Source organism: Nocardioides sp. P86 (assembly GCF_023712465.1).
Lineage (GTDB): Bacteria > Actinomycetota > Actinomycetes > Propionibacteriales > Nocardioidaceae > Nocardioides > Nocardioides kribbensis.
Genome location: NZ_JAMAYE010000002.1, coordinates 966687 through 1082029 on the forward strand (window position 1 = coordinate 966687; position 115343 = coordinate 1082029).

92 protein-coding genes, 1 tRNA gene, 1 pseudogene and 1 riboswitch (2 of these 95 cut by a window edge) are annotated in these 115343 nt (G+C 74.8%); of the genes and pseudogenes, 24 read left to right on the plus strand and 70 right to left on the minus strand.

Annotated features, from left to right (window positions below; genetic code table 11):
- The 6 genes from guaA to M3673_RS12020 form a co-directional block, all read right to left on the minus strand.
- On the minus strand, window positions 1-360 hold the start of the coding sequence (gene guaA, locus M3673_RS11995; RefSeq protein WP_251533884.1) for a glutamine-hydrolyzing GMP synthase. It extends 1233 nt beyond the left edge of the window; 360 of the gene's 1593 nt are visible here — the first part of the coding sequence; its start codon is at window positions 358-360; the stop codon falls past the left edge of the window.
- Window positions 361-639: 279 nt separating this feature from the next.
- A complete protein-coding gene (locus tag M3673_RS12000; protein ID WP_285839327.1) occupies window positions 640-2367 on the minus strand; it encodes a GMC family oxidoreductase N-terminal domain-containing protein in 1728 nt (575 codons plus the stop codon).
- Window positions 2367-3989, minus strand: a complete 1623-nt coding sequence (locus M3673_RS12005; protein WP_193661302.1) for a succinic semialdehyde dehydrogenase — start codon at window positions 3987-3989, stop codon at window positions 2367-2369. The genes M3673_RS12000 and M3673_RS12005 overlap by 1 nt, the downstream gene beginning before the upstream one ends.
- Window positions 3990-4063: 74 nt before the next feature.
- The gene (locus tag M3673_RS12010; protein ID WP_056863822.1) at window positions 4064-5170 is read right to left on the minus strand and encodes a GuaB3 family IMP dehydrogenase-related protein; all 1107 of its coding nucleotides are present in this window, start codon (window positions 5168-5170) and stop codon (window positions 4064-4066) included.
- 55 nt (window positions 5171-5225) lie between these two features.
- On the minus strand, window positions 5226-6728 hold the full coding sequence (gene guaB / locus M3673_RS12015; protein ID WP_251533891.1) for an IMP dehydrogenase: 1503 nt from the start codon (window positions 6726-6728) through the stop codon (window positions 5226-5228).
- Window positions 6729-6748: 20 nt separating this feature from the next.
- Window positions 6749-7636, minus strand: a complete 888-nt coding sequence (locus tag M3673_RS12020; RefSeq protein WP_251533893.1) for a GNAT family N-acetyltransferase — start codon at window positions 7634-7636, stop codon at window positions 6749-6751.
- A gap of 144 nt (window positions 7637-7780) precedes the next feature.
- Between M3673_RS12020 and M3673_RS12025 the strand changes: the two genes are divergently transcribed.
- Complete coding sequence (locus tag M3673_RS12025; RefSeq protein ID WP_251533895.1) at window positions 7781-9331, plus strand: hypothetical protein; 1551 nt, start codon at window positions 7781-7783, stop codon at window positions 9329-9331.
- A 95-nt stretch (window positions 9332-9426) separates the two neighbouring features.
- Here the strand turns inward: M3673_RS12025 and groL are convergent, their stop codons facing one another.
- Both groL and groES read right to left on the minus strand, forming a co-directional pair.
- Window positions 9427-11052 carry a chaperonin GroEL gene (groL, locus tag M3673_RS12030; RefSeq protein ID WP_251533902.1) on the minus strand — a complete coding sequence of 542 codons (1626 nt, stop codon included), beginning with the start codon at window positions 11050-11052 and terminating at the stop codon, window positions 9427-9429.
- Window positions 11053-11196: 144 nt separating this feature from the next.
- Window positions 11197-11490: a co-chaperone GroES gene (groES, locus tag M3673_RS12035; RefSeq protein ID WP_056864570.1), complete on the minus strand. Its 294-nt coding sequence runs from the start codon at window positions 11488-11490 to the stop codon at window positions 11197-11199.
- Window positions 11491-11713: 223 nt separating this feature from the next.
- On the opposite strand from groES, the gene M3673_RS12040 reads away from it, so the two are divergent.
- On the plus strand, window positions 11714-12907 hold the full coding sequence (locus M3673_RS12040; protein WP_251533904.1) for a methyltransferase domain-containing protein: 1194 nt from the start codon (window positions 11714-11716) through the stop codon (window positions 12905-12907).
- On the opposite strand, the gene M3673_RS12045 is transcribed toward M3673_RS12040, so the two are convergent.
- The 4 genes from M3673_RS12045 to tsaD all read right to left on the minus strand — a co-directional run bounded on the left by M3673_RS12045 (window position 12904) and on the right by tsaD (window position 17032).
- The gene (locus M3673_RS12045) at window positions 12904-14058 is read right to left on the minus strand and encodes a cobalamin-dependent protein (protein WP_251533910.1); all 1155 of its coding nucleotides are present in this window, start codon (window positions 14056-14058) and stop codon (window positions 12904-12906) included. The two genes, M3673_RS12040 and M3673_RS12045, sit on opposite strands and share 4 nt — an antisense overlap.
- Window positions 14059-14148: 90 nt before the next feature.
- Window positions 14149-14790: an MBL fold metallo-hydrolase gene (locus M3673_RS12050; protein ID WP_251533912.1), complete on the minus strand. Its 642-nt coding sequence runs from the start codon at window positions 14788-14790 to the stop codon at window positions 14149-14151.
- Window positions 14787-15899 carry an S-(hydroxymethyl)mycothiol dehydrogenase gene (locus tag M3673_RS12055; protein WP_251533919.1) on the minus strand — a complete coding sequence of 371 codons (1113 nt, stop codon included), beginning with the start codon at window positions 15897-15899 and terminating at the stop codon, window positions 14787-14789. The genes M3673_RS12050 and M3673_RS12055 overlap by 4 nt, the downstream gene beginning before the upstream one ends.
- 68 nt (window positions 15900-15967) lie before the next feature.
- Entirely contained in the window at window positions 15968-17032 is a 1065-nt protein-coding gene (tsaD, locus tag M3673_RS12060; protein WP_251533925.1) for a tRNA (adenosine(37)-N6)-threonylcarbamoyltransferase complex transferase subunit TsaD, read from the minus strand.
- A 50-nt stretch (window positions 17033-17082) separates the two neighbouring features.
- Between tsaD and M3673_RS19665 the strand changes: the two genes are divergently transcribed.
- Entirely contained in the window at window positions 17083-17934 is an 852-nt protein-coding gene (locus tag M3673_RS19665) for a GNAT family N-acetyltransferase (RefSeq protein ID WP_251533927.1), read from the plus strand.
- Here the strand turns inward: M3673_RS19665 and M3673_RS12070 are convergent.
- The 10 genes from M3673_RS12070 to glmS form a co-directional block, all read right to left on the minus strand.
- Complete coding sequence (locus M3673_RS12070) at window positions 17856-18404, minus strand: GNAT family N-acetyltransferase (RefSeq protein WP_251533929.1); 549 nt, start codon at window positions 18402-18404, stop codon at window positions 17856-17858. The genes M3673_RS19665 and M3673_RS12070 overlap by 79 nt on opposite strands.
- A 7-nt stretch (window positions 18405-18411) precedes the next feature.
- Entirely contained in the window at window positions 18412-19062 is a 651-nt protein-coding gene (gene tsaB, locus M3673_RS12075; RefSeq protein WP_251533934.1) for a tRNA (adenosine(37)-N6)-threonylcarbamoyltransferase complex dimerization subunit type 1 TsaB, read from the minus strand.
- Window positions 19063-19100: 38 nt separating this feature from the next.
- Window positions 19101-20039, minus strand: a complete 939-nt coding sequence (tsaE, locus tag M3673_RS12080) for a tRNA (adenosine(37)-N6)-threonylcarbamoyltransferase complex ATPase subunit type 1 TsaE (protein ID WP_056863811.1) — start codon at window positions 20037-20039, stop codon at window positions 19101-19103.
- Window positions 20036-21118, minus strand: coding sequence for an alpha/beta fold hydrolase (locus M3673_RS12085; RefSeq protein ID WP_056903655.1), 1083 nt, complete (start codon window positions 21116-21118; stop codon window positions 20036-20038). The genes tsaE and M3673_RS12085 overlap by 4 nt, the downstream gene beginning before the upstream one ends.
- The gene (alr, locus tag M3673_RS12090; protein WP_251533940.1) at window positions 21115-22335 is read right to left on the minus strand and encodes an alanine racemase; all 1221 of its coding nucleotides are present in this window, start codon (window positions 22333-22335) and stop codon (window positions 21115-21117) included. The genes M3673_RS12085 and alr overlap by 4 nt, the downstream gene beginning before the upstream one ends.
- A 34-nt stretch (window positions 22336-22369) precedes the next feature.
- Window positions 22370-23761: an NAD(P)H-hydrate epimerase gene (locus M3673_RS12095; RefSeq protein WP_251533941.1), complete on the minus strand. Its 1392-nt coding sequence runs from the start codon at window positions 23759-23761 to the stop codon at window positions 22370-22372.
- A 71-nt stretch (window positions 23762-23832) separates the two neighbouring features.
- Window positions 23833-25344, minus strand: a complete 1512-nt coding sequence (locus M3673_RS12100; protein WP_251533943.1) for a CoA-acylating methylmalonate-semialdehyde dehydrogenase — start codon at window positions 25342-25344, stop codon at window positions 23833-23835.
- A gap of 2 nt (window positions 25345-25346) precedes the next feature.
- Window positions 25347-26705, minus strand: a complete 1359-nt coding sequence (locus tag M3673_RS12105; protein ID WP_251533945.1) for an aspartate aminotransferase family protein — start codon at window positions 26703-26705, stop codon at window positions 25347-25349.
- A 109-nt stretch (window positions 26706-26814) separates the two neighbouring features.
- Window positions 26815-27168, minus strand: coding sequence for a holo-ACP synthase (locus M3673_RS12110; protein WP_251533947.1), 354 nt, complete (start codon window positions 27166-27168; stop codon window positions 26815-26817).
- A 46-nt stretch (window positions 27169-27214) separates the two neighbouring features.
- Window positions 27215-29059, minus strand: a complete 1845-nt coding sequence (glmS, locus tag M3673_RS12115; protein WP_251533948.1) for a glutamine--fructose-6-phosphate transaminase (isomerizing) — start codon at window positions 29057-29059, stop codon at window positions 27215-27217.
- Between the two features lie 68 nt (window positions 29060-29127).
- Here glmS and coaA point away from each other — a divergent pair, with 68 nt between their 5' ends.
- Window positions 29128-30144 (plus strand): type I pantothenate kinase, encoded by a 1017-nt coding sequence (coaA, locus tag M3673_RS12120; RefSeq protein WP_082500185.1) that lies wholly within the window; start codon window positions 29128-29130, stop codon window positions 30142-30144.
- 4 nt (window positions 30145-30148) lie between these two features.
- Here the strand turns inward: coaA and glmM are convergent, their stop codons facing one another.
- From glmM to rplM, 3 genes are read right to left on the minus strand one after another with little or no spacing between them, the layout of a single operon-like run.
- Window positions 30149-31513: a phosphoglucosamine mutase gene (glmM, locus tag M3673_RS12125; protein WP_251533950.1), complete on the minus strand. Its 1365-nt coding sequence runs from the start codon at window positions 31511-31513 to the stop codon at window positions 30149-30151.
- Between the two features lie 11 nt (window positions 31514-31524).
- Complete coding sequence (rpsI, locus tag M3673_RS12130; RefSeq protein ID WP_374108206.1) at window positions 31525-32031, minus strand: 30S ribosomal protein S9; 507 nt, start codon at window positions 32029-32031, stop codon at window positions 31525-31527.
- 41 nt (window positions 32032-32072) lie between these two features.
- Window positions 32073-32516, minus strand: coding sequence for a 50S ribosomal protein L13 (rplM, locus tag M3673_RS12135; RefSeq protein ID WP_056863804.1), 444 nt, complete (start codon window positions 32514-32516; stop codon window positions 32073-32075).
- Between the two features lie 331 nt (window positions 32517-32847).
- Between rplM and M3673_RS12140 the strand changes: the two genes are divergently transcribed.
- Genes M3673_RS12140 through M3673_RS12150 form a run of 3 tightly spaced genes read left to right on the plus strand, consistent with a single transcriptional unit; the run spans window position 32848 to window position 35263 of the window.
- The gene (locus M3673_RS12140; RefSeq protein WP_056863803.1) at window positions 32848-34137 is read left to right on the plus strand and encodes a citrate synthase; all 1290 of its coding nucleotides are present in this window, start codon (window positions 32848-32850) and stop codon (window positions 34135-34137) included.
- 2 nt (window positions 34138-34139) lie between these two features.
- On the plus strand, window positions 34140-34793 hold the full coding sequence (locus M3673_RS12145; RefSeq protein WP_251533951.1) for an HAD family phosphatase: 654 nt from the start codon (window positions 34140-34142) through the stop codon (window positions 34791-34793).
- Complete coding sequence (locus M3673_RS12150) at window positions 34790-35263, plus strand: hypothetical protein (RefSeq protein WP_251533952.1); 474 nt, start codon at window positions 34790-34792, stop codon at window positions 35261-35263. The genes M3673_RS12145 and M3673_RS12150 overlap by 4 nt, the downstream gene beginning before the upstream one ends.
- A gap of 29 nt (window positions 35264-35292) precedes the next feature.
- Here M3673_RS12150 and M3673_RS12155 read toward each other — a convergent pair whose 3' ends face one another.
- The 3 genes from M3673_RS12155 to M3673_RS12165 form a co-directional block, all read right to left on the minus strand.
- Window positions 35293-36615: a M1 family metallopeptidase gene (locus tag M3673_RS12155; protein ID WP_251533953.1), complete on the minus strand. Its 1323-nt coding sequence runs from the start codon at window positions 36613-36615 to the stop codon at window positions 35293-35295.
- A complete protein-coding gene (locus M3673_RS12160) occupies window positions 36612-40520 on the minus strand; it encodes a Pls/PosA family non-ribosomal peptide synthetase (RefSeq protein WP_251533954.1) in 3909 nt (1302 codons plus the stop codon). Before M3673_RS12160 ends, M3673_RS12155 begins: the two co-directional genes overlap by 4 nt.
- A 69-nt stretch (window positions 40521-40589) precedes the next feature.
- Complete coding sequence (locus M3673_RS12165) at window positions 40590-40784, minus strand: hypothetical protein (RefSeq protein WP_251533955.1); 195 nt, start codon at window positions 40782-40784, stop codon at window positions 40590-40592.
- Between the two features lie 191 nt (window positions 40785-40975).
- Here M3673_RS12165 and M3673_RS12170 point away from each other — a divergent pair, with 191 nt between their 5' ends.
- A complete protein-coding gene (locus tag M3673_RS12170; RefSeq protein ID WP_251533956.1) occupies window positions 40976-41377 on the plus strand; it encodes a hypothetical protein in 402 nt (133 codons plus the stop codon).
- Window positions 41378-41395: 18 nt separating this feature from the next.
- Here M3673_RS12170 and M3673_RS12175 read toward each other — a convergent pair whose 3' ends face one another.
- Complete coding sequence (locus M3673_RS12175) at window positions 41396-43003, minus strand: long-chain-fatty-acid--CoA ligase (RefSeq protein WP_251533957.1); 1608 nt, start codon at window positions 43001-43003, stop codon at window positions 41396-41398.
- A 118-nt stretch (window positions 43004-43121) separates the two neighbouring features.
- Between M3673_RS12175 and M3673_RS12180 the strand changes: the two genes are divergently transcribed.
- On the plus strand, window positions 43122-44402 hold the full coding sequence (locus M3673_RS12180; protein ID WP_193661326.1) for a S1C family serine protease: 1281 nt from the start codon (window positions 43122-43124) through the stop codon (window positions 44400-44402).
- Window positions 44403-44435: 33 nt separating this feature from the next.
- On the opposite strand, the gene M3673_RS12185 is transcribed toward M3673_RS12180, so the two are convergent.
- The 13 genes and pseudogenes from M3673_RS12185 to M3673_RS12245 all read right to left on the minus strand — a co-directional run bounded on the left by M3673_RS12185 (window position 44436) and on the right by M3673_RS12245 (window position 60689).
- Window positions 44436-45515, minus strand: coding sequence for a GNAT family N-acetyltransferase (locus M3673_RS12185; RefSeq protein WP_251533958.1), 1080 nt, complete (start codon window positions 45513-45515; stop codon window positions 44436-44438).
- Window positions 45512-47197, minus strand: coding sequence for an ABC-F family ATP-binding cassette domain-containing protein (locus M3673_RS12190; RefSeq protein ID WP_251533963.1), 1686 nt, complete (start codon window positions 47195-47197; stop codon window positions 45512-45514). The genes M3673_RS12185 and M3673_RS12190 overlap by 4 nt, the downstream gene beginning before the upstream one ends.
- A gap of 42 nt (window positions 47198-47239) precedes the next feature.
- Window positions 47240-47905: pseudogene (locus M3673_RS12195) on the minus strand (GTP pyrophosphokinase family protein).
- 53 nt (window positions 47906-47958) lie between these two features.
- The gene (locus M3673_RS12200; protein WP_251533965.1) at window positions 47959-48687 is read right to left on the minus strand and encodes a lytic murein transglycosylase; all 729 of its coding nucleotides are present in this window, start codon (window positions 48685-48687) and stop codon (window positions 47959-47961) included.
- Window positions 48688-48798: 111 nt separating this feature from the next.
- The gene (locus M3673_RS12205; protein ID WP_056863794.1) at window positions 48799-49206 is read right to left on the minus strand and encodes a VOC family protein; all 408 of its coding nucleotides are present in this window, start codon (window positions 49204-49206) and stop codon (window positions 48799-48801) included.
- Between the two features lie 24 nt (window positions 49207-49230).
- Window positions 49231-49854, minus strand: a complete 624-nt coding sequence (locus tag M3673_RS12210; protein WP_251533967.1) for an HAD-IA family hydrolase — start codon at window positions 49852-49854, stop codon at window positions 49231-49233.
- Window positions 49851-50642, minus strand: coding sequence for a 3'(2'),5'-bisphosphate nucleotidase CysQ (locus M3673_RS12215; protein ID WP_251533968.1), 792 nt, complete (start codon window positions 50640-50642; stop codon window positions 49851-49853). The genes M3673_RS12210 and M3673_RS12215 overlap by 4 nt, the downstream gene beginning before the upstream one ends.
- 25 nt (window positions 50643-50667) lie before the next feature.
- Window positions 50668-51264, minus strand: coding sequence for an aminoacyl-tRNA hydrolase (gene pth / locus M3673_RS12220; protein ID WP_251533972.1), 597 nt, complete (start codon window positions 51262-51264; stop codon window positions 50668-50670).
- Window positions 51261-51947 carry a 50S ribosomal protein L25/general stress protein Ctc gene (locus tag M3673_RS12225; RefSeq protein WP_251533973.1) on the minus strand — a complete coding sequence of 229 codons (687 nt, stop codon included), beginning with the start codon at window positions 51945-51947 and terminating at the stop codon, window positions 51261-51263. The genes pth and M3673_RS12225 overlap by 4 nt, the downstream gene beginning before the upstream one ends.
- Before the next feature lie 166 nt (window positions 51948-52113).
- Window positions 52114-54627, minus strand: coding sequence for an FHA domain-containing protein (locus M3673_RS12230; protein ID WP_251533980.1), 2514 nt, complete (start codon window positions 54625-54627; stop codon window positions 52114-52116).
- 8 nt (window positions 54628-54635) lie between these two features.
- A complete protein-coding gene (locus M3673_RS12235; protein WP_251533982.1) occupies window positions 54636-56615 on the minus strand; it encodes a serine/threonine-protein kinase in 1980 nt (659 codons plus the stop codon).
- 10 nt (window positions 56616-56625) lie between these two features.
- Window positions 56626-57954 carry an ABC transporter substrate-binding protein gene (locus M3673_RS12240; RefSeq protein WP_251533984.1) on the minus strand — a complete coding sequence of 443 codons (1329 nt, stop codon included), beginning with the start codon at window positions 57952-57954 and terminating at the stop codon, window positions 56626-56628.
- A gap of 2 nt (window positions 57955-57956) precedes the next feature.
- Entirely contained in the window at window positions 57957-60689 is a 2733-nt protein-coding gene (locus M3673_RS12245; protein WP_251533985.1) for a hypothetical protein, read from the minus strand.
- Window positions 60690-60870: 181 nt separating this feature from the next.
- Here M3673_RS12245 and pepN point away from each other — a divergent pair, with 181 nt between their 5' ends.
- From pepN to M3673_RS12260, 3 genes are read left to right on the plus strand one after another with little or no spacing between them, the layout of a single operon-like run.
- On the plus strand, window positions 60871-63363 hold the full coding sequence (gene pepN, locus M3673_RS12250; protein ID WP_251533994.1) for an aminopeptidase N: 2493 nt from the start codon (window positions 60871-60873) through the stop codon (window positions 63361-63363).
- A 35-nt stretch (window positions 63364-63398) separates the two neighbouring features.
- Window positions 63399-64316, plus strand: a complete 918-nt coding sequence (locus M3673_RS12255; protein WP_193661338.1) for a hypothetical protein — start codon at window positions 63399-63401, stop codon at window positions 64314-64316.
- Window positions 64313-65638: a hypothetical protein gene (locus M3673_RS12260; RefSeq protein ID WP_251533996.1), complete on the plus strand. Its 1326-nt coding sequence runs from the start codon at window positions 64313-64315 to the stop codon at window positions 65636-65638. The genes M3673_RS12255 and M3673_RS12260 overlap by 4 nt, the downstream gene beginning before the upstream one ends.
- Here M3673_RS12260 and M3673_RS12265 read toward each other — a convergent pair.
- From M3673_RS12265 to M3673_RS12280, 4 genes are all read right to left on the minus strand, one after another.
- Complete coding sequence (locus tag M3673_RS12265) at window positions 65635-66945, minus strand: reverse transcriptase family protein (RefSeq protein WP_251533998.1); 1311 nt, start codon at window positions 66943-66945, stop codon at window positions 65635-65637. The genes M3673_RS12260 and M3673_RS12265 overlap by 4 nt on opposite strands.
- Window positions 66946-67186: 241 nt before the next feature.
- Window positions 67187-68158 (minus strand): ribose-phosphate diphosphokinase, encoded by a 972-nt coding sequence (locus M3673_RS12270; protein WP_056863781.1) that lies wholly within the window; start codon window positions 68156-68158, stop codon window positions 67187-67189.
- A 137-nt stretch (window positions 68159-68295) separates the two neighbouring features.
- Entirely contained in the window at window positions 68296-69744 is a 1449-nt protein-coding gene (gene glmU, locus M3673_RS12275; protein ID WP_193661341.1) for a bifunctional UDP-N-acetylglucosamine diphosphorylase/glucosamine-1-phosphate N-acetyltransferase GlmU, read from the minus strand.
- Between the two features lies 1 nt (window position 69745).
- Window positions 69746-69824 (minus strand) — tRNA-Gln (locus M3673_RS12280).
- A gap of 67 nt (window positions 69825-69891) precedes the next feature.
- Between M3673_RS12280 and M3673_RS12285 the strand changes: the two genes are divergently transcribed.
- Complete coding sequence (locus M3673_RS12285; protein ID WP_251534005.1) at window positions 69892-70983, plus strand: ATP-dependent DNA ligase; 1092 nt, start codon at window positions 69892-69894, stop codon at window positions 70981-70983.
- A 23-nt stretch (window positions 70984-71006) separates the two neighbouring features.
- Window positions 71007-71585: a hypothetical protein gene (locus tag M3673_RS12290; protein WP_251534006.1), complete on the plus strand. Its 579-nt coding sequence runs from the start codon at window positions 71007-71009 to the stop codon at window positions 71583-71585.
- 325 nt (window positions 71586-71910) lie between these two features.
- On the opposite strand, the gene M3673_RS12295 is transcribed toward M3673_RS12290, so the two are convergent.
- Window positions 71911-72999, minus strand: a complete 1089-nt coding sequence (locus M3673_RS12295) for an exo-alpha-sialidase (protein WP_251534008.1) — start codon at window positions 72997-72999, stop codon at window positions 71911-71913.
- 44 nt (window positions 73000-73043) lie between these two features.
- On the opposite strand from M3673_RS12295, the gene M3673_RS12300 reads away from it, so the two are divergent.
- The 3 genes from M3673_RS12300 to M3673_RS12310 all read left to right on the plus strand — a co-directional run bounded on the left by M3673_RS12300 (window position 73044) and on the right by M3673_RS12310 (window position 75232).
- Window positions 73044-73922, plus strand: a complete 879-nt coding sequence (locus M3673_RS12300) for a DMT family transporter (protein WP_251534015.1) — start codon at window positions 73044-73046, stop codon at window positions 73920-73922.
- 131 nt (window positions 73923-74053) lie between these two features.
- Window positions 74054-74260, plus strand: coding sequence for a hypothetical protein (locus M3673_RS12305; RefSeq protein ID WP_193661345.1), 207 nt, complete (start codon window positions 74054-74056; stop codon window positions 74258-74260).
- Between the two features lie 54 nt (window positions 74261-74314).
- The gene (locus tag M3673_RS12310) at window positions 74315-75232 is read left to right on the plus strand and encodes an alpha/beta fold hydrolase (protein WP_193661346.1); all 918 of its coding nucleotides are present in this window, start codon (window positions 74315-74317) and stop codon (window positions 75230-75232) included.
- Here the strand turns inward: M3673_RS12310 and M3673_RS12315 are convergent.
- The 8 genes from M3673_RS12315 to gatC all read right to left on the minus strand — a co-directional run bounded on the left by M3673_RS12315 (window position 75222) and on the right by gatC (window position 85064).
- Window positions 75222-76064: an ECF transporter S component gene (locus tag M3673_RS12315; RefSeq protein WP_251534017.1), complete on the minus strand. Its 843-nt coding sequence runs from the start codon at window positions 76062-76064 to the stop codon at window positions 75222-75224. The two genes, M3673_RS12310 and M3673_RS12315, sit on opposite strands and share 11 nt — an antisense overlap.
- Entirely contained in the window at window positions 76061-77680 is a 1620-nt protein-coding gene (locus M3673_RS12320; RefSeq protein WP_251534023.1) for an ABC transporter ATP-binding protein, read from the minus strand. The genes M3673_RS12315 and M3673_RS12320 overlap by 4 nt, the downstream gene beginning before the upstream one ends.
- Window positions 77677-78774: an energy-coupling factor transporter transmembrane component T gene (locus M3673_RS12325; RefSeq protein WP_251534025.1), complete on the minus strand. Its 1098-nt coding sequence runs from the start codon at window positions 78772-78774 to the stop codon at window positions 77677-77679. The genes M3673_RS12320 and M3673_RS12325 overlap by 4 nt, the downstream gene beginning before the upstream one ends.
- Window positions 78771-79757, minus strand: coding sequence for a hypothetical protein (locus M3673_RS12330; RefSeq protein ID WP_251534027.1), 987 nt, complete (start codon window positions 79755-79757; stop codon window positions 78771-78773). The genes M3673_RS12325 and M3673_RS12330 overlap by 4 nt, the downstream gene beginning before the upstream one ends.
- Window positions 79758-79759: 2 nt before the next feature.
- A complete protein-coding gene (locus M3673_RS12335) occupies window positions 79760-81436 on the minus strand; it encodes a hypothetical protein (RefSeq protein ID WP_251534029.1) in 1677 nt (558 codons plus the stop codon).
- 102 nt (window positions 81437-81538) lie between these two features.
- A riboswitch (cobalamin riboswitch) is annotated at window positions 81539-81620 on the minus strand.
- A gap of 62 nt (window positions 81621-81682) precedes the next feature.
- The gene (gene gatB, locus M3673_RS12340; RefSeq protein ID WP_251534036.1) at window positions 81683-83206 is read right to left on the minus strand and encodes an Asp-tRNA(Asn)/Glu-tRNA(Gln) amidotransferase subunit GatB; all 1524 of its coding nucleotides are present in this window, start codon (window positions 83204-83206) and stop codon (window positions 81683-81685) included.
- Entirely contained in the window at window positions 83203-84768 is a 1566-nt protein-coding gene (gene gatA, locus M3673_RS12345; RefSeq protein WP_251534043.1) for an Asp-tRNA(Asn)/Glu-tRNA(Gln) amidotransferase subunit GatA, read from the minus strand. The genes gatB and gatA overlap by 4 nt, the downstream gene beginning before the upstream one ends.
- Window positions 84765-85064 carry an Asp-tRNA(Asn)/Glu-tRNA(Gln) amidotransferase subunit GatC gene (gene gatC, locus M3673_RS12350; RefSeq protein ID WP_056863767.1) on the minus strand — a complete coding sequence of 100 codons (300 nt, stop codon included), beginning with the start codon at window positions 85062-85064 and terminating at the stop codon, window positions 84765-84767. Before gatC ends, gatA begins: the two co-directional genes overlap by 4 nt.
- 119 nt (window positions 85065-85183) lie before the next feature.
- On the opposite strand from gatC, the gene wrbA reads away from it, so the two are divergent.
- Complete coding sequence (gene wrbA / locus M3673_RS12355) at window positions 85184-85780, plus strand: NAD(P)H:quinone oxidoreductase (RefSeq protein ID WP_251534050.1); 597 nt, start codon at window positions 85184-85186, stop codon at window positions 85778-85780.
- A gap of 1331 nt (window positions 85781-87111) precedes the next feature.
- Here wrbA and ligA read toward each other — a convergent pair.
- A complete protein-coding gene (gene ligA / locus M3673_RS12360; protein ID WP_251534057.1) occupies window positions 87112-89250 on the minus strand; it encodes an NAD-dependent DNA ligase LigA in 2139 nt (712 codons plus the stop codon).
- 100 nt (window positions 89251-89350) lie between these two features.
- Between ligA and M3673_RS12365 the strand changes: the two genes are divergently transcribed.
- From M3673_RS12365 to M3673_RS12375, 3 genes are all read left to right on the plus strand, one after another.
- Window positions 89351-90052, plus strand: a complete 702-nt coding sequence (locus M3673_RS12365) for an alpha/beta fold hydrolase (protein WP_251534059.1) — start codon at window positions 89351-89353, stop codon at window positions 90050-90052.
- A gap of 158 nt (window positions 90053-90210) precedes the next feature.
- Entirely contained in the window at window positions 90211-90798 is a 588-nt protein-coding gene (locus M3673_RS12370) for a TetR/AcrR family transcriptional regulator (protein WP_251534060.1), read from the plus strand.
- A gap of 58 nt (window positions 90799-90856) precedes the next feature.
- A complete protein-coding gene (locus tag M3673_RS12375; protein ID WP_193661356.1) occupies window positions 90857-92500 on the plus strand; it encodes an MFS transporter in 1644 nt (547 codons plus the stop codon).
- A gap of 117 nt (window positions 92501-92617) precedes the next feature.
- On the opposite strand, the gene M3673_RS12380 is transcribed toward M3673_RS12375, so the two are convergent.
- The 11 genes from M3673_RS12380 to M3673_RS12430 all read right to left on the minus strand — a co-directional run bounded on the left by M3673_RS12380 (window position 92618) and on the right by M3673_RS12430 (window position 106600).
- Complete coding sequence (locus M3673_RS12380; protein WP_251534062.1) at window positions 92618-93619, minus strand: methionine synthase; 1002 nt, start codon at window positions 93617-93619, stop codon at window positions 92618-92620.
- A 7-nt stretch (window positions 93620-93626) separates the two neighbouring features.
- Window positions 93627-94736 (minus strand): tRNA 2-thiouridine(34) synthase MnmA, encoded by a 1110-nt coding sequence (gene mnmA, locus M3673_RS12385; RefSeq protein WP_251534068.1) that lies wholly within the window; start codon window positions 94734-94736, stop codon window positions 93627-93629.
- Window positions 94733-95905 carry a cysteine desulfurase family protein gene (locus tag M3673_RS12390; protein ID WP_251534070.1) on the minus strand — a complete coding sequence of 391 codons (1173 nt, stop codon included), beginning with the start codon at window positions 95903-95905 and terminating at the stop codon, window positions 94733-94735. The genes mnmA and M3673_RS12390 overlap by 4 nt, the downstream gene beginning before the upstream one ends.
- Window positions 95906-95932: 27 nt before the next feature.
- Window positions 95933-96922: an endonuclease/exonuclease/phosphatase family protein gene (locus tag M3673_RS12395; RefSeq protein WP_251534072.1), complete on the minus strand. Its 990-nt coding sequence runs from the start codon at window positions 96920-96922 to the stop codon at window positions 95933-95935.
- A 62-nt stretch (window positions 96923-96984) separates the two neighbouring features.
- Complete coding sequence (proB, locus tag M3673_RS12400) at window positions 96985-98076, minus strand: glutamate 5-kinase (RefSeq protein WP_193661360.1); 1092 nt, start codon at window positions 98074-98076, stop codon at window positions 96985-96987.
- The gene (gene obgE / locus M3673_RS12405; protein WP_056863760.1) at window positions 98073-99617 is read right to left on the minus strand and encodes a GTPase ObgE; all 1545 of its coding nucleotides are present in this window, start codon (window positions 99615-99617) and stop codon (window positions 98073-98075) included. Before obgE ends, proB begins: the two co-directional genes overlap by 4 nt.
- A 138-nt stretch (window positions 99618-99755) precedes the next feature.
- A complete protein-coding gene (gene rpmA / locus M3673_RS12410; protein WP_056863759.1) occupies window positions 99756-100010 on the minus strand; it encodes a 50S ribosomal protein L27 in 255 nt (84 codons plus the stop codon).
- Window positions 100011-100057: 47 nt separating this feature from the next.
- Window positions 100058-100366, minus strand: coding sequence for a 50S ribosomal protein L21 (gene rplU, locus M3673_RS12415; protein ID WP_056863758.1), 309 nt, complete (start codon window positions 100364-100366; stop codon window positions 100058-100060).
- A gap of 216 nt (window positions 100367-100582) precedes the next feature.
- The gene (locus M3673_RS12420) at window positions 100583-104281 is read right to left on the minus strand and encodes an Rne/Rng family ribonuclease (protein WP_251534073.1); all 3699 of its coding nucleotides are present in this window, start codon (window positions 104279-104281) and stop codon (window positions 100583-100585) included.
- Between the two features lie 362 nt (window positions 104282-104643).
- Window positions 104644-105375, minus strand: coding sequence for a TIGR03936 family radical SAM-associated protein (locus M3673_RS12425; RefSeq protein WP_251534075.1), 732 nt, complete (start codon window positions 105373-105375; stop codon window positions 104644-104646).
- Between the two features lie 19 nt (window positions 105376-105394).
- Entirely contained in the window at window positions 105395-106600 is a 1206-nt protein-coding gene (locus M3673_RS12430) for a winged helix DNA-binding domain-containing protein (protein ID WP_251534077.1), read from the minus strand.
- A gap of 51 nt (window positions 106601-106651) precedes the next feature.
- On the opposite strand from M3673_RS12430, the gene M3673_RS12435 reads away from it, so the two are divergent.
- Complete coding sequence (locus M3673_RS12435; RefSeq protein WP_374108198.1) at window positions 106652-107908, plus strand: MFS transporter; 1257 nt, start codon at window positions 106652-106654, stop codon at window positions 107906-107908.
- A gap of 4 nt (window positions 107909-107912) precedes the next feature.
- Window positions 107913-108683, plus strand: a complete 771-nt coding sequence (locus tag M3673_RS12440) for a hypothetical protein (protein WP_251534080.1) — start codon at window positions 107913-107915, stop codon at window positions 108681-108683.
- 34 nt (window positions 108684-108717) lie between these two features.
- Here the strand turns inward: M3673_RS12440 and M3673_RS12445 are convergent, their stop codons facing one another.
- Window positions 108718-110733 (minus strand): TIGR03960 family B12-binding radical SAM protein, encoded by a 2016-nt coding sequence (locus M3673_RS12445; protein ID WP_251534083.1) that lies wholly within the window; start codon window positions 110731-110733, stop codon window positions 108718-108720.
- Between the two features lie 119 nt (window positions 110734-110852).
- On the opposite strand from M3673_RS12445, the gene M3673_RS12450 reads away from it, so the two are divergent.
- Entirely contained in the window at window positions 110853-111974 is a 1122-nt protein-coding gene (locus M3673_RS12450; protein WP_056863753.1) for a calcium:proton antiporter, read from the plus strand.
- A gap of 28 nt (window positions 111975-112002) precedes the next feature.
- On the opposite strand, the gene rodA is transcribed toward M3673_RS12450, so the two are convergent.
- Window positions 112003-113259, minus strand: coding sequence for a rod shape-determining protein RodA (rodA, locus tag M3673_RS12455; RefSeq protein ID WP_251534084.1), 1257 nt, complete (start codon window positions 113257-113259; stop codon window positions 112003-112005).
- Window positions 113256-115343 carry the 3' portion of a penicillin-binding protein 2 gene (gene mrdA, locus M3673_RS12460; RefSeq protein WP_251534086.1) on the minus strand. The gene runs 90 nt beyond the window's last position, so the window shows 2088 of its 2178 coding nt (coding positions 91-2178); its start codon lies off the right edge, out of view — the gene reads right to left on this strand; it ends in the stop codon at window positions 113256-113258. Before mrdA ends, rodA begins: the two co-directional genes overlap by 4 nt.

Sequence of the window (115343 nt, forward strand, 5' to 3'; positions counted from 1 at the left end):
GGCGACCGAGACAGCGGTGCGGCCGTACTCCCGGGCGCCGGTGCGCGCGACCTCGCCGCCCAGGCCGGAGGCCATCAGCTGGAAGCCGTAGCACATCCCGAAGACCGGGACGCCGGCCTCGAACAGCGAGGCGTCGATGCTCGGCGCGCCCTCGGCGTAGACCGAGGAGGGACCGCCGGAGAGGATGATCGCCTTCGGCCGGCGCGCGAGCATCTCGGCCACCGGCACGTGGTGCGGCACGATCTCGGAGTAGACCCGCGCCTCGCGGACGCGGCGGGCGATCAGCTGGGCGTACTGCGCGCCGAAGTCGACCACCAGCACGAGGTCGTGGTCGGGCAGCCCGGGCGTCTCGTCACTCATGGGCCCAGCCTATCGAGGCCCGGCACCGTGCCGTCGCGCCGGTCTCGGCCCCGGACGAGCGTGCGCGGGAGGGGGAAATGCACCAGGGCCCGGCCGGGGAGGGAGGGTTGGCCGGGCCCTGATCGTCCACGCCTCTGTTGGACAGCGCCTGGACCACTGACCCGGCCTTGGGAGGGAGCATGACTGCCGGGTCTGCTCACCTCAACGAGCCCCCCGAGGCCGGGTTACGGGGCTGACAGGACTTCCTTCCAGAACCGCGCGCGGTCTAGACAGGCACCCTCAGCTGACCCCGACGATCGGCAGCCGCAGCGCCGCCGGCGCCTGCGGAGGTACGGCGGGCGAGCGCGGCTCGACCGGAGCGACGCGCTCGTAGCCGGCCCCCAGGGGCGGGCGGCGGTCGGCCTCGCCCTTGTTGGGCCACAGCGCCATCGCCCGCTCGGCCTGGGCGGTGATCGTCAGCGACGGGTTGACCCCGAGGTTGGCGCTGATCGCCGACCCGTCGGCGACGTGGAGGCCGGGGTGGCCGTAGACGCGCTGGTAGGGGTCGACGACGCCGGTCTCGCTGCTCTCGCCGATGGCGCAGCCCCCGATGAAGTGGGCGGTGAGCGGCATGTTGAACGGCTCGCCGATGTTGCCGCCGGCAGTGCCGCCGAGCACGCCGGCGATGCGGCGCACGGCCTCGTTGGCCACCGGGATCCAGGTCGGGTTGGGCGCCCCGTGACCCTGGCGCGAGGTCATCCGCCAGCGCCCGGTGAGCCGGTCGCGCTTGCCGTAGGTGGTGATGGAGTTGTCGAGGCTCTGCATCACCAGCGCGATGACGGTGCGCTCCGACCAGTGGCGCAGGTCGTAGAGCTCGAGGAGCTTGGCCTTCTCGGTCCACATCGCCTTGAGCCAGGTGCGCCAGCGCGGGCCCTCGCCGTCGCCGTCGGTGAGGACGGTCTGCATCATCGCCATGGTGTTGAAGCCCTTGCCGTAGCGGCACGGCTCGATGTGGGTGTGCTCGTCGGGGTGCCAGCTGGAGGTGATGGCGACGCCGTAGGAGTAGTCGGTCGGGTCGGAGGCCGGCGCGATCGCGCCGAGGATCGACTCGGAGTTGGTGCGCGAGAGGTAGCCGAGCCGGTCCGACAGGCCCGGGAGGTGGCCCTCGTCCTTCATCCGGTGCAGCAGCTTCTGGGTGCCGAGCGAGGCGGCGGCGAGGACGACGTGCTCGGCGGTCAGGGTGCGGGTCGTGCGGGCGGTCGCGCGCTTGGCCTTGGTGTACTTGACCGCGACGTCGTAGCCGCCGCCCTCGCGGGGGCTGACCCGGGTCACCGTGGTCAGCGGCATGACCCGCGCGCCCTTCTTCTCGGCGAGGTAGAGGTAGTTCTTGACCAGGGTGTTCTTGGCGTTGTGGCGGCAGCCCGACATGCACTCGCCGCAGTTGAGGCAGGCGTTGCGGTCGGGGCCCTCGCCCCCGAAGAACGGGTCGGCGACCTTCTCCCCCGGCTCCTGGCCGGGGCCGCCGAAGAAGACCCCCACCGGCGTCGGGTGGAAGGTGTCGGCCACGCCCATGTCGCCGGCGACCTTCTCCATGACCTCGTCGGCCGGGGTGCGCACGGGGTTCTCGACCACGCCGAGCATCCGCTTGGCCTGGTCGTAGTAGGGCGCGAGCTCCTCGCGCCAGTCGGTGATCGAGGCCCACTGCGGGTCGGCGTAGAACTGCTCGAGGGGCTCGTAGAGGGTGTTGGCGTAGACCAGCGAGCCGCCGCCGACCCCCGCGCCGGCCACGATCAGGGTGTCGCGGACGGCGTCGATGCGCTGGATGCCGTACATCCCCAGCGCCGGGGCCCACAGGTAGCGCTTGAGGTCCATGGTGCCGGAGGCGAAGTCGTCGTCCTCGAAGCGCGGCCCGGCCTCGATGACGCCGACCTTGTAGCCCTTCTCGGTCAGTCGCAGCGCGGTGACGGAGCCGCCGAAGCCGCTGCCGATCACCAGGACGTCGTAGTCGTGCTCCACGTGCTTGCCCATCAGGCGCGCCCCAGCTTCTTCATCAGGCGGAGGTTGAGGGTCATCACCTTCGCGTAGGTCTCTTCCGACATGCCCAGCACGGGCGAGAACCGCAGCAGCCGCTGGGTGGCGACCGACTGCGACTCGGTGTAGCGGTGGATGCCCTCGCTGCCCTGGCGCCGACCCATGCCCGAGGCGCGCATGCCGCCCATCGGGGAGTCGACGCTGGCGAAGGTCGCGGCGAAGGCCTCGTTGACGTTGACCGTGCCGCAGCGCACCCGACGGGCCAGCTCACGGGCGCGGGCGCCGTCCTGGCTGTAGATCGAGGCGTTGAGGCCGTAGTCGCCGTCGTTGGCCCGGGCCACGGCGTCGGACTCGTCGTGGAAGCGGTAGAGCGAGATCACCGGGCCGAAGGTCTCCTGGCCGAAGCAGGTCATCTCGGGGGTCACGCCCTCGAGGATGGTGGGCTCGAAGACGAAGGGGCCGAGGTCGGGGCGGGCCCGTCCGCCGGTGAGCACGCGGGCGCCCTTGGCCACGGCGTCCTCGACGTGACGGGTGACGGTCTCGAGCTGGTCGGCGGAGATGAGCGAGCCCATGTCGTTCTCCCACGCCAACGTGGCCCCCAGCGTCATCGCCTGCGTGCGGGCCACGAAGCGCTCCACGAAGCGGTCGTAGACCTGGTCGGCCACGAAGAGCCGCTCCATCGAGACGCAGAGCTGGCCGGCGTTGGAGAAGGCACCGCGCACGGCGCCCTCGGCGGCGCGCTCCACGTCGGCGTCGCGCAGCACCAGCATGGGGTTCTTGCCGCCGAGCTCCAGCGAGCAGCCGATGAGCCGCTCGGCGCAGGCCTGGGCCACGCGGGTGCCGGTGGCCGTCGAGCCGGTGAAGCAGACGTAGTCGGACTTCGCGATGATCGACGTGCCGACCACCGAGCCCGGCCCCGAGACGACCTGCCACAGGTCGCGCGGGAAGCCGGCCTCCTCCAGCAGCTGGGCGCCCAGCAGCGCGGTGAGCATGGTCTGGCTGTCGGGCTTGGCCACCACCGCGTTGCCGGCCATCAGCGCCGGCAGGCCGTCGCACAGCGCCATCGTGAAGGGGTAGTTCCACGGCGAGATGATGCCGACGACGCCCTTGGGGACCCGGTTGACCTCGACCCGCGTCAGCACCGGCACCACGCCGGCCTTGCGCCGGGTGTCGAGGTGGTCGTGGGCCGTGCGGGCGTAGTAGCGCGCCGTCAGCGCGATGTGCAGGGGCTCGTCGAAGGCGTGCTTGCGGGCCTTGCCCGACTCCAGCACGATCAGGTCGAGGATCTCCTCCTGGCGGTCGAGCACGAGGTCGTGCAGCCGCATGAGGATCGCCGAGCGGTGCTCCAGGCTCGTGCGCGACCAGGCGACCTGGGCCCGGCGGGCGCGGACGAACGCCTCGGCCACGTCGGCCTCGCTCGACTGCGGCAGGTGGGCCAGCGGCGCCCCGTCGAGGGGCGAGCGCACCGGCACCGTCTCCCCCGAGGTGGCCAGGATGCGCTGGGTCAGCGAGGCGACGTAGTCGGGCTCGAGGGCGTAGGACGCGGTCGGGTCGTGCTCGGGGTCGTGCGGGCCCTCGACGAGCGGGCCGCCGGCCGGACTGGGGTTCGCGGCGTTCATGTACCGAGAGTATGTGACTGCGGTCTCCGCGACTACCCTTCGGTAGCCTTCGGCCGGGAAAGCCTGGTCACGCCTCAGCCGATGACGACCCCGACCCGCTGGAACTCCTTGACGTCGGTGTAGCCCGTGGTCGCCATGGAGCGCTTGAGGGCGCCGATGAGGTTCATCGTGCCGTCGGCGACGCGCGAGGGGCCGAAGAGGATCTCCTCGAGGGTGCCGACGGTCTCGAACTGCACGCGCCGACCGCGCGGCAGCTCGGCGTGGTGGGCCTCGGTGCCCCAGTGGAAGCCGTGGCCGGGCGCGTCGGTGGCGCGGGCGAAGGGAGAGCCGACCATGACCGCGTCGGCCCCGCAGGCGATGGCCTTGGCGACGTCGCCGGACTGACCGATCGACCCGTCGGCGATGACGTGGACGTAGCGCCCGCCGGACTCGTCGAGGTAGTCGCGGCGCGCCGCGGCCACGTCGGCCACGGCGCTGGCCATGGGCACGGCGATCCCGAGCACGGTGCGGGTGGTGTGGGCGGCCCCGCCCCCGAAGCCGACCAGCACGCCGGCGGCACCGGTGCGCATCAGGTGCAGCGCGGCCTGGTGGGTCGCGCAGCCGCCCACGATCACGGGCACGTCGAGCTCGTAGATGAACTCCTTGAGGTTCAGCGGCTCGGCCTGGCTGGAGACGTGCTCGGCCGAGACCGTCGTGCCCCGGATGACGAACATGTCGACACCCGCGTCGACCACGGCCTTGGCGAACTCCTTGGTGCGCTGCGGCGAGAGCGAGCCGGCCACGGTCACCCCGGCCTCGCGCACCTCGCGCAGCCGCTCGGTGATGAGCTCGGGCTTGATCGGCTCCTCGTAGATCTCCTGCATCCGGCGGGTGGCGTCGACGCCCTCCAGCCCCGCGACCTCGGCCAGCAGCGACTCGGGGTCCTCGTAGCGGGTCCAGATGCCCTCGAGGTTGAGGACGCCGAGGCCGCCGAGGCGACCCAGCGCGACGGCGGTCGCCGGCGACATCACCGAGTCCATGGGTGCCGCGAGCACCGGGAGGTCGAAGCGGTAGGCGTCGATCTGCCAGTGGGTGCTGACCTCCTCGGGGTCGCGGGTGCGCCGCGAGGGCACGATCGCGATGTCGTCGAAGGAGTAGGCACGCCGGGCGCGCTTGGCCCGGCCGATCTCGATCTCGGTCACCGGGGAAGGCTACTAGAGGTGCGCCGGGGCCCCGACGCGCAGGAGGTCCGGCGGATCAGCGACCGGTGTAGTTCGGGGCCTCGACGGTCATCTGGACGTCGTGGGGGTGGCTCTCCTTGAGCGAGGCCGAGGTGATCCGCACGAAGCGCCCCTTGTCCTGCAGCTCGGGGATGGTGCGCGCGCCGACGTAGAACATCGACTGGTTGAGCCCGCCGATGAGCTGGTGGGCCACCGCGGACAGCGGACCACGGTAGGCCACCTGGCCCTCGATGCCCTCGGGCACGATCTGGTCGTCGCTGGTGACCTCGGCCTGGAAGTAGCGGTCCTTGGAGTAGGACTTCTTCCCCCGGCTCGACATCGCGCCGAGCGAGCCCATCCCGCGGTAGGCCTTGAACTGCTTGCCGTTGACGAAGACCAGGTCGCCGGGCGACTCCTCGCAGCCGGCCAGCAGCGAGCCGACCATGACCGACTCGGCCCCGGCCACGATCGCCTTGGCGATCTCGCCGGAGTGCTTCATGCCGCCGTCGGCGATCACCGGGACGCCGGCGGGGGCGCAGGCCAGCGAGGCCTCGTAGACCGCCGTCACCTGGGGCACGCCGACCCCGGTCACGACGCGGGTGGTGCAGATCGAGCCCGGGCCCACGCCGACCTTGACCGCGTCGGCGCCGGCGTCGACGAAGGCCTGCGCGCCCTCGCGGGTCGCGACGTTGCCGCCGATGACCTGCACATGGCGGGTCGCGGGGTCGCCCTTGAGGCGCGCCACCATGTCGAGCAGGAGGCGCACGTTGCCGTGGGCGGTGTCGGCGACCAGCACGTCGACCCCGGCCTCGACCAAGGTGGTGGCCCGCTCCCAGGCGTCGCCGAAGTAGCCGATGGCCGCGCCGACCATGAGCCGCCCGGCGCCGTCGTAGGAGGCGTGGGGGAACTGCTCGCCCTTGACGAAGTCCTTCACGGTGATCAGGCCGGCCAGGCGGCCCTCGTCGTCGACCAGCGGGAGCCGCTCGCGCTTGTGCTTGCGCAGCAGCAGCGTGGCGTCGTCGCGCGAGATGCCGACGTGACCGGTGATGAGCGGCATCGGCGTCATCATCTCGTCGACCTTGGTCGTGGCCCACTCCGCGACCGGGGTGAAGCGCAGGTCGCGGTTGGTGATGATGCCCAGCAGGCGGTTGTCGGTGTCGACCACGGGCAGGCCGGAGACGCGGTACTCCCCGCAGATGCGGTCGAGGTCCTCCAGCGTCGCGTCGGGCCCGATGGTGACGGGGTTGGAGATGATCCCGGTCTGGGTGCGCTTGACGAGGTCGACCTGGTAGGCCTGGTCCTCGATGGAGAGGTTGCGGTGCAGCACGCCGAGGCCGCCCTCACGGGCCATCGCGATGGCCATGCGCGACTCGGTGACGGTGTCCATGGCCGCGCTCACGAGCGGGACCTTGAGCGAGATCTCGCGGGTCAGCCGCGAGGTCGTGTCGATGTCGGCCGGCGCGAGGTCGGAGTGACCCGGCAGCAGCAGGACGTCGTCGTAGGTCAGCCCGAGGGCGGCGAACTTGTCAGGGAGCTCCACGCCCCGAGCCTACCCGCGGCTCAGCCCGGGAGCGGCCTCAGGTCGCGCACGGGCACCCGCACGGTGAGGACGTCGGCGGCCATCCTGATCCGCCCCCGCATGCCCGCGGCCAGCACCATCGGCAGCACCGCCTGGTTGTCGGAGCGGGTGGTGAGCAGGATCTCGTCGGCGCCGAGCATGTGGGCCAGCCGCGAGGCGTCGACGAGCAGGCGCGTGCCGATGCCGCGGCGCTGGAAGCCGGGGTCGACCCGCAGCGCCACCGGGCGCACGACCGCCCCGTCGTCACCGGGCACCGGGTCGTGCACCGTGGCCAGGCCCACCACGGCGCCCTCGAGCACGGCCGAGACCGACGTCCCGTCCACGGCGTACTCGGGGGTCGCTCCTCCGCCCAGGCGTCGACCCGGGCTGGTCGTGCCGATCGCCGCCGACTCGCGGCTGCGCTGGAGCACGTCGCTGACCAGGTCGGCCATGGCCGCGCCGCGGGCGCGCTCGGTCTCGGTGAAGGGCGCCGCCCGGCGCACCTGCACCTGCACGTCACCGACCGTCAGCTCCAGCGAGTCCTGCGGCGGACCCTCACCCGGCGCGGGGTCGGACTCGGCGTCGAAGAGCCCGGCGACCACCTCGGGGAAGGAGGTCGGGCGGGCCAGGATCGTGCGCGCCGCCTGGACGTAGCGGGTCGGCTGGTCGGAGAGGGCGGCCGCCGAGCACGGGGTCGCCGACACGTAGGTCCACCCCGACCCCTCGACCAGCAGCGCGAGGTCGTGGACGTCCCAGCCCTCGGGGGTGCGCATCACGAGCTCGTCGGTCACGGCGTCGGCGCCCGGGAAGATCTGCAGACCCAGGATGTTGACCCCCGCCTCGCCGCAGCGCTGGGCCAGACGGGCGAGACCGCCGGGACGGTCGGGCATGGTCGTGCGCACTCTCCACAGCATGTCGCCCACGCTCGCCGCCGCGCGTTGCCGGGAGGGATCGGGGATGTTTCGGGCGTGCAACGGCTGCTCGCAGCGTTGCGGTGCGACGTGGGCGGCCCCCGGCCTGAGAGGCTGTCGCCCATGACGACGGCACCTGCGCGCGCGCTGCCGCCGTCGTCGGTGGTGCACCGCGTGGTGCACCGCGTGGGCGCGGCGGTCGAGTCACGCTGGACGGTGCCGCTGGCGGCCGTGCTCGTGGTGCTGCTGCGCCTGCCCGGTCTCTCGCGGCCCGTGCGTGCCGACGAGGCCGGCTTCCTGCTGGTCGCCCGCTCCTGGGACCCCTCCCCCGACAGCGTCTACGGACGCTACTTCGTCGACCGGCCCCCGCTGCTCATCGAGGTCTTCCGGCTCTCCGACCTCCTCGGGGGGCCGCTGTTCATCCGGGTGCTGGGCGCGCTGGCCGCCGCCCTGCTGGTGGTGGCCGCGGCCCGCACCGCCCGGCTCGTGGCCGGGGAGCGCGCCGCCGGGTGGGTGGCGGTCGCGGTGGCCGCGATGAGCGCCAACACGCTCATCGACGCCGTCGCGGTCAAGGGCGAGCTCCTCGGCGTGCCCTTCGTGATGGCGGGCTGCTGGCTCTCGCTGCTCGCCCTGCGGCGCGACTCCGCCACCCTGGCCTTCCTCGCCGGTGTGCTCGCCTGCACCGCGGTCGGCTTCAAGCAGAACCTCGCCGGCGGCCTGGCCTTCGCCGGCGCGCTCCTCCTCGCCTCCCTGCTCACCCGGGCCGTCGCCCCCGGCACCTTCGCCCGCCTCGCACTCGCCGGGCTCGCCGGCGCCGCCACCCCCGTGGCCGCCACGGTGGCGTGGGCGTGGTCGCAGGGCGTGCGCCTCGACGTGCTCTGGTACGCCGTCTACGGCTTCCGCTCCGACGCCGCCGCGGCGCTGGCCGGCGAGGCCACCGGCGAGCCCGCGACGCGGCTGGCCACCCTCGTGCTCAGCGCCGTCGGAGCCGGGATGCTGCTCATCGTCGCCGGCTTCGTGGTGCACGTGCGCGGCGAGTGGGCCGGCGACCCCGCCCTCACCGCCGCGACCGCCACCCTGGTCCTCTTCGACCTCACCGCGCTGGTGCTCGGCGGCAGCTTCTGGCGCGACTACCTGCTGGCCCTGCTCCCGGCCACCGCGCTGTGCGCCGCCCTGCTGGTGCGCCACGGGTCGCGGCGCGGCCTGCGCATGCGGGCGGTCATCCTCGGCGCGGCCGCCTCCACCGTCGTCTGCCTGCTGGGGTGGGTCGTGATCCAGGCCAGCGGGCTGCAGGAGTTCGACGAGGTGCGCACCGGGCAGGCCGTCGGGCGGGCCGCCGCGCCCGGCGACACGATGGTCGTCTTCGGGGGGCGTGCCGACCTCCAGCTGGCGAGCAGCATGGCCTCGCCGTACGAGCACCTGTGGAGCCTGCCGATGCGCACTCTCGACCCCGACCTCGCCGAGCTCGCCGCGGTGGTCGCCGGACCGGAGCGTCCGACGTGGATCGTGGAGTGGGTCGACTTCACCACCTGGAGCCCGGCCGGCGGTGCGGCGCTGGCCGACCTCGTCGGGAGCGAGTACGTCGCGCACGGTGCGGGCTGCGGCGACACGGGTCGGACCGTGTGGCTGCTCCGCGGCGTCGAGCGCCCGGCGGTCACGCCCGACTGCGGCTGACCCGACCCCGACCCTGCTGACCGGCACCGACGACGACGGCGCCGGGCCCCGTGAGGGACCCGGCGCCGCCGGTGGATCAGGTGGTGCCTAGCGGCTCAGTGGCCGTGCCCGTGACCGTGGCCGCCGCCCGCGGGGGCGTCGTCCTCCTCCTCGGGCTTCTCGACGATGAGCGTCTCGGTCGTCAGCAGCATCGCCGCGATCGAGGTGGCGTTGACCAGCGCGGAGCGGGTCACCTTGACCGGGTCGAGCACGCCCTGGGCGACCAGGTCGCCGTAGGTGTCGGTGGCGGCGTTGTAGCCGTTGCCGACGCCCATCTCGCGGACCTTGGTGGTGACGACGTAGCCGTTGACGCCACCGTTCTCGGCGATCCAGCGCAGCGGCTCGTCGGCCGACTTGCGCACGATGCGCACGCCGACGGCCTCGTCGCCGGTGAGACCGAGGTCGCCCTCGAGCACGGACACCGCGTGGATGAGGGCCGAGCCGCCACCGGCGACGATGCCCTCCTCGATCGCGGCGCGCGTCGCGGAGACGGCGTCCTCGATGCGGTGCTTCTTCTCCTTCAGCTCCACCTCGGTGGCGGCGCCGACCTTGATCACGCAGACACCGCCGGCCAGCTTGGCGAGGCGCTCCTGGAGCTTCTCGCGGTCCCAGTCGGAGTCGGTGTTCTCGATCTCGGCCTTGATCTGGTTGACGCGGCCCTCGACGGCGGCGGCGTCGCCGGCGCCGTCGACGATGGTGGTGTTGTCCTTGGTGACCACGATGCGGCGGGCCTGGCCCAGCACCTCGAGGCCGACCTGGTCGAGCTTGAGCCCGACCTCGGGGGCGACGATCTCGCCACCGGTCAGCGTCGCGATGTCCTGCATCATCGCCTTGCGGCGGTCACCGAAGGCGGGGCTCTTCACCGCGACGGCGTTGAAGGTGCCGCGGATCTTGTTCACGACCAGGGTCGAGAGGGCCTCGCCCTCGACGTCCTCGGCGAGGATGAAGAGCGGCTTGCCGGCGGCGATGACCTTCTCCAGCAGCGGCAGGAGCTCGGCGATCGCCGAGATCTTGCCCTGGTGCAGGAGGATGTAGGGGTCGTCGAGGACGGCCTCCATGCGCTCGGGGTCGCTGACGAAGTACTGCGACAGGTAGCCCTTGTCGAACTGCATGCCCTCGGTGAAGTCGAGCTCGGTGCCCATGGAGTTGGACTCCTCGACGGTGATGACACCGTCCTTGCCGACCTTGTCGAAGGCCTGCGAGAGCAGGTCGCCGATGACCTTGTCACGGCTCGAGATCGTGGCCACGGAGGCCATGTCCTCGACCGAGTCGACCTCGCGGGCGGCGTCGCGCAGGGCGTCGCCGACGGCGGCCGCGGCGAGGTCCATGCCCCGCTTCAGGCCCATCGGGTTGGCGCCGGCCGCGACGGCCCGCAGGCCCTCGTGGACCATGGCCTGGGCGAGCACGGTGGCAGTGGTGGTGCCGTCACCGGCGACGTCGTTGGTCTTGGTGGCGACCTCCTTCGTCAGCTGCGCGCCGAGGTTCTCGAAGGGGTCGTCGAGCTCGATCTCACGGGCGACGGTCACACCGTCGTTGGTGATGGTCGGCGCGCCCCACTTCTTGTCGAGGACGACGTATCGGCCCTTGGGGCCGAGGGTCACCTTGACGGCGTTGGCGAGGGCGTCGACGCCCCGCTCGAGGGCGCGGCGGGCGCTCTCGTCGAACTCAAGAATCTTGGGCATGCGTTCTCCTTAGAAGCACGAGGCTTTCAAGCACTGGCCTGACGTGCCTGGCGCCCGGCTGGCGAGGCGCCGCCGCGACGACGACCTTGGAGCGAAGCGGGTCGTCGAGCGGCGGCAACGCTGCCAGCCGGGATGCCAGGTGCGTCAGGAGACGACGGCGAGGACGTCGCGGGCGGAAAGGATGAGGTACTCCTCGCCGGCGTACTTGACCTCGGTGCCGCCGTACTTGCTGTAGATGACCTTGTCGCCGACGGCGACGTCGAGCGGGACGCGGTTGCCCTTGTCGTCGATGCGGCCGGGGCCGATCGAGACGACCTCGCCCTCCTGGGGCTTCTCCTTGGCGGTGTCCGGGATGACCAGGCCGGAAGCCGTGGTCTGCTCGGCCTCGAGCGTCTTGACGACGATGCGGTCCTCGAGGGGCTTGATGTTGACCGACACGATGTCGACCTCCACTTTCGTCACTACTTGATGGCGGGTGGTGCACGTCTGGGTCCACCGCTCGCGTGGCACGCCGTCGCGGGGGTCGCGCTGCGCTGCGGGTGGCTGGCACACTCACGGGGAGAGTGCCAACCCTGAAACTAGCACTCGCTCACCCTGAGTGCCAGGGCCGGGGTCCCCCGCGGCTGCGCCGGCACCCGGACGGCCTGACAGGATCGCGGCCATGGACCTCGACGACCTGCGGTGGCTGCTCACCGACGACGGCCAGGCCCTGCTCGCCGAGGCGGTCGCCGTCCTCGCGGCCGAGCCCGCGACGCCGGACCCGCTGCGGGTCTCGGCCTCGCTGCGCCGGCGCCACCCCGGGACCGACCCCGCCCACGTCGCCGCGGCGCTCACCCAGGCCACGCTGCGCCGCCGCGCCGAGGCCAAGCTGGGTGAGGAGGCCCGGCTGCTCTACTTCACCCCCGACGGCCTGGAGCAGGCGACCCGTCGCGCCGTCGCCGACCACCGCGCGGCCCGGCTGCGCGCCTTCGAGGCGATCTCGCTGGTCGACCTGGGCTGCGGCATCGGCGGGGACCTGATGGCGGGTGCCCGGGCCGGCATCGTGTGCGCGGGGGTCGACCTCGACCCGGTGCGGGTCGAGGTCGCGCGGGCCAACCTGGCCGCGCTGGGCCTCGACGGCGCGACCGTCGTCGCCGACGCCACCACGGTCGACACCTCCCCCTTCGACGTCGCCTTCGCCGACCCGGCGCGGCGCACCGCACGGGGTCGCGCCTTCGACGTCGACGACTGGACGCCGCCCTGGTCGTTCGTCGAGGGCCTCCTGCGCCGCGACGCGTGCGTCAAGGTCGCGCCCGGGATCCCCCACGACCTCGTGCCCGAGGGCGTCGAGGCCGAGTGGGTCAGCGACCACGGGGAGGTCAAGGAGGCCGCCCTGTGGGCGGGCCGGCTGGCCACCACCCGCCGCCGGGCCACCGTCATCGGCGACGGCGGCCTGGCCACGCTCACCGACGAGGACGACCCCGGGGCTCCGGTGCGGTCCCTGGGGGCCTACCTCTACGAGCCCGACGGCGCCGTCGTGCGCGCCGGGCTGGTCACCGCCGTCGCCGCGGCGCACGCCGGTGACGACGCGGGCCTGCTCGACCCCCACATCGCCTACCTCACCTCCGACTCCGCGACCCGTACGCCGTTCGCGCGCGGCTACGAGGTGGTCGAGGAGCTGCCCTACCGCGAGAAGCAGCTGCGCGCGGCGCTGCGCGAGCGGGGCGTGGGCCGGCTGACCATCAAGAAGCGCGGCGTCGACGTGGTGCCCGAGCAGCTGCGCAAGCGGCTCGCGCTGCAGGGTGACGGCGAGGCCACCCTGGTGATGACCCGTGTGGCCGGCGAGGGCACCGCCCTGCTGGTGCGCCCCCTCTAGCCCGGCACCTGCCCCGGGACGTGCCCCGGCGCCGCCCCGGCCAGGTGGACCCGCGCCAGGGGGTGGCCGCGCAGCGGCTCGGCCAGCAGGCCCCACACCTCGGCGACCAGGCCGTCGGGGGCGTGGCGGGCCTCGAGCACGCGCTCGAGCCAGTCGCGCACCTCGATCATGATCGTCTCGTCGCCGACCACGAGGGCGGCGGCGAGGCAGCCGAGGACGTGGTCGACGTAGCCCGGGAAGTCGGTCCACCAGTCGGGGGCGCTGGAGGGCGCCCCGACCGCGACGTCGTGGCGGGCGGCGATCGCGCGCACGACGTAGGGCGCGATCTCGTGGTGGTAGTCGGCGATCCAGGCCGCCTCCACGTCGGCGGGCCCGGCCTCGGCGGGGCCCGTCTGCGGCACGCGCGGCGGGAGGGCGTCGATGACCCGCGCCGCCTCGCCCGGGGTGGCGGCGTAGGCGGTCGCGCCCAGCGCGAGGGCGCGGGTCTCGTCGCCCCCGAAGGCCTGGCCGCCCACCACCACGGGGATGCCGATGGCCCGGATGGAGCTGAAGAGCGACTTCTGCCCGGCCAGCGAGGAGGTGAGCGAGGCGCTGAAGAGCACCGCCCGGGGCTTGAGGCTGAGGATGTCGTGCAGGAGCCCGGCGGGCTCGGGGTCACCGCCGACGTAGGTGACGCGGTAGCCCGCGAGCAGCAGCGACTCGGCCACGATCAGCGCCGGGAGCGCGTGGCGCTCGTGCTCGAGGCAGGAGACGATCACCAGCGGCGCCGAGGCGTCGACCTCGGGGGCGAAGGAGCCCAGCCAGTGCACGAGGCCCTCGTTGATCGCCGTGGCCTGGTGCTCCTGGGCCACGCTCCACCCACCGGTCAGCCAGAGGTCGCCGATGCGGGCCTGGGCCGGCACGACGAGCCGCTCGATGACCTCCATGGGGGCGGCCCCGCCCTCGTGGCGCTCACGCACGACGGCCAGGGCGCCGTGGCGGTCGCCCGACTCCAGCGCGGCCCAGTAGGTGCTCCACGCCGACTCCCACTCCGGGTCGTCGACCGGGGCGAGGGCGACCGGGGGAAGGGTCGTCGTCGCGTCCTGGGTCGGCGTGACGCTCGTGCCGGTCGCCTGGTCGGGACCGGGGTCGTGCTGCACCTGCTGCTGCACCGTGCACCTCCTGGGGGGACCTCACGACTTTACCCAGGCCGCCCCCGTCGGCCCTCGCCCGAGTGGGCGAGGGCCGCGGGTGGAGCGGGCTCAGCCCGCCAGGCCGGCGCGCTCGGCGCCGATGGTGGTGTCGTCGCCGTGACCGGTGTGGACCACCGTCTCGTCGGGCAGGGCCAGGAGCTTCTCGCGGATCGAGGCCTTGATGACGTCCTCGTCGCTGTAGGAGCGGCCGGTGGCCCCCGGACCTCCCTGGAAGAGGGTGTCGCCGGTGAAGACGCACCCCAGCGCCGGGGCGTGGAAGCACACGGCCCCCGGGGCGTGGCCCGGCGTGTGCAGCGCCCGCAGCACCGTGCCCCCGACGAGGATCTCGAAGCCGTCGCCGAGGTCGACGTCCCACAGGTGGCCCTGGCCGTCCTCGGAGAGGTGGGTGAGGTCCCACAGCGGCTTGTCGTCGGGGTGCAGCATGATCGGCGCCACCACCCGCTCGCGCAGGGCCGGCGCCACCCGCGAGTGGTCGTCGTGGGCGTGGGTCAGCAGGATCGCGCGCACGGTGCGCTCGCCCACCAGCGCCAGGATGTCGTCGACCGAGTGGGGGGCGTCGATGACGACGCACTCGGTGTCGTCGCCGACGACCCAGAGGTTGTTGTCGACCTGGTGGGTCTCGCCGTCGAGGCTGAAGGTGCCGCTGGAGACGGCGTGGTCGATGCGCACTCCCCCGGCAGCGCCGCTCACAGGATCACCACCGAGCGCAGCACGCCGCCGTCGTGCATCTTGGCGAAGGCGGCCTCGACGTCGTCGATGCCGATCTCCTCGGTCACGAAGGCGTCGAGGTCGAGACGGCCCTGCTGGTAGAGGTCGACGAGCATCGGGAAGTCGCGGCTGGGCAGGCAGTCGCCGTACCAGCTGGACTTCAGGGCGCCGCCGCGGCCGAAGACGTCGATGAGCGGGAGCTCGGGCACGGTCATGTCGGGGGTCGGCACGCCGACCAGGACGACGGTGCCGGCCAGGTCGCGGGCGTAGAAGGCCTGCTTCCAGGTCTCCGGGCGGCCCACGGCCTCGATGACGACGTCGGCGCCCTCGGCCCCGGCGTAGGTCTGGGCGCAGATCTCCTTGATCGCCCCGACGGGGTCGGTGGTCGAGGAGTCGACGGTGTGGGTGGCGCCGAGGGCCTTGGCGGTCTCGAGCTTGCCGGCGTCGATGTCGACGGCGATGATCGGGCTCGCGCCGGCCAGCGCGGAGCCGGCGATCGCGGCCACGCCCACGCCACCGCAGCCGATGACCGCGACCGACCTGCCGCGGCCCACGGCGCCGGTGTTGATGGCCGCGCCGATGCCGGCCATCACCCCGCAGCCGAGCAGGCCGACGGCGGCCGGACGGGCCGACGGGTCGACCTTGGTGCACTGGCCGGCCGCGACCAGGGTCTTCTCGGCGAAGGCGCCGATGCCCAGCGCGGGGCTGAGCTCGGTGCCGGCGTCGTCGCCCTCGGCCAGCGTCATCTTCTGGGTGGCGTTGTGGGTGGCGAAGCAGTACTGCGGCTCGCCCCGCTCGCAGGCGCGGCACTGGCCGCACACCGCGCGCCAGTTGAGCACGACGAAGTCGCCGGGGGCCACCGAGGTGACGTCGTCACCGACGGCCTCGACGACGCCGGAGGCCTCGTGGCCGAGCAGGAACGGGAAGTCGTCGTTGATCCCGCCCTCGCGGTAGTGCAGGTCGGTGTGGCACACCCCGCACGCCTGGATCTTGACCACGGCCTCGCCGGGCCCGGGGTCGGGCACGTTGATCGTGGTGACCTCGACGGGCTGTCCCTTGGCCCGTGCGACGACGGCCTTCACCTGCTGCATGGTTCTCCTCCGGTCGGGGTGGCGCCGAGCGGCGCCGGTGGACCGAGCCTAGGCGGTGCCCCGGACGCTCAGCCGGCGAGGACGTCGGTGACGGGCAGCGAGGAGTCGGCGGGCAGGTCGAGGGAGGAGGGCGTGCGGCCGCGGGCGACCATCTCGGCGCCGAGGGCCGCCACCATCGCGCCGTTGTCGGTGCACAGGCCGGGCCGCGGCACCCGCACCCGGATGCCCAGGGTCTCGGCGCGCGACTCCGCGAGCGCCCGCAGCCGGGAGTTGGCCGCGACCCCGCCGCCGATGAGCAGGTCGTCGATGCCCTCGCTGGCCGCCGCGTCGAGCGCCTTGCGCACCAGCACGTCGCACACCGCCTCCTGGAAGGACGCCGCCACGTCGGCCACCGGCACCGGCTCCCCCGAGCGCTCACGGGTCTCGACCCAGCGCGCCACCGCGGTCTTGAGCCCGGAGAAGGAGAAGTCGAAGCGGTGCCGCTCGAGGTCCTTGCGGGCGGTGAGGCCGCGGGGGAAGTCGATGGCCACGCTGTCGCCCTCGCGGGCGACCCGGTCGACGTGGGGACCCCCGGGGAAGGGCAGGCCAAGCAGCCGGGCGACCTTGTCGAAGGCCTCCCCCGCGGCGTCGTCGATGGTCGAGCCCATCGAGACGATGCCGTCGTCGTGGCCGGTCACGTCGGCCACCCGCAGCAGGCTGGAGTGGCCCCCGCTCACCAGCATCGCCACGCAGGGCTCGGGCAGCGCGCCGTGCTCGAGCTGGTCGACGGCCACGTGGGAGGCCAGGTGGTTGACGCCGTAGAGCGGCTTGCCGAGGCCGAGCGCGAGGGCCTTGGCCGCGGCCACCCCGACCAGCAGGGCGCCGGCGAGGCCCGGCCCGTGGGTCACCGAGATCGCGTCGACCTCGTGCAGGGCGACCCCTGCGGTCTCGCAGGCCCGCTCGATGGTCGGGACCATGGCATCGAGGTGGGCCCGGCTCGCGACCTCGGGCACGACGCCGCCGAAGCGAGCGTGCTCCTCGACGCTGCTGGCCACCGCGTCGGCGAGCAGGGTGCGCCCGCGCACGATGCCGATCCCGGTCTCGTCGCAGGAGGTCTCGATGCCCAGCACCAGGGGTCCGTCGGTGTGCTCCACCCGCCCATTGTGCCCGTCGCGCGCCGGGGGCCGCGTGCCAGCATGGCGGGGTGCGTGACGAGGGTGTCGGGGTCGGGGTCGGGGTGGACGGCGGCGTCGGGGAGGGGCCGACGGGCGAGCCGGCGCGGGAGGTGTCGGTCGAGGAGCTCTACGCCGGCTGCGGCGCGGAGCTGCTGCACCACCAGGTGCCGCGCGCGGGGGTGCGGCGGGCGTGGCTCGCCGGGCCCACCGCGGCCGCGTGGTGGGGGCCGGGCGGTCGACCCGGCGGACCCGTCGACGTCGTGACCGCGGTGGGTCGCCCGGCCCTGCTCGGCCCCGTGCTGGCGCTGGCCGCCGCCACGTCGCCGGTGCCCGGGCGGCTCAGCGTGGAGGCCCGCTCGGCCCACGTCGTGCCGGCGCCGTGGCGCCAGGTCGACCCGTGGACGTGGCACTGGATGCGGGCCCGGCGCGGCGACGTGCCGCTCGCGCCGACCCCGGAGGTGGTCGACCTCGGCCTCGCGCACCCCGAGGAGGTCGACGCCGTGCTCGACGCCGCCAACCCCGGGTCCTTCGCCCGCTCCGACACCCCGGGCGTCCTCACCTGGCACGGCGTACGCCGCTCCGGGCCGGGCCGCCCGCTGGTGGCGGTCGGCGCCCTGGCCGCCCAGCCCGACGGCAGCGGGCACCTGCGCGGGGTGGCCGTGCTGCCCGGGGAGCGCGGCCGCGGGCTGGGCCGGGCGGTGTCGACGTCGCTCACGCGCGCGGGCCTGGCCTTGGCCGACGTGGTGACGCTGGGCGTCTACACCGACAACGCCCCGGCGCTGGCCGTCTACGCCTCGCTGGGCTACGAGACGGTCCACACCTTCGTCTCGGGCCCCACGAGCGCGCGCTCGAGCACGACCGCGGCGGTGCCGTCGCGGTAGTAGCGCGACCGGCGCGCGATCTCGCCGAAGCCGCGGGCGGCGTAGAAGGCCCGGGCGCCGGCGTTGTCCTCGCGCACCTCGAGCAGGAGCCGCTCGGCGCCGGCCTCGCGGGCCAGCGCCGCCACGGCCTCCAGCAGGGCGCTGGCCAGCCCGCCGCGGCGCCGGTCGGCGGCCACCGCGATCCGCTGGAGCTCGGCGGGATCGGGGTCGGTGTCGGGGTCCGGGTCGAGGCCCGGGTCGAGGCCCGGGTCGGCGGCGGAGGTCGCCGGCAGGGGCAGGCTGACCACGGCGTGGCCCACCACCTCGGAGCCGTCCTGCGCCACGAGGTAGGCGACGGTGGGCAGGTCGCCGGCGAGGCCCGCGGCGACCAGCGCCTCGCTCCAGGCGTCGTCGCCGAGCCCTTCGCGCTCGAGCCCGGCCACCGCGTCGAGGTCGCCGGGGACCGCGCGGCGCACCAGGGCGCCGCTCACGGGCCCGTCACGGGGTCGCGGGGGCGGCGGGCACCGCGCGCGCCACCGCGTCGGGGCGGCGCAGGTAGAGCGGCTCGGGGTCCATCAGCTCGACCCGCTCCTCGGCGATGGCGCGGGCCAGCCAGCCCGCACCGGGCCGCTGCGGCCCGAGCGCGGCGGGGAAGGCCTCGGGGTAGAGCGCACCGCCCTCGCCCACCACGGGCCGGTCGGTGGCCAGCACGGCCGGCTTGTCGACCACCGGGCCCTCGAGGCGGGCGCCGTCGGCGTCGTAGGAGGCGAGGTAGACCTCCCTGCGCCGGGCGTCGGTGGCCACGACGAAGCCGCCGGCCAGCCGCTCGCCGAGGGTGTCGGCGGCCTCGACGGCCAGCACGTCGAGGGAGCAGGCGGCGTAGACCGGGAGCTCCAGCACGAAGCCGAGCGTGCGCGCGGTGACGAGCCCGACCCGCAGCCCGGTGAAGGGCCCGGGGCCGGCACCGACCCCGATCGCAGTGAGGTCCTGGCGCACGATGCCGGCCTGGGCCAGGGCCCGCTCGATGAGCGGGGCCAGCTGCTCGCCGTGCTTCATGGTGCGCTCGGAGACCAGGTCGACCACGACGTCGTCGCCGTCGTGGAGGGCCACGCAGACCTGGGGCGAGGAGGTGTCGAAGGTCAGCAGCACGCGCCCGAGGCTAGCCCAGCCCGCGGACCGACCCGGGATCAGCCGAGGGCGCGGAAGGACAGGGCGTGCCAGCGCGGGCCGACCGGCGTGATCTCCACCCGGCGCGGGTCCTCGCTGCCCTCGGGGTCGAGGTCGCGCACGATGTTGATCTCCAGGCGCGACTCGCTGAGGCCCTCGGCCAGCCCCGCGCCCCACTCCACCACCGTCACCGCGTCGGACAGCGAGGTGTCGAGGTCGAGGTCGTCGAGCTCGTCGAGGCCGCCCAGGCGGTAGGCGTCGACGTGCACCAGCTGCGGACCGCCCACCTCCGAGGGGTGCACGCGGGCGATGACGAAGGTCGGCGAGGTCACCCCGCCGCGCACGCCCAGCCCCGCCCCGAGGCCCTGGGTGAAGGTCGTCTTGCCGGCCCCCAGCTCGCCGGTGAGCACGATGAGGTCGCCCCGCGTGAGCTGGCCGGCCAGCGAGCGGCCGATCCCGCGCATGGCCTCCGCGGTCGGCGCGGCCCAGACCGCCGTACGCAGGGGCCGGCGCATCTCGACGTGCGGGGAGTAGCGCAGGATCTCCTTGAAGCCCTGGCGCTCCCAGAAGCGCACCGTGCGGGGCAGCTCCTCGCGCGCGACGACGGTGAGGTCGTCGGTGCCCGTGCCGGAGGCCTCGACCGCCTCCACCGCGGCCTCGATGAGCGCCCCGGCGATGCCGTGGCCCTGGTGGTCGGGGCTGACGGCGAAGCGGCGCAGGTAGGTCGTGCTGCCGACCGGGTCGAGCACGACGGCACCGACGGGCTCGCCGTCGAGGCAGGCCAGCAGGCCCCCGCCGCCGGCGCCGACGCGGCTGAGCCTCTCGGCGATGGTCTCGACGCTCTCCCCGAGCGCGTCGGCCGGCGGGTCGAGAGGGGGTCGCGCGGAGAACGCCGCCCGCACCACCTCGAGCACCTCGCGGGCGTGCTCCGGGCCGACCTGGCGCACGGTGAGCGTCATCGGCGCGACACCTGCTCGGTCGCGGCGGCCACGAGCTGGTCGATCTCGGCGTTGACGTGGTCGTGGCGCTCCATCATCACCATGTGGCCCGCCCCCTCGCACTCCAGCAGCCGCGAGCCCTCGATGCGCTCGTGCAGCTTGCGGCTGTGGCCGACCGAGGTGAGCTTGTCGGCGGTGCCGCACACGATCGAGACCGGCACCTGCTCGAGCACCTCCACGCTGTCGAACTTGTCGAGGCCCTTGAAGCTCGGGAAGAACTCCGCGACCACCGCGAAGGGCGTCGCGCTGAGCATGTCGTCGACGAAGCTGATGTAGGAGGCCGGCACGTCGTCGCCGAAGGCGAAGACGTCGGTGGCCACCGTCGCGAAGCTGCGCCCGAGACGACGCGCGAGGTCGACCAGGTGGTGCCCGCGGGCCAGGGTCTTGACCGCCGAGCCGGTCACCCGGCTGCCCAGCGGGGTCGGCACCAGCGGCAGCAGCAGCCGGCTGGGGTCGAGCCCGCCCGCGGTCGTGGCGATGAGGCCGACGCCGACCACGCGGTCGCCGACCAGCTCGGGGAACTGCTCGACCAGCGCGATGATCGACATGCCGCCCATCGAGTGGCCCACGAGCACCACCGGGCCCTCGGGCACGACCTCGTCGAGCACCTGGCGCAGGTCGCGGCCGAGCTGGTCGATGGTGGCGTTGCCGCGCGGGGAGCGTCCGGAGCGGCCGTGGGAGCGCTGGTCGTAGTAGACGCTGCGCACCAGGCCGCGGTAGCCCGCGCGCTGGAAGTGCCAGCAGTCGAGGTTGAGCGCGTAGCCGTGGCAGAACACGACGGTCAGCGGCGGCTCGCCCGGCCCGCGGCCGAGCTGGCCGCGCGGCGCGGCGTACTCGTCGACCTCGACGTGCAGTGGCACGCCGTCGTCGGCGACCACCGTGCGCGCCGGGGAGCGCAGCGAGCCGAAGCGCACGGTGTCGCCGGCGCCGTGGCGGGCCATGACCCGGCGGTAGCGGGCGACGCTGACGGCGGCGGTGCCGGCCGCCGCCGCGCCGGCGGCCCCGGCCGCCAGCTGCCAGATGCGGCTGCGGGCGCTCATGCGGTCTCCTGCGGCTCGAGGACGGGTACGACGGTCGGGGCCGGGTCGGCGTCGGGCTCGGCCCCGGTGTGGCGCCGGTGCAGCCGCCCGCCGAGGCGGGTGACGATCTCGTAGCTGATCGTGCCGCACGCCTCGGCCCAGTCCTGCGCGCTGGGCGCCGGCGCCGGGCCGATCAGCACGGCCTCGTCGCCGGCCCGGGCACCGGGCGCGCCCGCGGGCGCGCCGAGTTCGACGACCAGCTGGTCCATGCACACGGTGCCGCGCACGGGCACCCGGTGGCCGGCCACGGCGACCTCGGCCCGGTCGGAGGCGTGGCGCGGGACCCCGTCGCCGTAGCCCACCGGCACCAGGCCGAGGGTCGTGGCGGCGGGGGCGACCCAGCGGTGGCCGTAGGAGACCCCGGCGCCGGCCGGGACCTGCTTGACCAGGGCGAGCGGGGAGCGCACGGTCATCGCCGGGCGCAGCCCGAGGTCGGGGGTGTGCCCGGGGGCGGGGTCGAGGCCGTAGGCGGCCAGGCCGCAGCGCACGAGGTCGAAGCGGGCCGAGGGGCGCAGCAGGGCGCCGGCGGAGTTGGCCAGGTGCCGCACCTCGGGTCGCAGCCCGGCGGCCTCGGCGAGAGCGACCGCCTCGCGGAAGGCGGCCTCCTGGGCGGCGTTGGCGGGGTGGTCGGGCTCGTCGCTGCACGCGAGGTGCGACCACACGCCGGTGACGCGCCACGACCCGTCGCGCTCCCCGGCCCGGGCGGCGTCGACCAGCGCCGGCCAGGCGGCGGCGGTGGAGCCGCCGCGCGACAGGCCGGTGTCGACCTTGAGCTGGAGCCGCGCCGGACGGCCCGCCCGCGACACCGCGGCCGACACCGCGGCGAGCTGGTCGAGGTCGTAGACGGTGACGTCGACGTCGGCGGCGACGGCGCCCGCGTGGTCGTCGGCGGGCACGGTGAGCCAGGTGAGCAGCCGGCCCCGGTCACCGGCGGCGCGCAGCGCGGCCGCCTCCTCCAGCGTGGCCACGCCGAGCCAGTCGGCGCCGGCCCCACGGGCCGCCCGGGCGACCTCGAGCATGCCGTGGCCGTAGCCGTCGGCCTTGACCACGACCATGAGCGCCGCAGGCGCGACCTGCGCGCGCAGCACGCCCACGTTGTGCCGGACCGCCGCCAGGTCGACGACGATCTCGGGGTGCGGGGGCCCGGGCTCGGGCGCGGCGGAGGGCGACGGGGTCATCGCGGCCATTCTCCCACCACCGCGCGCCGGCGCCTCACCCGGCGAGGCACGCGCGCACGACGCCCGGCACCGCCCGGGCGACGTCGAGGGCCACCAGCGGCCCGCCGTCGGCGGCCACGGTGGCCGCGGCGCCGTGCACCCACGACCCGACCGAGGCGGCGTCGAAGGGGTCGAGGCCGGCCGCCAGCAGGGCGCCCACGAGCCCGCCCAGCACGTCGCCGGCACCCGCCGTGGCCAGCCACGGCGTGCCGGTGGTGGTCGAGCGCACCCGTCCGGCGGGGGTGGCGACGAGCGTGTGGCGGCCCTTGAGCAGCACCACCGCGTCGTACGCCGCCGCCGCGTGGCGGGCGAAGTGCAGCGGACGGGCCTCGATCGCGGCGCGCTCCTCCCCCAGCATCGCCGCCAGCTCCCCGGCGTGGGGAGTGAGCACCGCCGGCACGCCGAGCGGGCCCTCGACGTGGGCGAGGGCGTCGGCGTCGACGACCACGGGCACCCCGTCGGCGAGCGCCGCGCGCAGCTCCTCGCCGGCGGCCTCGCCGCCCCCGGAGCCGACCACCCAGGCCTGCACCCGGCCGGGTCCGACGACCTCGGGGTGGGCCTCGCGCACCCGGTCGGTGACGGCGCTGTCGCCCACGTGGCGCACCATGCCGACCAGGCCGGTGGCCGCGCCCGCGACCGACAGCAGGGCCGCGCCGGGATAGGTCGCCGAGCCGGCCCGCACGCCGACGACGCCGCGGGTGTACTTCTGGGCGTCGGGCGCCGGGCGCGGCAGCAGCGCGGCGACGTCGGGCGGCTGGAGGGCCTCGAGGTCGGCGGGGGGCAGGTCGAGGCCGAGGTCGACCAGGTGCACCGGTCCGCAGGCGGCCGCGGCCGGGTCGACGAGGTGCGCCGCCTTGAGCGTGCCGAAGGTGACGGTGAGGTCGGCGCGCACGTGGGCGCCGTCGAGCTCGCCGGTGTCGACGTCGACGCCCGAGGGCGTGTCGACGGCCACCACGGGCACACCGCGCACGGCCTCCAGGGCGGCCACCGCCTCGGGGCGCAGGCCGGGTCGACCGCCGATGCCGACCACGCCGTCGAGCACCACGTCGTAGTCCGCACCGGCCAGCGGGGCCACGCCGTCCACCACCCGTCCCCCGGCGGCCCGCAGCGCGGCGAGGCCCTCGGCGTGCACGCGCCGCGACAGCAGCAGCGCGTGGACCCCGCAGCCGCGGCGGGCGAGGTGGGCGCCGGCCCACAGGGCGTCGCCGCCGTTGTCGCCCGACCCCACGAGCAGCAGCACCCGTGCGCCGTACGACGCACCGAGCAGCCTCGCCACCGCGTGGGCCAGGCCGGTCGCGGCCCGCTGCATCAGCGCGCCCTCGGGCAGCCGCGCCATGAGGGCCGCCTCGGCGGCACGGACCTGCTCGACGGTGTGGGCGCTCCTCATGGCCCGACCCTAGCCACGCCGTGCCACGCGGCGCGGGAGTCGCGGTCGGGAGTCGCGGTCGGGCGCCGCCGTCAGGAGTTGCGGGGGAAGCCCAGGTCGACCCCGCCGTGGCTGGGGTCGAGCCAGCGGCTGGTGACCGTCTTCTCGCGGGTGTAGAAGTCCACGCCGTGGGTGCCGTAGGCCTTGGTGTCGCCGAAGAGCGAGGCCTTCCAGCCGCCGAAGGAGTGGTAGGCCACCGGCACCGGGATCGGCACGTTGACCCCGACCATGCCGGCCTCGACCTCGCGCTGGAAGCGACGCGCGGCGCCTCCGTCGTGGGTGAAGATCGCCGTGCCGTTGCCGTAGGGCGAGGCGTTGATGAGCGCGACCCCCTCCTCGTAGCCCCCGACCCGCACCACCGAGAGCACCGGTCCGAAGATCTCGTCGGTGTAGACCGCCGAGGTCGTCGGCACCCGGTCGACCAGGGAGGGGCCGAGCCAGAAGCCGTCGGGCTCGCCGTCGACCTCGACCCCGCGCCCGTCGACGACGACGTCGGCACCGTCGGCGACGGCCACGTCGAGGTAGCCCGCGACCTTGTCGCGGTGCTCGCGGGTGATGAGCGGACCCATGTCGCAGGCACGACGGCCGTCACCGGTGCGCAGGGTGGCCATCCGCTCGCGCACCTTGGCCACCAGGGCGTCGGCGACGGAGTCGACCGCCACGACGACCGAGACGGCCATGCAGCGCTCCCCGGCAGACCCGAAGCCGGCGTTGACCGCGGCGTCGGCCACCAGGTCGAGGTCGGCGTCGGGCAGCACCAGCATGTGGTTCTTGGCCCCGCCCAGGGCCTGCACGCGCTTGCCGGCGGCGGTGCCGCGCTCGTAGACGTAGCGCGCGATCGGCGTGGACCCGACGAAGGAGACCGCCGCGACGTCGTCGTGGTCGAGGAGCGCGTCGACGGCCTCCTTGTCGCCGTGCACGACGTTGAGCACGCCGTCGGGCAGACCGGCCTCCTGCATCAGCGCGGCCATCCACACCGCGGGGCTCGGGTCCTTCTCGCTGGGCTTGAGCACCACGGTGTTGCCGGCCGCGATCGCGATCGGGAAGAACCACAGCGGCACCATGGCCGGGAAGTTGAAGGGGCTGACGACGCCCACCACGCCGAGCGGCTGGCGCAGCGAGTAGACGTCGACGCCGGTGGAGACGTTCTCGGAGTAGGCGCCCTTCACCAGCTGCGGCATGCCGCACGCGAACTCCACCACCTCCAGGCCGCGGGCGATCTCGCCCAGGGCGTCGGAGAGCACCTTGCCGTGCTCGCCGGTGAGGATCTCGGCGAGCTCCTCGCGCCGGGCCGTGAAGAGCTCGCGGAAGCGGAACATGACCTGCTGGCGCGCCGCCATCGACGCCACCCCCCAGGTCTCGTACGCCGCGCGCGCCACCTCGACCGCGTGGTCGACGTCGGCGGTCGAGCCGAGGCGCACGTGCTTGGTCGCGACGCCGAGGGCCGGGTCGGTGACCGGCTGGGTGCGGGTCGACTCCCCCGCCCAGGCGGCGCCGCCCACCCAGTGGTCGAGCACGGGCAGGTCGGTCGGGTCCAGGGTCACGGTCACTCCTCGTCGAGCAGGGTCAGGACGGCGTCGTAGGCCTCGAGGGCCTCGGCGACCTCGTCGTCGGTGACGACGCAGGGCGGCACGACGTGGATGCGGTTGTCGGCGGTGAGCGGCAGCAGACCGCGGGCGAGCAGCTCGGACTTGGCGCGGGCCATGCTCGCCGCCGGCAGCGGCTCGCGGGTGGCGCGGTCGGCGACGAGCTCGAGGGCCCAGAAGACGCCGACGCCGCGCACCTCGCCCACCACGCGGTGGCGCTCGGCGAGCGCGGCGAGGCCGGGCCCGAGCACGTCGGTGCCGATGCGGCGGGCGTGGTCGACGATGCCCTCCTCGGCCATGGCGTCGAGCGCGGCGACGATGGACGCCGCGGCCAGCGGGTGGCCGGAGTAGGTCAGCCCGCCCGGGAAGACGCGCTCGTCGAAGGAGGCCGCGACCTCCTCGCCGATCACGACGCCGCCGACCGGCACGTAGCCGGAGTTGACGCCCTTGGCCAAGGTGATCAGGTCGGGCACGACGTCGTGGGCGTCGAGGGCGAACCACTCGCCCGTGCGCCCGAAGCCGGCCATCACCTCGTCGAGGATCATCACGATCCCGTGGCGGTCGCACAGCGCGCGCACGCCCGCGAGGTAGCCCGGCGGGGGCACCAGCACGCCGGCGGTGCCGGGCACCGTCTCGAGGAGCACCGCCGCGATCCCCGAGGGACCCTCGCTCTCGACGACGCGGCGCAGGTGCTGCAGCGCGCGCTCGCCCTCCTCCTCGGGCGTGGTGGCCCAGAACTCGCTGCGGTAGAGGTAGGGCCCGAAGACGTGCACGTGCCCGCGGGCGAACTCGTTGGGCACCCGCCTCCAGTCGCCGGTCGCGACGACCGCGGCGCCGGTGTTCCCGTGGTAGGAGCGGTAGGTCGAGACGACCTTGTCGCGTCCGGTGTGCAGGCGCGCCATCCGGATCGCGTTCTCGACGGCGTCGGCACCGCCGTTGGTGAAGAAGACCTTGTCGAGCCCTGCGGGCGCCCGCTCGGTGATCCGGCGCGCCGCCTCGCCGCGCACCAGCGCCGCCGTCGAGGGCGCCACCGTCGCGAGGGTCGCGGCCTGCTCCTGGATCGCGGCCACGACCTTGGGGTGCTGGTGGCCGATGTTGACGTTGACCAGCTGGCAGGAGAAGTCGAGCCAGCTGCGGCCCTCGTGGTCCCACACCCGCGACCCCAGCCCGCCGGCCACCACCATCGGCGACAGGGCCCCCTGGGCCGACCAGGAGTGGAAGACGTGGGCGCGGTCGAGCTCGCGCGCCCGGGCGTCGAGCCCGGCGCCCTCGAGCGCGGTCGGACCCGTCGTCGGATGCGTCGTCGGATGCGTCGTCATCGGGATTCATCTCCTACGGATCCATGCGTCATGGGCGCGCTGACGACGGCAATCGTCGTCACGGGGCGATCAAACCACGAATCACGCCGTCGTGCGACGACGACCCGGCTCAGGACTCCAGCACCACGACCGCGGAGGCGATGCCGGCGTCGTGGGACAGCGAGAGGTGCACGGAGGCGACGCCGAGGGCCCGGGCGCGGGCCAGGACGGAGCCGCGCATCTGCATCAGCGGGCGTCCGGAGGACTCCGAGACCACCTCCGCGTCGTGCCACTCCAGGCCGACCGGCGCGCCGAGGGCCTTGGCCAGCGCCTCCTTCGCGGCGAAGCGCGCCGCGAGCGAGGCCAGGGAGCGCCCGGCCTCTCCGGGGGTGAAGAGCCGCTCGCGCAGACCCGGGGTGCGGGTCAGCGAGGCGCCGAAGCGCTCGATGTCGCACACGTCGATGCCGACGCCGATCACCGCCACGACGTGGCCGCCCCGGTCCCCCGCAGCCCGCTCCCCCGCCGCCCGCTCACTCGACGGTGACCGACTTGGCCAGGTTGCGGGGCTGGTCCACGTCGTGGCCCATCGCCGAGGCCAGCTCGCAGGCGAAGAGCTGCAGCGGCACGACGGCCACCAGCGGCTGCAGCAGCACGGGCACGCGCGGCAGCGGGATCAGCACGTCGGCGTAGGGCGTGATGGTCGCGTCGCCCTCCTCGGCCAGGCAGATCGTGACCGCGCCGCGGGCGCGCACCTCCTGGATCCCCGAGAGCATCTTCCCGTGCAGCTGGTCGCGCCCGCGCGGGGGCACGACGCACAGCACCGGCAGGCCCTCCTCGACCAGGGCGATGGGGCCGTGCTTCAGCTCGCCGGCGGCGAAGCCCTCGGCGTGGAGGTAGGCCAGCTCCTTGAGCTTGAGCGCGCCCTCGAGGGCCACGGGGTAACCGGCGTGGCGGCCCAGGAAGAGCACCGAGCGGGTGCCGACGTGGGTGCGGGCCAGCTCGTAGACCTGCTCGCAGCGCCCCAGGACCGCCTCGATCTGGTCCGGCACGGCCTCGAGCTGCTCCATCACCTGGGTGATCTCGTCGCCGTAGCGGGTGCCCTTGACCTGCGCGAGGTACAGCGCGAGGAGGTAGCAGGCCACCAGCTGGGTCAGGAAGCCCTTGGTCGAGGCGACCCCGATCTCGGGTCCGGCGTGGGTGTAGATGACGGCGTCGGACTCGCGCGGGATCGTCGAGCCGTTGGTGTTGCAGATGGCCAGCACCTTGGAGCGCTGCGAGCGCGCGTGGCGGATCGCCTGGAGGGTGTCGGCGGTCTCCCCGGACTGGCTGATGGCCACCACGAGGGTGGAGTAGTCGAGGATCGGGTCGCGGTAGCGGAACTCCGAGGACAGCTCGACCTCGACCGGGATCCGGCACCAGTGCTCGATGGCGTACTTGGCGACCATGCCGGCGTAGAACGACGTGCCGGCGGCGATGATGATGATCTTGTCGATGTCGCGCAGCTCCTGGTCCGACAGGCGCATCTCGTCGAGCTGGAGCGCGCCGGAGCGGGTGCGACGGCCCAGCAGGGAGTCGGCCACCGCGCGCGGCTGCTCGAAGATCTCCTTGCGCATGAACCAGTCGTGGCCGTCCTTCTCGGCCGCCGAGAGGTCCCAGTCGACGTGGAACTGCGTGGCCTCGGCGGGGCGGCCGTCGAAGCCGGTCACGTCCACGCCGTCGCGGGTCAGGGTGACCACCTGGTCCTGGCCCAGCTCGAGGGCCTCGCGGGTGTGCTCGATGAAGGCGGCGACGTCGGAGCCGAGGAAGTTCTCCCCCTCGCCCAGGCCCACGACGAGCGGGGAGTTGCGCCGCGCCGCGACGACCCGGTCGGGGTCGTGGGCGTCGACCGCGACGAGCGTGAAGGCCCCGTCGAGCATCGCGCAGACTCGCTGCATCGCGGTGGTGAGGTCCTCGCCCGACTCCACCTGCAGCTCCAGCAGGTGGGCCACGGTCTCGGTGTCGGTCTCGGAGACCAGCACGTGGTCGTCGGCCTCGAGGCGGGCGCGCAGGTCGGCGAAGTTCTCGATGATGCCGTTGTGCACCAGGGCCACGCGACGGCTCGCCCCGACGTGGGGGTGGGCGTTGACGTCGTTGGGGGCACCGTGGGTGGCCCACCGGGTGTGCCCGATGCCGAGGCTCGCCGCGGGCAGCGGCTCCTCGGCCACGAGCTTCTCCAGGTTGGCCAGCTTGCCCGCGCGCTTGCGCGTGGCCAGCGCCCCGTCGTCGACCAGCGCGATGCCCGCGGAGTCGTAGCCCCGGTACTCCAGACGACGCAGCCCCTCGACCACCACGTCCTGGGCGGGCCTGCTTCCGATGTATCCCACGATCCCGCACATGGGCCGAGAGTCTATCGAGGGGCGGGCCCTCCGTCGTGCAGGGCGCGGCGGCTGCAAGGATGAGGTCCATGCCGAACCAGGGGGCGACCCGGTCGTCCAACGGGCACCACGCCCACAGCGGCCACCACGGTCACGAGGACACCGGGCGGGAGACCTCCCCCTACATCGAGCTCGACCGCTCCGCCTGGGCCGCGCTGGCCCAGGAGACCGAGAGCCCGCTGACCGCCGAGGAGGTGCGGCGCCTGCGCGGCCTGGGCGACAACCTCGACATCGACGAGGTCCGCGACGTCTACCTCCCGCTCTCGCGCCTGCTCAGCCTCTACGTCGGCGCCGCGGGCGACCTGCACCGCGAGCAGGAGGGCTTCCTGCACCGCCGCACCCCGCCGCGCACGCCGTTCGTGATCGGCCTGGCCGGGTCGGTGGCCGTGGGCAAGTCCACGACCGCGCGCGTGCTGCAGCAGATGCTGGCCCACTGGCCCGAGCACCCCCACGTCGCGCTGGTGACCACCGACGGCTTCCTCTACCCCAACGCCGAGCTCGAGCGGCGCGGGCTGCTGCAGCGCAAGGGCTTCCCGGAGTCCTACGACCGCCGCGCCCTGCTGCGCTTCGTGGTCGACATCAAGTCGGGCAAGGAGGAGGTGGAGGCGCCGACGTACTCCCACCTGGTCTACGACGTGGTGCCCGAGGAGCGGGTCGTCGTCAGCCGCCCCGACATCGTCATCATCGAGGGCCTCAACGTGCTGCAGCCCGCCCGCACCCGCGAGGACGGACGCACGGGGCTGACGCTGAGCGACTTCTTCGACTTCAGCGTCTACGTCGACGCCGGCACGACCACGATCCGCGACTGGTACGTCTCGCGCTTCCTGCGGCTGCGCGAGACCGCCTTCCGCGACCCCGGGTCCTACTTCGCCAAGTACGCCGCGCTGACCCACGAGGAGGCCGTCGCGGAGGCCGAGCGCATCTGGGACGCCATCAACGGACCCAACCTGGTGCAGAACGTGCTGCCGACCCGCTCGCGGGCCACGCTCGTGCTGCGCAAGGACAAGGACCACTCGGTGCGCTACGTGCGCCTGCGCAAGCTCTAGCCGCTCAGGCCAGGGCGAGGCGGCGGCGCACCACGTCGGCGAGGCGCTCGGCCACCGCCGAGGCCCGCTCGGGGGTGGGCGCCTCGACCATGACCCGCACCAGCGGCTCGGTGCCGGAGGGGCGCAGCAGCACCCGACCCTCCTCGCCCAGGTCGGCCGACTCCGCGGCCACGGCCGCGGCCACCTCGGGGTCGGAGTCGCAGCGCGCGCGGTCGACCTCGGGCACGTTGACCAGCACCTGCGGCAGGCGGGTCATCACCGAGGCGAGGTCGCGCAGGCTGCGACCGGTGCTCACCATGCGCTCGCACACGTGCAGCGCGGTCAGCAGGCCGTCGCCGGTGGTGGCGTGGTCACTCATGATCACGTGGCCCGACTGCTCGCCGCCGAGGGAGTAGCCGCCGGCGCGCATGTCCTCGAGCACGTAGCGGTCGCCGACCTTGGTCTGGCGCACGGTGATGCCGGCCGGGCGCAGGGCGCGCACCAGGCCGAGGTTGCTCATCACGGTCGCCACCAGGGTGTCGTCGACCAGGCGTCCGCGCTCCTGCATCGACAGGGCGAGCACGGCCATGACCTGGTCGCCGTCGACCACGGCGCCGGTGGCGTCGACGGCCAGGCACCGGTCGGCGTCGCCGTCGACGGCGAAGCCGGCGTGGGCGCCCTCGTCCACGACCGCGCGCCGCAGCCGGTCGAGGTGGGTGGAGCCGTAGCCGTCGTTGATGTTCAGCCCGTCGGGCTCCGCACCGATGGTCACGACGTCGGCGCCGGCGTCGGCCAGGGCACGGGGCCCGACCTCGCTGGCCGCGCCGTGGGCGCAGTCGAGCACGACGCGCAGGCCCGCCAGCGGCGTGTCGAGGGTGCGCACCAGGTGGGCGGAGTACTCCTCCACCGTGGGCGCGTAGGGGCGCACGCGACCGACGTCGGAGCCGGTCGGACGCTCCCAGGTGCGGCCCAACTGCGCCTCGATCTCGCGCTCGAGGTCGTCGTCGAGCTTGACCCCGCCGCGGGCGAGGAACTTGATGCCGTTGTCGGGCATCGCGTTGTGCGAGGCGCTGATGACGACGCCGAGGTCGGCGCCGAGGGAGTCGGTGAAGAACGCGACCCCAGGGGTCGGCAGCACGCGCAGGCGCAGCACGTCGACCCCGGCCGAGGCCAGGCCCGCCACGACGGCGTGCTCGAGGAACTGCCCGGAGATGCGGGTGTCACGGCCCACGACGGCGAGCGGCCGCCGCCCGGTGAACTCGCCATGATCGACGAGGACACGGGCGGCGGCCGCTCCGAGACCCAGGGCCAGCTCGGCGGTGAGCACACCGCCGTTGGCCAGGCCACGGACGCCGTCGGTGCCGAAGAGGGGCCCGGTGGGAGCCACCACGTCGGCGCGGATCAGCGCTTGCTGAACTGGGGCGCCTTGCGCGCCTTCTTCAGGCCGGCCTTCTTGCGCTCGATGACGCGCGCGTCGCGGGTCAGGAAGCCGGCCTTCTTCAGCGTCGGGCGGTTGGCCTCGACGTCGATGGCGTTGAGGGCGCGGGCCACACCGAGGCGCAGGGCGCCGGCCTGGCCGGTGATGCCGCCGCCGTGGATGCGGGCGATGACGTCGAAGCGACCCTCGAGCTGCAGGGTGGCGAACGGCTCGTTCACGACCTGCTGGTGCAGCTTGTTCGGGAAGTACGAGTCGAGCGTGCGGCCGTTGACGGTCCACACACCGGTGCCGGGCACGAGGCGGACGCGGGCGACGGCCTCCTTGCGACGGCCGGTCGCGTTGGCGGGGGCGATGGTCGCGGGACGCTCGGGGGCGTCGGCCGACGGGGCGCTCTCGGAGCTGTAGGCAACGCCGCGCTCGTCGGTCTCGAAGGTCTCCTCGACCTCGTTGGTGGTCTCAGCCACGGTAATCCTCACTCAGCTTTCTGCATGGAAGTTGAAGGAGCCACTGCTCACTGGGAGATCTGGGTGATCTCGAACGGAACGGCCTTCTGGGCCTCGTGCGGGTGGGTCGGGCCGCTGTAGACCTTCAGCTTCTTCAGCATCTGACGGCCGAGCTTGTTCTTGGGGAGCATGCCCCACACGGCGTTCTCGATCGCCTTGCGGGCGTCCTTCTCGAGGAGCTCGCCGATCGGGGTGGCCGAGAGACCGCCCGGGTAGCCGGAGTGGCGGTAGGCCATCTTGGTGGTCTTCTTGGTGCCCGACAGGGACACCTTCTCCGCGTTGATGACGACGACGAAGTCACCGGTGTCGACGTGCGGGGCGAAGATCGCCTTGTGCTTGCCGCGGAGCAGGTTCGCGGAAGTCACGGCGAGCTTGCCCAGGACGATGTCGGTGGCGTCGATGACGTGCCACTCCCGGGTGATGTCACCGGGCTTGGGGCTGTACGTGCGCACGGCTGATCTACTCTCATTCGTTCGTGGGGACCGCCAGGTGGAGCCTGGCGGGGGGTGGAGCTGCGGCTTCTGACGAACACGGCCCGGCTCGCCGCCGGTCGGGACCGGCTGGTGGCCTCCGGGACTGCACCTCGCCGGCAGCCGGGGACGGCTGTGACGGGGCGCGGCAGGAGTCGCGACCACTCAGGGTAGGCGCGCGCGGGCGACGGGGTCAAAACGCCCCGGGCGGGGACCGCGTGGCGCCCGTCGCTCACCCGCAGGGGTGGCCTCGCGACCCGGGTCGTGGACACCGGGTTCCGCGTGTCACGAGACGACGGATACGTTAAGACGCGTGACTGATTCTCTGACCGTCCGTGACAACCGCACCGGACAGGAGTACGACGTCCCGATCCTCGACGGCACCATCAAGGCCGCCGACCTCGGGAAGATCAAGACCGCCGAGGACACCCCCGGCCTGGCCGTCTACGACCCGGGCTTCGTCAACACGGCGTCCTGCCGCAGCTCCGTCACCTACATCGACGGCGAGAAGGGCATCCTGGAGTACCGGGGCTACCCCATCGAGCAGCTGGCGGAGAAGTCGTCCTTCCTCGAGGTGGCCTACCTCCTGATCCACGGCGCCCTGCCGACCAAGGCGGAGTACGACGCGTGGGTGCACGAGATCACCTACCACACCTTCGTCCACGAGAACGTGAAGACCTTCATGCAGGGCTTCCGCTACGACGCCCACCCGATGGGCATGCTCATGGCCTCGGTGGGCGCGCTGTCGACCTTCTACCCCGACGCCCGCAACATCAGCGACGCCGACAACCGGCACATGCAGATCGTGCGCATGATCGCGAAGATGCCGACGCTGGGCGCCTGGTCGTTCCGCCACGCGCAGGGCAAGCCCTACGTCTACCCCGACAACGACCTCAGCTACACCGCCAACTTCCTCTCCATGCTCTTCAAGATGAGCGAGTCGAAGTACGAGGCCGACCCGCGCCTGGTCAAGGCCCTCGACGTGCTCTTCATCCTCCACGCCGACCACGAGCAGAACTGCTCGACCAACGCCGTGCGCTCGGTCGGCTCCTCGCAGGTCGACCCCTACTCCGCGGTCGCCGCGGGCGTCGGCGCCCTCTACGGCCCGCTGCACGGCGGCGCCAACGAGGCCGTGCTGCGCATGCTCAAGCGCATCGGGTCGAAGGAGAACATCCCGGCCTTCATCCAGGGCGTCAAGGACGGCAACGAGCGGCTGATGGGCTTCGGCCACCGGGTCTACAAGAACTTCGACCCCCGCGCCACGATCATCAAGAAGGCCTGCGACGACGTCTTCGAGGTCACCGGGGTCAACCCGCTCCTCGAGATCGCCAAGGAGCTGGAGAAGATCGCGCTCGAGGACGAGTACTTCATCAAGCGCAAGCTCTACCCCAACGTCGACTTCTACTCGGGGCTGATCTACGAGGCCTTCCAGTTCCCCCCGGAGATGTTCACCGTGCTGTTCGCGATCGGCCGCACCCCCGGCTGGCTGGCCCAGTGGCTCGAGCTGGTCCAGGACAAGGAGCAGAAGATCGCCCGGCCCAAGCAGATCTACACCGGCGACCGGACCCTCGACTTCGTCCCCGCCTCGGAGCGCTGGGCCTGACCTTGGCCCCCTCCCCCGCACGACCCACGACCCCCGCCGGCCCGCCGGCGGGGGTCGTCTGGGACCTGGGCAACGTCATCGTCGACTGGGACGCCTCCGCGGCGATCGCGGCCGGCGTCGGCGCCGAGGAGGCCGCCCGCTTCCTGGCCGCCGACGACTTCGACTTCATGGCGTGGAACCACGGCTGCGACGCCGGCGGGTCCTGGGACGACGCCGAGGCCGCGGTGGCCGCCTCGCACCCGCGCTGGGCCGAGCACGCCCGCTCCTACCGGCGCCACTTCGCGGCCTCGCTGCGCGGCGAGGTGCCCGGCACCGCCGACCTGCTGCGCGAGCTGCACGCCGCCGGGGTGCCGATGTGGGGGCTGACCAACTGGTCCCACGAGCTCTACCCCCACGCACCGCGCCTCTTCGACGTGCTGGGCCTGCTCGAGGACGTCGTGGTGTCGGGCACCGAGGGCGTGGCCAAGCCCGACCCCCGCGTCTACCGCATCGTGGAGCGGCGCGCCGGGCTGCCCCTCGCACGCCTGGCCTTCGTCGACGACCGCGCCGACAACGTCGCGGCTGCGAGCGCGCTGGGCATGCACGGGCTGGTCTTCACCGACGCCGACGCCCTGCGCGCCGACCTGCGCGCCCTGGGCCTGCCGCTGCGGGCGTGAGCGCGCCCGCGGTGCTGGTGCGCGTCGACGCCCTGTGGCGTCCCGGCCTCGACCGGGCCGGGCTGCGCGCCGCGGCGGAGTCGCTGGCCGGCCCGGTCACGCGGCTGTGCCCGCGCTGCGCGGGCACCGACCACGGCCGCCCGCGCACCGCCGGTGGCGCGCTGTCACTGGCGTACGCCGCGGGCCTCGTGGTGCTGGCCCGCGCGGAGGGCACCGGGCTGCGGCTCGGTGTCGACGTGGAGCCCGACCCCGGTGTCGGCCCGACGCCGGCGGGGCTGGCCGACCGCGCCGCGTGGACGCGCGCCGAGGCGGTGCTCAAGGCCACCGGCGAGGGCCTGCACCGTGACCCGACGTCCGTGCGCGCCGACGAGGCCTGGACCACCGCCCTGCCGCTGCCGCCCGGCTGGGCCGGCACCCTCGCGGTGCTGCCCGCGCGGCCGGTCGAGGTCCGGTGGCGCGAGCACCGCTGAGCGTGGCCCGGCAGCCTCGGCCGGCAGGCTCAGGCCGGTAGGTCGGGCAGGGCGGTCTCGTGGAGCCAGGGGCGCAGCAGCGCGGCGACGTCGTGGCCGGTGGCGGCGCCGGCGTGGGCCAGGAAGTCGTCGGTGACCACGGAGCCGCCGGCGTGCTCGGCCACCCAGGAGCGCAGCAGGGCGAAGAACGCCTCGTCGCCCACCGTCAGCCGCAGCGCGTGGAGGGTGAGCGCGCCGCGCTTGTAGACCCGGTCGTCGAACATCAGCTCCGGGCCCGGGTCGCTGAGCAGCAGGTCGTGGTCGAGCTCGGCCAGCCGGGCGTGGTGGTGGCGGGCGTGCTCGTCGGCGCTCTCGCCACCGGACTCCTGCGACCACAGCCACTCGCTGTAGCAGGCGAAGCCCTCGTGCAGCCAGATGTCGCGCCACCGGCGCAGGGTGACGGCGTTGCCGAACCACTGGTGGGCCAGCTCGTGGGCGATGAGGCGGGTGGCGTCCCAGTCGCCGCGCACGAGGTTGCGCCCGAAGGTCGACAGGCTCTGGCTCTCCAGCGGGATCTCGAGGTCGTCGGCGGTGACGACCACGGCGTAGCCGTCGAAGGGGTAGGGCCCGAAGAGGCGCTCGAAGACCTCGACCATCTCGTGCTGGCGGCCGAAGGCGGCGACGTAGTCGTCCTCGTCGAGGTCCTCGGGCGCGACCACCCGCAGCGGGGTGCCCGAGGCCGGACGCCCCAGGAGCTGCCAGTCGGTGTAGCGCCCGATCTGGGCCGTGGCCAGGTAGGTGGCCATCGGCTCGGACTGCTCGAAGACCCACGTCTCGCTCGACCCGCCCCGGCGGTGCTCGCGCAGCACGCCGTTGGCGACGACGTGGTAGCCCGCGGTGACGCGGAAGGTCATCCGGTAGGACGCCTTGTCGTCGGGGCGGTCGTTGCAGGGGAACCAGGTCGGAGACCCGTGCGGCTGGGCCGCCACGATGACGCCGTCGGTCAGCTCCTCCCAGCCGGCGTCGCCGAGGTGGCGCTCGACCACGGGCCGCGGGCTGCCGGAGTAGCGCACGACCACGGTGAGCAGGGTGTCGGGGGCGACCTCGTCGTCGAGGGTCAGCACGACCCGGCCCGAGCGGGCGGAGTGCTTGGCCAGCCGCGCACCGGTGACACGGACCTTGTCGACGCGCAGGTGGGCCAGGTCGAGCACGAGCCGCCGGGTCGCCTCGAGCACCCTCACCGAGAGCGTGGCCTGCCCGGTGAGCCGGTTGCCCTCGACGGCGTAGGTCAGGTCGAGGTCGTAGTGGCGCACGGCGTAGGCGGGGTCGCCGTGGCCGGGCAGGTAGTCGTCGGCGGTCGGCAGGCCCCTCACGAGGAGGCCTCGCCGGCGGCCCACGGGCCGATCGGGTTGCCGATCCAGATCGTCTTGTCGGGCACCGACTCACCCCTCATCACCAAGGACACCGGGCCGACCGTAGCGTGCCGGCCGATGCTGGCCGCGGGCAGGATCACCGAGTTGGGCCCGAGCGTGCCGCCCCGGCGCACCCGCACCCGGTCGGTCGCCAGCAGCCGGTCGTGGAAGAGGTGGGTCTGCACCACGCTGCCCTGGTTGACCGTGGCCCCGTCGCCGAGCTCGACCAGGTCGGCCTCGGGCAGCCAGTAGGTCTCGCACCACACCCCGCGGCCCACGGTGGAGCCCATCGAGCGGAACCACGCGGTGAGCAGGGGCGTGCCCGTGGCCAGCCGGGCGAACCACGGCGCGGCCACCACCTCCACGAAGGTGTCGGCCAGCTCGTTGCGCCACACGAAGGAGCTCCACAGCGGGTGGGTGCCGCTGCGGTGACGGCCCACCAGCAGCCACTTCGTCGCGGTGGCGAGCGCGGCCGCCACGAGGCCGCCGGCCACCAGCAGCGGCACCAGGGCGAGGACGACCGCCACGAGGACCGCCGCTCCCCCGCCCGGCCCCGTGACCGCGTCGGCCGCGGCGAGGGCGAGCAGCCCGACCGCCGCGTGGAGCAGCACCGTGCAGGCCAGCGGCACCACACGCGCCGCCTCCCACAGGGCGCGCGCGACCCGCAGCCGGGTCGGCGGGGCGTAGGTGCGGGCGTCGTCGGCCGCGCCCGTCGTACGCCGCAGGGCCGCGGGCGGGCTGCCCAGCCACGACTCCCCCGCGCGCGCGGTCTTGCGGTTGGGCGCGGCCGAGAGCACCGCGACCAGTGCCCGCTTGGGCACCTTGCGACCCGGGGCGGCCATGCCGGAGTTGCCGACGAAGGCCCGCTTGCCGATCTTGACCCGCTCGACGCGCAGCCAGCCCCCGCCGAGCTCGTAGCCGCCGATGAGGGTGTCGTCGGCGAGGAAGGCCAGGTCGTTGACGGTGGTCAGCGCCGGCACCATCAGCACCGTCGAGGCCTCGACGTCGGCGCCGACCCGGGCGCCGAGCAGGCGCAGCCACGCCGGGGTGAGCGTCGAGGAGTACAGCGGGAAGAGCCACGTGCGGGCCTCGTCGAGGACCCGCACCGTGGCCCACACGCCCAGGGCGGCGCGGCTGCGCACGGGGTAGACCCCCGGGCTCAGCCCGAGCGCCGCCAGGCGCACCACGCCCAGCACGAGCGCGGCCAGCACGAGCAGACCCACCAGCGTGCCCGGCACCAGCCAGGCCAGCAGCGCGCCGAGCAGGTCGAAGGGTCCGGTGACGGCGCTCAGGTCCGCGCCCAGCAGCGCCACCAGGGCTCCGGCCCCGATGGCCAGCGCCGGGAGCAGGCCGAGCGCGACCGCCACGGCGGCGTAGGCCACGACCCAGGCCGCCGAGCTCGCCGGGCGCTCCGACCAGGGGCCGCGTGCGGCGCCCGAGACCCGGGTGGCCGGGGCCCCGGACCAGAACTCCCCGTCGGGCACGACGCCGACGACGGCGGAGCCCGGCGCCACCTCGGCGTCGTCGCCGACGCGGGCGCCGGGGCAGAGCATCGAGCGGGTGCCGACGCGGGCACGCCGGCCCACCCTCACCTCGCCGAGGTGGAGCACGTCGCCGTCGACCCAGTAGCCGGTGAGGTCGACCTCCGGCTCCACCGAGCAGCCGGCGCCCAGGCGCAGGAAGCCGGTGACCGGCGGCACCGAGTGCAGGTCGGCGTGGCGGCCCACGCGGGCGCCGAGCAGCCGGGCGTACCACGTGATGAGCGGGGCGCCGCTGAGCGCGGTGGCCCCGAGCTGGTCGACCATGCGCTCGGCGGCCCAGACCCGCAGGTGCACCTTGCCGCCGCGCGGGTAGTCGCCCGGGGTGATGCCGCGCAGCCAGAGCCGCGCCGCGCCGGCGGCCAGCACCATCCGGCCCGGAGGCGTCAGCACCAGCAGGGCGGCCGGGCCCAGCAGCCACCACGGGGCGGTGGGGAGCCCCCCGACGTCGCGCAGGTCGTGGACCAGGGTGCTGGCGGCCAGCAGCCACACCGCCCACCGCGGCGCGGCCAGCGCCCGCAGCGCCACGACCGCCGCCACCTGCCCGGCCTGGGTCTTGAGCGGGATCGGGGGCACCAGCCGGTCCTGGGCGTTGTCGACGCCGGCGTCCATCGAGTCGACGAAGTCGGCCAGCCCGCCCAGCGTCGGGTGGTCGTAGACGTCGCCGACCGCGACGTCGGGGTGCTCGCGGCGCAGCAGCGTGACGACCTGCGCGGCGGTGAGGCTGCCGCCGCCGACGTCGAAGAAGTCCTCCTCGCGGCGGGTGACCGAGGCGCCGAGCACCTCGTTCCACAGCTCGGCGATCCGCGCGGCGGTGCCGGTCAGCCCCGACTCCTGCGGCGACGCGGCGCTGAGCGGCCACGGCAGGGCGTCGCGGTCGACCTTGCCCGAGGTGCGGGTGGGGATGTCGTCGACGACGGCCAGGCGCGGCACGAGCGCCGCCGGCAGGTCGCGGCGCAGCGCGGCCACCGCCGCGGCCGCGTCGTAGCGCTCGTCGACGGTGACGTAGCCGACCAGCAGCTGGTTGCCCGTGCGGGAGCGGCGTACGGCGGCCGCCGCCCCGACGACCCCGGGCAGGGCGAGCAGCGCCGAGTCGACCTCGCCGAGCTCGATGCGGCGACCGCCGAGCTTGACCTGGTCGTCGGCGCGGCCGCCGAAGAGCAGGCCGGCCGGGTCGTGGACCACGAGGTCGCCGGAGCGGTAGGCCCGCTCCCAGCCCAGCGTCGGCATCGGGGCGTACTTCTCGGCGTCCTTGACCGGGTCGAGGTAGCGGGCCAGCCCGACGCCGCCGATGATCAGCTCGCCGGTCTCCCCCACCGGCACCTCGTGACCGTCGGCGTCGACGACGGCGAGGTCCCAGCCGTCGAGCGGCAGCCCGATCCGCACCGGCCCCTCGGCGCCGACGAGGGCGCCGCAGGCCACCACGGTGGCCTCGGTGGGGCCGTAGGTGTTCCACACCTCCCGGCCCTCGCGGGCCAGCCGGGCGGCCAGCTCCGGCGGCAGCGCCTCGCCGCCGAGGATGACCATGCGCACGCGCTCGAGGGCCTCGTCGGGCCAGAGGCTGACCAGGGTGGGCACGGTGGAGACGAGGGTGATGCGGTTGGCGGCCAGCCACGGCCCGACGTCCATGCCGCTCTTGACCAGCGCACGGGGCGCGGGCACGAGCGTGCCGCCGTAGCGCCAGGCCAGCCACATCTCCTCGCAGCTGGCGTCGAAGGCGACGCTGAGCCCGGCCATCACCCGGTCGTGCGGGCCGATCGGGTCGTCCTGGAGGAACATCCGCGACTCGGCGTCGACGAAGGCCGCGGCGTTGCGGTGGCTCACGGCCACGCCCTTGGGGGTGCCGGTGGAGCCGGAGGTGAAGATGACCCAGGCGTCGTCGTCGTGAGCCGGGTCCTCGCGCTCGCGGGGTGCGGCCGCGCGGCGTGGCTCGATCGCCAGGTCGGCGCCCACGACGGCGGCGACGTCGGCCTCGCCGAAGACCAGCCGGGCCCGCTCGTCGGGGTCGTCGGCGTCGACGGGCACGTAGGCCGCGCCCACGAGCAGGGTGGCCATGATCGCGATGTAGAGGTCGGTCGTGCCGCTGGGCAGGCGGACCCCGACCCTGTCGCCGCGGCCCACGCCGAGCGAGGCCAGCTCGTCGGCCACCTCGTCGGCGGCCTCGGCGAACTCGAGGTAGGTCAGCTGCTCCGCGCCGCTGTCGAGCGCCGTGGCGTCCGGGAAGGTCGCCACCGTGGTGCGGAAGACGTCGACCAGGGTCCGGGGGGCGGGCGCCGCCGCGCCGCGGCGCAGGGCGCTCGTCGGGGCGGTGCTCGTCGTGTCGCTCACGGGGCGGAGGCTGTCGCAGCCAGGTGAACGGCCGGTGTCGGGTCCGAGGGCTGGGCGCCCCGCGGACCGTCACAGACCGCGGCGGATCGCCCCGTCGGTGATCAGCTTGTCGCGGGTGAAGTCGTCGGCCGGGAGGTCGGGGTTGCGCGCCATGGCCCCGCGCAGCTGGCGGGCCAGCTCGGGGGCGTCGCCCAGGATCGGGCGACGTTGACCACGGTCGCCGCGAGCGCCGCCACCGTCAGCACCAGGACGATCAGGCGCCACCGCGGCGTCGAGCGGATGGTGCGGTTCTCCACGACGGTCTCCTCCGGTCAGCCCAGGCGGCTGCGGGCACTGTGCGGACCTCGTGAGGGACCACGCGGACACGGTCCACGACGTCGGCCGCGTTTCCTGGGGGCCTCGCGGGCACGGCCTACGGCACCACCGCCGACGGGCTCGCGCTCACCCTCGACGCGATGGCCGTGATGGTCACCGGGCTGGCCGGCGGTGTGGAGGCCGCCGGAGGAGTGGTCGGGGGCGTGCGGTCGACGGTCCGCGACACGATCGCCGACATCGTGGGCGCCATCGGCTCCTTGGTGGTGAAGTTCCTCTCCGTGGTCTTCGCCCCCGACGCGATCCGGTCCCTGACGACCAAGGTCGCCAGCCTCGCCGCCACGATCGGGAAGTTCGTCGACGACCTCATCGTGTCGATGGGGCGCTTCGGGGACCTGCTCGACGACCTCCTCGACATGGCCCGCACCACCGGGCAGAACCTGGTGAAGTTCGAGGACGCCTGGAGCAGCGCCACGCTCAAGACGCCGGACATCGCCCTCAACGGCGCCACCCAGCTCTCCCAGCTCGACGACGACAACCCCTGAGCGCGACCGGCCGGGCGGTCAGTTGACCGCCCGGTCGCGACCCTCCCAGTAGGGAGCGCGCAGCGAGCGCTTGAGGATCTTGCCCGTGGGGTTGCGCGGGAGCAGGTCGAGGATGTCCACGGACTTGGGGCACTTGAAGTGCGCGAGGTGCTCGCGGCAGTGGGCGATGAGCTCCTCCGGCGTCGCCGAGGCGCCCTCCCTGAGCGACACCACGGCCTTGACCGCCTCGCCCCAGGTGTCGTCGGGCACCCCGATGATGGCGACCTCCATCACCGCGGGGTGCTCGGCCAGCACGCGCTCGATCTCAGGGCTGTAGATGTTCTCCCCGCCCGAGATGATCATGTCCTTGAGCCGGTCCTCGACGAAGACGTAGCCACCGTCGTCGACCCGGCCCATGTCGCCGGTGCGGAACCAGCCGTCGGCCGTGACGACCTCGGCGGTGGCCTCGGGCTTGTTCAGGAAACCCTTCATCAGCTGCGGCGTGCGCAGCCAGATCTCGCCGTGCTCGCCCACCGGGAGGTCCTCCAGCGTGGCCGGGTCGACGATGCGCACCTCGACGCCGGGCACCGGGCGCCCCGCCGAGACCAGCCGCTCCGGGTGCTCGGGGTCGCGGTGGTCCTCGGGCATGAGGTGGGTGGCGACGCCCGCGACCTCGGTGAGGCCGTAGACCTGGATGAAGTCGGTGTCGGGCCAGGCCTGCATCGCCGCGCGCAGCAGCGGGGGCGGCATCGGCGCCGCGCCGTAGGTGTAGGTGCGCAGCGCGCCGAAGAGCTTGACCGCGTCGGGGCCCGCCTGCAGGACCTGGGCCAGCACGGCGGGCACGAGGAAGGTGCGGTTGGCGCCGGCCATGATCGCTCCGGCCAGGGAGGCGCCGTCGGGCTCGCGGGTCATCACGCTGGGGATGCCGTCGTGGATGCCGAAGAGCACGTAGGACGAGCCGCCGACGTGGAAGAGCGGCATGGCCACCATGGACTTGTCACCGGGCTCGAACTCCCAGCCGTCGTGGGCGTTGACGGTGTGGGCGACCATGTTGGCGTGGGTCAGCATGACTCCCTTGGGGCGCCCGGTCGTGCCGGAGGAGTAGAGCACCAGGCAGGTGTCGTCGGGCGTGACGGCCGGGTCGCGGTCGACCGGGGTGGCGGCGGCCAGCATGGCCTCGTAGGCGTCGCCCTCGGCCCCGTCGGTGGTCACCTCGACGACGTGCTCCACGCCGCTCAGCCGCTCGCGGACCCGCTCGAGCAGCGGCACCAGCTCGGAGCCCACCACGACGACCGTGGCCCCCGAGTCGTTGACGGCGTAGTCGACCTCGTCGGGCGCCAGGCGCCAGTTGACGACGGCGTTGGCCGCGCCCAGCATCGCGGCGGCGAGGGAGACCTCGACGCAGGCCGGGTGGTTCTTGTCGAGGAAGGCCACGACGTCGCCGCGACCGACGCCGAGGTCGCGCAGCGCCCCCGCGGCGCGGCGCACCCGGTCGTGCCACTGCGACCACGTCCAGGTGCGGCCGAGGTAGGTCATGCACTCGCCGTCGGGGTCCACCGACGCCCAGTGGGCCAGCCGGTCGTCGACGAAGACGGCCGTGGGGGCGGGGCGGGAGGACGTGGTCTCGGGCGTCGCCGTGGCACTCATGGCCCAGATTGTGACCGAGAGCACAGTCAGTCACAAGGGTCCGTCGCGTGCCGGCTTCTTCCCCCGCCAACAGGGCCGTCTCAGCCTGGTCACAGGGTGGCTGAGCACAGTCGTCACCATGAACGACTTCCCTCGCGACGAGCAGCCCGCCGGCCCCACCCGCCCCGACCAGCCGGCCTGGTCCGCCCCGGCCGGCCCGCCGCCGCCCCCGCCGTACGCCGGGTCGACGGCCGTGGCCGAGCGGCCGCGGCGCGGGCGCACCGTGTTCGCGGCCGGCCTGCTCACCGCCGCGCTCGTCGTGGGCGGCGGCGCCGGTCTCGGCGGTGCGGCGGTCTGGTCCTCGCTCAGCGACGACGCCACGGGCGGGTCGGCGTCCGGGGCCTCGACGGCGAGCACCACCTCGCAGGTGGTCGACACCCCCGAGGACCCCGGCGAGCAAGGCACGGTGCAGCAGGTGGCCCAGGAGGTGCTGCCCTCGGTGGTCAAGATCGAGGTGCAGGGCGCCCAGGAGTCCGGCTCCGGCTCGGGCATCGTGCTCAGCTCCGACGGCCAGATCCTCACCAACAACCACGTGGTCGAGGTGGCCGGCGACTCGGGCACCATCCAGGTCGACTTCAACGACGGTTCGACGGCGCTGGCCGAGATCGTCGGCACCGACCCGCTCACCGACACCGCCGTGATCCAGGCCCAGGACGTCAGCGGCCTGACCCCCGCCACCATCGGCTCCTCCGACGACCTCCAGGTCGGGCAGGGCGTCGTGGCCATCGGCTCGCCCTACGGCCTCGACGCCACCGTCACCAGCGGCATCGTGAGCGCACTCGACCGCCCGGTCGACGTCGGCTCCGACAGCGAGGGCAACACCACCGCCTACCCCGCCGTGCAGACCGACGCGGCGATCAACCCCGGCAACAGCGGCGGCCCGCTGGTCGACATGTACGGCCACGTCGTCGGCATCAACTCCTCCATCCGCACCGCCGGCAGCGGCTCGAGCTCGCCCTTCGGCGAGACCGCCGAGGGCGGCTCGATCGGCCTCGGGTTCGCGATCCCGATCGACGAGGTCATGCCGATCGTGGAGCAGATGGTCGACGGCGAGACGCCCACCCACGCCCGGCTCGGCATCACCGTGAGCGACGTGCGCGCCGAGGGCGGCTCGACCGCGGCCGTCGTCGACGGCGCCCAGGTGCAGGAGATCGGCGACGGCTCGACGGCCGGCGACGCGGGCCTGCAGGCCGGCGACGTGATCACCCGCATCGACGACACCGCCATCTCGGGCTCCGACTCGCTCATCGCCACCATCCGCTCCTACCGCCCCGGCGACACCGTCACCGTGACCTACGTGCGCGACGGCGAGGAGCAGACCACCGACCTCGAGCTCGACTCCGACGCCACCACCTCCTGACCCCGTCGCGACCGGAGGTCAGTCACCGGGAGGTCAGTCACCGGGAGGTCGGTCACCACGAGGGAGTCGGCGCTGGAAGGCGCCGGCTCCCTCGGCCGCGCGGAAGCCGAGGGCGTCGTTGACCGCCACCATCGGCGCGTTGGCGTCGGCGTTCCAGGTCAGCACGCGGCGCACGGAGGGGTCGGTGGCCTGCAGCAGCCGCAGGTTGGCCGTCTTGACCGCCAGCCCGAGCCGGTGGCCGCGGTGCTCCCGGCGCACCAGGGTGCCCCACTGGAAGGCCCGGCCCGGCTCGTGGCGGCCGGTGACCAGGTCGGTGTAGGCGACCACGTCGCCGTCGGCGTCGAGCGCGACGGTGCCGATCCTCGTGCGGCCCTGACGGCGCTGCACCTCCTCGGCCTCGCGCACCCCGGCGGGGTCGGCGGTCCCGGGCTCGCGGTCGAGGTCGCCGGTCGGGGCGTCGGACTCCACCCGGGCGCTCGCCTCGGCCCACCCCCGCAGCAGCTCCTCGGGCACCGGCCCCACGAAGGAGCGCAGCGTGTGGTCCGGGTGGTGCGTGGCCGCCTGCTCGCCGAGGACCGCCAGGCGGTCGGGGTCGACGGGCAGCTCGAGCGTGCGCAGCACCTCGACCAGCCCGAGCTCGAAGCGGTGGCGGCGCAGGAACGCCGGTCCCGCCTCCGTGGCCCCGTCGTCCGCGGCCCCCGCGGGCCACCAGGTCCGGGCCTGCACGACGCTGCGCCCGCGCTCGCGCGCGACCCCGAGCAGGTGCTCGAGCACGGCGGAGCCGTGGCCGCGGCGCCGGTGCGCCGGGGCCGTGCCCACCTCGACCTCGGCGGTGTCGAGGTTGTCGCGCAGGCTCGCGCCGATCCACCCCGTGGCCACCACCTCCCCGCCCACCAGCCCGGCGAAGGCGCTCGCCCGCCGGGTCCGGCTCGCGCCCGCCACCTGACCCTGCAGCTGCAGGCGCAGCTCCTCGCGCCGCCACGGCGTCGCGAGCTCCTCGTGCCCGTGGCGCTGGGCGGCCTCGTAGGTCGCGTGCCACGGGTCGAAGGACCCCGGGTCGAAGGGGTCGACCTCCACCACCGTCAGCGCGCCCGACGCCGCGGCCTCGCTCACCGGGCGCGCTCCACGCGTCCCTCGTCCCACACCGGCCCGTCGGACTCGTAGACGTCGCCGTCGGCGCCGTAGACCAGGAACCGGTCGAAGCCGCGCGCGAACCAGCGGTCGTGGGTGACGGCCAGCACCGTGCCCTCGAAGGCCTCCAGCCCCTCCTCCAGCGCCTCGGCCGACTGCACGTCGAGGTTGTCGGTGGGCTCGTCGAGCAGCAGCAGCGTGGCGCCGGAGAGCTCGAGGAGCAGGATCTGGAAGCGGGCCTGCTGCCCGCCGGAGAGCGACTCGAAGCGCTGCTCCGCGGCGTGGGCCAGCTCGTAGCGGTCGAGCACCCGGGCGGCCTGCTCGCGCCCCATGCCGGCGCGGCGCTCGTCGCCGCGGTGCAGCACCTCCACGAGCGTGCGCCCGACCAGCTCGGGGTGGTCGTGGGTCTGCACGAACCAGCCCGGCCGCACGCGCGCCCCCAGGCGGGCCAGCCCGCGGTGGCGCACGGGCTCGATGACCACGTCGCCCACCGGGCGGTGCTCGACGTCGGGGTCGGTGCCGCCCGCGGCGAGCAGGCGCAGGAAGTGCGACTTGCCCGAGCCGTTGGAGCCGAGCACGGCCACGCGCTCGCCGTACCAGACCTCGAGGTCGAAGGGGTGCATCAGACCGGAGAGCTCCAGGCCCTCGCAGACGACGGCGCGCTTGCCGGTGCGCCCGCCCTTGAGCCGCATCGTGACCTGCTGCTCGCGGGGCTGGTCGGCCGGCGGTCCGGCCTCCTCGAACTTGCGCAGCCGGGTCTGCGCCGCGCGGTACTGCGAGGCCAGGCCGTCGTTGTACTCCGCCTTGATCTTGTAGCGCAGCACGAGCGCCTTGAGCTTGGCGTGCTCCTCGTCCCACCGGCGGCGCAGCTCCTCGAAGCGCAGGAACCGGTCCTTGCGCGCCTGGTGGTAGGAGGAGAAGCCGCCCGGGTGGGTCCACACCGTGTTGCCGGCGGCGCCGAGCTCGACGGTCACGACGCGGGTGGCGGTGTTGTCGAGCAGCTCGCGGTCGTGGCTGATCATGAGGATCGTCTTGTCGGACTCGCGGATGCGCTGCTCCAGCCAGATCTTGCCCGGCACGTCGAGGTAGTTGTCGGGCTCGTCGAGCAGCAGCACCTGGTCGGGCCCGCGCAGCAGCAGCTCGAGCACGAGGCGCTTCTGCTCCCCGCCGGAGAGGGTCGCCAGCTCGCGGTACTTCGCGCGGTCGAAGGGCACGGCCAGCGCCGCGGTGGTGCAGACGTCCCAGGTGACCTCGGCGTCGTAGCCCCCGGCGTCGGCGTACTCCCCCAGCGCCGTGGCGTAGGCCATCTGCGTGGCCTCGTCGTCGCTCTCCATCAGCGCCAGCTCGAGGCGGTCGACCTCGGCGGCCGCCGCGCGCACGCGGGGGCTCGACACGCTGAGCAGCAGGTCGGCCACCGTGGGGGCCTCGCCGAGGTCCTTGCCGACCATCTGCCGCATCACGCCGAGACCGCCGGAGCGGGTCACGACCCCGCCGTGGGGCACCAGGTCGCCGGTGATGAGGCGCAGCAGCGTCGTCTTGCCCGCGCCGTTGGCACCGACGAGCGCGACCTTGGCCCCCTCGCCCACCCGGAACGACACGTCGTCGAGCAGCACCCGCCCGTCCGGCAGCTCGTAGCGCACCCCGGCGACATCCACGTGACCCACGACGAGCCATTGTCCGGCACGCGCGGCCGCGGGGCACCTTCTTTAGCGCCCGGCCTCGTGCCCCCCGGCCTCGTGCCCCCTGACCTCGTGGTGGAGCCGCTCCATCGTCGCGTCGAGGGCGTAGGAGGTCTCGGCGGCCTCGGCGAGCCCGTCCAGGAGCTCCCGCGGCACGTCCTGGCGGTACTTGTAGAAGATCTTGTGCTCCAGGCTGGCCCAGAAGTCCATCGCGATGGTGCGGAACTGCACCTCGACGACCACCGGCACCGGGCCCCCGGAGAGGAACACCGGCACCTCGAGCAGCGCGTGCAGCGAGCGGTAGCCGTTGGCCTTGGGCGTGGTGATCTAGTCGCGCACCTCCAGCACGGTCAGGTCGCGGTGCTCGGCCAGCAGGTCGGAGACCCGGCGCACGTCGGAGAGGAAGCTGCAGGTCACGCGGACGCCGGCGACGTCGGTGACCGTGCGCCGGATCGAGTCCAGGGACCCGTCGTCGCACCCCTTGCGGCGCATCTTCTCGGCCAGGCTGGCCGGCGACTTGAGCCGGGAGGAGACGTTCTCGATGGGGTTGTAGTCGTGCAGGTGGGCGAACTCGTCGCGCAGGATCTCGAGCTTGGTGACGATCTCCTCCATGCCGAACTTGTACTCCAGCATGAACCGGCGGAAGTCCTGACCGGGCTCGCCCAGCAGCTCCTCCCACGACTCCGCGACCATGGCGGTCACTCTAGGGCGCCCGCCTGTGACGGCTCTCAGGCTCCGGCCCGGGCTCAGGCCCCGGCGTCCCGGGCGTACGCCGACGCGGCGGCGTGCACGGCGTCGACGTACTCGCGCGAGGGGTTGTAGGTCAGCACCGCCGCCTCCCAGGTCTCCAGGCCGGTGAGGTCCTCGCCCGCCGCGCACAGGTAGCGCGCCGCCCCGAGCGCGGCGTCGTCGAGGTCGCGGGGGTCGGCCGCGCCGTCGCCGTCGCCGTCGGCCCCCCACGGCTCCCAGGTGGTCGGCAGGAACTGCATCGGCCCCACGGCGTGCTCCCACACGGTGTCGCCGTGCCAGCGCGCCGACCCGCCGGTGGCGCGGATGGCCGCGAACCCGCCCGACCCGTCGAGCGCCGGGCCGAGGATCGTGCTCGAGGAGCGCCCGTCGGCGCCGAGCGTGCGACCGCCGAGCGTGCCGTGCTGCGACTCCACCCAGCCGATGCCGGCCAGGGTGGTCCACCCGACCCGGCAGCCGGGGTCGGCGAGCTGGGCGTCGGCGTAGGCGCGCAGCGCGGGCACCGGGATGCCGGTGGCCCGCGCCGTGCGGGTCAGCCAGCGCTGCTCGACGAGCTGCCCGGCCGAGCGGGCACGCTCCGGCGGGGTGGGCGCGGCGACGTAGTCGGCACCCGGCGTCAGGTCGAGCACCCGCTCGGGGGCGTAGAGGCGCGAGGCGGCGAGGGCGAGCAGGCACACGACGGCGAGCAGTCCCGCCAGTCGCACCACCGCCCGGGGCGGGCGGCTCACCCGCGACGGCGGCGCGCGAGGGCGCAGCCGGGCACGGGGAGGTTCACGGGACCATCATGGACCGACTCGGCCCCGACGGCGCTCAGCACCCGCCGGGACGCCGCCGACCGGTCAGGCCGGGCCCGCCTCGTCGTCGAGCTCGGCGAGGCTGCGCAGGAGGCAGAACTCGTTGCCCTCGGGATCGGCCAGCACGACCCACCCGCTGCCCGGGCCGTGGATGCCCCGACGGTCGGCGACGACCGTGGCGCCGTGGGCGAGCAGCGTCCCCAGCTCCGCCTCGCGGGTGGCCGAGCGGGGGCGCAGGTCGAGGTGCAACCGGTTCTTGACCCGGCGGACGTCGGGCACCTCGATGAAGAGCAGCCGGTGCCCGCTGCCGGGGTCGCGGATCATGCACTCCTCGTGGCCGGGCAGGTTGGGGTCGCCCTCGAGGTCGACGTAGCCCAGCACGGGCTTCCACCACTCGGAGAGGGCGTACGCGTCGGCGCAGTCGACGCTGGTGTGGGAGACGAAGGCGGTCACCCGCCCAGGATGGCAGCCGCCGTCTCAGTCGGCGAGCGAGATGCCGGCGCCGTGCAGCAGCGAGACGAGTCGCTCGTGGCCCTCGGCGATGGTCCAGTGCACCCCGCGCAGGCCGACCTCGCACGCGGACGCGACGTTGTCGGCGCGGTCGTCGACGAAGACCACGTCGTCGGGGTCGGCACCGATCATCGCGACCGCCCGCTCGAAGTAGGCCGGGTCGGGCTTGGCCACGCCGAGGTCGCAGGAGTAGACGCTGACGTCGAAGCGCTCGTCGTAGCCCAGCACCGTGCGCATGTGGGCGGCACGGTGGGCCTCCTGGTTGGTGCCCAGGTGGACGCCGTGGCCCGCGGCGCGGACCCGCTCCACCACGGCCCACGAGGCGGCGTCGGGCTCGGTGGCCAGCCAGATGGCGGCGTGGAGGTCACGGGCGGGCACGTCGACGCCGTGGCGCTCCAGGACGCCGGCGAGGTCGGCGAGGAAGTCGCTGCGCCCGACCAGCGCCTCGCGCTCCACCGCCACGGCCTCGCGCAGCAGGGCCTCGGAGGCCTCGTCACGCTCACCCAGCCAGGGCGCGGCGGCGCGCTCCCAGCCGCCGGGCAGCGACTGGAGGACGCCGTCGGCGTCCCACAGGACGTGCCGCGGGCTCACTCGGTGCCGTGGGCGGCGATGAAGGCCAGGATCCGCTCGGACAGCTCGGGGCGGCACACGACGACGTCGGGCAGGTAGACGTCGTCCTGGTTGTAGACCAGCGGGCTGCCGTCGACGCGGGAGGTGAACAGCCCCGCGGCCCGTGCCACGGCGACCGGGGCGGCGGAGTCCCACTCGTACTGTCCGCCGGCGTGGACGTAGGCGTCGGCCACGTCGCGCACGACCGACATCATCTTCACCCCGGCCGAGCCCATCGGCACGAGCTCGGCGCCGATCTCCTCGGCCAGGGCCTGCACGAAGGCCGGCGGGCGGCTGCGCGAGACCGCGATCCGGGGCCGCTCGGAGCTCGAGGCGGGCACGGCGGGGGCCTCGCCGGTGGTGAAGGTCTCCCCCAGCACCGGCTGGGCGACCGCGCCGGCGGTCAGGTCGCCGCCGTCGGCGGAGCGCTCCCACAGGGCCACGTGCACGGCCCAGTCGTCGCGCGGGGGCTCGGAGAACTCGCGGGTGCCGTCGAGCGGGTCGACGATCCACACCCGGTCGGCCTCGAGGCGGGCCTTGTCGTCCTTGCCCTCCTCGGAGAGCACGGCGTCGCCGGGGCGCAGCTCGGCGAGCAGGCCCATCAGCAGCTCGTGGGCCGCCCGGTCCCCGGCGTCCTTGAGCTCGCGACCCCCGAGGCCCTCCTGGCGGACCTGGAGGAGGCGGCGTCCCGCCACCTCGGCCAGCCAGGTGGCGAGCACGTGGTCGTCGGTGGCGGAGGCGGCGGGCGGGGTACCGGGGTCGAAGGTCACGGCCGTGACCCTACCGGGGCCCGCCTCAGGAGTTGAACCGCTGCTGGGTGCGCTCGAGGCCCTCGGTGACCAGGCTCTCGACCGCGTCGGCGGCCAGGTCGACGCCGAAGGGCAGGACCTTGCGCTCCGCGGTCGAGTAGTTCGACAGCACGAAGTCGGCGACGTCCTGGCGACCCGGGGGCCGGCCGATCCCGACCCGCACGCGGTGGAAGTCGCCGGTGCCCAGCGAGGAGCGCATCGACTTCAGGCCGTTGTGGCCGTTGTCGCCACCGCCCAGCTTGACCCGCATCGTGTCGAAGGCGAGGTCGAGCTCGTCGTGGATCGCCACGATGCGCGCCGGAGCGACCTTGTAGAACGACGCGAGCGCCTTGACCGGGCCGCCCACCTCGTTCATGTAGGAGCGCGGCCGGGCGAGCACGACGCGCGGCGCCGGGGTGCCGGGCGCACCGAGTCGTCCCTCGACGACGTCGGCGCGCCCGGTCTTGTGCGCGCGGAAGGGCGCACCCATGCGACGGGCCAGCTCGTCGTTGACGAGGTAGCCGATGTTGTGGCGGTGACCGGCGTACGTCGGGCCGGGGTTGCCCAGCCCGACGACCAGCCAGACCTCGGAGGTCTCGCTCACTCCTCGGAGGAGGAGTCCTCGGAGCCCTCGGCGGAGTCGCCCTCGGCGGCCTCGGCCTCGGCCTGCTCCTCGTCGGACTCCTCGCGCTCGATGCCGGCCTCGGCCTCGGCCTCCTCCAGCTCGGCCTCGAGGGCCTCGGCGCTGATCTGCTCGGTGACGTTGACGACCAGCGTCTCGCCGTCGAGGAGCAGGGTCGAGCCCGAGGGGAGGGTGAGCTCGGAGGCGAGGATCTGGGTGCCGGCGGGCAGGCCCTCCACGGAGACCTCGATGGTCTCGGGGATGTCGGTGGCCTCGGCCTCGAGCTCGATCTCGGTGGTGTCGGTGACGACCAGGGTGTCGGGGCCGGCCTCGCCGACGATGGTGACGGGCACCTGCACGGTGACCTTCTCGCCCTTGGTGACGGCGACGAAGTCGATGTGCTCGAGGTGGCGCTTGATCGGGTCGATCTGCACCTCGCGGGTCAGCGCGAGCTGGGTCTTGCCGTCGATCGAGAGCTCGAGCAGCGCGTTGGCGCCGCCGTGCTTGAGCGCCATCATGGTCTCGTGGCCCGGCAGCGTGATGTGCTGGGGGTCCATGCCGTGGCCGTAGACGACGGCGGGGACCTTGTCCTCGCGGCGGATCCGGCGGGCGGCGCCCTTGCCGAACTCGGTGCGGGACTCGGCGGTGATCTTCTCGGCAGACATGCTGCTTCTCCTGTGCGGTCGGCTCGTGCGGTGTGGAGGTGGTGCGTGCGTGTGGTCGCCCGGAGGACGGGACCGAGACGCACAGCACGGCGCGATGAGGCAGCCGACCGCGTCGATCACGGAGGTCTGTCTCCAGACCCTCCCTCGCCGAGGCAACCGCAGCAGTCTAGCCCGGCTCCCGGCCACCCACGAATCGCGCCGCGGCGTCGACGGCGTCGACGAGGTCGTCGAGGTCGGTGCGCACGGGCGTCGTGTCCGTCCGCGGCGGGTCGGGCACGGGCCGGCCCAGCCCCCACCAGTCCAGCGGCTGCACGTGCACCGCGGCGGTGACCGCCGCAGCGCCCGGGGGCTGACCGCCCACCCAGGCCAGCTGCACGGCCACCTCGTCGCCGGCCTCCCCGGCGCCCGCGCCGGCGACGAGGGCGCGGCCCGGCACCGCGGCCGGGAGGGCCGCGGCCGCGGTGGTGCCGAGCAGGTCGAGGCTGCCCTCCTCGTCGAGGCGCAGCGCGATGCGACGCGTCACCACCGAGCGCACCGCAGCGGGCACCGCGCGGGGTCGACCGGTCGCCGCCAGCAGGTGCAGCCGGGCGTCGCGGCCGGCTAGCCAGGCCAGCGCCTCGGCCGTGCCGGGCGAGGCCGACTCCAGCAGGTCGAGGTCGTCGACCACCACGAGGACCTCCCGGGCGGTGCGCAGGGCGGCCTCCGCGGCGCGCACCGGGCCCTCCCCCGCGGCGGCGTCGGCGGGTCGCGCGTGCGGGAGCCCGGCCAGCGCCGCGAGTCCGGCGAGGGGTGCCCGCCCGGGTGCGGCGGCTCCGCCGTCGACGAGCACGACGGCGAGGGCGTCGGGTGAGCGCGACAGCGTCGCGGCGCCCGCCATCGTCAGCAGCGCCGCGGTGCGCCCCGTGCCGGGGAGCCCGGCCACGACGGTGTGGGCGCCGGGTGCCAGCGGGTCGAGGTCCACCGGGCCGTCGCCACCGACCCCGACCGGCACCGCACCCGCGGGGGCGCCACGGTCGCGCTCGTCCCACGCCCGGGCCAGGGCGGCCTCGCCGAGGGCGTCGGCGGGCAGCAGGTCGCGCAGGCGCACCCGCTCGGGCAGGAGCGGACCCGCGACCGGGTCAAGCACCGGCGAGAGGCGCCGGGCGGCGCGGTCGACCAGCGCCGGGGCCACGCCCTCCAGACGCACGCGCGGCAGTCGCTCCTGGCCGCTGCGGGCCAGGGCGGCGTACGACGGCTGGGCCGCGTCGACGAGCAGGGTCGCCGAGCAGCGCTCGGGGAGGTCGGCCTCGCGCTCGTCGACGCAGACGGCGTGGACGCCGACCGACGGTCCGTCGCGCAGCAGCTCGGTCAGCGCGGCCGACCCGCCCGGGGCGTCGGCGAGGGCGCGGTGGCCGTGGACGACCACGACGTGGGCCGCCCCGCGCTCACCGGCACGGCGCCGGCGCACGGTCGCCAGCAGGTCGCCGAGGCGGGCCTGGTGGCCGCTGGGATCGACCCCCACCCGCGCCGCCCCGCTCGCGGGACCGGGGGGCCGCAGGTGCGGCAGCCACCGCAGCCACGACCAGGCCTCGTCGGCGCGGCTGCTCAGCACGGTGAGGCCGAGGTCGCCGGGAGCGTGGGCGGCGCACAGCTGCAGCAGCAGCCAGCGCAGCACGGCGTCGCCGACGGCGCGGGGACCGGCCACCCCGAGGACCGGGGTCCCGCGCAGCGAGACCGCCACCGGCACGTCGCGCAGCCAGGGCCGGTCGGCGGGGGTGCCGCCGCGCAGCTCCATGCCCGCCGGTCGCGGGCCGGTGCCCACGCGCAGCACGAGGAAGTCGTCATCCTCGGGGCGCCGCTCCCACAGCCGCCGACCGTGCTGCAGCACCGTGGCCACCGTGCTCGCCGGGTCGGGCAGCAGCCCGCGGGCCTCCTTCTGCTCCTGCAGCACGGCCTCGCGCAGCAGCCGCCGCACGTCGTCGCCGAGGTCGCTGGGCCCGGCGCGCCCTCCCCGCCACCCCCGCCCCCGCGGGGCCGGGGGGAGGTCGATGGCGAGCGGGTGGGCGGCGCCCCGCACGCGCGGGGGCCGCTGGAGCCTGAGCCAGCCGGGTGCGGCCGGCTCGGTCAGGGCGGCCGCCGCCGCACCGACGCGCAGCTCGCACAGCGAGTCGCCCACCTCCAGCGACTCGCCCTGGCGCCACGACACGGGCACCTGCGGTGGGCAGGCCCGCCCGTCGATGGCGGTGCCGTTGCTCGAGCCCAGGTCGGTCACGGTGACGGCCACCGAGGTGACCCCCACCCGGCAGTGGCGCCGCGAGAGCGAGTGGTCGGCCCAGGAGAGCGCGCCGCTGCGGCCGATCTCGTGCGTGCCGGCCGGCAGCGGGAGGACCGCGCCGCTGTCGGGCCCGCTCACGACGTGCAGCTGGAGACCGCGGCCCAGCCGAGGAGGCGAGACGTCGGCGCCGAGGAAGCCGATCCGGCTGCCGTCGAGGAGCCCGAGGTCGGCGACGGTGCCGCGCCCGGTGGGGATGCCGCCGTCGAGCGTGGTGGGTTCCCCGCGCGGCACCACCATGGGCGCGTCGGGGGCCCCGGCGAGGGCGCGCAGCCGACGCTCGAGCTCGGCGGCGGGGCCGGACTCGTCGCAGTCGACGAGCACGTCGAGGGCCCGCGCGGGGGTCTGCAGCGTGACGGTGACGCGCACGGGGCGGGTCAGCTCCCGCGCGACTCGACGGTGAAGCGGGCCCGGGGGCTCACCCTCAGCTCCCCGACCTGGGCCCGCAGGAAGCACGGCCCGGTGAAGGAGGCCACCACGGTGAGCCCGTCGCCGGAGAAGCGCAGCGCGCTGCAGCCCTCCAGCTCGACCCCGTCGAGGCCGCCGGCCACCGCGGTCAGCACGCCGGTGGCCGAGCCGGTCACGGGGGCGGCCAGGAGCGGCCGGGCCAGGTCGGGCTCGCCTCCCCACAGCGGGTAGAGCGTGTACTGCACCGGCGCGCCGCCCGCGGTGCGCAGGTCGACGCGGGGCGCGACGTCGACCTCGACGCCGCGCAGCCGCTGCACCGGGTAGGCGTCGTCGCTGGTCTGGCGGGCCAGAGCGGTCTCCCCCGCCTCGGCCGCGCCCTCGAGCCAGCCCTGGAGCTCCTCCTCGCTGTCGACGCCCAGCTCCAGCGGCAGTCGCGCGGTCACGGCCACCTCACCGCGCGCGGGCACCTGCCCGACGTCGACGGCCCAGCCGCAGTCGGCCAGCACGCCGGTGTCGGCGACGTTGTTGGCGCGCGCCTGCGCGCCCGACCAGGAGATCGATCCGGGGCACTCGCCGCCGTCGGCGGCCGGCAGCACCTCGAGGAAGGGCCCCGTGAGCGGCGAGCCGCCCGCGGAGTAGGTCACGGTGAGCTCCACGGTGGAGGAGGCCGGGTCGTAGCTGGCCTCGCGGTCGATGCTCAGCCCCGTCGGCAGCGGGTCGCCGTCGAGGGAGGCCTCGGCGGCCACGCCGACGGGCACCTCCGGTGCGTCGCCGCCGCCGTCGTCGGCGCCCGCGGTGACCACGCCCAGGGTCACGGCCGCCGCCGCGGCGAGCGCCACCGCGCCGGCCGCCCACGGCACCCAGCCCGGCCGGGCGGCACGGCGCCGCGGCGGGGTGGACGGCGGGGTGGACGGCGCGGTCGACGGCGCCGTCGACGGCGGGGCCGACGGGGGCGGACCCGTGGGTGCGGCGAAGGCCGCGGCCGGTCGGTCGGCGTGGAGGTTGGTGGCGCCCACGTCGAGGTGGGCGGGGCTGGCGTCGATCTGCACCGCGGGCGCCCGCAGCATGGTGCCCTGCACGATGTCCCACTCCTCAGGGGCCGGCTGGACCTCCAGGCGCGGGGCGTCGAGCACCTCGTCGGGCAGCTGGCGCAGCGCCTGGGCGGTGGCCGCGGCGGTCATGCGCGTCGTGGGGTCCTTGGCCAGCATCGTGGCCAGCACGTTCCACAGGGCAGGGGCCACCGGCAGGCGCGGCGGCTGCACCGACGCGTGCCGGAACCCGACGGTGTGGGCCGTGCCGGAGCCGGAGAAGGGAGTGCGCCCGCCGAGCAGCTCGTAGAGCAGGATGCCCGCGGCGTAGACGTCGGAGGCGGCGCTGAAGCTGCCCTGCACGAAGAGCTCGGGCGGCATGTAGCCGGGGGTGCCGAGCAGGCCGGTGGCCTGCACGGTCGACTCCTGGGCCAGGCGGGCGATGCCGAAGTCGGTGAGCAGCAGGTCGCTCTCGTCGTAGTCACCGTCGACGCCGCGCAGGAGCACGTTGTCGGGCTTGACGTCGCGGTGCAGGCAGCTCTGCTGGTGGGCGGCGTCGAGCGCGTCGAGCACGGCGGCGGTCAGCCGCACCGCGTCGCGCGCGCGGAGGGTGCCGACGTCGCGCAGGTGCTTGCGCAGGTCGGTGCCCTCGACGAGGTCCATGACGATCGCCAGCGCGTCGCCCTCGACGACGAGGTCGTGGACCTCGACGATGTTGGGGTGGTGCAGGGCGAGCAGGATGGCCCGCTCCTGGATGAAGCGCCCGACGATCTGCGGGTCGTGGGCCAGCTCGCGACGCAGCACCTTCGCGGCCACCCACCGCTCGCCGACGCGGTCCCACGTGCGCCACACGGTGCCCATCGCACCCTCGCCGAGCTCGTCGACGAGCTCGTAGCGACTGCCCAGGGCCTGACGGTTCACCGGCCCGCTCTCATCGACCGGCGGCGGCGGTCGCGAACCAGTACAGGCGCGGCGCCGCCTCCTCCTCGGTGGCCGCGACCGGGCGGACCTGCGGGTCCTGGGTGGTCGCCTCGAGCGCGACGACGGCGTCGGGCGCGAGCGCCTGGCTGTCGGCGAAGTCCAGGGCCGGGCCGGCCAGGCCGTCGGAGGTGTCGACGGTGAGCCCGGTGAGAGCGGCGGCGACGTCGGCCGGCTCGACCGACCCCGCCTCCACGGCGGCGGCCGCGAGCGCGAGCACCGCGTCGTGGCTGGCGGTGTCGGCACCCTCGGCCACGTCGGCGAAGGGCACGCTGCCGAAGAGGTCCTGGAGCTCCGGGTCGCCGGCGGCCAGGCGCAGGGCCGAGAAGTACGACGCGGTCGCCTCGGCGCGCTGGCTCGTGCCGAGGGTGGTGGCGTCGGAGGCGTCCACGCCGACGGTGAGGAACTCCCCGGCCGGGGTGCCCCCCGCCTCGGTCAGCCCCGTGGCGAAGCCCGGGCTGAGGGCCTCGGGCGACAGCACGACCGGCGCGGTGCTGCCACGGCCCTGGAGCGCGGCCACGACCTGGGCCTGGCTGGTGGCCGAGGCCGCGACGACCACGCTGTCAGCGGTGCCGTCCTCGACGGCGCGGGTCGCCCGGGCCACCACGGCGCCGAGGTTGTCGCCGGTGTAGTCCTCGCGGTCGGCCGAGCCCACGCCGTCCACGTCGACGCCGTCGGCGCTGACCACGAAGGGCCGCTCGAGGCCGCGCTCCCCCATGGCGGCGAGGAGCGCCTGGTCGACGGCGTCGCCCGAGGGGCCGGTGGCCCACACACCGTCGGGCAGGGCGGTGAGCTCGCGCTCGTAGGGCAGCAGGAGCGGCACACCGGCCCCTGCGGCCGCGTCGACCGCGGCCTGCAGGTGCTCGCCGGTGCTGGCGGCGACGATGCCGGACACGCCGGCGTCCACGAGGTCGGCGACCGCCCGGGTCGCGCCCTCGCTCGTGCCCGCGTCGTCGACGACCTCGAGCTCCACGTCGGCCCCGCCCAGCCCGAGCCGGTACGCCGCGACGCGGGCGCCCTCGGCCGCGGTGAGGACGTCCTGGCCCTCCCCCGGCGCGGAGCGCAGCGAGACCAGCACCCCGACCCGCAACGGCTCGCCGACCTCGGCGAGGGCCGCGGCCGCGTCGAGCTCGACGGCCGGGGCGGCGCCGGCGGCACCGGACGCGGGGGCCGCCGGCTGCTCGCCGTCGTCGTCACCGCTGCAGGCGACCAGCGTGGTGAGCGCCAGGGCGGCCAGGGTCAGTCCGGCGGCGCGGCGGGCGCGGGGCGGGGTCGTGCGCACGCTCAGTCCCGGCCGAGGTGGAAGGAGTAGACCGTCAGCACGTCGCTGCCCTCGGGCACGTCGAGGCCAAAGGCCGGCAGGGCCTCCTGGAGCTCGAGCGCACGCGCCATCTGGGCCTGCTGCAGGAAGACGTCGGCCAGGGCCTGGCTGCGCACGCTGCGGAAGCGCGTGGCCCGGGCGTTGGCCGAGGAGATCTGCTCGTTGGCCACGGCGGTCTGGGTGGCCCCGGTGACCAGCGAGCCCAGGATGCCGGTGCCGCCGGACTCGCGGGTGCCGAGGTCGGCCAGGACGTTGCCGAGGTCCTCGGTCAGGCGGGACTCGGAGTCGGCGACGCTGCGGTTGGCCGCCGAGACCGTCGAGTCGAGCACGGAGAGCGCGTCGCCGACGGCACCGTCGAGGGCCAGGCCCGACGCGCGGACCGTGGCGTCGAGCTGGGTGCGCTGGGCCTCGATGCGCTCGGCGCCCTGCCCGGTGATCCGGTCGGAGGTGCGCTGGGCGCCGCGGCCGAGGCGGCCGAAGAGCTCGCTGACCTTGCCGCTGGCCTGGATGCGGGCCGCGTCGGTGCCGGCGATGGCCTCGCCCAGCGCGCCGCCCGAGCCCGAGAGGCCGTCGGTGATCGCGTCGATGCTGGCGTCGAGGTCGGCCTCGAGGCCGTCCTGGTTGCAGGCCACCTTGGTGTAGGTGAGGACGAGGCGGTCGACGGGCTTGCTCAGCGCGGGTGCGTCGTCGACGTCCTCGCACGAGGGCGCGGCGTAGGAGTCGCTGAGCGACACGACGCTCTCGGTGAGCTTGGAGAGCCGGCCGGCCAGGGAGCCGGCGGAGGCGTTGGTGGCGGCGGTGACGCGCTCGAGGGCCTGGTCGACGCCGCTCTGGATCGCGGCGAAGTCGACCGCCACGGCGTCCTTCGACGAGAGTCCCGCGATGCTGTCGAGGGTCGCGACGACCGGCGCGAGGCGCGCGTCGACGGTCGAGCCCGGGGTGGCGCAGCCGGCCTGGTCCTGGGCGGTCTGGATCTGGCCGGCCAGGGTCGCGTCGGCGGTGGCCGCGGGGTCCATGGCGCACACGGTGCCGCGCAGCGCGGCCAGGTCGGCCTGGAGGCTGCGGGCGGTGGCGGCCTGGGAGACGGCCTGGGCGTTGATGGTCTCGAAGCGGCGGCGCAGCCCGGAGGTGGCGTCGGGGCCGAGGAGGTTCTTGAGGTTGGTCAGCGTGACGCTCAGCTGGCCGAGGACGGCGTCGAGCGGCTCGAGGGGGTTGCCCGGGTTGGTGGGGTCGACCTGGAGCGCGGTCTTCTTCACCGACTCCACCAGGGAGGTCACCCCGGCGACCTGGACGCCCAGGTCGTCGACGAGGCTCTCGTCGAAGCGGCCGCCGAGGCGGTCGCCCAGCGCCTGGAGGACCTCGCCCTGGTCGCCGACGGCCCGGCTGGCCGCGGAGAGCACGCAGACCGCGGAGGTGGACTCCTCGGTGCAGGTCGCGACGTCGGCGGCGGAGCCGATCTGCTCGCGCAGGGAGTCGACGATGCGCTCGCTGCACTCCGTGCCGGCCTCGCCGAGGGTCTCGAGGCGGCTGGCCACGGCCACGAGCTGGCCGTAGACGGTGTCGGAGGCGAGGCTGCCGCCGAGCACGACGCCGCAGCCGCCGCCGGTGCCGGCGGGCTGGGGAGCGGGGATCCGGTCGGGGTCGCCGAGCTTGGCCTTGACGGCGTCGATGCTGCGGGCGAGCGCGGCGTTGGCGGAGTCGGTGGCGCCGTCGAGCTCGCCGCCGACCTGCTCGCGCAGGGCGTCGAGATCGGTGGTGAGGCCGCTGAGGGAGGCCGTGACCTCCTGCGAGGAGCGCTGCAGCTCGGCGATGGTGCGGGCGCCGAGCTGGTCGGCCGAGGCGCCGAGGCGGCTCTCGATCTCGCCCAGCACGCCGCTGGCCTCGGTGAGCACGGCGTTGACGTCGCCGACGAGCTGGATGGTCTGGGCCTCCATCGAGACCGTACTGCCGGCGTCGTCGGCGAAGGCCTGCTCCAGCAGCGCCGCGACCGAGGTGTCGGTGACCAGGCCGGGCTGCACGCTGAGGTCGAAGTCGGGCACGCTGAGCGAGTCGGACTTCATCACGAGGCGGAAGGTCGCGCTGGGCGCGAGGCGCGGCGGGGCGAGCATCGAGGCCCACTGCACCTGGGCGGCGCCGTCGGCGGACTGGCTCAGCACGCCGTTGGTGCCGTCCTCGCCGCGGGTCAGCACCTGGGTCAGGCCCTCGTCGCCGAGGTCGGCGGAGGCCACGACGGTCAGGGGCGCTCCGATGAGGGCGTACTGCGTGCGCGAGACGCCCTCGGCGTCGTAGCTGACCCGCTCGGGCCGCACGGTGGTGTTCTGCACGGTGACGTCGATGACGACGCGGCCGCTCTCGCCCTCGATGTCGGAGAGGTCGGTGCCGGCCCGGTCGTCGAGGCGGTAGGTCGTGGAGACGCGCACCGGGAGGTCGCCGGCGTCGGCGGCGTCGAAGTCCTGGCTCTCGCTGGCCGAGCCGCCGTCGGAGTCCTGGGTGATGGTGGTGCCCGAGAGCGAGCCGATGCTGCCGTCGGGGCCGAGCTGCACGTCGACCGCCTGGAGGGTCTGCTCGGTCGCGGCCTCGGCCGAGGTCGTGGCCGCCGAGAGCAGGCCGCCGACCAGGGCGACCACCACCGCCGACTGAGCCGTGCGGCGGACCGCTCTCGGGTGGTTCCTCGCCGAGTGACGGGCGACAGACATGGCTCTCCTCGTGAGGGCGCGGCGAAGGGTCGGGCCGGCCCGTGGTGACGGTCCTGGTGCGGGGGGTCGACCCGTGGTGTGTCCACCCCCACGGGTGGGCAAACCTGGTCTAGACAGATTCCACCACGAGTCGGCGCCGCTCCGCACGCCTTCGCAAAGAATGGCGTCGTAGGGTCCGGGCATGTCGCTGACCCTCGAGGAGGCACGCTCGCGCGCGGCCGCCCTGTCCGACCTGTCCTACGCCGTGGACCTCGACCTCACGGGGTGGGAGGCCGGCACCTTCGGCGTCGACACCACGGTGCGGCTGCGGACCGCCTCCCCCGACACGTTCCTCGAGCTGACCGCGGCCCAGGACGTGACGGTGACCGTCGACGGCGTCGCGCGGGAGCCGGCGTACGACGGGCGCCGGATCACCCTCGCGGGTCTGCCCACCGGGGTGCCGGTGGAGGTGCGGGTCACCGCCCGGGTGCCCTACGTGAGCGACGGCGACGGGATGCACCTGGCCACCGACCCGGCCGACGGAGCGACCTACGCCTCGGCCTACCTCGGCATGGACGTCACCCAGCGGGTGCTGCCCTGCTTCGACCAGGTCGACCTCAAGGCGCCGGTGAGCATGAGCGTCACCGCCGAGGCGGGGTGGACCGTGCTCGCCAACGGCCGGCTCGAGGAGCGCGAGGAGGCTGGCGGCACGGCCGTGCGCTGGTGCTTCGCCACCACGCCCCCGGTGCCGCTCGACCAGCTCGTCGTGTGCGCCGGGCCGTGGCACTCGGTCACGTGGGAGCACGCCGGCCTGCCCTTCGGGTGGCACGCCCGGGCCTCCCTGGCCGCCGACCTCGACCGCGACGCCGCCGAGCTGGTGGCCACGACCACGGCCTGCTTCGACCACTACGCCGGGCTCTTCGCGGAGCCCTACGCCTTCGACTCCTACGACCAGGTCTTCGTGCCGGGGCAGAACTGGGGCGCCCTGGAGACCCCGGGCTGCGTGACCTACCGCGACGAGCTGCTCCCCCGCGGCCGCACCACCGCGCGGGCCACCGCCCAGCGCGCCACCGTGATCGCCCACGAGATGGCGCACATGTGGTTCGGCAACCTGGTGACGATGCGGTGGTGGGAGGACACCTGGCTCAACGAGAGCTTCGCCGACTACCTGGGCTACCGCGTGGCCGAGGCGGGTGCGGGCTTCGCCGGGGCGCTGGTGGCCCACGAGGCCGGCCGCAAGCCGGCCGCCTACGACGCCGACCAGCGCCGCTCGCGCCACCCGGTCGCGCCGCTCGCCGAGGACGTCCCCGACGTCGACAGCGCCTTCGCCAACTTCGATGCCCTCTCCTACGCCAAGGGCAACTCCTGCCTGCGTCAGCTGGTCACCTGGCTCGGCGACGAGGACTTCCTCAGCGGGGTCGACGCCCACCTGACCCGTCACCGCTTCGGCAACGCCTCCCTCGCGGACCTCGTCGCCTCCCTCGACGAGGCCTCGCCGCGCGACGTGCGCGGCTGGGCCGAGCGGTGGCTGCGCACACCCGGCTTCGACACGGTCCTCGTCGAGCGACCCGAGGAGGGCGGCGACCCGCTGCTGCGGCGCGAGGGCGTGCGCCCCCACCGGCTGCGGGTCACGGCCTACGACGAGCACACGTGGGCCGAGGTCGCCACGCGCCTGGTCGACCTCGAGGACGACCCGGTGCGGCTGGAGGGCTGGGGCGCCCACGTGGTCGTGCCCAACGCCCACGGGGAGACCTTCGCGCGGCTGCGCCTCGACGCCCGCTCCTGGGACGCGGTGGCCGCCGGGCTGGGGTCGCTGCCCGACCCCCTGACCCGCGCGGTGCTGTGGGCCACGGCCTTCGAGCGGGTGCAGGCGCGCGACCTGCCGGTCGACGACTACCTCGCGCTGGTGGCGCGCCACCTGCCGGTCGAGCGCGACGTGGCCCTGGTGCAGGCCGTGCTGCGCCGCACCCTCGACACCGTGGTCGTGCGGTCGGTGCCGCCCGCACGGGCCGCCGAGGCGGTCGAGACCGTGGCCGCCGCGTGCCGCGCAGGGCTGGACGCCCTGGCGCAGGGCGGCGCGTCCGACGGCGCGGCGGGCCTCGAGCGGGCGATCGTGCTCACCGAGGGGCTGGCCGCCACCAGCCACGACCCGGGGCTCCTGCGCGCGTGGCTCGACGCGGGTCGCACCGCCCAGGGCGTCGAGCTCGACCCGGCCCTGCGCTGGAGCGTCGTCGGACGTCTCGCGGCGCTCGGCGCCGCCGACGCCGCGCTCGTGGCGGCCGAGCGGCGCGCCGACCCGAGCGTGGCCGGTGAGCTGGGGGCCGCCGCGGCCCTGGCCGCGCGCCCCACCGCCGAGGCCAAGGCGGAGGCCTGGGCCGCCGCGGCCGACGACGACCGCGTCTCGAACCGGATGTTCGAGGCGCTCGTGGGCGGCATGTGGTCGCCGGAGCAGGCCGACCTGCTCGCGCCGTGGGTCTCGCGCTACCTCGAGCAGGGGCCGCTGCTGGCCGCCCGCCGCGGCCAGGCCTTCGGCGCGGTCGTGGGCCTGCGCTCCTTCCCCCGCGTGGCGCTCTCCCCGGCCCAGGTGCAGCAGCTGGAGACGGCCCTGACCGGGTCGCTCCCGACCGTGCTGCGCCGGCACTGGGAGGACCGGCTCGACGACCTGCGTGCGGGGACCGAGGCCCCGAGCACCTAGATTGTCCCGATGATCGAGGCGACGGGGCGGGGCGCATGAGCGAGCAGGTCAAGGCCCTGGTGGCCGAGGTGCAGGGACACCTGGAGACCCTCAGCGCCGACCCCGGGCGCGACGAGGCGCTCTACGACGACCTGCGTGCCCGGCTCAACGACGTGCCCTCCGAGGAGCGCACCAGCGCGTGGCGGCGCACCAGCGTGCTGCTCGACCTCGCCTTCCGCAAGCGCGCCAAGCGCGCCCACGCCCAGCTGTCGATCATCCGGGAGAACCACCGCAAGGCCGACACCCTCGACCGCTTCGACGCCTTCTGGGCCCGCTGCGTCGCGCTGCTCGACGGCTGGACCCTCGGCGGCCACGGCTACCGCCGCGCCCTGCGCGACCAGGGACCGGCGGTGTGGGCCGACGTGGCCGAGCTGACCGCGCTGCTCGACGCCGCCGGGCACCGGGCCTTCGCCAACTCCGGCACGCTGCTCGGGCTGGTGCGCGAGGGCGACGTCATCGCCGACGACGACGACGCCGACCTCGGCGTGCTGCTGCCCGGCGACACCCTCGCCGAGGTCGTCGCGGCCTGGGCCGACCTGCGCGCGCGGCTGGCCGCCGACGGCGTCACCGACGCCGACTTCGAGCAGCGCAACGCCCTGCACTCCAAGGTCATCGGGGCCCGCGGCACCCGCATCGACCTCTTCCCGGCCTGGGTGCTCGAGGACCGCGCCTGGGTCTGGCCCCACACCGCGGGCGACGTGCCGGCGGCCGCCCTGCTGCCCCTGGCCTCCCGCGAGACCTCCGCGGGCACCGTGCCGGTGCCCGCCGAGCCCGAGCCCTTCCTCGAGAGCAACTACGGCGCGGCGTGGCGCCGGCCCGACCCCACCTGGGAGTTCGACTGGGCCCGGGCGCGCACCCGCTTCCCCGACTTCGTGGCCGCCCACCCGGAGTTCGCCGAGGACGTCACGGAGTGAGCACCGGGCGGGTGCTGTGGCTGCACTGCGGGGCGTTCAAGACCGGCTCCTCGCGCATCCAGACCCACGCCTGGGAGCAGCGCGACGCCCTGCTCGACGCCGGCTGGCTCTACCCGCGCGCAGGGCTCTCGCTCGACGAGCCCGAGGTGGGGGTGCGTCACACGCCGCTGGTCTACCGCTGGCGCGACCGCCCCGCCTGGGAGGCCCTGGTCGACGACCTGGTCGCGGAGGTCGTGGCCTCCCCCGCCCCCCGCGTGCTGCTGTCGTCGGAGGCCTGGAGCCGCCCGGGGGCCGAGGACTCCCTCACCGCGCTGCTCACCCGGCTCCGCGACGCCGGCGCCGTGCAGGAGGTCCGCGCGGTGGTCTACCTGCGCAACCGGCTCTCCTACGCCCGCAGCCTGCACCGCGAGCTGGTGCGCCGCCGCGCCCACGTGCGCGACCTCGACCACTTCGTGGCCGGCGAGCAGCGGCTGCTCGACCCCGTCGCCGCGCTGCGCGCCCTGCACGCCGCGCTGGACGCGGTCGGCGGCAGCCTCGAGGTGCGCTCCTACGAGCAGGCGCCCGACACCGCCGCCGACCTCTTCGCCCACCTCGGGCTGCCCTTCGACCCCGGCCCCCACGCGCGCACCAACACCGGGCTCGACGCCTGCGAGACCGAGGCGCTGCGCCAGCTCACCCAGGTCGCCCCCGAGACCCGGTCGGCCTGGCCCGGGCTGGAGGCCGTGCTCGACGCGGCGGTCGTGCCGGTGGCGCTGGAGCGCGCCGCCTGGAGCGAGCGGGTCTCCCCCGGCCGGCTCGACCTCGCCCCCGACGAGCGCGAGGAGCTGGCCCGCCTCACCGGCTGGGACGACACGCGGCTCGACCTGCTGCTGCGCACCGGGGAGCCCGGCCACCGCGACGTCACCGCCCTCGCCGGCCTGCTGCGCGGGCTCGTGGCCGACCACGTCGCCGCCACCCACGAGGAGGTCGTCGACACCGTCGTGCGCCCGAGCCCCGCCGTGAGCGTCCTCGAGCTCGACGCCGGTGACCTGCTCGCCCCCGAGGTCCGCGTCAGCGGGCTGCTGCTGCTCGCCGCGGGCGTGCCCTCCGACGGCACGCGGCTGCTGGTCGTCTCCGACGAGGGTGAGCAGGAGGCCGACACCGGGCGGGCCTCGGCCGGCTTCGGGCGCCGCCACCCCGACCGCCCCGAGGCCGGCGCGGCGCGCTTCGCCGTACGCCGGGTGCGCTGGGGCTCCGGGCGGCGCCTGTCGCTGGTGCTCGCGCTGGCCTCGGGCGAGCGCCACGAGCTGGCCGAGCTGCGCCGTCGCTGGCAGCCGCGCTAGCGGGTCCAGTCGATCGCGCCGTGCTCGGCCAGCAGCCGGGCGCCGCGCGCGGGGTCGTGCTGGGCCACCCAGGCGATCCGGCCCCGCAGGTGCTCGGCGAAGGCCGGCACCTGGTCGCGGTTCTGCGTGCTGGGTCCGTGGCGGCGGCAGTTGTGCAGGATCGCGCGGAGCAGGTCGACCTCGTGGCGGGCCACGCGCGGGCGGTCGTTGACGACCAGCCCGGCCAGGCTCTGGCGCCCTGCCCGCGGCATGACCGCCGTCTTGCGCGGGTTGAGCCGGAAGCCCTCGTCGCGCACGACCTCCTCGACGGCGTCGAGGAGGCGGCTGGTGCCACGGCCCCAGCCGGCGTCGCCCGAGAAGGCCAGGTCGTCGGCGTAGCGGGTGTAGCGACCGCCCCACGCGGCGGCCAGGGCCGTGAGCCGTACGTCGAGCCCGAAGGCCGCGAGGTTGGCGGTGGCCGGCGACGTGGGGGCGCCCTGCGGCAGGTGGGGTGCGGCGAGGCGGCGACCGAGGCGCCAGTGGGCGTCGAGCAGGCCGGGGTCGGCGGGGCGCGGGACCCCGCGCCAGGCGGCCAGCGGCAGCACCGCGGTCGTCAGCCCGGCCAGCGCGTGGGCGACCGACTCGGGGTAGCCCGCGGTGCGCCAGATCCCGTGCACGCGGCCGACGGTGACGCTGGCGAAGAACGACTCGAGGTCGAGGCGGAGCACCACGGGTCGACCGGCGTGGGGCGCGGCGTGGGAGCCCACCGAGCCGCCGGCGCGGAAGCCCCGGGCTGCGTCGTGGGGCGGCACGAGCCCGAGGGCCTCGTCGAGCAGGCGCCGCTGGAGGCGGCGCAGGCGGGGCTTGGGCGCCTCGAGCACCCGGATACCCCCGCTGGCCGCCACCCGGTGGGAGACCCGGTAGTGCTGCAGCGGTGCCTCGCCGGCGGTGCGCGCCCAGTGCTTGGGGTCGGCGAACCAGTCGAGCTCGCCGGCGTCGAGCTCGAGGAGGGCGGCCAGGTCGGCCAGGTCGTGCAGCACCGGCAGGCGCCAGCGGTTGGTGATCATCCGCGTCGGCGACACCGGCCGCGCCACGGGACGCGCCCGCCCGGCCCGGGCGGCCGCGGGACGGCTCGCCACCAGGGTCGCGAGCTCGCGGGGGCGGTCGAGCGGCGGGCGCGGGTGCAGGGCCACGACCTGGCGGGCCAGCGACGTGAGCCAGCGGGGGCGGCGCCCGAGCACGGCGGCGCCGCTGGCCACCAGCCCCTCGGTGCTCCACTCGCCGGCGAGGAACCCCGCGGCCAGCGCCCTCGCCAGGTCGGGTCTCACCGGCCCGACCCGGTGGCGGCGCTCGAGGCGCCGGGGTGCGGCAGCGTGGCTCGACCTGTCCCGTCGTGCGCGCGGGGTCCTGCAGCGGAGCGCAGCGACTCGCGCGCGGTGCCGTGCCCGGACGTGCCGGTGGTCCCCGGGGTAGCCCCGGGGAGGCGGGCCGGTGTCACGCACCGGTCCACCGTCTCGAGGTCACGCTGCCGCACGCCGCGACCCTAGCCGCGACGCCCCGGGGGCTGGCTCAGGCGTGCCCGTCGAACATCGAGGTGACCGAGCCGTCCTCGAAGACCTCGCGGATGGCGCGCGAGACCAGCGGGGCGATCGAGAGCACCGTGAGCTTGTCGAAGTGCCGGTCCTCGGGGATCGGCAGGGTGTTGGTGACGATGACCTCGGCGGCCGGGCTGTTCTTGAGCCGGTCGACGGCGGGGTCGGAGAGGATCGCGTGGGTCGCGGCGATGATGACGCCGGCGGCCCCGTCGGCCATGAGGGCCTCGGCGGCCTTCACGATGGTGCCGCCGGTGTCGATCATGTCGTCGGTGAGCACGCAGATCTTGCCGGCGACCTCGCCGACGACGCGGTTGGCGACGACCTCGTTGGCCACGTCGGTGCGGCGGGTCTTGTGGATGAAGGCCAGCGGGGCCCCGCCCAGCTTGGCCGACCAGCGCTCGGCGACCTTGATCCGCCCGGCGTCGGGCGAGACGACGCACAGCTGCTGGTCGCCGTACTTCTCCATCACGTAGTCGGTGAGGATCGGCAGCGCCATGAGGTGGTCGACGGGGCCGTCGAAGTAGCCCTGGATCTGGTCGGCGTGCAGGTCGACGGCGATCAGCCGGTCGGCGCCGGCGGTCTTGAAGAGGTCGGCCATCAGGCGTGCCGAGATCGGCTCGCGGCCGCGGTGCTTCTTGTCCTGGCGGGCGTAGCCGTAGAACGGCATGACCACGGTGATCCGCTTGGCCGAGGCGCGCTTGAGCGCGTCGACCATGATCAGGTGCTCCATGATCCACTCGTTGATCGGCGCGGTGTGGCTCTGCAGCACGAACGCGTCGCAGCCGCGCACCGACTCCTCGTAGCGGACGTAGATCTCCGAGTTGGCGAACTCGTAGGCCGAGGTCGGCACGAGGTCGGTGCCGAGGATCTCGGCCACCTCCGCCGCGAGCTCGGGGTGGGCCCGCCCACTGAAGACCATCAGGTTCTTCTCGGTGGTCTTCTTCATTCCGGTCACGGCGCTGCCTTCGTCTCGCGGGAAGGGGGACGACGAGCAGTCTGGCCCAGACCGGCCCCGCTCCCCAACCCCGGGTCCACCGCGGTCCTCGCGCGTGTGCGACACCTCTCGTTCACCCGGGCGACGCCTCAGGGCTCCTCGGGCCGCGCCGCCTCCGCGGCCTCGGCCTGAGCGGTCCCGGCGCGGCGCTGCCGGGCCCAGCCCTCGATCACGCGCAGCGGCCCGGCGCTGACCGCGAGGGCGCCGGCGGGCACGTCGCCGCGCACGACGGTGCCGCCGCCGGTGGCGGCGCCGTCGCCGATGCTCACGGGCGCGACGAAGGTGTTGTTGGAGCCCGTGCGGGCGTGGCGACCCACGGTGGTGCGGTGCTTGGCCACGCCGTCGTAGTTGGCGAAGATCGTGCCGGCGCCGATGTTGGTGCCCTCGCCGATCTCGGCGTCGCCGACGTAGGACAGGTGGGGCACCTTGGCGCCGTCGCCGAGCACGGCGTTCTTGGTCTCCACGAAGGCCCCCACCTTGGCCTCGACGCCGAGCCGGCTGCCGGGGCGCAGGTAGGAGAACGGGCCGACCGTGGCGCCGGCCCCGACGACGGCCAGCTCGCCGTGGGTGCGCACGACCCGGGCGCCGGTGCCGACCTCGCAGTCCTTGAGCGTGGTGTCGGGGCCCACCACGGCGTCCTCGGCGACGACCGTGGCGCCGAGCAGCTGGGTGCCCGGCAGGATGGTCACGTCGGGCTCGAGCACCACGTCGGCGTCGATCCACGTGGTCTCGGGGTCCATGACGGTGACGCCCTCGCGCATCCAGCGCTCCACGATGCGCCGGTTCAGCTCGCGGCCCAGGGCGGCCAGCTGCACGCGGTCGTTGGCGCCCTCGGTCTGGCGCACGTCGTCGATGGCGTAGGCACCGACCATCATCCCGCCGTCGCGGGCGATCTGGACCAGGTCGGTGAGGTAGTACTCCCCCTTGGCGTTGTCGTTGCGCAGCCGGGGCAGGGCCTCGACGAGGAAGTCGCCGTCGAAGGCCATGATGCCGGAGTTGATCTCGCCGATCTCGCGCTGCTCCGGGGTGGCGTCCTTCTCCTCGACCACCGCGACCACGTCGCCGAGCGCGTCGCGCACGACGCGGCCGTAGCCGAACGGGTCGGGCACCAGGCCCGAGAGGATGCTCACCGCGCGCTGGGCGGCCTCGTGGTCGGCGGCGAAGCGCCGCAGCGACTCCCCGCTCAGCAGCGGGGTGTCGCCGTAGGCGACCAGCACCGTGCCCTGCGGGCGCGCCTGCGCCGCGACCAGGGCGTCGACCGCGACCCGCACGGCGTGGCCCGTGCCGTGCTGCTCCTCCTGCACCGCCAGCACGGCGGAGGGGTGGATCGAGGTGATGTGGGGCCCGACCTGCTCGCGCTGGTGGCCCACCACCGCCACGACCTGGCGCGGCTCGAGCGCGCCCACCGCGGCCAGGACGTGACCGATCATCGAGCGACCCCCGATGGGGTGCAGGACCTTCATGGTCTTCGACCGCATCCGGGTGCCGCCGCCTGCGGCGAGGACGATGACGGTGACGTCGTTCAACGGTGCCTCCATGCTCCCCGGGTAGGAGTCGAACCTACGTCGCTAGTCCTGATTCAAAGTCAGGCGGGCCCTGCCGGCAGACCAACCGGGGATAGGTGCCACAGGGTAGGGCCCCCGCCGAGGAGCGTCACAACCTGCCGGTCTCGCTACGGTGGCCCGGTGGACCTGCCCGTGATGCCGCCCGTGCGGCCGATGCTCGCCAAGGCCGTCACCGGTGTGCCCGACCCCGCCTCCCACGGCGGGCTCTCCTTCGAGCCCAAGTGGGACGGCTTCCGCTGCCTGGTCTTCCGCGACGGCGACGAGGTCGAGCTGACCTCGCGCAACACCAAGCCCCTCACCCGCTACTTCCCCGAGGTGGTCGCCGCGGCGCGCGAGCAGCTCCCGCCGCGCTGCGTGCTCGACGGCGAGCTCTTCGTCGCCTCCGGGGGCCGGCTGCAGTTCGAGGTGCTCCAGGAGCGCATCCACCCCGCCGCCTCCCGCGTCGAGCTGCTCTCGACCACCACCCCGGCCTCCTTCGTCGCCTTCGACCTCCTCGCCCTGGACGAGGACTCCTACGTCGACCGCCCCTTCCGCGAGCGCCGCGCGGCGCTCGAGCAGGCCCTCGCCGGCCTCGTCGGCGGCGGCGGGCCCTGCCACCTGACCCGCACCACCACCGACCGCGCCGAGGCCGAAGGCTGGTTCGAGCGGTTCGAAGGCGCGGGCCTCGACGGCGTGGTGGCCAAGCCGCTCGGCGCGGCGTACGTCGAGAACGGGCGCACCATGCTGAAGGTCAAGCACGTGCGCACCGCCGACGTGGTGGTGGCGGGCTACCGCGAGCACAAGACCTCCACCCCCGAGGCGCCGCTGCTGGGCAGCCTGCTGCTGGGCCTGTGGCACGAGGGCCGCCTCCAGCACGTCGGGGTCAGCGCCAGCTTCACCGCGGCGCGCCGCGCCGCGCTGGTCGAGGAGCTCCGACCGCTCGTGTGCCCCGTCGAGGAGCACCCGTGGGGCGAGTGGCAGGAGTGGGCGGTCGCCAACCCCGACCGGGTGCCCGGCACCCAGAGCCGCTGGAGCGCCGGCAAGGACCTGTCCTTCACCCCGCTGCGCCCCGAGCGGGTGCTGGAGGTCAAGTACGACCACATGGAGGGCAGCCGCTTCCGCCACACCGCCCACTTCCTGCGCTGGCGCCCCGACCGCGACCCGGCCTCCTGCGGCTACGACCAGCTCGAGGAGCCGGTCGGCTACGACCTCGACAGCGTGCTCCAGGGCTGAGCGGGGACCACTAGAGTCGCAGGATGACGCAGACCCCGGGCGGCGCACCCGCCGACGAGACCGTCCACCCCGACTACGACGTCGTGCTGCTCGTCGAGCAGGCGCTCAGCGCCGCCGACGCCGCCCAGGTCAGGTCGCTGCACGAGGCCCTCGAGGAGCCGGTGGTCTACCACGTGCTGCTCCCCGTCGACGACGCCCCGGCCCGGGTGCAGGCGGCCATGGGCTCCCTCGGCGGCGCCGAGCCGCTCGCCTCGCCCGCCGTGGTCCTCGACGAGGACGACCTCGAGGTCGTCGAGCAGGAGGCGCTGAGCCGCAGCGAGCGCGAGCTCGCCGACACCCTGGCCCACCTGCGGGCCTCCGGGGTCACCGTGCACGGCGAGCTGGTCACCGCTCCCCCGGTCGACGCGCTGGCCGCCAAGGTCGCGGCCGTCGACGGCCGCGAAGCGATCATCCTCACCAGCTCCCACGCCGTCGCGGAGTTCTTCCACGTCGACTGGTCCTCCCAGGCCCGCCGCAAGCTGGGGGTGCCGGTGCTGCACCTGCTCGAGCACGAGACCTTCGACGAGCAGGCCGGCGGCGGCGAGGGCGCCACCCTCATCTGAGCCACCCCTCCCCCGCCCGGCCCCCGATTTTGTTGCCGAACTGTGGATTTCGCTTGGACGTCCTGTTCGCCCGCCGGCCCTAGTGTTCTTCTTGTCGGAGCGGTCCGGGGGGACCGGCACCGACAACCACGATCCGAAGCGACGCAGCACCGCGATTCTGGGGGGAACGCGGTCACGACGCCGAGGTGAACAGGTCCGGGACTCCGGGGGGAGTCCGACAGGTCGCCGGGGGGCGACCAGGACCAAGATCAGAAGACCCGCTCGGCCACCGGCCGAGCGGGTCTCTGTCTTTCCTGGGGCGTGTCCGTTCCCGAGGCCTGTCCTGTCAGGGGAGCACCGCGGCCCGGACCACCATCACGTCGGGCAGGTCGCTGACCACCGGGCGCCACGTCTCGCCGCAGTCGAGCGACCCGAAGACGGTGCCGTTGCGTGCGCCGACGTAGAGCCCGGCGCGCTCGTGGGTGTCGGTGCACATCGCGTCGCGCATCACCGCGACCCAGAAGGGCGCGGGCAGGCCCTCGCCGTGACCGGTCCAGGTCTCCCCCGCGTCGCGCGAGCGCCACACCAGCGCGCGGCCCTGCGGCGGGAAGCGGCCGTCGCCGCCGCCGAGGGGGAAGACGAAGAGCGTGTCGGGGTCGTGGGGGTGCACGACCACGGGGAAGCCGAAGTCGGAGGGCAGCCCGTCGGCGATCGGGGTCCACCGGGCGCCCTCGTCGTCGGAGCGGTAGACCCCGCCGTGGTTCTGCAGGTAGAGCCGCTCGGGCCGCGCCGGGTGGCGAGCCACCTTGTGGACGCACTGGCCGAACTCGGGGTACTGCTCGCCCTCGGGCAGGAACTCCGCGCGCAGCCCCTGGTTGGCCGGCTCCCAGGTGGCACCGCCGTCGCGGGTGCGGTAGACCCCGCCGGTCGAGATCGCGGCGACCAGGGAGTCGGGGTCCTCGGGGTGCGGGAGCAGGGTGTGGAAGGCCTGGCCGCCGAAGCCGGCGCGCCACCGCTCGCGGTGGGGGTGGTCCCACAGCCCCTCGACGAGCGCGAAGGTCTCGCCGCCGTCGTGCGAGCGCCACACCGCCCCCGGCTCCGTGCCGGCCCAGACCACGCCGGGTGCGCTGCCCGCCACCAGCTGCCAGACCCGCTCCACCGCGGCCTCGCGCCGCTCCTCGAACCGCACGCCGCCGTCGGGAGCGGCCTGCCAGGTGGCCCCCAGGTCGTCGGAGCGGATCACGCGCGGGCCCAGCCACATCGAGGAGGCGCCGGCGAGCAGCCGCACCCGGCCCTCGCGGGTGTCGACCAGGCAGGAGTAGACCTCGTCGGTCTCGACGTGCGGCCCCGTGAAGCGCCACTCCTCGCGCTCGGCGTCGGAGCGGCCGATCCACAGCCCCTTGCGCGTGCCCACCATCAGGACGGTCTCGGACATGCTCGGATTCCTCTCGTCGACGGGTCGGTCACTACCGTGACCCGGTGAGCGGGCGGAAGTCATCGGTGCGGCGCGTGGCGACCTCGCCCGTGCTGCTCGTCCTGGTGGGCATCGCCTCGGTGCAGCTGGGCGCAGGGGTGGCCAAGAGCCTATTCGACGAGGTCTCCCCCACCACGCTGGTGTGGCTGCGCCTGGCCTCGAGCCTGCTGATCTTCGCCGCCGTCGTGCGCCCGCGCCTGCGCGGCCACAGCCGCGGCGACTGGCTGGTGGTGCTCGGCTTCGGCCTCGCGCTCGGCACCATGAACTGGGCGATCTACCAGTCCTTCGCGCGCATCCCGCTCGGGATCGCGGTCACCATCGAGTTCGTCGGGCCGCTCAGCCTCGCGCTGCTCGGCTCGCGGCGGGTGCGCGACCTGGCGTGGGTGGGCCTCGCCGCCGCCGGCGTGGCGCTGCTCGGCCTCGACACCGACGGCGTCACCTGGGCGGGCGCCGGGTTCGCGCTGCTGGCCGGCGCCGCGTGGGCGGCGTACATCCTGCTGAGCGCGCAGACCGGACGGCGCTGGGAGGGCGTCGACGGGCTGGTGGTGGCCAGCCTGGTCGCGACGCTCCTGCTGACGCCGTACGTCGTGGGACCGGGGCGCGGCGACCTCGACAGCGCCTGGGTTCTCGCCGTGGGCGCCGCCGTGGGGCTGCTCAGCTCGGTGGTGCCCTACAGCTGCGAGCTCGTGGCGCTGCGCACGCTGCGCCCGGCCGTCTTCGGGATCCTGATGAGCCTGGAGCCGGCCGCGGCGGCGCTCGCCGGCATCGTCGTGCTCGGCGAGCTGCTGAGCGCGCCGCAGTGGCTGGCCATGGCGTGCGTGGTCGTGGCCAGCATCGGCGCCACCCGCAGCGGGCGCCCGCTGCCGGCGCCCGCGCCCGACTGAGGCCTGACACCGTGTCGCGGGCACGGTTCATTCCCCCGACACACGGCCTTGACGTGGCCGTCGCGAGCCCGCACTACCGTCGGACCCATCGCCCCGGACTCGTCAGCAGGACTCGTCGACAGGAGCCGCCCATGCGCACCCGGATCCCCCACCAGGTCCTCCAGCCGCTCGCCCGCGCCCGCCGCTGGCCGGTCGAGGCCCAGCAGCGGGCCTGCCGCAACGCCATGGTCGCGAGCACCGCCCTGGCCCGCACCCGCGCCGAGCGCGACGACGTCGAGGAGTTCCTCGCCGCCCGTGCCCGGGCCGCCGAGGCCGGTCCCGGCGCCCGCCACGCCTGACCGCGCGTCGCACGTCACGCCCCGCACCGCGCGATCCTGCGGCATGATCGGGTCATGCCGATCTCCCGCGCCCGCACCGGGACCGCCTCCTCGCTGAGCTTCCACGAGGTCCTCTCCGACGACGGGACGCGCCTGCGGGCGTGGACCAACGACGCCGAGGGCGCCTTCCCGGGGCCCACCGTGCTGCTGTGCAACGGCCTGGGCACCAACCCCTGGTCGTGGCCGGCGCTGCTCGAGCCCGACTGCGGTGTGCGGGTCATCTCGTGGAACCACCGCGGCACCGGTGGCTCGGCCCGCCCCGTCGACACCGACCGCGTCGGCATCGAGGAGTTCGTCGAGGACGGGCTGTCGGTGATGGACCACTTCGGCGTGGACCGCGCGGTGCTCATGGGGTGGTCGATGGGCGTCAACACGATGTACGAGCTGGCCTTCCGTCACCCCGAGCGGGTCGCGGGGCTCTTCGCCGTCGCGGGCGTGCCCGGCGACACCTTCGCCACCATGCTCGGCCCGCTGCACCTGCCCCACCCGCTGGCGCGCCTGCTCACCGTCAACGTCTCGCGCGCGATGCGCCTGGCCGGCCCGCTGCTGACCCCGATCTCGACGCGGCTGCCGATCGGCGAGAAGGCCGTGGCGCTGCTCAGCCACAGCGGCTTCATGCTGCCGGTGCACGACCTCGAGGCGACCGCGCTCACGGTGAAGGAGTTCCTCACCACCCCGCTGGGCTGGTACTTCCACCTCGCCCTGCGCACCTCCGAGCACGGGCGGGTCTCGCTGCGCAACATCCGCGTGCCCGCCGCCTTCGTCGCCGGCACCTGGGACGTGCTGGCCGGTGCCCGCGACATGGCCAGCGCCGCCGCCCGCATCCCCGGAGCCACCTACACCGAGATCGCCGGCAGCCACTTCCTGCCCCTCGAGCACCCCGACCGGGTCCACACGCTGCTGCGGGAGTTCCTGTCCCGCGTCAGCGGCTGACCCGGCCGGTCACGAGGCTGCGCCGCGCGGCGCGGCGCAGCGTGGTCAGCACGGCGGGGCCCAGCACCAGCACGGCGACGACGTTGGTCACCGCCCGCACGGTGTCCCACCCGGCCGTGGAGGTGAGCAGCGTGTAGACCGCGAAGGTGTGCAGGTTCTCCAGCACCGGTGCGCCCGGCTCGAAGGCGAGCTGGAGCTCCTGACCCGGCACGTAGACGCCGGTGAGGAAGGGCCAGCTGGAGAGGTTCATCAGCAGCCCGTAGACGTACGCCGCGACCGCGGCGTAGACCGCCAGCAGCACGAGCTCGCCGCGGCCCGTCACCCGTCGTGGCAGCAGCCCCGCGCCCATGCCCACCCAGGCCGAGCAGATCATCTGGAAGGGCAGCCACGGCCCGACGCCCGCGGTGAGCAGCGCGGAGGCGAAGAGCGAGGTGCAGCCGAGCACGAAGCCGAAGCCCGGCCCGAAGACCCGCCCGGCCAGGATGATGAGGAAGAAGACCAGCTCCACGCCGCCGGTGCCCGGGGAGACGCCCCGCACCACGGCCACCACCGCGCTGAGCACGCCGAGCACCGCCAGCACCCGGGGGTCGAGTCCGCCCTCGCTGACCTCGGCGAGCACCACCGCCACCACCACCGGCAGCAGCACCAGGAAGACGAACGGCGGGTCGACCCGCTCCCCCGCGGGGGCGTCGAGCAGCAGCGGCCACAGCAGCATGAGCAGCCCGGCGACGCCGGCCACGACCAGCACCGCCGCCGTGCGCCGCGAGACCGGCACCGCGGCGGGCCGCGCCGGCTGCGGGGCGCGCACCCGCGGGGTCGTCGAGGAGCTCACGCCGTCACCGGCTCGCCGGGGCCGGCGGCCAGCGCGGCGACGACCTCGTCGACGCGCAGCCACGGCGCGCCGAGCACCTTGGTGACCTGCGGGGCGAAGGCGGGCGACTCGGCCACGACCCGGCGCACGGGGCCGGCCGAGACGACCTCGCCCTCGGCCAGGACCACCACGTCGTCGGCGGCCTGGGCCACGAACTCGACGTCGTGGGTGGCCACGAGCACGGCCTGACCGCCCGCGGCGAGGTCGCGCAGCACCCGGGCGAGCACGTGCTTGGCGGCGTAGTCGAGACCGCGGGTGGGCTCGTCGAGCAGCACGACGCGGGGCCGGGCCACCAGCACCACGGCGAGCGCGAGCGCGAGGCGCTGGCCCTCGGAGAGGTCGCGCGGGTGGGAGTCGTCGGGGATGCCGGGCACGAGGCGGTCGAGCAGCGCGCGGCAGTCGCCCGGGGCGCCGTCGACGTCGGCGGCCGCGCACTCCTCGGCCACGGTCTCGAGGTAGAGCAGGTCGGCGGCGGTCTGGGGCAGCATCGCGACGTGCCCGCGGCGCCGGTCGGCCGGCAGCCGGCCGGTGTCGACGCCGTCGACCTCCAGGTCGCCGCCGCGGCGGGCGCGGCTGCCCTGGAGGGTCCACAGCAGGGTCGACTTGCCGGCGCCGTTGCGCCCCATGAGGCCGACCACGCGTCCGCCGAGCAGGGTGAGGTCGACCTCGCGCAGGGCGACGGTCTGGCCGTGGGCCACGGTCACCCCGCGGGCCCGGGCGGCGCGCGCGGCGTCGGGGGCGACCGGGGCCGGCGCGGCCGGCGGCTCCGCGAGGCGCTCGCGCAGCGCCCGCACCCGCCGCCGGGCGTCGCGCACGCTCAGCGGGAGCGGGTCCCAGTCGGCGGCACGGCCGAGCTCCACGAGCGGGGGCGCGACGGGCGAGGTGGCGAGCAGCTCCGAGGGCTCCCCCACCCGCGCCCCGCCGTCGCCGGTCAGCAGCACCATCCGGTCGGCGAAGGGCACGACCCGCTCGAGGCGGTGCTCGGCCAGGAGCACCGAGACCCCCAGGTCGTGCACGAGGCGGGTGAGGGTGGCCAGCACCTCCTCGGCCGCCGTGGGGTCGAGGGCGGAGGTGGGCTCGTCGAGCACCAGCAGCCGCGGGTGCATCGTGAGCACCGCGCCGATGGCGACGCGCTGCTGCTGGCCGCCCGAGAGGGTGCGCAGGTCGCGCCCGCGCAGGTCGGCGATGCCGAGCAGGTCGAGGGTCTCCTCGACCCGGCGGCGCATGGTCTCGCCGGGCAGGCCGAGCTGCTCCATGCCGTAGGCCAGCTCCTCCTCGACGGTGTCGGTGACGAAGCCGGCGGCCGGGTCCTGCCCGACGTAGCCGATGGCGTGGGCGCGCTCGCGGGGCGGGTCGTGCACGATCGAGCGGCCCTCGAGCAGCACGTCGCCGGAGAGCACCCCGCCGGAGAAGCGCGGCACCAGACCCGTCACCACCCCGAGCAGGGTCGACTTGCCCGCGCCGGTCGGGCCCGAGACCAGCACCAGCTCGCCCTCCTCGACCTCCAGGTCGACGCCGTGGAGCACGGGCCGGGCGGCGCCGTCGTAGGCGAAGCCGATGTCGCGCAGCGCGATCACGCCGTCACCACCCCGGGGGCGGTGACCCGCGTCGGCGGGCTGGCCACGGCGCCCAGCAGCGCCACCCCGGCGCCGAGGAGCACCGCGAGGCTCACCGTCGGCACGGCGTCGAGGCGGGGCAGCGCCACCAGCGGCTGCTGGCGCGCGACCCACTGGCCGAGCACGGCCACGACCACGCCCGCGGCGACCACGAGCAGCTCGGGGGTGCGCCAGCGGTCGGGGCGGTAGCGCGAGCGCTCCACGCGCCGCCCGGCGCTGACCGTGCCGAGCACGGCCACCGCGACGCCGAGCAGCAGCATCGGCGTGGCCAGCCAGCGGGGCGCCTCCTGGTCGAGGCCGGCGTAGACGCCGACGCAGACCCCGCACAGGCCGGTGAGCATGAGGGCACCCGTGACCCGGCGACGCGCCGGCGAGGCGTCACCGGAGCGGCCGTAGCCGCGGGTGTCCATGCCGGCGGCCAGGGCCAGGGAGCGCTCGAGCGCGTCCTCCAGCACCGGCACCAGGAAGCGGCGCAGCGACCCCACCCGCCCGGCCGCGGGCGCCGCGCGCAGCGACTGCGCGGCGCGCACCCGCTGCACGCTGTCGGCCAGCTGCGGGAGCACCGAGACCGCGACCACGAGGGCCGTGCCGACCTCGTAGAGCGCCGGGGGCACCGAGCGCAGCAGCCGCTTGGGGTTGGCCAGGGAGTTGGCCGCGCCCACGCAGATGACGATCGTGGCCAGGCGCAGGCCCTCGTAGGCGCCGGCGAGCAGCGACTCCAGCGTCACCGGCCCGAGCAGCACGATGCCGGCCGCGGCCTCGGGCAGCGGCACCGCGGGCAGGTCGAGCAGCACCGTGCCGTTGGACCCGCCGCCGAAGACGACCCGGAACACCACGCGGATGACCACGATGGCGACGCCGAGCCACACGTAGAGGCGGAACGACGCCCCCCACGGCTGGTCGGAGCGGCGCAGGCCCACCGCCAGCGCCGCCACCCCCACGAGGAGCAGCAGGCTGAGCGGGTTGGTCGTGGCCGAGGCCGCCACGGCGAGACCGATCGCCCACAGCCACCAGGCCACGGGGTGGAGGTCGCGCGCGAGACGGCCGCGGCTCACGCCTGCGGCCCCCCGGCGGAGCGGCGGCGTACGACGAGCACGACACCGGCCACGGCCAGCAGCCCGGCCACGGCGCTCAGCCCCACCCACGCGGGCAGGCCGTCCGCGTCGGCGGCCGCCTCGGCGTCGTCGGCGGAGTCGGCGGCGGCGTCGGCCAGCACCTCGGCGCCCGAGGGCTCGGCCGAGCCGCTCGCCGAGGGGCTCGGCGACGCGGAGGCGTCGTCACGCTCGCCCCGCCCGCCGCGACCCTCGCGCCCGGCGCGGTCCTCGTCGCGGGCGCGCTCGTCGGGGCGCCGGTCGCCCGTGCGCCCGGAGCGGTCGGACCCGGCCGCGCCGGACGTCCCGGACGGGCCGTCGGGGTCGGCCGTGGCGCTCGGCGTCGGGGTGGCCGCGGGCGCGGAGGGCGCGGGGCCACCCGCGCCGCCTCCGGCCGAGCCGCCGCCGGAGCCCCCGGAGCCGCTCCCGCCGGAGCCGGCGCCGCCTCCGGAGCCGCCCGCGGGGCCGTCGTACCGGGCCGGGGCGACACCGGGCTGGTCGCTGCCGCTGCCGTCGACCCACGCGAAGGCGACCGAGCCGCCCTCGGGCACGGTGAGGCCGGAGACGCCGCGGGTCGCGTAGGTCCACGAGCCCGACGTGCCGTCGGAGACCCACAGCGACCAGTAGGCGGTGGCCGGCGGGGTGCGCTGGCAGGTCTGCTCGGCGGGCTTGCCCTGCACGGTGCAGACGAAGTCGCCCTGGCCCGCGACGTAGGCCAGGTCGACGCCGGCGGCCTCGAAGACCTCCTGGGCGGAGTCGCCCCCGCCCCCGGGCACGCAGAGCTGGGCGATGCCGCCGCCGAGCTCCTTGAAGTCGACGACGGCGCTGGCGCCCTCGCCGCCGGTGCACGACGCGGCCGAGGCCGGGGCCGGCACCAGCGCGGGGCCCGTCGCCACCGCCGTCAGGACGGCGGCGGCGACGGCGCGCAGGACGGTGTGGGCGCGCACGGTCAGCGCACGACCCGGACGGTCGCCTCGCCGGTGCGGTCGGCGAACTGACCCTTCGCCCGGAGCGTCGCGAGTCCCAGCGCCCCGCTGATGCGCACCTCGGTGACGACACGGCCCTCCGCGTCGGCGCGGGCCACGCTCTTCGCGCCGCGGAACGTCACCACGGTGCGCTCCCCGGGCACGAGACCGGAGACGGTCACGACCTGGGACCCACCCCGCTCCGCGCGCCGGGCGGTGTCGACGCCGAGAGTCTTGGGGCCGAGCACGCGCACGTCGACCGAGCCGACGAGGCCGCTCTCGCCCCGCACCTCGTAGGTGGCGGTGCCGGCGCGCCCGGGGCTGACGGTGAGGTCGGCCGAGCCGTCGCGACCGGCGGTGGCGCCCACGGTCTCGCCGCGACCGGCGCCGCGGCCGGTGAGGCAGAGCTTGGCGCCCGGGGCCAGCCCGGTGACCTTCACGGTGAGGGCGCGGCCCTTGCGGGCGAGGTCCTTCGCGGCGACGGCGTCCTCGCCGGTGTCGGTGGAGGAGGCCAGCGCGGGCGCGGCCTGGGCGGTGGCGCGCAGGAACTGCCCACGGTCGGCCGCGACGATCCCGTCGGCGCGGGCACCCTTCAGCGCCGCGTCGTCGTAGGCCACGGCGCCGAGGTCGGCGTCGTCGAAGCGGTTGCAGTCGCCGACACCGGCGACCTGGCGGGCCCGCAGCCAGGCCGCGGCGTCGGCGGCGGCGTCGGCGCTGGCCGCGCCCACGCCGAGGTCGGCGAGGTCGCCGAGGGCCCAGCCGGCCAGGCCGGTGCTGTTGGCGTTGCCGGGGAAGGCGGTGGCGTCGGTGCCGGAGTCGAAGGAGCCGTTGGCGTTCTGGAAGCCGGCCAGCCAGGCGGCGGCGTCGGCCAGCGCGGCGTCGACCTCGGCGTCACCCGCCTGGGGCAGCAGCGACAGCACGGCTTGCGCGGTGGCGTCGACGCTGGCGTCGGACCCGGCGGTGCAGGCCTGGTCGGTCGCGGTGACCGGCGCGAAGTCCTGGCGGAAGAAGCCGGCCCCGCACTGCTGGAGCAGCAGGAAGTCGGTGGCGGCGTCGGCCTCGTCGCTGCCCGCGGCCTGGAGGCCGCGCACGGCGAAGGCCTGGCCCAGCGTGTTGGCGAAGTCGCCGGTCGGGTCGGGCTCGCCGTCCTTCGTGGCGACGTCGGCGATGCGCCCGGCGGTGGCACCGGTGTCGGCGGTCTGGGCCTCCAGCGCGCCGACGAGGTCGATCTCCTCGACGGTGGCCGGGTCGACACCCGCGGCCTGGAGGCCCACGAGGGCCTTGGCCACGGCGCCGGCCGCGCGCCCGGCGTACTGGGCGCCGTCGAAGGAGTAGGCGTAGTCGGTGTAGACCGTGGGGTCCTCGGCGACGGCCGCGGCGATCGCGTCGACGGTGGCGTCCTGCCCACCGACGGCGGCGAGTGCGAGCTCGGCGTCGATGGACAGCCCGTAGTCGGTGAACGGCGCGCCGAAGCTGTCGTAGGTCAGCAGGCCGTCGTCGACCTGGCCCGCGAGCCAGCCGCCGGCGCGCTGCGCGGCCACGGGGTCGAGGTCGCCGGCGGCGGCCTGGGCCGGGGTGGTGAGGCCGGGCACCGCCAGCAGGGCCAGGGACAGGACGGGAGCGGCGGCGAGGGCGCTCGCGCGGCGCAGGGGGTGACGCATGGGGTTTCCTTCCCGCTGCGCACGGCGGGAGGCGCCCCGGCTGATCCGGGGCGGGCCACCCGCCGTGTTCCTCGACAGCGAATGATCAGGACGCGTCGCAGCAGGTGCTCCGGCTCGCCGCCCCGGGGAGGTCCCGGCACGGCCTACGGTTGCGGGTCAGCGCCGGACTCCGACCGGCTTCCCCCACGTGCGGGCGTGATGAGTGGTGCGGGGGCAGCGTAACCCGGGACCGCCCCCGCCGCCGCCTCAGGACAGCTTCTCGAGCACGAGCTCCTTGACCCGCGCCGCGTCGGCCTGGCCGCGCATCTCCTTCATCACGGCGCCGATGAGCGCACCGGCCGCGGCGACCTTGCCGTCGCGGATCTTGTCGGCGATGGCGGGGTTCTCGGCGATGGCCTTGTCGACCGCGGCCGACAGGGCGCCCTCGTCGGAGACCACGGCCAGGCCGCGGGCCGCGACGACCTCGTCCGGGGTGCCCTCGCCGGCCAGCAGGCCGTCGAAGACCTGGCGGGCCAGCTTGTCGGTCAGCTCGCCGGCGTCGACCATGGCCTGCACGCGCGCGACGTGCTGCGGCGTGACGCCGAGGGCGCCGATCTCGACCCCGGAGTCGTTGGCGCGCCGCGCCATCTCACCCAGCCACCACTTGCGCGCGGACTGTGGTGCGGCGCCGGCGGCGATGGTCTCCTCGACCAGGCCGAGGGCGCCCGCGCCCACGGTGTCGCGCATCTCCAGGTCGGTGAAGCCCCACGACTCCTGCAGCCGGGCCAGGCGGGCGCGGGGGTTCTCCGGCATGGTGCCGCGCAGCTGCTCCACCCACTCGCGCGACGGTGCCACCGGCACCAGGTCGGGCTCGGGGAAGTAGCGGTAGTCCTCGGCGTCGGACTTCTCGCGCCCCGACGTCGTCACGCCGGTGTCCTCGTGCCAGTGGCGCGTCTCCTGCAGGATCGAGCGGCCCTCCCCCAGCACGGCGGCGTGGCGCTGCATCTCGTAGCGCACCGCACGCTCGACCGAGCGCAGCGAGTTGACGTTCTTCGTCTCGGTGCGGGTGCCGAGCGCACCGGAGCCCTTCGGGGCCAACGAGAGGTTCACGTCGGCGCGGATCGAGCCCTGGTCCATGCGGGCGTCGGAGACGCCGAGGGCCACGATCAGCTCGCGCAGCTGCGCGACGTAGGCCTTGGCGACCTCGGGGGCCTGCGCACCGAGCCCGGTGATGGGCTTGGTGACGATCTCGATGAGCGGGATCCCGGCGCGGTTGTAGTCGACCAGCGAGTAGTCGGCGCCGTGGATGCGGCCGGTGGAGCCGCCGACGTGCAGCGACTTGCCGGTGTCCTCCTCCATGTGGGCGCGCTCGATCTCCACGCGCACCGTCTCCGTGCCGCCGTCGGCGGTCGGCACCAGGACGTCCATCCAGCCCTCGAACGCGATCGGCTCGTCGTACTGGCTGGTCTGGAAGTTCTTCGGCATGTCGGGGTAGAAGTAGTTCTTCCGCGCGAAGCGGCACCACTCGGCGATGTCGCAGTTGAGCGCGAGGCCGATGCGGATCGCCGACTCCACCGCCTTGGCGTTGACCACCGGCATCGCACCCGGCAGGCCCAGGCAGGTCGGGCAGACCTGGGTGTTGGGCTCGGCGCCGAACTCGGTGGGGCAGCCGCAGAACATCTTGGTCGCGGTGTTGAGCTCGACGTGGACCTCCAGGCCCATCGCCGGGTCGTAGGCGGCGAGGACCTCGTCGTAGTCGACGAGGACGTCGCCGGTGGTGGAGGTGCTCATGCGGAGGCTCCGTTCGCGTCGGTCGGGCCGGCCTGGGCGGCCAGGGCGGGCGCGCGGTCGAGCAGCGGGCCGCCCCACCGCTCGTGGAGGGCGGCCTCGAGGGCCGCGCCCACGCGGTACATCCGGTCGTCGGCCAGGGCCGGCGCCAGGATCTGGAAGCCGGCCGGCAGGCCGTCCTCGTCGGCCAGGCCGCTGGGCAGCGACATGCCGGGCACGCCGGCCAGGTTGGCCGGGATGGTGGCGAGGTCGTTGAGGTACATCGCCAGCGGGTCGTCGAGCTTCTCCCCCAGCTTGAAGGCCGTCGTCGGCGCGGTCGGTGAGACCAAGACGTCGACCTTCTCGAACGCGGCGGCGAAGTCGCGGGCGATGAGCGTGCGCACCCGCTGCGCCGTGCCGTAGTAGGCGTCGTAGTAGCCGCTCGACAGGGCGTAGGTGCCGAGGATGATGCGGCGCTTGACCTCGTCGCCGAAGCCGGCGTCGCGGGTGGCCCGCATGACCTGCTCGGCGCTCGGCGAGTCGACGCCCTCGGGCAGCACCCGCAGGCCGTAGCGCATGGCGTCGAACTTGGCGAGGTTGGAGGAGGCCTCGCACGGCATGATCAGGTAGTAGGTCGCCAGGGCGTGCACGAAGGTCGGGCACGACACCTCGACGACCTCGGCGCCGGCCTTGACCAGCAGCTCGAGCGACTCCTCGAAGCGCGCCTGCACCCCGGCCTGGTAGCCCTCGCCGGAGAGCTCGGTGATGACGCCGACGCGCACGCCGGACAGGTCGCCCTCGGCGCCGCGACGGGCGGCGTCGACCAGCGACGGCAGCGGCTGGTCGACCGAGGTGGAGTCGAGCGGGTCGTGCCCGCCCACCAGCTCGTGCAGCAGCGCGGAGTCGAGGACCGTGCGCGTGACCGGGCCGACCTGGTCGAGGGAGTTGGCCATGGCCACGAGGCCGTAGCGCGAGACACCGCCGTAGGTCGGCTTGACGCCCACGGTGCCGGTGACCGCGCCGGGCTGGCGGATCGAGCCACCGGTGTCCGTGCCGAGGGCCAGCGGAGCCTCGAAGGCGGCCAGGGCCGCGGCCGAGCCGCCGCCGGAGCCGCCGGGGATGCGCTCGAGGTCCCACGGGTTGCGGGTCGGGCCGTAGGCGGAGTGCTCGGTGGAGGAGCCCATCGCGAACTCGTCCATGTTGGTCTTGCCCAGGATCGGCAGGCCGGCGGCCCGGAGCCGGGCGACCACCGTGGCGTCGTAGGGCGGGACCCAGCCCTCGAGGATCTTCGAGCCGCACGTCGTGGGCAGCCCCCGGGTGGCCAGGACGTCCTTGACCGCGATCGGCACGCCGTCGAGCGCCGAGGCCGGCGACCCCGCCGCGCGACGCTCGTCGGAGGCGGCGGCCGCGGCCAGCGCACCCTCGGCGTCGACGTGGAGGAAGGCGTGCACGCCGGCGTCGGGTCCGCCGTCGACCGCGGCGATGCGGTCGAGGTGGGCCTGGGTCAGCGCGACGGAGGTGGTCGTGCCCGCGGCGAGGTCGGCGGCCAGGTCGGCGGCCGTGCGGCGGGTCAGGTCGGCGCTCACTGCTCGTCCCCGAGGATGCGCGGCACCATGAAGCGCTGCTGCTCCGACTCGGGGGCGCCGGCCAGCGCGGCCTCGGCGCCCAGCCCGGGCACCACGACGTCCTCGCGGAAGACGTTGGTGAGCGGGAGCGCGTGGGAGGTCGGGGGCACGTCGTCACCGGCCACGCCGCTGATCGAGGCGACCGACTCCAGGATCACCGACAGCTGCGGGGCGAGGTGGTCGAGCTCGGCGTCGGACAGGTCGATCCGGGCGAGGTTCGCCAGGTGCTCGACCTCGTCTCGGGTTATCTCAGGCATGGCGCTCATCCTAGGGCCGTCGCCCCGGGTCACCCGCAGGGACCTTGTGGGGCGCCGAGCGATGACTACCGTGGAAGTTGAACGGTCAACCGACTCGCGATCCCACGGAGGTACCACCCGTGCCCAGCAAGCTCTCGATCATCTACTACTCCGGCTTCGGCAGCACCCACGCCATGGCCGAGCGCCTGGCCCAGACCGCCGAGGGCCTCGGCGCCGAGGTCCGGCTGCGCCACGTCGCCGAGACCGCGCCCCGCGAGGCCGTCGAGTCGGTCGACGCCTGGAAGCAGCACGTGGAGGAGCAGGCGAGCAAGCCCACCGCCAGCCCCGACGACCTCGACTGGGCCGACGCCGTCCTCTTCGGCTCGCCCACCCGCTACGGCCACGTCACCAGCCAGCTCCAGTCCTTCATCGACACCCTCGGCCCGCTGTGGGGCGAGGGCAAGCTGGCCGACAAGGTCTACGCCGCCTTCACGTCCAGCCAGACCCTCCACGGTGGCCAGGAGACGACGCTGGAGGCCATGCACACGACCTTCGCGCACTTCGGCGGCATCATCGTGCCTCCGGGCTACACCGACCCGGTGAAGTTCGCCGACGGCAACCCCTACGGCGTCGGCAAGGTCACCGGCCAGACCAGCGAGCTCGACGACACCGACCGCAGCGCGCTCGACCACCTGGTCACCCGCGTGCTCTCGGTCAGCGACAAGCTGAACCGCTGAGCTTCGGCTCCACCCGCTCGCGAGCGCCGTCCCACAGCCGTGGGGCGGCGCTCGCCGCGTGTCGGGGACTCGCCTGACTGGTCGGGTCACCCGATGCGGTCAGCCAGTGCGGTCAGCCGGTGCGGTCAGTCATCGGCGTCGGTGAGTGGCGGGAGACGACACCCGCGGCGGCCGTCGAACCGTCGTACGCCGCCACGTCTCGGGCGGGCCGACCGGCGACGCGCGGCGCCCCCGCGGGGGCGGCCGGTGCTGGCGTCGCTCGCGAGGACCGACCGTGCGCACTGGCGGGAGACGTCACCTTCAGCGACCGTCGACCTGTCGTACGCGGCCACTTCTCAGGCGCGCCGGGCGGCGACGCGCGGCGCCCCCATGTCGCCGGCCGGTGCTGGCGTGGCTCGCGAGGACCGACCGTGCGGCAAGTGGCGGGAAACGACACCGTCGGCGGCCGTCGACCGGTCGTATGCCGCCACTTCTCCGGCGCGCCGGCGACGCGCGGCGCCCCGCGTGGGCGGCCGGTGCTGGCATCGCTCGCGAGGACCGACCGTGCGGTAAGTGGCGGGAAACGACACCGTCGGCGGCCGTCGGCCGGTCGTATGCCGCCACTTCTCGGCCGGCCGGCGACGCGCGGCGCCCCGCGTGGGCGGCCGGTGCTGGCATCGCTCGCGAGGACCGACCGTGCGGTAAGTGGCGGGAAACGACACCGTCGGCGGCCGTCGACCGGTCGTATGCCGCCACTTCTCGGGCGGGCCGACCGGCGATGCGAGGCGAGGCGAGGCGCCCCCGGTGTGACCGGCCCGCTGCTGGCGGCGCTCGCGAGGCCCGAGCGTGCGCAGTGGCGGGAGACAACACCTGCGGCGGCCGTCGACCGGTCATGTGCCGCCTTTTCTCGGGCGGGCGGGCCGGTCGGCGCCGCGGCGCCCCCGCCTGGCCGGCCGGTGCTGTCGTCGCTCGCGGTGACCGACCGTGCGCAGTGGCGGGGGACGACACCTGCGGCGGCACTCGACCGGTCGTGCGCCGCCACTTCTAGAGCGGGCTGGCCGGGCACGCGAGGCGCTTCGCCTGCGTGGCGGGCGTGAGAGGGACCTCGCGCGGAAGTCGGTGGTTGTCAGACGGTCGCTCGTACTCCCGCTCGAGCACCACGTGGCGCCGTGGTTTCGAGACGGTCGCTGGCGCTCCCTCCTCAACCACCGGCGCTGGCGCTCCCTCCTCAACCACCGGCGCTGGCGCTCCCTCCTCAACCACCGGCGCTGGCGCTCCCTCCTCAACCACCAGGGCTGGCGGTCCCCCCCCTCCACGACCGGGGCTCGGCGCCGGAGCGGAGCCTCCGGGGCTCAGCCGTCGTCGCCGGCACCCTCCGGAGCCTGCGACGTGGCGTCCTGGTCGTCGACCGGGGGTGGCGGTCCCTCGGCGAGCAGGCGGGTGAAGCCCTCCTCGTCGAGGACGGGGAGGCCGAGCTGCTCGGCCTTGTCGGCCTTGGAGCCGGCGTTGGCGCCGACGACGACGAAGTCGGTCTTCTTCGACACCGACCCGGCGGCCTTGCCGCCGCGCGAGAGGATCGCCTCCTTGGCCGAGTCGCGGCTGTAGCCCTCCAGCGACCCGGTGACGACCACGGTGAGTCCCTCGATGGTGCGGGGCACCGACTCGTCGCGCTCGTCGGCCATGCTCACGCCGGCCTGCTCCAAGCGGTCGACGATCGCGGCGTGCCACGGCACCTCGAACCACTCGATGACGGCCTCAGCGATGGTGGGCCCCACGCCCTCGGCCGCGGCGAGCTGCTCCTCGGTGGCGGCGCGCAGCGCGGCCATGGAGCCGAACTCCTGGGCCAGCGCCCGTGCGGCGGTCGGGCCGACGTGGCGGATCGAGAGGGCCACCAGCACCCGCCACAGCGGGACCTGCTTGCGCTCGCCGAGGTGGGTCAGCAGCCGCTGCCCGTTGGCCGACAGCACCCGCTCGCCCTCCTCGCCCTTCTTCGCCGCGCGCGTGAACAGGTCGGTGCGCAGCAGGTCGTCGGGCCCGAGGGAGAACACGTCACCCTCGTTGGCGATCACCCCGGCGTCGAGCAGCGCGGAGGCCGCCTCGTAGCCGAGCCCCTCGATGTCGAAGGCGCCGCGGCCCGCGACGTGGAAGACCCGCTCGCGCACCTGGGCCGGGCAGTGCTCGTGGTTGGGGCAGCGCAGGTCCTTGTCGCCCTCTTTCTGCTCCGCCAGCGGGGTGTCGCAGGCGGGGCAGCGCGTGGGCATGACCCACTCCGCCAGCCCCTCGGGCCGCAGCGCGAGCACGGGCCCCAGGATCTCCGGGATGACGTCGCCCGCCTTGCGCAGGATGACGGTGTCGCCGGGTCGCACGTCCTTGCGGCGCACCTCGTGGGCGTTGTGGAGGGTGGCGTTCTCGACCGTGGAGCCGGCCACCCGGGTCGGCACCATCACGCCGTACGGCGTGGCGCGCCCGGTGCGGCCGACGTTGACCCGGATGTCGAGCAGCTCGGCGTTGACCTCCTCCGGGGGGTACTTGAACGCGATGGCCCACCGCGGCGCCCGGCTGGTCGAGCCGAGCCGTCGCTGCAGCGAGACGTCGTCGACCTTGACCACGACCCCGTCGATCTCGTGCTCGACGTCGTGGCGGTGCTCGCCGTGGTGCTCGATGAAGGCGCGGACCTCGGCGAGCCCGGGCAGCACCCGCACCCGCGGGCTGGTCGGCAGGCCCCAGGCGGCGAGCGCGTCGTAGGCCTGCGACTGCGAGGCCGGCTCGAAGCCGCGCCGCGCGCCGATGCCGTGGCAGACCATGCCGAGCGCCCGGGTGGCGGTGACCCGCGGGTCCTTCTGGCGCAGCGACCCCGCGGCGGCGTTGCGCGGGTTGGCGAAGACCGGCTTGCCCGCGTCGGTCATGGCGGCGTTGAGCCGCTCGAAGGCCGCGGTGGGCAGGAACACCTCGCCGCGGACCTCCACGAGCTCGGGCACCGCGAAGCCCTCGGCGGCGACCAGGCGGTGCGGGATGGAGTCGATGGTCTTCACGTTGGGGGTGACGTCCTCGCCCGTGCTGCCGTCGCCGCGGGTCAGCGCCCTGACCAGGCGGCCCTGCTCGTAGAGCAGGTTGATGGCCAGCCCGTCGACCTTCAGCTCGCACAGCAGCGCCGGGTCGTCGACGCCGTCGCGGGCCAGGCGGGTGTGCCAGGCCGCGAGCTCGTCGTAGGAGAAGGCGTTGTCGAGGCTCTCCATGCGCTGGAGGTGGTCGACGGCGGTGAACTCGGTGCTGACCGCGCCGCCCACCCGCTGCGTGGGCGAGTCGGGGGTGCGCAGCTCGGGGAACTGCTCCTCCAGCTCCTCCAGCCGGCGCATCCGGGAGTCGAAGGCGGCGTCGTCGAGGGTCGGCGAGTCGAGCACGTAGTAGCGCCAGCGGGCGTCCTCGACCTCCTCGCTGAGCCGGCGGTGCTCGTCGCGGGCGTCGTCGCTCACGGGGACAGGCTCGGTCATGGGAGCCATCCTGCCGGGTCGCGCCGACAGCGGCGCACCCCCTTCCGGTCCGGGGCGCCCCGGGCCCATCCACCCCCCGCCGCGGCACCGAAGAAGCACCGTGACCACCCCGCACGCCGATCGCCCCGCACCCTCGCTGACCCGGCTCGACGTCGAGGGCGCTCCCCGGGCGCTCGTGCTGATGCTCCACGGCGGCAAGCCCACCTCGCAGCAGGTCGTCGACGGTCGCAGCGCGTCGTGGCGCCGCGTGGCGGCCCTGCAGCGGGCCATCACCCCCGCCCTGCACGAGGCCGGCGCCTCGACCTGGCTGCTGCGCTACCGCGCCCGCGGGTGGAACCTCGACGGCGCGGGCGCCATCGCCGACGCCCGGTGGGCCCTCGCCCGGGCCCGTGCCGAGCTCGCCGACACCCCCGTCGTGCTGCTCGGTCACTCCATGGGCGCGCGCACCGCCGTGCACGTCGCCGACGACGACCGGGTCGCCGGCGTGGTCGCGCTCGCACCGTGGCTCCCGCCCGACGAGCCCGTGCGCGCCCTCACCGGCCGGCACCTGCTCGCCGCCCACGGCCGCAGCGACAAGATCACCTCGGCCCGCCAGACCGCGGCGTACGTCGAGCGTGCGGCCCGCGTCGCGGCGTCGGCCCGCCTCGTCGACATGGGCCGCGTGGGGCACTACATGTTCCGCCGGGTCGAGGACTGGAACCGCGTGGCCACCGAGGGCGTGCTCGACCTCCTCCAGCACCGGCCCGAGCACCGGCCCGAGCACCGCACCGAGCACCGCACCGAGCACCGCCGCCCCGACTGAGCGCGCACCCCGCCCCTCCCCCCTCCCCCCGCGGGACGCCGGACCGACATCCGCGCGTTGGCGCGGGAACACCTGGGCGTGCCATGCTGTTCGGGATGGAACGGAACCGTTTCGTTTCATCCAGGTGAACGGACCGCACGACCAGACGTGGAGCAGCCATGACCCCCGCCGAGACCCGACCGCGCGTCGAGGGAGACCGCGAGCAGGAGATCCTCGACGCCACCCTCGAGCTGCTGGGCGAGGTCGGCTACGACCGCCTCACCATGGACGCCGTCGCCACCCGGGCCAAGGCGTCGAAGGCGACGCTCTACCGCCGCTGGGGCGGGGGCAAGGTGGCCCTGGTCATCGACGCCCTCAAGGCGGCCAAGCAGCAGCCCGACCTGCCCGACACCGGGAGCCTGCGCGAGGACCTGCGCGCCGCCTTCTGCGGGATGGGCGGTCTGACCGACGACGAGACGGTCTCGCACTTCACCAGCATCCTCACCGCGATCAGCGTCGACCCGGAGTTCGCCACCGCCTTCCGCCGCGACGTCCTCGAGGCCAAGATCGCCGGCTCCCGCACGATCTGGGAGCGGGCCCGCGCCCGGGGCGAGCTGCGCGACGACGTCGACCTCGAGCTCATCGAGCCGGCCCTGGCCGGCATCGTCATGCACCGCGTCTTCCTGCTCGGGCGAGCGCCCGACGCCGACACCATCACGCGGGTGATCGACCAGATCATCCTCCCCGCGGCGACCCGCCGACCCTGACCGGGCCCGCCCGCTCCACCACGTCTCCACCACGTCTCGACCAGACCAAGGACATCCCATGACCGACACCGCACCGCCCGACCAGCAGGCAGGGGCGCACGAGCCGCGCCAGCTCCGCCTCGGCTGGGCCCTCGTCGTGATCTCGATCGCGCAGCTGATGGTCGTGCTCGACGCCACCATCGCCAACATCGCCCTGCCCTTCATCGGCGCCGACCTCGACATCGACCAGGCCAACCTCACCTGGATCGTCACCGGCTACGCCCTGGCCTTCGGCGGCCTGCTGCTCCTCGGTGGCCGCCTCGGCGACCTCTACGGCCGCCGCCGCGTCTTCATGATCGGCCTGGTCGTCTTCGCGGTCGCCTCGCTGCTCGGCGGCATCGCCACCAACGAGCCGCTGCTGCTCGCGGCCCGTGGCCTCCAGGGCCTCGGCGCGGCGCTCGCCTCGCCCGCCGCCCTGGCGCTCATCACCACGACCTTCCCGGCCGGCCCCGCGCGCAACCGCGCCTTCGCCGTCTACGCCGCCATGTCGGGCGCCGGCGCGGCCGTGGGCCTCATCCTCGGCGGCTGGCTCACCGGCATCTCCCCGCAGCTGCTCGGCGTCGACGTCGACGGCTGGCGCCTCACCTTCCTCATCAACGTCCCGATCGGCCTGGTCGCCGCCGCCCTCGCCCCGCGCTTCCTCAACGAGTCCGAGGGCACCGAGGGCCAGCTCGACGTGCCCGGCGCCGTCACCGGCACCCTGGGTCTGCTCGGCCTGGTCTACGGCCTGACCCGCGCCGGCGAGGAGGCCCACGGCTGGGGCGACACCTGGACCATCGCCTCGCTGGTGGCCGGCGTCGCGCTGCTGGTGGCCTTCGCGTTCGTGGAGTCGCGTGCGGCCCACCCGCTGCTGCCGATCCGCATCTTCCAGAACCGCACCCGTGCGGCCAGCTTCCTGGTGATGATGCTCGTGCCGGCCGCGATGTTCGCGATGTTCTTCTTCCTCAGCCTCTTCATCCAGCAGGTCGTGGGCTACAGCCCGCTGCACACCGGCTTCGCGTTCCTGCCGTTCTCGGTGGGCATCGTGATCGGCGCGGGCCTGTCGTCGAACCTCGTCAACCGCATCGACCCGCGCTTCATCGCCGGCACCGGCACGCTGCTGGCCGCGATCGCGCTCTTCGGCTTCTCGCGGCTCTCGGTCGACGAGTCGAGCGCCAACCTGCTCCAGGCCGTGATGCCGGGCGGCCAGCCCGTGGGCGAGGACCTCAACTACTGGGCCTCGATCTTCCCCTTCATCGTGCTGATGAGCTTCGGCATGGGCATGGTCTTCGTGCCGCTGACCCTCACCGCCGTCCACCACGTGCGCGCCGAGGACAGCGGCATCGGCTCGGGCGTGCTCAACACCATGCAGCAGGTCGGCGGCGCCCTCGGCCTCGCCGTGCTCGCCACCGTGTCGCTGCACTTCGCCAGCGGCCGGGGCGAGGAGCTCTCCCCCGACCTGCTCGCGGCCGCGCAGCAGCAGGGCCTCAGCGGCGACCAGATCCCGCAGGTCGTCGGCGCCGCCACGCAGCTCGGCTCCTTCACCGACGGCGCGACCGCGGCCTTCCTCGTCGGCTCGGCGATGATCCTGGTCGGCTCGCTCATCGTGTGGCTCTTCCTCGACGTCAAGCACGAGGAGCTCGCCACCGACGGCCCCGAGGGCGCCCCGGTGCACCTGGGCTGACGCCCGCACCCCACCGCTCGACGCCACGGGCCCGGTCACCTCGGTGACCGGGCCCGTGGCGTCGGTGCCCGTGCCGCCCGGGTGCGGCCCGGGTGCGGCCGTCGTACGGCGGAGCCCTCAGCTCAGGCGGCGCGCGGTGTCGCTCGACAGGGCCAGCGCGCGGCGCGACCAGGCGACGTCGGCGCCGGCGAGGCCGCACGCCGGGCTGACGAGCAGCTGCCCGGAGACGGTGCCGGGGTCGATCCCGAGCATGTCGAGCCAGCGCTCGACCCGCTCGACGAGCGCCCTCTCCCCCGCCTCGGGCCCGGCCGCGGCGGCGGTGGTCGGCACGATGCCGAGCACGACGCTGTCGCCGGCCTCGAGCGCCTCGCCGAGGGCGTCGTGGTCGGCGGCGGTCATCAGTGACAGGTCGACGGCGAGGCCGCGGGCCCCGGCGCCGCGCAGGAGTCCGAGAGGTGTGCCGGCGGCGCAGGTGTGCACCCACGCCTCGCCGCCCGCCTCGGTCGCGGCGCCGAGCACCCAGCCGAGAGCGTCGGAGGCCTCGGGCGGGTGCACGGTGCGGTGGCGGCCGAAGCCGGACGCGGTGGGCACCCGGGCGTCGAGCACCGCGGCCAGCGCGGGCTCGTCGACCTGCACGACGAGCCGGGTGACGTCGGGCAGGCGCCGCCGCACGTCGCGCACGTGGTCGCGCACGCCCTCGGCCAGCGCCTGGGCCAGCTCGCGGCGCGCCCCGGCGTCGGCCAGCAGCTTGTCGCCGCGGGGCCGCTCCACGGTGGCGGCCAGGGTCCACGGCCCGGCCACCTGGATCTTGAAGGAGCCCGACAGGCCCTGGGCCTGCTCCTCCAGCACGTCGAGGTCCTGGGCGAGCAGGCTGCGGGCGCGCCGGTGGTCGACCCCGGCGCCGCCGCCGGTCAGGCGCCAGCCGGCGGGCTGGAGGTCGGCACCCAGCTCGGCCAGCACCGCGAGGCCGCGCCCGGTCATCGAGGCGGTGGCGCCGCGGCCGGGCAGCTCCACGAGGTGGGGCAGGTCGGGAAGGCTGTCGAGCACGGTGCGCGTCGCCTCGGCGACGGCGGCGTCGTCGTCGCCGGGCATCGAGCCGATGCCGGTGGCGGCGGTCATGCGGCGCTCACGCGGCGACCCGGGTGGTCGCGGTGATGGTGGCGGAGCCGACGACGCGGGTGCCGTCGTAGAAGACCGCGGCCTGGCCGGGGGCGATGCCGGAGGCGTGGTCGAGCAGCTCGACGCGCACCCGGTCGCCGTCGTGCACCTCGACCCGGGCGCGGTGCTCGGCGCCGTGGGCGCGCAGCTGCACGGTGACCGCGGGGCCCTCCAGCACCCGCGGCACGGTGCCGCACCAGCGGGGGCGGTCGGCCTCCAGGGCGCTCACCGCGAGCCGCTCGCGCGGCCCGACGCGCACGGTGCCCTCCACCGGCTCGATGTCGAGCACGAAGCGCGGCCGCCCGTCGGGGGCGGGCACCCCGAGCCGCAGCCCCTTGCGCTGGCCGATGGTGAAGCCGAACGTGCCGTCGTGGCGGCCCAGCTCTTCCCCCGTGGCGTCGTCGACGATGGCGCCGCCGTGGTTGGGCGCGCGGTCGCCGAGCTTCTCGCGCAGCCAGCCGGCGTTGTCGCCGTCGGCGACGAAGCAGATGTCGTGGCTGTCGGGCTTGTCGGCCACGAGCAGCCCGCGCCGCTCGGCCTCGGCGCGCACGGCGGGCTTGGGGGTGTCGCCGAGGGGGAAGAGCGAGTGGACCAGCTGCTGCTGGTCGAGCACCCCGAGCACGTAGGACTGGTCCTTGCCGGCGTCGGCGGCGCGGTGCATCTCGACCAGGCCGTCGGTGCCCGTGCGCAGCTGCGCGTAGTGGCCGGTGGCGACGGCGTCGAAGCCCAGCGCGAGGGCCCGGTCGAGCACGGCGGCGAACTTGATCCGCTCGTTGCACCGCAGGCACGGGTTGGGCGTGCGGCCGGCGGCGTACTCGTCCATGAAGTCCTCGACCACGTCGGCGTGGAAGCGCTCGGAGAGGTCCCAGACGTAGAACGGGATGCCGATGACGTCGGCCGCGCGGCGGGCGTCGTTGGCGTCCTCGATGGTGCAGCAGCCGCGAGCGCCCGAGCGGTACGACGCCGGGTTGCGCGACAGCGCAAGGTGGATGCCGGTGACGTCGTGGCCCGCCTCGGCCGCGCGGGCCGCGGCCACCGCGGAGTCGACGCCGCCCGACATGGCGGCGAGGACCTTCACAGCCGCGCCGCCCGGGCCCGCGCCACGACGGGGCCGATGGCCTCCAGCACGGCGTCGACGTCGGCGTCGGTGGAGGTGTGGCCCAGGGAGAAGCGCAGCGAGCTGCGGGCCTCGTCGTCGGGGTGGCCCATGGCCAGCAGCACGTGGGAGGCCTGCGGCACGCCGGCCGAGCAGGCCGAGCCGGTGGAGCACTCGATGCCGCGCGCGTCGAGCAGCATGAGCAGCGAGTCGCCCTCGCAGCCGGGGAAGGACAGGTGGGCGTTGCCGGGCAGCCGCTCGACCGGGTCGCCGTTGAGCACCGCCCCGGGCACGGCGGCCAGCAGGCCGGCCACGAGACGGTCGCGCAGGGCCGCCACCCGCTCCGCGTGGGCGGCCTGGTGCTCCACGGCGTGCGCGACCGCGGTGGCGAAGCCCGCGATCGCGGGGGTGTCGATGGTGCCGCTGCGGATGTCGCGCTCCTGCCCGCCACCGTGCACCAGGGCGGTCACCTCGACCTGGCGGCGCACCAGCAGCGCGCCCACGCCGTAGGGGCCGCCGACCTTGTGGCCGGTGACGGTCATCGCGTCGAGCCCGGAGGCCGCGAAGTCCAGCGGCACGGCGCCGAGGGCCTGCACGGCGTCGCTGTGCACCGGGATCCCGTGGGGCGCGGCGAGCGCGACGACCTCGGCCACCGGCTGCAGGGTGCCGACCTCGTTGTTGCCCCACATCACCGACACCAGCGCCACCGAGGCGGGGTCGCGCTCGATGGTGGCGCGCAGCGCGTCGAGGTCGACCCGGCCCTCGCCGTCGACCGCGAGCAGCTCGACCTCGGCGCCCTCGTGCTCCCCCAGCCAGTGCACGGGGTCGAGCACCGCGTGGTGCTCCACCGCGGTGGCCAGCACCCGCACGCGACGCGGGTCGGCGCTGCGGCGCGACCAGAAGATGCCCTTGACCGCGAGGTTGTCGGCCTCGGTGCCGCCGGAGGTGAAGACGACCTCGCCGGGCCGGCAGCCCACCGCGTGCGCGATCTGCTCGCGGGCCTCCTCCACCACGCGCCGGGCGTGGCGGCCCGAGGCGTGCAGCGAGCTGGGGTTGCCCACGTCGGCCAGGTGCCGCGTCATGGTCTCGATCGCGGCCGGCACCATCGGGGTGGTGGCGGCGTGGTCGAGGTAGACGGGAGTGGCGGTCATGTCCCTCCCAGGGTACGGCGGGGCCGCTCAGCCCACGACCACGAGGTCGGCCACGAGGGCGAGGTGGTCGGTGCCCCCGATCTCCACGGTGCGGGTGTCGAGGGCCAGCACGTCCTCGCCCACGAGCACGTGGTCGATCGCCACCGAGGTGGGAAGCGGCACCCCGAGCACGGGGAACAGCCCGTTGGCCGGCCAGGTGGGCTGCCAGCCGGCGTTGGTCTCGGCGGCCGCGTCGGCGTAGCCGTCGTCGAGGAGGCGGCGCATCGGCGCGTGGTCGAGGGTGGCGTTGAAGTCGCCGACGACGACGTCGGCGTCGGTGTCGCGGGCGACGTCGCGCAGCAGGTCGAGGTCGGCGTGCCAGCGCTCGGGGTCGACCGGGGCGGCGGGGTGCACGGCCAGCAGCCGCACGGTCGCGTCCCCGAGGTCGACCTCGACGCCCCAGGTCTGGGTGAAGGTGTCCACCGCGGTCGCCTCGCCGAGCGGCGCCCGCGACAGCACCATCGTGCCGTCGATCGAGGCACCGGTCTCCCCGATCCGCTCGGGCAGCAGCTCGTCGAGCCCGGCGCGCTCCATGTCGGCCAGCACGTCGTCGGTGACCTCCTCCAGCACCAGCACGTCGACGTCGGCGTCGACCGCCGCGCGCACGACCTCGGCGCCGTCGGCCCGCCCCTTGAGCAGGTTGGCCGTCATCACCGTCACCCGCGCACCGTCGCCCGCGTCGGGCGGCGTGCCCGCCACCAGCGGCGACCACCACCACGCGTGCAGCCCCCCGAGGCCCAGCACCACGAGGGCCGCGACGACGGCCGGGCCGCGGCGGCCGCTGCGGCCGCGGGTGAGCGCCCGGCCCAGCAGGAGCAGCAGGGCTGCGGCGTACAGGGGCAGGGCGAGGGGGGTGAAGGCGACCGCCTGCACCGCCCAGCCGGGCCTCGGGTCGGTAGACCTCAGCGCGGTGAGCAGCAGGGCGGGCCCGAGGGTCGCCGCCAGCAGGAGCCACCACACCGCGCCTCGCCACCGCACGGGGCCGAAGGTAGCAACGGGCCCCAGCCCGACCTGGACCGGCGACGTGGGCCGGTGGGTGCTCAGAGCACGACGAGGGCGTCGCGGTGCACGAGCTCGCGCTCGTAGGAGCGGCCGAGCAGCCCGGGCACCTCCGTGGCGTCGACGTTGACCAGCCCGCGCGCCACCGGGCGGCCCTCGGGGTCGACCAGGTCGACCGGGTCGCCGGCGTGGAAGACCCCGGTGTGACCGGTGACCCCGGCGGCCAGCAGCGAGGCGCGGCGCTCGACCACCGCGCGCACGGCGCCGGCGTCGAGCACGAGGGTGCCGCGGGGCTCGGTGGCGTGGGCCAGCCACAGCAGCCGGGTCGGGCGGCGCCTGCCGGTGCTGTGGAAGAGCGTGCCGACGGGCTCGCCGGCGACGGCCTCGCCGGCCCGGGCCGCAGAGGTCAGCACCACCGGGATGCCGGCGCCGGTGGCGATGCGGGCGGCCTCGACCTTGGTCTCCATGCCGCCGGTGCCGACGCCCGCGGCGCCGGTGGACCCGATCCGCACCCCGCCGAGGTCGTCGAGTCCGTGGACCTCCGGCACCAGCGCGCTGCCGGGCTCGCGGGGGTCGGCGTCGTAGAGCCCGTCGACGTCGGAGAGCAGCACGAGCAGGTCGGCGTGCACGAGGTGGGAGACCAGAGCGGCGAGGCGGTCGTTGTCGCCGAAGCGGATCTCCGAGGTCGCCACCGTGTCGTTCTCGTTGACGATGGGCAGCACACCGAGCTCGAGGAGCTTGGCGAAGGTCTGGTAGGCGTTGCGGTAGTGCGAGCGCCGGGTGACGTCGTCGGCGGTGAGCAGCACCTGGCCGGCGGTGAGGTCGTGGCGGCGCAGCTCCTCGGTGTAGCGGTGCACCAGCAGGCCCTGGCCGACCGCCGCGGCCGCCTGCTGGGCGGCCAGGCCGCGCGGACGACGAGCCAGGCCCAGCGGCGCCAGGCCGGCGGCGATGGCTCCTGAGGACACCAGCACCACCTCGGCGCCGCGGGCGCGGGCGGCGGCCAGCGCGTCGACCAGGGCACGGACCCGCTCGGGGTCGATCCCGCCGGCGGCGGTGGTCAGCGACGACGAGCCGACCTTGACCACGATCCGGCGCGCGGCCAGCACGACCTCGCGACCGGCGCCGCCGCTCACCGGCCGGGGTCCTGCTCGGACCAGTCCGGGTCCTCGCTCCCGCCGATCTCGTACGACGAGGGCCCGTAGGTCTGGCCCTTGCGCTCGGCGTCGAGACGGCGCGCCACGTCGGCGCGGGTCTCGCCCTCGGCGCGGTGCTCCATGGCCTCGTCGATCTCGCGGCGGCGGCTGGCCGCCGGGCGGGAGTGGTCGATGCGCTGGTCCTCGCCGCGGCGACCGAGCATCTCGGCGCCGGCGTCCATGCCGGGCTTGAAGTCGAAGACGACGGCGTTGTCGGGGTCGCCGATGAGCACGGCGTCGCCCTCCTGGGCGCCCATCGACAGCAGCTTCTCCTCCACGCCGAGCCGGTCGAGGCGGTCGGCGAGGAAGCCGACGGCCTCGTCGTTGCTGAAGTCGGTCTGGCGCACCCACCGCTCGGGCTTGGTGCCGCGCACGCGCCAGCCGTCGACGGTCTGGGAGACGGTGAAGTCGCCGCTGCCGTCGGCGCCCTGGGGCCGCAGCACGATGCGGGTGGTCTCCACCGCAGGCTTCGCGGCGCGCGCCGCGGCCACGATCTCGGCCATCGCGAAGGTCAGCTCACGCAGGCCCTCGCCGGAGGCGGCGGAGATCGGGATGACGCGCAGGCCGCGCTCGCGCAGGTCGTCGATGGTGATGTCGGAGAGGTCGCGGCCGTCGGGCACGTCGATCTTGTTGAGCGCGACCAGGCGCGGGCGGTCCTCGAGGCCGCCGTAACGGCTCAGCTCGTTCTCGATGACGTCGAGGTCGTCGACGGGGTTGCGACCCGGCTCGATGGAGGCGGTGTCGATGACGTGCACGAGCGCCGCGCAGCGCTCGATGTGGCGCAGGAAGTCGTGGCCCAGGCCGCGGCCCTCGCTGGCGCCCTCGATGAGGCCGGGCACGTCGGCGACGGTGAAGGTGGTGTCGCCGCCGGTGACGACGCCCAGGTTGGGCACCAGGGTGGTGAAGGGGTAGTCGGCGATCTTGGGCCGCGCCCGCGAGATCGCGGCGATCAGGCTCGACTTGCCGGCGCTGGGGAAGCCCACGAGGCCGATGTCGGCGACGACCTTGAGCTCGAGCACGATCTCGAGCTCGTCGCCGGGCTCACCGAGCAGCGCGAAGCCGGGGGCCTTGCGCTTGGAGGAGGCCAGCGCGGCGTTGCCGAGACCGCCGCGCCCGCCCTGGGCGATGACCAGCTCGGTGCCGGGCCCGACCATGTCGGCCAGCACCTCGCCGCGCGGGTCGGCCACCACGGTGCCGTCGGGCACCGGCAGCACGAGGTCGGCGCCGTGGCCGCCGTTGCGGTGGGCGCCGGCGCCGTGCCCGCCGTGCTCGGCGCGACGCTTGGGGCTGTGGTGGTAGTCGAGCAGCGTGGTCACGTCGGGGTCGACGCGCAGGATCACCGAGCCGCCGGGGCCCCCGTTGCCGCCGTCGGGGCCGCCGAGGGGCTTGAACTTCTCACGGTGCACCGAGGCCACACCGTTGCCTCCCCGGCCTGCGCTGATGTGCAGCGTGACCCGGTCGACGAACGTGGGGACAGCCATGGTGCCTTCTCTCGGTGGTGGTGCTCAGAGGTGGTGCTCAGGGGTGCTGCTCAGGGGTGCTGCGGACGACGAAGGGCGCCCCGGAGGTCCGGGACGCCCAACGTGGAAGAGCCTGGTGTGCCAGGTGGGAGCGTCAGCTCACTCGCCCGGGACGATGTTGACGACGCGACGGCCACGGCGCGTGCCGAACTCGACCGCACCGGCCTGCAGCGCGAACAGGGTGTCGTCGCCGCCGCGGCCGACGCCGCTGCCCGGGTGGAAGTGGGTGCCGCGCTGGCGCACGATGATCTCGCCGGCGTTGACCAGCTGGCCGCCGTAGCGCTTGACGCCGAGGCGCTGGGAGTTGGAGTCGCGACCGTTCTTGGTGGACGCCGCGCCCTTCTTGTGTGCCATGTCGAATCCTTTGGTGTGCGCTGCAGGAAGCCTGAGACCGGGAAGGCTCAGAGGGAGATGTCGGTGACCTTGACCTGGGTGTACTTCTGACGGTGACCCTGGCGCTTCTTGTAGCCGGTCTTGTTCTTGTACTTCTGGATGATGATCTTGGGGCCCTTGGTGGCGCCGAGCACCTCGACGGTCACCGAGGCCTTGTCGAGGGCCGAGGAGTCGGAGGTGACGCTCTCGCCGTCGACGGCGAGGACGACGGGCAGCGTCAGCGTCTCGCCGACCCCGGTCGTCACCTTGTCGATCTCGATGACGTCGCCCACGGCAACCTTCTGCTGCTTGGCGCCTGCGCGCACGATCGCGTACACCGCGGTCTCCTTCGTCGGGTTGTGCTGTGTCAGTTGACAGGTAAGTCGGTGGTCTGGGGCTCCCGTGCCGCCGCACCGGGCCTGACCGGCCGGGCGTCGTGGGTGGTGCCACACAGAAGGGCACGCATCAGCGCACCGAGGACCCATAGTACGGACCCGCCGGGGCGACAGCAATTCGGTGTCGCCCCGGCGGGCCGTGGCGCCGGACGGGCCGGCTCAGCGCTTGCGGGCGCCCTTCTTCTTGACCGGCACGTGCGCGGCCGAGCCCTCCTCCGCGGACTCCTCGGCCTGCTCACCAGTCGCCTCACCGGCGGTCCCACCGGCAGGGGGGCCGGCGGGGCGGGTGGCGCGGCGGGTGCGCGTGCGGGTCACGACGGTCGGCTCGGCCGGCGCCGCGGGCGGCTCCGGGTCGGCCTCCGGCGCGGGCGCCGGGTCGGGGTCAGGGGCCGACTGCGGTGCGGGCTCCGCCGCCGACGTCGGCTCAGGCGCTGCGGCGGGCCGGGCCGCGGTACGACGACGGGTGCGGGTCACCACCGTGGTGGCGGGGGCCTGCGCGGCCTGGGCCTCGCTCACCGCGTCGGGCTCCGGCGGGGCCACCGGCTCGGGCGTCGGGGCCGGCGTCGGCTCCACCGGCGCGACCACGGGGTCCTCGGCCGCGACCGGCTCGGTCACCGTGGGCGCCGTGCGGCTCGCACCGCGGCGACGGCTGCGGGTGACCACCGTCGTCTGCTCGGCCTCCGGCTGCTCGGCCTCCGGCTGCTCGGCCTCGGGCTGCTCGGCCTCGGGCTGCTCGGCGACCGGCTGCTCGGCGACCGGCTGCTCGGGTGCCGCGGCGACCGGGGCCTCGTCCGTCTCGGTGGGCTCGCTCGCCTCGGTCGGCTCGGGGCGCGCCATGGCCGCGATGTCCTTCGGGGAGGGCGGGGTGGGGGGCTTGGAGGCTCCCCCGTCGCCCTGGCCGCCGCTCTGCTCGGCCTGGTCGTCCTGGCCGCGGCCGCGACCGCCGCGCGAGCGGCGTCCGCCCTGGCCGCCGTCGTTGCCGCCGCCGTTGCCGCCGCCGCTGCGGTTGCCACCGCGCCGACCCTCGTCGTCGCGCTTGGGCTCGACGGGCTCGTCGTGGGTGACGATGCCGCGACCCTGGCAGTGCTCGCAGTTGTCGCTGAAGGCCTCGAGCAGTCCGGTGCCGATGCGCTTGCGCGTCATCTGCACCAGGCCCAGCGAGGTCACCTCGGCGACCTGGTGGCGGGTGCGGTCGCGCCCGAGGCACTCCACGAGACGTCGCAGCACGAGGTCGCGGTTGGACTCCAGCACCATGTCGATGAAGTCGACGACGATGATGCCGCCGATGTCGCGCAGCCGGAGCTGGCGCACGATCTCCTCGGCCGCCTCGAGGTTGTTCTTGGTGACGGTCTCCTCGAGGTTGCCGCCCGAGCCGGTGAACTTGCCGGTGTTGACGTCGACGACGGTCATCGCCTCGGTCCGGTCGATCACCAGCGAGCCGCCGGAGGGCAGCCAGACCTTGCGGTCGAGACCCTTGGCGATCTGCTCGTCGACGCGGTAGGTCGTGAAGAGGTCGTGGCCGTTGTGCTCGGCGGGCTCGTAGCGCTGCAGGCGGTCGGCGAGGTCGGGGGCGACGTGCGAGACGTAGCTCTGCACGGTGTCCCAGGCGTCGTCGCCCTGGATGACCAGGGTCGCGAAGTCCTCGGTGAAGAGGTCACGGACCACCTTGAGCGTGAGGTCGGGCTCTCCGTAGAGCAGCTGGGGGGCGCTGCCCTTGGACTTCTTCTCGATGTCCTCCCAGCGCGCCTTGAGCCGCTCGACGTCGCGGGTCAGCTCGTCCTCGGAGGCACCCTCGGCCGCGGTGCGGACGATGACGCCGGCGCCCTCGGGCACGATCTCCTTGAGCAGCGTCTTGAGGCGGTTGCGCTCGGTGTCGGGCAGCTTGCGGGAGATGCCGCTGGTCGTGCCGTCGGGCACGTAGACCAGGAAGCGGCCGGCCAGGCTGATCTGGCTGGTGAGCCGGGCGCCCTTGTGGCCGATCGGGTCCTTGGTGACCTGCACGAGGACCGGCTGACCCGAGGACAGCACCGACTCGATCTTGCGGGGCTGGCCGTCGCGGTGGCCCAGCGCGGACCAGTTGACCTCGCCGGCGTAGAGGACGGCGTTGCGGCCCTTGCCGATGTCGATGAAGGCGGCCTCCATCGAGGGCAGCACGTTCTGCACGCGCCCGATGTAGACGTTGCCGATGATCGAGGTCTGCGACTCGCGGGCGACGTAGTGCTCGACGAGCACCTTGTCCTCGAGCACGCCGATCTGGGTGAGGTCCTCGCGCTGGCGGATGACCATGGTCCGGTCGACCGCCTCGCGACGGGCCAGGAACTCGGCCTCCGACACGATCGGCGCGCGGCGACGGCCGGCCTCGCGACCGTCGCGGCGGCGCTGCTTCTTGGCCTCGAGGCGCGTGGAGCCCGAGATCGCGGTGATCTCGTCCTCGGCCGAGCGCGGCTTGCGCACCCGGGTCACGGTGTTGTCGGGGTCGTCGCCCTGCTCTCCCCCGTCGTCGCCCGAGCGGCGCCGGCGACGACGCCGGCGCGAGGAGCCCTCGCCGGACTCGGTGTCGTCCTTGGCGCCCTGCTCCTGGGGGCCGGTGTCGCCACCCTGGCGCTGACCACCTCGGCCGCCGCCCTGGTTGCCGCCCTGGTTGCCGCCGCCCCGGTTGCCCTGGCGCCCCTGGCCGCCGTCACGGGCGGAGCCCTGGTCGGCGTCCTGGTCGGAGTCCCTCTCCGCGTCGCCGCTGGCGTGCTGGCCCTCGGAGTCGTCCTCGGAGTCGTCCTCGGAGCGGCCGGAGCCCCCGTCGCCGGACTTGCGGCGACGACGGCCACCGCGGCGGCGACGACGTCGGCCGCCACCGCCCTCGGAGCGGTCCTCGTCGGAGTCCTCGGACTCGTCGGCCTCGTCGGCCTCGTCGGCGTCGTCGGGCTCGTCGGTGTCGTCGGCCGACGCGTCGGCGCCGCCCCGGGCGGTGTCGGCCTCGTCGGCGGGCCCGGTGGTGGGAGCCACGCTCGCGGCGACGGCCTCGAGCTCGTCCTCCTCGGGTGCCGCCTCCTGCGGCGCGGCGGTGCGGGTCCCGCCGGCCGAGCGGCTGCGACCGCGGCTGCGCGTGGTCGTCGTGGTGCGGGTGCGCGCGGGGGCGTCGGTGGCCGCCTCGGCGGGTGTCTCGTCGGGAGTCTCGGCCACGACCTCGGTCGGGGTCTCCGCGGGGGCGGGCTCGGGGGCGGGCTCGGGGGTGGGCTCGGTCCGCACGGGAGCCGCGGCCCTGCCCCGGGTGCGGCGGGTCACGGTCGCCTTGGTGGCCTTCGCGGCGTCGGGCGCCTGGAAGAGCACGGCCGGCGCCGCGGCCACCTCGGTCTCAGCGGGCGTCTCGGCGGGCGTCTGGACCGGGGCCTCGGTCACGACGGCCTCGGGCGCCGGCGCCTCGGCGGCGGCCGCCTCCGCGGCCCTGGTCGCCGCGCTCTTGCGGGTGCGGGTCGTGGTGGTGGCCCTCTTCGCGGCCGGCGCCTTCTTGGCGGCACTCTTGCGGGCGGCGGCCTTCTTGGCCGGCTTCTCCGCGGGCGCCTCGCCCGGAGCCTCGGCAGGCGCGTCGACCGCCACCTCGGCGGGGGCGTCCGGGGCGACGTCGGCGGGCGCCGGGTCCGGGGTCGACGGCTCGGCGGCCGCCGCCTTCTTCGTGGTGCGCTTGGCCGGCGCCTTCTTGGCGGCGGCCTTCTTCGCGGGGGCGTCGGCGGCGGTCTTCTTGGCGGCCGTCTTCTTCGCGGTCGTCTTCTTGGCCGCGGCCTTGCGGGTCGTCACGGTGACGGTGGGGGCCGTGTCGGCGCCCGTGTCGGTGGTGACGTCCTCGCCCAGGTTCTCGTCGGGCATGTGGTGCTCCTCTGCCCGGGCGGCGCACTGGCGACCCGGACGTGTCAGACGTCGGCCCGCAGGAGGTCCGGGGCACGACGCGTAAGCCTTCGGTGGCGGCGACACCCTCCGCGGTGCGTCACTGGACGCGTCGTCGTCGCCTGCCGCGGTCGCTGGGCCTGCCCCGGGAGGATCCCGGAGCCGGGGGCCGACTCGCTGTCACCGAGCCTGCCGGGCCGCGTCGCGGTCTGGCGCCGACGTCGCACCCACTGTGCCGACCCCGAGAGTGCGGGCCGGCGAGAACGTCGTCGGGTCGTCGTCCGCGGCAGGTTCCACCGGTGCGACGACCGTGGCGAGTATCGCACACGGGCCGTCGATCCAGGTCATGTCCGCGCTGCGAGCGGGTCGCCGACCGTGCCGGTCGACTCCTCCAGCGGACCCTGGGCCAGCCGGGTCAGCAGCGGAGCGGGCCCCGCCTGGAGGCCGCCGACGGCCGCCAGGCCGGTGAGCACGTCGTCGGGCCGCACCGAGGGCACGCCGTGGCGCAGCACCAGGTCGAGCGTCGAGCGCGCCCCCACCCCCGCACCCGTCACGGGGCCGGCCTCGAGGCTGAGCACGGCGGCGCGGCAGTCGAAGGTGCGCAGACCCTTCTTGGTCATCCGCTCGACCTCCACCGACTCCTGCCCCAGGAAGGCCTCGACCGCAGCCCCGGCGTCCGACTCCTCCGCGGCGACGTCGAGACGCCAGTGGCTGGCCTGGAGCAGGTCGGCGAGCGAGCCCCCGGGAGAGACCGCGACCTCGAGGATGTCGAGCCCGTCGGGCAGCGCCTCCTCCAGCGACGCCCGGACCGCGGCGACGTCGACGACCTCGGCGAGCCCGATCTCGAGGTACTCCGCCTCGCTCGCGGAGCCCGTCGGTGCTGCCCCGGCGTAGGAGATGCGGGGGTGGGGGTTGAAGCCGGAGGAGTAGGCCATCGGCACGCGGGCGCGGAAGACGGCGCGCTCGAAGGCGCGGCTGAAGTCGCGGTGGCTGGTGAAGCGGAGGCGTCCGCGCTTGGCGTAGCGGATGCGCAGGCGCTGGACCGGAGGGGCTTGCTGCTCGGGCTGCTCTCGCACCCGCACAGGCTACGAGAGGTCAGGCCGGCGCCCGCATCGCCGGCGAGGGGTAGACCGTGCCGACGCGCTCACCAGCGAGCCAGTCGGACAGCCGGTCGGCCTCGGCCTCCAGCGCGGCGCGCCCGGCGGCGGGGACCTCCTCGAGCAGGCGCACGAGCACGCGCCCCGCCTCGTCCTGCACCCAGCAGCCCACGACGCGACCGTCCCACCACGCGGTGGTGCCGGCGTTGCCGTTGCGGTCGAAGAGCGCGTCGCGGTGCGGGCCGAGGTAGAAGGCGCGCTCCTTCCAGCCCATGACCGTGGGGTCGAGCACGGGCAGCAGCGCCGCCCAGGGCCCGACCTCCTGGCTCCGGGCCCCGTCGAGCGGGTGGGCGAGGAGGTCGTCGTCGGGGAGCAGCCACCCGGTGGCTCCGCCGTCGAGGGCGACCTCCACGGCCTCGAGGCGCGCGAGCGCCGCCCGCACGATGCCCTTGGTCGAGCCCAGCCACCACACCAGGTCGGCCTCGGTGCCCGGCCCGAAGGCGCCGAGCCAGCGGCGCACCAGCTCGGCCCAGCCGTCGGAGGCCGACCACGGTCGGGGCTCCTCCCCCAGCCACGCCGCCATCGGCGCCCAGCGCGGCCGGGAGACGCGCCAGTGACCCGTGTTGACCCCCCGCACCACCTCGGCCTCGGCGCCCAGCAGGGTCAGGAGCCGGCTCACCGTCGGGGGCACCGACGACGAGGGCGCGCCCGCCGCGGGCGCCGGCGCCGCCAGCGCCGGCACGGCGGCCCTGACCTCGGCCGCCGGGCGACCCTCCACGGAGCCCGCCACCACGCCGAGCACCTCCCGGCGGGCACGCTCGACCCAGGCGGCGCCCCCGCCCGGGTCCGCCAGGCCGTGGGCCTCGGCGTCCTTGGCCAGGCGCGCCCGCTCGGTGCCGGCCACCCGTGCGGAGGCGCTCCCCCAGGCCGCGGGGAGCAGGTCGCGCGGCAGCACGAAGAGGGTCCGGCGCATCGCCAGCTGCTTGACCAGGGTGCGCTCCTCGTGGAGCGCACGCTCCACGTCGGAGCGCCGCAGCCCGTCGACCCGCGCCTGCAGCGAGAGGTGCACCGTGGCGGGCTCGGTGGCGTGGAGCACCGCGACCGCACGGGTGGCGTCCTCGGCGTCGGCGCGACGCCGCGCCGGGTCGATGCCGTGGCGCAGGGCGATGCGGTCGCGACGCTGCCGGTCGCTCACGTGGAGCACGACCCCATCCTGCCCCCACCGCCCGTCGTGCGTCGTGGGTGCGGTGCCAGCATGGGCCCGGTGAGCTCCCCCCGCCCCGCCACCCGCCCCGCCACCCGCCGCGCCACCCGCCACGTCGCTCGCACCGTGCCCCTCGTCCTCGTGGGCGTGCTGCTGCTGGCGCTCAACCTGCGCCCCGCCGCCGTGAGCGTCGGCCCGGTGCTGGCCGAGGTCAGGAGCGGTCTCGGCCTCGGGGCCGGCGAGGCCAGCCTGCTCACCTCGCTGCCGGTGCTGGCCTTCGCCGTGCTCGGTGCCCTCGCACCGGCCACGGCGGCGCGCGTCGGACTGCACCGCACGACCCTGCTCACCCTGCTCGCCGCGGCGGCCGGGCTGGTGGCGCGGGTGCTGACCGACGACGACGTGGTGTTCCTGGCCGCCTCCCTGCTCGCGGTGGGCGGCATGGCGATGGCCAACGTGCTGCTGCCGTCGCTGGTCAAGCTGCACTTCCCCGACCGCATCGGACCGGTCACCTCGCTCTACACCGCAGCCCTCGCCGTGGGTCTCACCCTCGCACTGACCCTCACCGTGCCGATCTCCGAGGCCGGCGGCGGCTTCCGCTGGGGCCTGGGCACGTGGGCCCTGCTGGCGGTGATCGCGGCGCTGCCGTGGGTCGCGCTGGTGCGACGCGACCGCGCGGTCGAGCGCGGCGGCTCGCGCGTGTCCTTCCTCGACGTCGCACGCACGCGACTGGGCTGGGCGATGGCGGGCTGCTTCGGGCTCCAGGCGCTCCAGGCCTACGCGATCTTCGGCTGGTTCGCCCAGCTGTGGCGCGACGCCGGCTGGTCGCCGACCGCCGCGGGGGCGCTGGTGGGCCTGCTGGCCGGCACCGGCATCCCGCTGTCGCTGTGGCTGCCGCGGCTGATGGCCACCACCCGCCGCCCCCGCGCCCTGCTGCTGGGGGTGATCGGCACCTACCCCGTCGCCTACCTGGGCATGGTGCTGAGCCCGTGGTGGACCGCACCGCTGTGGGCCGTCGTCGCCGGGGTCGGCGCCTGCACCTTCCCCCTCGTGCTCACGCTCATCGGGCTGCGCGCCCGGACCCCCGAGGGCACGGCGGCGCTCTCGGCCTTCAGCCAGTCGGTCGGCTACCTGCTCGCCGCCCTCGGCCCCTTCGCCGTGGGGCTGCTCAACGAGGCCACCGGGGGCTGGACCGTGCCGCTGCTCGTGCTCACCGCGCTCGTGCTCCCCATGGCCGTCCTGGGGGCCTACGTCGCCCGTCCGGTGTTTCTCGAGGACGCCCTCCCGCCGGCGCGCCGCGCCCTACAGTGAGCGCGTGACGACACCTCCCCACGGCCCCGGCGACCAGAGCGGCGCCGACGGCGACCCGGCCGGCCCGCCGTCGCCGTACGGCCAGCCCACCCCCTACGGCCAGCCCGGGGGGTCGCCGTACGGCCAGCCTGCGGGGTCGCCGTACGGCCAGCCCGGGGCCCAGCCCGCCGGGCCCTACGGCCAGAGCTACCCCGGTGGCCCGTCGGGCCCGTCCGGCTCGCAGGGCACCGACACCCTCTCCGTCGTGGCGCTGGTGCTGAGCTTTACCTGCTGCCTGTCCTTCGTCGGCGCGATCCTCGGCCTCGTCGGGCTGGGCCGCACCAAGGAGGGCCGCGCCAAGGGCCGCTGGGCCGCGGTCACCGCCATCGTCGTGGGCCTGCTCGGCACCCTCGCGCTCATCGGCGGCATCGTCGCCCTCGTCACCGTGGGCACCAGCCTGACCACCCTCGACGACCTCGAGGCCGGCACCTGCCTCACCGCCGACGGACTGACCGACGACTCCGAGGAGAACGTCACCGACATCCGCGAGGTCGACTGCACCGAGGCCCACGACGGAGAGGTCGTGGCCACCGAGGTCGTCGACGGCGAGCCCACCGGCTGCGCCGAGCTGGCCAGCGCCGAGGGCTACGACGGCACCAACGTCGACATCTCCCGCATGACCCTCATCCCGATCTCCGAGCAGGTCCCGCCGCAGGACGGCGACCGGGTGGTCTGCGTGGCCTACAACACCGACGGGTCCTCCCTCGTTGCCCCGCTCCTGGGCGCCGCCTCCTGACCCCGCTCCCGAGGACGCCGGGTCAGAGGACGGGTCAGACGACGGCGAGCGGCAGCAGCTGGCGCCCGGTGGGGCCGATCTGGATCTCGGTGTCCATCTCGGGGCACACGCCGCAGTCGTAGCAGGGGGTCCAGCGGCAGTCCTCGACCTCGACGTCGGAGGAGGGGTCGATGGCGTCCTCCCAGTCGGCCCAGAGCCAGTCCTTGTCGAGGCCGGAGTCGAGGTGGTCCCACGGGAGGGTCTCGTCGTAGCCGCGCTCGCGCACGGTGTACCAGTCGACGTCGACGCCGGTGCCCGCCAGCGCCTGCGCGGCGGCCTGCATCCAGCGGTCGTAGGAGAAGTGCTCGCTCCAGCCGTCGAAGCGGCCCCCGTCGCGCCAGACCTGCTCGATGACGGCGCCGACGCGGCGGTCGCCGCGGGAGAGGAGTCCCTCGACGATGCCGGGCTTGCCGTCGTGGTAGCGGAAGCCGATCGCGCGGGCGAACTTCTTGTCGGCGCGCACGGTCTCGCGCAGCTGGCGCAGCCGGTCGTCGGTGGTCTCGTGGTCGAGCTGCGCGGCCCACTGGAAGGGGGTGTGCGGCTTGGGCACGAACCCGCCGATGGAGACCGTGCAGCGGATGTCGTTGCGCCCGGAGACCTCGCGGCCCTTGGCGATGACCCGCTTGGCCAGGTCGGCGATCTGGAGCACGTCCTCGTCGGTCTCGGTGGGCAGGCCGCACATGAAGTAGAGCTTCACCTGCCGCCAGCCGTGGGAGTACGCCGCCGCGACGGTGCGGATCAGGTCCTCCTCGGTGACCATCTTGTTGATCACCTTGCGCAGCCGCTCCGAGCCGCCCTCGGGGGCGAAGGTCAGGCCCGAGCGCCGGCCGTTGCGGGAGAACTCGTTGGCCAGGGAGATGTTGAAGGCGTCGACGCGCGTCGAGGGCAGCGAGAGCGAGACGTTGGTGCCCTCGTAGCGGTCGGCCAGGCCCTTGGCGACCTCGCCGATCTCGGTGTGGTCGGCGCTGGAGAGCGAGAGCAGGCCGACCTCCTCGAAGCCCGTCGTGCGGATGCCGTTCTCGACCATCGCGCCGATGGTCTCGATGGAGCGCTCCCGCACCGGGCGCGTGATCATGCCGGCCTGGCAGAAGCGGCAGCCGCGGGTGCAGCCGCGGAAGATCTCGACCGAGAAGCGCTCGTGGACGGTCTCGGCCAGCGGCACCAGCGGCTTGGCGGGGTAGGGCCAGGCGTCGAGGTCCATGAGCGTGTGCTTGCGCACGCGGTGGGGCACGCCGGGCACGGTCGGCACGACGGCCTCGAGCGTGCCGTCGGCGGCGTAGGAGACGTCGTAGAAGCGGGGCACGTAGATGTTGCCGCTCACCGCGAGCCGGCGCAGCAGCTCGTCGCGACCCGAGGCCATGTCGCCGGCCGGGCGGCCCTGGGCCTTCCAGTCGCGCACGACCTCCGAGATCGCCAGCACGACCTCCTCACCGTCGCCGAGCACGGCGGCGTCGACGAAGTCGGCGATGGGCTCGGGGTTGAAGGCGGCGTGGCCACCGGCGAGCACGATGGTGTCGCCGTCGGTGCGGTCGGCGGCGTGCAGCGGGATGCCCGCGAGGTCGAGGGCGTTGAGCATGTTGGTGTAGCCCAGCTCGGTGGAGAAGCTCAGCCCGAGCACGTCGAAGTCGCGCACGGGGCGGTGGGCGTCGACGGTGAACTGCGGGATCGGCCCCTGCGCGTCGCCGCGCCGCATGATCTCCTCCAGGTCGGGCCACACCGCGTAGGTGCGCTCCGCGACGATCCAGTCACGCTCGTTGAGCACCTCGTAGAGGATCTGGACGCCCTGGTTGGGCAGGCCGACCTCGTAGGCGTCGGGGTACATCAGCGCCCAGCGCACGGTCTCGCCGCCGTCGGTGCTCTCGGCCGCGCAGTCCCAGGCCTTGACGGTGGAGTTGAGCTCGCCGCCGACGTACTGGATCGGCTTCGACACGCTCGGCAGGAAGGGCTCGAGACGGGAGAAGACGCTCTCGCCGAGCACGCGGCTCTCGGCGGAGCCCAGGGTCGGGGACATGCAGCAACCTCACAGCGGGTCGTGGTGGCGTCCGGGGGTCCCCGGACGCGCTCCGGACAAGGTCTCAGGGTACGTCAGCCCCGCGGAGCCGACCGAGTCCGCGCGTCTAGGCTCGTGCCATGACCGACACGAGCGTCCGCGGCCGGTTCCAGTGGACGGTCGTGGTGCCCGTCCTCGCCCTGGTGGTGCTCGCCGCCACCTGGGCCAGCCACGAGGCGTGGCCGGTGCTGGTGCTCATCGCGGTCGTCCTCGTCGGGGCGATCGTGGCCGCCGTGCACCACGCCGAGGTCGTCGCCCACAAGGTCGGCGAGCCCTTCGGCTCCCTCATCCTGGCCGTCGCGGTGACCGTGATCGAGGTCGGGCTGATCGTCATGCTGATGACCAGCGGCGGCGAGGGCACCAGCACCTACGCCCGTGACACCGTCTTCGCCGCCCTCATGATCACCCTCAACGGCATCGCCGGGATCGCCCTGCTGGTGGGGGCGGTCAAGCACCACCTGGTCAGCTTCAACGCCTCCGGCACGGGCTCGGCCCTCTCCACCGTGGTGGCGCTCGCCGCGGTCTGCCTGGTGCTGCCCAGCTTCACCACCTCCGGCGCGGGCCGGGAGTACTCCGCCTCGCAGCTGGGCTTCGCCGCGGTCGCCTCGCTGGCGCTCTACGGCGCCTTCGTCTTCACCCAGACCATCCGCCACCGCGACTTCTTCGTGCCGGTCACCAGCGACGAGCAGGGCCGGGTCACCGGACTGGTCGACGAGGACGAGGACGGCCACGCCGACCCGCCGCCGGCCCGGGAGGCGTGGCTGAGCCTGGGCCTGCTGGTCGGGGCCCTGGTCGCGGTGGTCGGCCTGGCCAAGCTGCTCTCCCCCACCATCGAGGACACCGTCTCGGCCCTGGGCTTCCCCTACGCCGTCGTCGGCGTGGTCATCGCCCTGCTCGTGCTGGCCCCGGAGTCGATCGCCGCCGTGCGCAACGCCGCGCGCGACCGGGTGCAGATCAGCCTCAACCTCGCCTACGGCTCGGCGATGGCCTCCATCGGGCTGACCATCCCGACCATCGCGGTGGCGATGATCTGGCTCGACGGCCCGCTCGTGCTCGGCCTCGAGCCGACGCAGATGGTGCTGCTGGCCATCACCGTGGTGGTCTCGAGCCTCACCATCGCGCAGGGCCGGGCCAAGTCGCTCCAGGGCTTCGTGCACCTGGTGCTGCTCGCGACGTTCCTGTTCCTGTCCGTGCAGCCCTGAGCCGCACCGCCCCAGGGGTGCACCGGGGTCAGCGGACGGCGCGCACCCGGGGCGAGGCGGTGTAGCGCTGCGGCTGGGGCGCGCTGGCGCGCAGGTGGATGTTCTGCAGCAGGCCGACGGCGAGCATGCCGGCGAACATCGAGGAGCCGCCGTAGGACACGAAGGGCAGCGGCACGCCGGTGACGGGCATGATCCCCAGGCACATGCCGATGTTCTGGAAGGCCTGGAAGCCGAACCAGCAGGCGATGCCGGCGGCGGCGACGCGGCCGAACACGTCCTCGGTGCGGGTGGCGATGACCAGCGCCCGCCACAGCACGACGAGCAGCAGGGCGATGACGAGGCCGGCGCCGAGCAGGCCGAGCTCCTCGCCGGCCACGGTGAAGACGAAGTCGGTGTGCTGCTCGGGCACGAAGCCCGAGCGGGTCTGCGAGCCGTCGAAGAGGCCCTCGCCGACGAGGCCGCCGTTGCCGACGGCGATGCGGGCCTGCTCGACGTTGTAGCCGGCGCCGCGGGGGTCGAGGTCGGGGTTGGTGAAGGCCATGAAGCGGTCGACCTGGTAGTCCTTGAGCACCCCGGCCGCCACCGCGACCGCGGCGGCGGTGACGCCGCCGCCGGCGAGCAGGGCCAGCCACCGGCGCGGGGCCCCGGAGACCGCCAGCACCCCGAACACGGTCGCGGTCAGCACGAGCATCGTGCCGAGGTCGGGCTGGAGGAGGATGAGCGCGGCGGGCACGGCGGCGATGAGGAGCATCAGCCCCACCTCGACCCCGCCGACCCGCGAGCGCCAGCGGCCGCGGGCCCGGCCGGCGAGCACGAGGCCCATGCCGATGACCACGGCGAGCTTGGCGAACTCCGAGGGCTGCACCGACATGCCGCCGAGCATCAGCCACGAGCGCGAGCCGTTGATGGTCGTGCCCATGACGAGCACGAGCACCAGGCCGAGGACCGAGCCGAGGTAGACCAGCGGCGCCGCGACGCGGACCCAGCGGTGGTCGGAGACGGCCACCCCGGCCATCAGCACCAGGCCGATGGACACGTTGACCAGCTGCTTGTCGCGGTAGGCCGTGGGGTCGCCCCCGGTGAGGTCGTCACGACCGATCGTGGCCGACCAGACCAGCAGGGTGCCCAGGGTGACCAGGCCGAGCACGGCGCCGAGCAGGACCCAGTCGACGCCGGCCCAGCGCAGCCGGGGACGCGTGGTCGCCGACACCGGGGCCGGGCGCAGGCCCGGACGCATGCTCGGTCGGACAGTCGGTCGGACGGGCGGGCGGACGGTGGTGCTCACCGGGACTCCTCCGTGGTCGGCCGCACCGGCGGCAGGATCGAGCCGTCGTCGGCGAAGGTGGGCAGGCCCGCGGGCGGGGTGGTGCCGGGGATCGCGGCGTCGTCGGCCACGACCGACTCACCGTCCACGCCGTAGAGCGCCTCCCAGATCTTGCGCACCGCCGGGCCCGAGGTGCCCGAGCCCGTGCCGCCCTGGCTGACCATCATCACCACGACGTAGTCGTCGGAGTAGGAGGCGACCCACGAGGTCGACTGCTTGCCGTAGACCTCCGCGGAGCCGGTCTTGGAGCGGATCGGCACCTCGTCGAGGGGGAAGCCGACCATGCGCCAGGCCATCGTGCCGACGCGGGTGACGTTCTTCAGGGCCTCGTCGACGTAGCGCAGCGTCTCCTCCGGCAGGTCGACACGACCCTGCACCTGGGGCGGGATCCGCTGGATGACCTTGCCGTCGGGACCGACGACGGCCTTGCCCACGCGCGGGGCGTAGAGGGTGCCGCCGTTGGCCAGCGCGCCGTAGGCGCGGGCCAGCTGGAGCGGGGTGACGATGGTGTCGCCCTGGCCGATGGCGAAGTTGACCGCGTCGCCGGCGCGGTAGGCGAAGCCCTCGACGCAGAACTCCCCGGCGAAGGTGTAGACGAAGTCGGAGGTCTCGGCGTCCTGCGGCTTGTCGGCGATGCCGCAGTAGTAGTCCTTCATCGACTCGTAGTAGGCGAGCTTCCACTTCCGGTCCGCGATGCGGCCCGAGGCCTCGCCGGGCAGGTCGATGCCGGTCTCGGAGCCGAAGCCGAAGGCCTGCGCCTCGGCCACGAGCGGGTCCTTGGCGTCGACGTCGCTGACGTCGGAGCCGAAGCGCTGCCAGTAGTCGTAGCCCACGCGGTAGAAGAAGGTGTTGCAGGAGACCTCGAGGGCCTTGGCGAAGGAGATGAAGCCGTAGGCGCCGGACTCGTAGTTCTTGAAGTCGCGGTTGCCGACGCGGAAGGAGGAGGAGCAGTTCAGCGACGTGCTCGGTGAGTAGCCGTGGGTGAGCGCGCCCGCGGTCATGAACGGCTTCCACGTCGAGCCGGGGGCGAACTGGCCCTGGGTGGCGCGGCCCAGCAGCGGGGTGCCGGCCGCCTCGGAGAACAGCCGCGAGAGCTGCTTCTGGGTGATGCCGCCGACCCAGACCTCGGGGTCGTAGGTGGGCTGGCTGGCCATGGCCACGACGCGGCCGGTGTCGGCCTCGAGCACCACCGCGGCGCCGGAGTCGGCGACGTAGTTCTTGCCCGTCACGGTGTCGAAGGTCGAGCGGGCGGTCGTGATGGTCTGGGCCAGCTGGCGCTCCACCACGCCCTGCACCCGCGCGTCGATGGAGGTGACGAGGGTGTCGCCGGGGCGGGCCTGCACCTCGCCGTCGTCGCCGAGCACGCGGCCCATCGAGTCGACGGCCACCGACTTGTAGCCGGGCATGCCGCGCAGCCAGGCGTCGTACTGCTTCTCGACGCCGGCGCGTCCGACCGAGGAGGCGCCGTTGACCGAGCTGTCGTCGTCGGCCTCGGCCTGGTCGAGCTCGTCCTCGGTGATCGGGCTGAGGTAGCCCAGCACGTGGGCCAGGTTGACGCCGTACGGCGAGGGGTAGGACCGCACCGTCTGCTGCTCGGCGAGCACCGCGGGGTAGTCCTCGGGCTGCTCGAGGATCATGAGCGCGGTGCGCTTGGGCACGTCCTCGGCCACGGGCACCGGCTGGTAGGGAGAGCCGTTCCAGCACGAGCCCTCGATGCTGCCGGGGTCGCCGCAGGTCAGCAGCGCGCGCCGGATGTCACGGACCGGGGTGCGGCTGACCTCGGCGACCCGCTCGAGCACGGTGCGCTGGTCGCGCGCGCGCAACTTGCCCAGCAGCGTGCGGTCGACCGAGACCACCCACGAGGTGCGGTTGCTCACCAGGGGTCGGCCCATGTCGTCGACGATGAGGCCGCGCTGGGGCTGCACGACGATGTCGCGCACCGACTGGGAGGCGGCCTGGGTCCGGTACTGCTCGCCGCTGACGACCTGGAGGTAGTAGAGGCGCACGCCGAGGGTCGCGAAGAGGGAGAAGACGAGGGCCTGGAT

What these genes read in the sequence shown, in the direction of transcription:
- M3673_RS12000 (WP_285839327.1), bottom strand. Translation starts at nt 2,367, where the DNA reads ATGGGCAAGCACGTGGAGCACGACTACGACGTCCTGGTGATCGGCAGC.
- M3673_RS12005 (WP_193661302.1), bottom strand. Translation starts at nt 3,989, where the DNA reads ATGAACGCCGCGAACCCCAGTCCGGCCGGCGGCCCGCTCGTCGAGGGC.
- M3673_RS12020 (WP_251533893.1), bottom strand. Translation starts at nt 7,636, where the DNA reads ATGCCCGACCGTCCCGGCGGTCTCGCCCGTCTGGCCCAGCGCTGCGGC.
- M3673_RS12025 (WP_251533895.1), top strand. Translation starts at nt 7,781, where the DNA reads ATGACGACGGCACCTGCGCGCGCGCTGCCGCCGTCGTCGGTGGTGCAC.
- groL (WP_251533902.1), bottom strand. Translation starts at nt 11,052, where the DNA reads ATGCCCAAGATTCTTGAGTTCGACGAGAGCGCCCGCCGCGCCCTCGAG.
- M3673_RS12040 (WP_251533904.1), top strand. Translation starts at nt 11,714, where the DNA reads ATGGACCTCGACGACCTGCGGTGGCTGCTCACCGACGACGGCCAGGCC.
- M3673_RS12055 (WP_251533919.1), bottom strand. Translation starts at nt 15,899, where the DNA reads ATGCAGCAGGTGAAGGCCGTCGTCGCACGGGCCAAGGGACAGCCCGTC.
- tsaE (WP_056863811.1), bottom strand. Translation starts at nt 20,039, where the DNA reads ATGACGCTCACCGTGCGCCAGGTCGGCCCGGAGCACGCCCGCGAGGTG.
- M3673_RS12085 (WP_056903655.1), bottom strand. Translation starts at nt 21,118, where the DNA reads ATGAGCGCCCGCAGCCGCATCTGGCAGCTGGCGGCCGGGGCCGCCGGC.
- alr (WP_251533940.1), bottom strand. Translation starts at nt 22,335, where the DNA reads ATGACCCCGTCGCCCTCCGCCGCGCCCGAGCCCGGGCCCCCGCACCCC.
- M3673_RS12095 (WP_251533941.1), bottom strand. Translation starts at nt 23,761, where the DNA reads ATGAGGAGCGCCCACACCGTCGAGCAGGTCCGTGCCGCCGAGGCGGCC.
- M3673_RS12105 (WP_251533945.1), bottom strand. Translation starts at nt 26,705, where the DNA reads ATGACGACGCATCCGACGACGCATCCGACGACGGGTCCGACCGCGCTC.
- glmS (WP_251533948.1), bottom strand. Translation starts at nt 29,059, where the DNA reads ATGTGCGGGATCGTGGGATACATCGGAAGCAGGCCCGCCCAGGACGTG.
- coaA (WP_082500185.1), top strand. Translation starts at nt 29,128, where the DNA reads ATGCCGAACCAGGGGGCGACCCGGTCGTCCAACGGGCACCACGCCCAC.
- M3673_RS12170 (WP_251533956.1), top strand. Translation starts at nt 40,976, where the DNA reads ATGGCCGTGATGGTCACCGGGCTGGCCGGCGGTGTGGAGGCCGCCGGA.
- M3673_RS12175 (WP_251533957.1), bottom strand. Translation starts at nt 43,003, where the DNA reads ATGAGTGCCACGGCGACGCCCGAGACCACGTCCTCCCGCCCCGCCCCC.
- M3673_RS12180 (WP_193661326.1), top strand. Translation starts at nt 43,122, where the DNA reads ATGAACGACTTCCCTCGCGACGAGCAGCCCGCCGGCCCCACCCGCCCC.
- M3673_RS12225 (WP_251533973.1), bottom strand. Translation starts at nt 51,947, where the DNA reads ATGTCTGCCGAGAAGATCACCGCCGAGTCCCGCACCGAGTTCGGCAAG.
- M3673_RS12245 (WP_251533985.1), bottom strand. Translation starts at nt 60,689, where the DNA reads ATGTCTGTCGCCCGTCACTCGGCGAGGAACCACCCGAGAGCGGTCCGC.
- pepN (WP_251533994.1), top strand. Translation starts at nt 60,871, where the DNA reads ATGTCGCTGACCCTCGAGGAGGCACGCTCGCGCGCGGCCGCCCTGTCC.
- M3673_RS12255 (WP_193661338.1), top strand. Translation starts at nt 63,399, where the DNA reads ATGAGCGAGCAGGTCAAGGCCCTGGTGGCCGAGGTGCAGGGACACCTG.
- M3673_RS12270 (WP_056863781.1), bottom strand. Translation starts at nt 68,158, where the DNA reads ATGAAGAAGACCACCGAGAAGAACCTGATGGTCTTCAGTGGGCGGGCC.
- glmU (WP_193661341.1), bottom strand. Translation starts at nt 69,744, where the DNA reads ATGGAGGCACCGTTGAACGACGTCACCGTCATCGTCCTCGCCGCAGGC.
- M3673_RS12290 (WP_251534006.1), top strand. Translation starts at nt 71,007, where the DNA reads ATGACGCAGACCCCGGGCGGCGCACCCGCCGACGAGACCGTCCACCCC.
- M3673_RS12295 (WP_251534008.1), bottom strand. Translation starts at nt 72,999, where the DNA reads ATGTCCGAGACCGTCCTGATGGTGGGCACGCGCAAGGGGCTGTGGATC.
- M3673_RS12305 (WP_193661345.1), top strand. Translation starts at nt 74,054, where the DNA reads ATGCGCACCCGGATCCCCCACCAGGTCCTCCAGCCGCTCGCCCGCGCC.
- M3673_RS12310 (WP_193661346.1), top strand. Translation starts at nt 74,315, where the DNA reads ATGCCGATCTCCCGCGCCCGCACCGGGACCGCCTCCTCGCTGAGCTTC.
- M3673_RS12335 (WP_251534029.1), bottom strand. Translation starts at nt 81,436, where the DNA reads ATGCGTCACCCCCTGCGCCGCGCGAGCGCCCTCGCCGCCGCTCCCGTC.
- gatB (WP_251534036.1), bottom strand. Translation starts at nt 83,206, where the DNA reads ATGAGCACCTCCACCACCGGCGACGTCCTCGTCGACTACGACGAGGTC.
- gatC (WP_056863767.1), bottom strand. Translation starts at nt 85,064, where the DNA reads ATGCCTGAGATAACCCGAGACGAGGTCGAGCACCTGGCGAACCTCGCC.
- ligA (WP_251534057.1), bottom strand. Translation starts at nt 89,250, where the DNA reads ATGACCGAGCCTGTCCCCGTGAGCGACGACGCCCGCGACGAGCACCGC.
- M3673_RS12370 (WP_251534060.1), top strand. Translation starts at nt 90,211, where the DNA reads ATGACCCCCGCCGAGACCCGACCGCGCGTCGAGGGAGACCGCGAGCAG.
- M3673_RS12375 (WP_193661356.1), top strand. Translation starts at nt 90,857, where the DNA reads ATGACCGACACCGCACCGCCCGACCAGCAGGCAGGGGCGCACGAGCCG.
- M3673_RS12380 (WP_251534062.1), bottom strand. Translation starts at nt 93,619, where the DNA reads ATGACCGCCGCCACCGGCATCGGCTCGATGCCCGGCGACGACGACGCC.
- M3673_RS12390 (WP_251534070.1), bottom strand. Translation starts at nt 95,905, where the DNA reads ATGACCGCCACTCCCGTCTACCTCGACCACGCCGCCACCACCCCGATG.
- obgE (WP_056863760.1), bottom strand. Translation starts at nt 99,617, where the DNA reads ATGGCTGTCCCCACGTTCGTCGACCGGGTCACGCTGCACATCAGCGCA.
- rpmA (WP_056863759.1), bottom strand. Translation starts at nt 100,010, where the DNA reads ATGGCACACAAGAAGGGCGCGGCGTCCACCAAGAACGGTCGCGACTCC.
- M3673_RS12420 (WP_251534073.1), bottom strand. Translation starts at nt 104,281, where the DNA reads ATGCCCGACGAGAACCTGGGCGAGGACGTCACCACCGACACGGGCGCC.
- M3673_RS12435 (WP_374108198.1), top strand. Translation starts at nt 106,652, where the DNA reads ATGGGCCCGGTGAGCTCCCCCCGCCCCGCCACCCGCCCCGCCACCCGC.
- M3673_RS12445 (WP_251534083.1), bottom strand. Translation starts at nt 110,733, where the DNA reads ATGTCCCCGACCCTGGGCTCCGCCGAGAGCCGCGTGCTCGGCGAGAGC.
- M3673_RS12450 (WP_056863753.1), top strand. Translation starts at nt 110,853, where the DNA reads ATGACCGACACGAGCGTCCGCGGCCGGTTCCAGTGGACGGTCGTGGTG.